General features: G+C 70.7%; 101 protein-coding genes and 2 tRNA genes (1 of these 103 cut by a window edge). 45 read left to right on the top strand and 58 right to left on the bottom strand.

Features of this window, described 5'->3' with window-relative positions:
- Positions 1-83: the start of a hypothetical protein gene (locus CIW48_RS04575; protein WP_149309480.1), read on the bottom strand. It extends 1,132 nt beyond the left edge of the window; 83 of the gene's 1,215 nt are visible here — the first part of the coding sequence; it begins with the start codon at positions 81-83; its stop codon lies off the left edge, out of view.
- A 139-nt stretch (positions 84-222) separates the two neighbouring features.
- Between CIW48_RS04575 and CIW48_RS04570 the strand changes: the two genes are divergently transcribed.
- The 6 genes from CIW48_RS04570 (at position 223) to CIW48_RS04545 (ending at position 6,518) form a co-directional block, all read left to right on the top strand.
- Positions 223-1,398: an MFS transporter gene (locus tag CIW48_RS04570; protein WP_149309478.1), complete on the top strand. Its 1,176-nt coding sequence runs from the start codon at positions 223-225 to the stop codon at positions 1,396-1,398.
- Positions 1,399-1,447: 49 nt separating this feature from the next.
- Positions 1,448-2,602 (top strand): MlaE family lipid ABC transporter permease subunit, encoded by a 1,155-nt coding sequence (locus tag CIW48_RS04565; RefSeq protein ID WP_149309476.1) that lies wholly within the window; start codon positions 1,448-1,450, stop codon positions 2,600-2,602.
- A 10-nt stretch (positions 2,603-2,612) separates the two neighbouring features.
- The gene (locus tag CIW48_RS04560) at positions 2,613-3,410 is read left to right on the top strand and encodes an ABC transporter ATP-binding protein (RefSeq protein ID WP_173009177.1); all 798 of its coding nucleotides are present in this window, start codon (positions 2,613-2,615) and stop codon (positions 3,408-3,410) included.
- A 95-nt stretch (positions 3,411-3,505) separates the two neighbouring features.
- Complete coding sequence (locus CIW48_RS04555) at positions 3,506-4,588, top strand: MlaD family protein (RefSeq protein WP_149309474.1); 1,083 nt, start codon at positions 3,506-3,508, stop codon at positions 4,586-4,588.
- A gap of 121 nt (positions 4,589-4,709) precedes the next feature.
- Complete coding sequence (locus tag CIW48_RS04550) at positions 4,710-5,288, top strand: ABC-type transport auxiliary lipoprotein family protein (RefSeq protein WP_149309471.1); 579 nt, start codon at positions 4,710-4,712, stop codon at positions 5,286-5,288.
- Positions 5,289-5,546: 258 nt separating this feature from the next.
- On the top strand, positions 5,547-6,518 hold the full coding sequence (locus CIW48_RS04545; RefSeq protein ID WP_149309714.1) for a helix-turn-helix domain-containing protein: 972 nt from the start codon (positions 5,547-5,549) through the stop codon (positions 6,516-6,518).
- 37 nt (positions 6,519-6,555) lie between these two features.
- On the opposite strand, the gene CIW48_RS04540 is transcribed toward CIW48_RS04545, so the two are convergent.
- The 3 genes from CIW48_RS04540 to thiE all read right to left on the bottom strand — a co-directional run bounded on the left by CIW48_RS04540 (position 6,556) and on the right by thiE (position 8,829).
- Positions 6,556-7,182, bottom strand: a complete 627-nt coding sequence (locus tag CIW48_RS04540; protein WP_149309469.1) for an XRE family transcriptional regulator — start codon at positions 7,180-7,182, stop codon at positions 6,556-6,558.
- A 124-nt stretch (positions 7,183-7,306) separates the two neighbouring features.
- Complete coding sequence (gene thiD, locus CIW48_RS04535; protein WP_149309467.1) at positions 7,307-8,122, bottom strand: bifunctional hydroxymethylpyrimidine kinase/phosphomethylpyrimidine kinase; 816 nt, start codon at positions 8,120-8,122, stop codon at positions 7,307-7,309.
- Positions 8,119-8,829 (bottom strand): thiamine phosphate synthase, encoded by a 711-nt coding sequence (thiE, locus tag CIW48_RS04530; protein WP_149309465.1) that lies wholly within the window; start codon positions 8,827-8,829, stop codon positions 8,119-8,121. The genes thiD and thiE overlap by 4 nt, the downstream gene beginning before the upstream one ends.
- Before the next feature lie 193 nt (positions 8,830-9,022).
- On the opposite strand from thiE, the gene CIW48_RS04525 reads away from it, so the two are divergent.
- Positions 9,023-10,018, top strand: a complete 996-nt coding sequence (locus tag CIW48_RS04525; protein WP_149309463.1) for a hypothetical protein — start codon at positions 9,023-9,025, stop codon at positions 10,016-10,018.
- Positions 10,019-10,039: 21 nt separating this feature from the next.
- Here the strand turns inward: CIW48_RS04525 and CIW48_RS04520 are convergent, their stop codons facing one another.
- From CIW48_RS04520 to CIW48_RS04495, 6 genes are all read right to left on the bottom strand, one after another.
- Complete coding sequence (locus CIW48_RS04520; RefSeq protein WP_149309461.1) at positions 10,040-11,596, bottom strand: serine hydrolase; 1,557 nt, start codon at positions 11,594-11,596, stop codon at positions 10,040-10,042.
- A 138-nt stretch (positions 11,597-11,734) separates the two neighbouring features.
- Entirely contained in the window at positions 11,735-12,016 is a 282-nt protein-coding gene (locus CIW48_RS04515) for a DUF333 domain-containing protein (RefSeq protein WP_149309459.1), read from the bottom strand.
- A 13-nt stretch (positions 12,017-12,029) separates the two neighbouring features.
- Positions 12,030-12,848, bottom strand: coding sequence for a 3-methyl-2-oxobutanoate hydroxymethyltransferase (panB, locus tag CIW48_RS04510; RefSeq protein WP_149309457.1), 819 nt, complete (start codon positions 12,846-12,848; stop codon positions 12,030-12,032).
- Positions 12,849-13,063: 215 nt separating this feature from the next.
- Positions 13,064-13,660: a rhodanese-like domain-containing protein gene (locus CIW48_RS04505; protein WP_149309455.1), complete on the bottom strand. Its 597-nt coding sequence runs from the start codon at positions 13,658-13,660 to the stop codon at positions 13,064-13,066.
- Between the two features lie 2 nt (positions 13,661-13,662).
- Positions 13,663-14,502, bottom strand: coding sequence for a quinoprotein dehydrogenase-associated SoxYZ-like carrier (locus CIW48_RS04500; RefSeq protein ID WP_149309453.1), 840 nt, complete (start codon positions 14,500-14,502; stop codon positions 13,663-13,665).
- Positions 14,503-14,543: 41 nt separating this feature from the next.
- Positions 14,544-15,506 carry a quinoprotein relay system zinc metallohydrolase 2 gene (locus CIW48_RS04495; protein WP_149309450.1) on the bottom strand — a complete coding sequence of 321 codons (963 nt, stop codon included), beginning with the start codon at positions 15,504-15,506 and terminating at the stop codon, positions 14,544-14,546.
- A 126-nt stretch (positions 15,507-15,632) separates the two neighbouring features.
- Here CIW48_RS04495 and CIW48_RS04490 point away from each other — a divergent pair, with 126 nt between their 5' ends.
- Entirely contained in the window at positions 15,633-16,199 is a 567-nt protein-coding gene (locus CIW48_RS04490) for a TetR/AcrR family transcriptional regulator (protein WP_149309448.1), read from the top strand.
- Here CIW48_RS04490 and queC read toward each other — a convergent pair.
- The 4 genes from queC to CIW48_RS04470 form a co-directional block, all read right to left on the bottom strand.
- Positions 16,186-16,905 carry a 7-cyano-7-deazaguanine synthase QueC gene (gene queC / locus CIW48_RS04485; RefSeq protein ID WP_149309446.1) on the bottom strand — a complete coding sequence of 240 codons (720 nt, stop codon included), beginning with the start codon at positions 16,903-16,905 and terminating at the stop codon, positions 16,186-16,188. The two genes, CIW48_RS04490 and queC, sit on opposite strands and share 14 nt — an antisense overlap.
- The gene (queD, locus tag CIW48_RS04480) at positions 16,895-17,251 is read right to left on the bottom strand and encodes a 6-carboxytetrahydropterin synthase QueD (protein WP_149309444.1); all 357 of its coding nucleotides are present in this window, start codon (positions 17,249-17,251) and stop codon (positions 16,895-16,897) included. The genes queC and queD overlap by 11 nt, the downstream gene beginning before the upstream one ends.
- A gap of 100 nt (positions 17,252-17,351) precedes the next feature.
- A complete protein-coding gene (locus tag CIW48_RS04475; RefSeq protein WP_149309442.1) occupies positions 17,352-18,305 on the bottom strand; it encodes a dihydrodipicolinate synthase family protein in 954 nt (317 codons plus the stop codon).
- 103 nt (positions 18,306-18,408) lie between these two features.
- On the bottom strand, positions 18,409-19,086 hold the full coding sequence (locus CIW48_RS04470) for a GntR family transcriptional regulator (RefSeq protein WP_149309440.1): 678 nt from the start codon (positions 19,084-19,086) through the stop codon (positions 18,409-18,411).
- A gap of 121 nt (positions 19,087-19,207) precedes the next feature.
- On the opposite strand from CIW48_RS04470, the gene CIW48_RS04465 reads away from it, so the two are divergent.
- Entirely contained in the window at positions 19,208-20,803 is a 1,596-nt protein-coding gene (locus tag CIW48_RS04465) for an ABC transporter substrate-binding protein (protein WP_149309438.1), read from the top strand.
- A 144-nt stretch (positions 20,804-20,947) separates the two neighbouring features.
- On the opposite strand, the gene cobT is transcribed toward CIW48_RS04465, so the two are convergent.
- Positions 20,948-21,988, bottom strand: a complete 1,041-nt coding sequence (cobT, locus tag CIW48_RS04460) for a nicotinate-nucleotide--dimethylbenzimidazole phosphoribosyltransferase (protein ID WP_173009176.1) — start codon at positions 21,986-21,988, stop codon at positions 20,948-20,950.
- Between the two features lie 86 nt (positions 21,989-22,074).
- Between cobT and CIW48_RS04455 the strand changes: the two genes are divergently transcribed.
- The 3 genes from CIW48_RS04455 to CIW48_RS04445 are packed head-to-tail and all read left to right on the top strand — an operon-like array spanning position 22,075 to position 23,853.
- On the top strand, positions 22,075-22,899 hold the full coding sequence (locus CIW48_RS04455) for an adenosylcobinamide-GDP ribazoletransferase (protein ID WP_149309436.1): 825 nt from the start codon (positions 22,075-22,077) through the stop codon (positions 22,897-22,899).
- 52 nt (positions 22,900-22,951) lie between these two features.
- Entirely contained in the window at positions 22,952-23,164 is a 213-nt protein-coding gene (locus CIW48_RS04450) for a DUF1289 domain-containing protein (RefSeq protein WP_149309434.1), read from the top strand.
- On the top strand, positions 23,161-23,853 hold the full coding sequence (locus CIW48_RS04445; protein ID WP_149309432.1) for a TIGR02281 family clan AA aspartic protease: 693 nt from the start codon (positions 23,161-23,163) through the stop codon (positions 23,851-23,853). Before CIW48_RS04450 ends, CIW48_RS04445 begins: the two co-directional genes overlap by 4 nt.
- A gap of 12 nt (positions 23,854-23,865) precedes the next feature.
- Here the strand turns inward: CIW48_RS04445 and dusA are convergent, their stop codons facing one another.
- The 3 genes from dusA to CIW48_RS33805 all read right to left on the bottom strand — a co-directional run bounded on the left by dusA (position 23,866) and on the right by CIW48_RS33805 (position 29,894).
- Entirely contained in the window at positions 23,866-24,882 is a 1,017-nt protein-coding gene (gene dusA / locus CIW48_RS04440; protein WP_149309710.1) for a tRNA dihydrouridine(20/20a) synthase DusA, read from the bottom strand.
- A 1,148-nt stretch (positions 24,883-26,030) separates the two neighbouring features.
- Positions 26,031-26,228, bottom strand: coding sequence for a hypothetical protein (locus CIW48_RS04430; protein ID WP_149309428.1), 198 nt, complete (start codon positions 26,226-26,228; stop codon positions 26,031-26,033).
- A gap of 1,248 nt (positions 26,229-27,476) precedes the next feature.
- Positions 27,477-29,894, bottom strand: coding sequence for a Hint domain-containing protein (locus CIW48_RS33805; RefSeq protein WP_246695120.1), 2,418 nt, complete (start codon positions 29,892-29,894; stop codon positions 27,477-27,479).
- A gap of 951 nt (positions 29,895-30,845) precedes the next feature.
- Here CIW48_RS33805 and CIW48_RS04410 point away from each other — a divergent pair.
- Positions 30,846-32,420 (top strand): cache domain-containing protein, encoded by a 1,575-nt coding sequence (locus CIW48_RS04410; protein WP_246695119.1) that lies wholly within the window; start codon positions 30,846-30,848, stop codon positions 32,418-32,420.
- 55 nt (positions 32,421-32,475) lie between these two features.
- On the opposite strand, the gene CIW48_RS04405 is transcribed toward CIW48_RS04410, so the two are convergent.
- Positions 32,476-33,351 (bottom strand): SDR family oxidoreductase, encoded by an 876-nt coding sequence (locus CIW48_RS04405; RefSeq protein WP_149309424.1) that lies wholly within the window; start codon positions 33,349-33,351, stop codon positions 32,476-32,478.
- Positions 33,352-33,843: 492 nt separating this feature from the next.
- On the opposite strand from CIW48_RS04405, the gene CIW48_RS04400 reads away from it, so the two are divergent.
- A complete protein-coding gene (locus tag CIW48_RS04400) occupies positions 33,844-34,059 on the top strand; it encodes a hypothetical protein (protein WP_149309422.1) in 216 nt (71 codons plus the stop codon).
- A 167-nt stretch (positions 34,060-34,226) separates the two neighbouring features.
- The gene (locus tag CIW48_RS04395; protein WP_149309420.1) at positions 34,227-34,652 is read left to right on the top strand and encodes a GFA family protein; all 426 of its coding nucleotides are present in this window, start codon (positions 34,227-34,229) and stop codon (positions 34,650-34,652) included.
- Between the two features lie 110 nt (positions 34,653-34,762).
- Here the strand turns inward: CIW48_RS04395 and CIW48_RS04390 are convergent, their stop codons facing one another.
- Complete coding sequence (locus CIW48_RS04390; protein ID WP_149309418.1) at positions 34,763-35,404, bottom strand: urease accessory protein UreE; 642 nt, start codon at positions 35,402-35,404, stop codon at positions 34,763-34,765.
- 221 nt (positions 35,405-35,625) lie between these two features.
- Here CIW48_RS04390 and CIW48_RS04385 point away from each other — a divergent pair, with 221 nt between their 5' ends.
- The 3 genes from CIW48_RS04385 to CIW48_RS04375 all read left to right on the top strand — a co-directional run bounded on the left by CIW48_RS04385 (position 35,626) and on the right by CIW48_RS04375 (position 37,648).
- Entirely contained in the window at positions 35,626-35,895 is a 270-nt protein-coding gene (locus tag CIW48_RS04385; RefSeq protein ID WP_043347377.1) for a hypothetical protein, read from the top strand.
- 152 nt (positions 35,896-36,047) lie between these two features.
- Positions 36,048-36,788, top strand: a complete 741-nt coding sequence (locus tag CIW48_RS04380; protein WP_149309416.1) for a TerB family tellurite resistance protein — start codon at positions 36,048-36,050, stop codon at positions 36,786-36,788.
- Between the two features lie 104 nt (positions 36,789-36,892).
- Entirely contained in the window at positions 36,893-37,648 is a 756-nt protein-coding gene (locus CIW48_RS04375) for an N-acetylmuramoyl-L-alanine amidase (protein WP_149309414.1), read from the top strand.
- An 11-nt stretch (positions 37,649-37,659) separates the two neighbouring features.
- Here CIW48_RS04375 and CIW48_RS04370 read toward each other — a convergent pair whose 3' ends face one another.
- On the bottom strand, positions 37,660-38,694 hold the full coding sequence (locus CIW48_RS04370) for a TerC family protein (RefSeq protein ID WP_149309412.1): 1,035 nt from the start codon (positions 38,692-38,694) through the stop codon (positions 37,660-37,662).
- 167 nt (positions 38,695-38,861) lie between these two features.
- Positions 38,862-39,827: a helix-turn-helix domain-containing protein gene (locus CIW48_RS04365; protein ID WP_149309410.1), complete on the bottom strand. Its 966-nt coding sequence runs from the start codon at positions 39,825-39,827 to the stop codon at positions 38,862-38,864.
- 118 nt (positions 39,828-39,945) lie between these two features.
- Here CIW48_RS04365 and CIW48_RS04360 point away from each other — a divergent pair, with 118 nt between their 5' ends.
- A complete protein-coding gene (locus tag CIW48_RS04360) occupies positions 39,946-40,623 on the top strand; it encodes an HD domain-containing protein (protein WP_149309408.1) in 678 nt (225 codons plus the stop codon).
- 56 nt (positions 40,624-40,679) lie between these two features.
- Here CIW48_RS04360 and CIW48_RS04355 read toward each other — a convergent pair whose 3' ends face one another.
- Positions 40,680-42,212 (bottom strand): MDR family MFS transporter, encoded by a 1,533-nt coding sequence (locus CIW48_RS04355; RefSeq protein WP_149309406.1) that lies wholly within the window; start codon positions 42,210-42,212, stop codon positions 40,680-40,682.
- Between the two features lie 257 nt (positions 42,213-42,469).
- Between CIW48_RS04355 and CIW48_RS04350 the strand changes: the two genes are divergently transcribed.
- Entirely contained in the window at positions 42,470-43,687 is a 1,218-nt protein-coding gene (locus CIW48_RS04350) for a TIGR03862 family flavoprotein (RefSeq protein WP_149309706.1), read from the top strand.
- 10 nt (positions 43,688-43,697) lie between these two features.
- Here CIW48_RS04350 and CIW48_RS04345 read toward each other — a convergent pair whose 3' ends face one another.
- Positions 43,698-44,594 (bottom strand): collagen-like protein, encoded by an 897-nt coding sequence (locus CIW48_RS04345; protein WP_149309404.1) that lies wholly within the window; start codon positions 44,592-44,594, stop codon positions 43,698-43,700.
- Positions 44,595-44,825: 231 nt separating this feature from the next.
- On the opposite strand from CIW48_RS04345, the gene CIW48_RS04340 reads away from it, so the two are divergent.
- From CIW48_RS04340 to CIW48_RS04325, 4 genes are read left to right on the top strand one after another with little or no spacing between them, the layout of a single operon-like run.
- Complete coding sequence (locus tag CIW48_RS04340; protein ID WP_149309402.1) at positions 44,826-45,605, top strand: ImuA protein; 780 nt, start codon at positions 44,826-44,828, stop codon at positions 45,603-45,605.
- The gene (locus CIW48_RS04335) at positions 45,532-47,286 is read left to right on the top strand and encodes a DNA polymerase Y family protein (protein WP_149309400.1); all 1,755 of its coding nucleotides are present in this window, start codon (positions 45,532-45,534) and stop codon (positions 47,284-47,286) included. The genes CIW48_RS04340 and CIW48_RS04335 overlap by 74 nt, the downstream gene beginning before the upstream one ends.
- Positions 47,283-50,573, top strand: coding sequence for an error-prone DNA polymerase (locus tag CIW48_RS04330; RefSeq protein WP_149309398.1), 3,291 nt, complete (start codon positions 47,283-47,285; stop codon positions 50,571-50,573). The genes CIW48_RS04335 and CIW48_RS04330 overlap by 4 nt, the downstream gene beginning before the upstream one ends.
- Positions 50,574-50,617: 44 nt before the next feature.
- Positions 50,618-51,082 carry a hypothetical protein gene (locus CIW48_RS04325; protein ID WP_149309396.1) on the top strand — a complete coding sequence of 155 codons (465 nt, stop codon included), beginning with the start codon at positions 50,618-50,620 and terminating at the stop codon, positions 51,080-51,082.
- Positions 51,083-51,119: 37 nt separating this feature from the next.
- Here the strand turns inward: CIW48_RS04325 and fae are convergent, their stop codons facing one another.
- A complete protein-coding gene (gene fae, locus CIW48_RS04320; RefSeq protein WP_012318995.1) occupies positions 51,120-51,659 on the bottom strand; it encodes a formaldehyde-activating enzyme in 540 nt (179 codons plus the stop codon).
- Between the two features lie 344 nt (positions 51,660-52,003).
- Between fae and CIW48_RS04315 the strand changes: the two genes are divergently transcribed.
- Positions 52,004-52,219, top strand: coding sequence for a hypothetical protein (locus CIW48_RS04315; protein ID WP_012318997.1), 216 nt, complete (start codon positions 52,004-52,006; stop codon positions 52,217-52,219).
- 7 nt (positions 52,220-52,226) lie between these two features.
- On the opposite strand, the gene CIW48_RS04310 is transcribed toward CIW48_RS04315, so the two are convergent.
- On the bottom strand, positions 52,227-52,676 hold the full coding sequence (locus CIW48_RS04310; protein WP_149309394.1) for a hypothetical protein: 450 nt from the start codon (positions 52,674-52,676) through the stop codon (positions 52,227-52,229).
- Between the two features lie 247 nt (positions 52,677-52,923).
- On the opposite strand from CIW48_RS04310, the gene lexA reads away from it, so the two are divergent.
- Positions 52,924-53,649 (top strand): transcriptional repressor LexA, encoded by a 726-nt coding sequence (gene lexA / locus CIW48_RS04305; RefSeq protein WP_149309704.1) that lies wholly within the window; start codon positions 52,924-52,926, stop codon positions 53,647-53,649.
- On the opposite strand, the gene CIW48_RS04300 is transcribed toward lexA, so the two are convergent.
- Positions 53,643-55,934: a ComEC/Rec2 family competence protein gene (locus CIW48_RS04300; protein ID WP_149309392.1), complete on the bottom strand. Its 2,292-nt coding sequence runs from the start codon at positions 55,932-55,934 to the stop codon at positions 53,643-53,645. The two genes, lexA and CIW48_RS04300, sit on opposite strands and share 7 nt — an antisense overlap.
- Positions 55,935-56,128: 194 nt before the next feature.
- Between CIW48_RS04300 and gltX the strand changes: the two genes are divergently transcribed.
- The 3 genes from gltX to CIW48_RS04285 all read left to right on the top strand — a co-directional run bounded on the left by gltX (position 56,129) and on the right by CIW48_RS04285 (position 60,046).
- Positions 56,129-57,556, top strand: a complete 1,428-nt coding sequence (gene gltX / locus CIW48_RS04295) for a glutamate--tRNA ligase (RefSeq protein WP_091777035.1) — start codon at positions 56,129-56,131, stop codon at positions 57,554-57,556.
- Positions 57,557-57,798: 242 nt separating this feature from the next.
- Positions 57,799-59,088 (top strand): citrate synthase, encoded by a 1,290-nt coding sequence (gene gltA, locus CIW48_RS04290; RefSeq protein WP_091777033.1) that lies wholly within the window; start codon positions 57,799-57,801, stop codon positions 59,086-59,088.
- A gap of 52 nt (positions 59,089-59,140) precedes the next feature.
- Positions 59,141-60,046, top strand: coding sequence for an AlkA N-terminal domain-containing protein (locus CIW48_RS04285; protein ID WP_149309390.1), 906 nt, complete (start codon positions 59,141-59,143; stop codon positions 60,044-60,046).
- 165 nt (positions 60,047-60,211) lie between these two features.
- On the opposite strand, the gene parC is transcribed toward CIW48_RS04285, so the two are convergent.
- Together parC and recO are read right to left on the bottom strand one after the other, a co-directional pair.
- A complete protein-coding gene (parC, locus tag CIW48_RS04280) occupies positions 60,212-62,458 on the bottom strand; it encodes a DNA topoisomerase IV subunit A (protein ID WP_149309388.1) in 2,247 nt (748 codons plus the stop codon).
- Positions 62,459-62,657: 199 nt separating this feature from the next.
- Positions 62,658-63,377: a DNA repair protein RecO gene (gene recO / locus CIW48_RS04275; protein WP_091777027.1), complete on the bottom strand. Its 720-nt coding sequence runs from the start codon at positions 63,375-63,377 to the stop codon at positions 62,658-62,660.
- Between the two features lie 155 nt (positions 63,378-63,532).
- On the opposite strand from recO, the gene CIW48_RS04270 reads away from it, so the two are divergent.
- On the top strand, positions 63,533-63,925 hold the full coding sequence (locus tag CIW48_RS04270; protein ID WP_149309386.1) for a hypothetical protein: 393 nt from the start codon (positions 63,533-63,535) through the stop codon (positions 63,923-63,925).
- 19 nt (positions 63,926-63,944) lie between these two features.
- Positions 63,945-64,640, top strand: coding sequence for a gamma-glutamylcyclotransferase (locus CIW48_RS04265; RefSeq protein WP_149309384.1), 696 nt, complete (start codon positions 63,945-63,947; stop codon positions 64,638-64,640).
- 156 nt (positions 64,641-64,796) lie between these two features.
- On the opposite strand, the gene CIW48_RS33110 is transcribed toward CIW48_RS04265, so the two are convergent.
- Positions 64,797-64,940 carry a hypothetical protein gene (locus CIW48_RS33110; protein WP_173009175.1) on the bottom strand — a complete coding sequence of 48 codons (144 nt, stop codon included), beginning with the start codon at positions 64,938-64,940 and terminating at the stop codon, positions 64,797-64,799.
- 175 nt (positions 64,941-65,115) lie between these two features.
- Between CIW48_RS33110 and CIW48_RS04260 the strand changes: the two genes are divergently transcribed.
- On the top strand, positions 65,116-65,739 hold the full coding sequence (locus CIW48_RS04260) for a hypothetical protein (protein ID WP_149309382.1): 624 nt from the start codon (positions 65,116-65,118) through the stop codon (positions 65,737-65,739).
- Positions 65,740-65,763: 24 nt separating this feature from the next.
- Here the strand turns inward: CIW48_RS04260 and CIW48_RS04255 are convergent, their stop codons facing one another.
- Positions 65,764-67,065, bottom strand: a complete 1,302-nt coding sequence (locus CIW48_RS04255) for an Nramp family divalent metal transporter (protein ID WP_149309380.1) — start codon at positions 67,063-67,065, stop codon at positions 65,764-65,766.
- Between the two features lie 388 nt (positions 67,066-67,453).
- On the bottom strand, positions 67,454-70,966 hold the full coding sequence (gene dnaE, locus CIW48_RS04250; protein ID WP_149309378.1) for a DNA polymerase III subunit alpha: 3,513 nt from the start codon (positions 70,964-70,966) through the stop codon (positions 67,454-67,456).
- 440 nt (positions 70,967-71,406) lie between these two features.
- Here dnaE and CIW48_RS04245 point away from each other — a divergent pair, with 440 nt between their 5' ends.
- Positions 71,407-72,798: a nucleotide disphospho-sugar-binding domain-containing protein gene (locus CIW48_RS04245; RefSeq protein WP_246695118.1), complete on the top strand. Its 1,392-nt coding sequence runs from the start codon at positions 71,407-71,409 to the stop codon at positions 72,796-72,798.
- A 183-nt stretch (positions 72,799-72,981) separates the two neighbouring features.
- Here CIW48_RS04245 and CIW48_RS04240 read toward each other — a convergent pair whose 3' ends face one another.
- The 4 genes from CIW48_RS04240 to proS all read right to left on the bottom strand — a co-directional run bounded on the left by CIW48_RS04240 (position 72,982) and on the right by proS (position 77,032).
- Positions 72,982-73,242 carry a hypothetical protein gene (locus CIW48_RS04240; RefSeq protein ID WP_149309376.1) on the bottom strand — a complete coding sequence of 87 codons (261 nt, stop codon included), beginning with the start codon at positions 73,240-73,242 and terminating at the stop codon, positions 72,982-72,984.
- 429 nt (positions 73,243-73,671) lie between these two features.
- On the bottom strand, positions 73,672-74,385 hold the full coding sequence (locus CIW48_RS04235; RefSeq protein WP_091777011.1) for an ABC transporter ATP-binding protein: 714 nt from the start codon (positions 74,383-74,385) through the stop codon (positions 73,672-73,674).
- Positions 74,386-74,398: 13 nt separating this feature from the next.
- Positions 74,399-75,697: a lipoprotein-releasing ABC transporter permease subunit gene (locus CIW48_RS04230; protein WP_149309373.1), complete on the bottom strand. Its 1,299-nt coding sequence runs from the start codon at positions 75,695-75,697 to the stop codon at positions 74,399-74,401.
- Between the two features lie 9 nt (positions 75,698-75,706).
- Entirely contained in the window at positions 75,707-77,032 is a 1,326-nt protein-coding gene (gene proS / locus CIW48_RS04225) for a proline--tRNA ligase (RefSeq protein ID WP_149309371.1), read from the bottom strand.
- Positions 77,033-77,642: 610 nt separating this feature from the next.
- Between proS and CIW48_RS04220 the strand changes: the two genes are divergently transcribed.
- Positions 77,643-77,837: a hypothetical protein gene (locus CIW48_RS04220; RefSeq protein ID WP_149309369.1), complete on the top strand. Its 195-nt coding sequence runs from the start codon at positions 77,643-77,645 to the stop codon at positions 77,835-77,837.
- 6 nt (positions 77,838-77,843) lie between these two features.
- Here CIW48_RS04220 and CIW48_RS04215 read toward each other — a convergent pair whose 3' ends face one another.
- The 18 genes from CIW48_RS04215 to CIW48_RS04130 form a co-directional block, all read right to left on the bottom strand.
- Positions 77,844-78,170 (bottom strand): DUF1467 family protein, encoded by a 327-nt coding sequence (locus CIW48_RS04215; protein WP_149309367.1) that lies wholly within the window; start codon positions 78,168-78,170, stop codon positions 77,844-77,846.
- A 4-nt stretch (positions 78,171-78,174) separates the two neighbouring features.
- Positions 78,175-78,579 (bottom strand): methylmalonyl-CoA epimerase, encoded by a 405-nt coding sequence (gene mce / locus CIW48_RS04210; RefSeq protein WP_091777001.1) that lies wholly within the window; start codon positions 78,577-78,579, stop codon positions 78,175-78,177.
- Between the two features lie 216 nt (positions 78,580-78,795).
- Entirely contained in the window at positions 78,796-80,469 is a 1,674-nt protein-coding gene (locus CIW48_RS04205; protein ID WP_091776999.1) for a ribonuclease J, read from the bottom strand.
- A 16-nt stretch (positions 80,470-80,485) separates the two neighbouring features.
- The gene (locus CIW48_RS04200) at positions 80,486-81,289 is read right to left on the bottom strand and encodes a biotin--[acetyl-CoA-carboxylase] ligase (RefSeq protein ID WP_091776997.1); all 804 of its coding nucleotides are present in this window, start codon (positions 81,287-81,289) and stop codon (positions 80,486-80,488) included.
- Between the two features lie 7 nt (positions 81,290-81,296).
- Entirely contained in the window at positions 81,297-82,742 is a 1,446-nt protein-coding gene (nuoN, locus tag CIW48_RS04195; RefSeq protein ID WP_091776995.1) for an NADH-quinone oxidoreductase subunit NuoN, read from the bottom strand.
- A gap of 10 nt (positions 82,743-82,752) precedes the next feature.
- Positions 82,753-84,273, bottom strand: coding sequence for an NADH-quinone oxidoreductase subunit M (locus CIW48_RS04190; RefSeq protein WP_091776993.1), 1,521 nt, complete (start codon positions 84,271-84,273; stop codon positions 82,753-82,755).
- A gap of 1 nt (position 84,274) precedes the next feature.
- Positions 84,275-86,398, bottom strand: a complete 2,124-nt coding sequence (gene nuoL / locus CIW48_RS04185) for an NADH-quinone oxidoreductase subunit L (RefSeq protein WP_149309365.1) — start codon at positions 86,396-86,398, stop codon at positions 84,275-84,277.
- An 82-nt stretch (positions 86,399-86,480) separates the two neighbouring features.
- A complete protein-coding gene (nuoK, locus tag CIW48_RS04180) occupies positions 86,481-86,786 on the bottom strand; it encodes an NADH-quinone oxidoreductase subunit NuoK (RefSeq protein WP_010686008.1) in 306 nt (101 codons plus the stop codon).
- Positions 86,787-86,808: 22 nt separating this feature from the next.
- Complete coding sequence (locus CIW48_RS04175; RefSeq protein ID WP_149309362.1) at positions 86,809-87,429, bottom strand: NADH-quinone oxidoreductase subunit J; 621 nt, start codon at positions 87,427-87,429, stop codon at positions 86,809-86,811.
- A gap of 222 nt (positions 87,430-87,651) precedes the next feature.
- The gene (gene nuoI, locus CIW48_RS04170; RefSeq protein ID WP_091776990.1) at positions 87,652-88,140 is read right to left on the bottom strand and encodes an NADH-quinone oxidoreductase subunit NuoI; all 489 of its coding nucleotides are present in this window, start codon (positions 88,138-88,140) and stop codon (positions 87,652-87,654) included.
- 23 nt (positions 88,141-88,163) lie between these two features.
- Positions 88,164-89,186 (bottom strand): NADH-quinone oxidoreductase subunit NuoH, encoded by a 1,023-nt coding sequence (gene nuoH, locus CIW48_RS04165; protein ID WP_012319029.1) that lies wholly within the window; start codon positions 89,184-89,186, stop codon positions 88,164-88,166.
- 13 nt (positions 89,187-89,199) lie between these two features.
- Positions 89,200-91,281 (bottom strand): NADH-quinone oxidoreductase subunit NuoG, encoded by a 2,082-nt coding sequence (gene nuoG, locus CIW48_RS04160; protein ID WP_149309360.1) that lies wholly within the window; start codon positions 91,279-91,281, stop codon positions 89,200-89,202.
- Positions 91,282-91,473: 192 nt separating this feature from the next.
- The gene (gene nuoF, locus CIW48_RS04155) at positions 91,474-92,775 is read right to left on the bottom strand and encodes an NADH-quinone oxidoreductase subunit NuoF (RefSeq protein WP_149309358.1); all 1,302 of its coding nucleotides are present in this window, start codon (positions 92,773-92,775) and stop codon (positions 91,474-91,476) included.
- A 9-nt stretch (positions 92,776-92,784) separates the two neighbouring features.
- Positions 92,785-94,158, bottom strand: a complete 1,374-nt coding sequence (nuoE, locus tag CIW48_RS04150) for an NADH-quinone oxidoreductase subunit NuoE (protein WP_149309356.1) — start codon at positions 94,156-94,158, stop codon at positions 92,785-92,787.
- A gap of 10 nt (positions 94,159-94,168) precedes the next feature.
- Positions 94,169-95,359 carry an NADH-quinone oxidoreductase subunit D gene (locus tag CIW48_RS04145; RefSeq protein WP_149309354.1) on the bottom strand — a complete coding sequence of 397 codons (1,191 nt, stop codon included), beginning with the start codon at positions 95,357-95,359 and terminating at the stop codon, positions 94,169-94,171.
- A 16-nt stretch (positions 95,360-95,375) separates the two neighbouring features.
- Positions 95,376-96,023: an NADH-quinone oxidoreductase subunit C gene (locus tag CIW48_RS04140; protein ID WP_149309352.1), complete on the bottom strand. Its 648-nt coding sequence runs from the start codon at positions 96,021-96,023 to the stop codon at positions 95,376-95,378.
- 9 nt (positions 96,024-96,032) lie between these two features.
- Positions 96,033-96,632 carry an NADH-quinone oxidoreductase subunit B gene (locus CIW48_RS04135; RefSeq protein ID WP_043353985.1) on the bottom strand — a complete coding sequence of 200 codons (600 nt, stop codon included), beginning with the start codon at positions 96,630-96,632 and terminating at the stop codon, positions 96,033-96,035.
- 42 nt (positions 96,633-96,674) lie between these two features.
- Positions 96,675-97,040 (bottom strand): NADH-quinone oxidoreductase subunit A, encoded by a 366-nt coding sequence (locus tag CIW48_RS04130; protein ID WP_007560754.1) that lies wholly within the window; start codon positions 97,038-97,040, stop codon positions 96,675-96,677.
- A 363-nt stretch (positions 97,041-97,403) separates the two neighbouring features.
- Between CIW48_RS04130 and CIW48_RS04125 the strand changes: the two genes are divergently transcribed.
- Positions 97,404-97,480, top strand: a tRNA-Asp gene (locus CIW48_RS04125).
- A 110-nt stretch (positions 97,481-97,590) separates the two neighbouring features.
- Here CIW48_RS04125 and CIW48_RS04120 read toward each other — a convergent pair.
- Both CIW48_RS04120 and CIW48_RS04115 read right to left on the bottom strand, forming a co-directional pair.
- Positions 97,591-98,493: an EamA family transporter gene (locus CIW48_RS04120; RefSeq protein ID WP_149309350.1), complete on the bottom strand. Its 903-nt coding sequence runs from the start codon at positions 98,491-98,493 to the stop codon at positions 97,591-97,593.
- Positions 98,494-98,533: 40 nt separating this feature from the next.
- Entirely contained in the window at positions 98,534-98,857 is a 324-nt protein-coding gene (locus CIW48_RS04115; protein ID WP_149309348.1) for a DUF1127 domain-containing protein, read from the bottom strand.
- A gap of 114 nt (positions 98,858-98,971) precedes the next feature.
- Here CIW48_RS04115 and CIW48_RS04110 point away from each other — a divergent pair, with 114 nt between their 5' ends.
- Positions 98,972-100,363, top strand: a complete 1,392-nt coding sequence (locus CIW48_RS04110) for a PLP-dependent aminotransferase family protein (protein ID WP_149309346.1) — start codon at positions 98,972-98,974, stop codon at positions 100,361-100,363.
- A 10-nt stretch (positions 100,364-100,373) separates the two neighbouring features.
- Here the strand turns inward: CIW48_RS04110 and CIW48_RS04105 are convergent, their stop codons facing one another.
- Both CIW48_RS04105 and CIW48_RS04100 read right to left on the bottom strand, forming a co-directional pair.
- Positions 100,374-101,699: an ATP-binding protein gene (locus CIW48_RS04105; RefSeq protein WP_149309344.1), complete on the bottom strand. Its 1,326-nt coding sequence runs from the start codon at positions 101,697-101,699 to the stop codon at positions 100,374-100,376.
- Positions 101,699-102,364: a response regulator transcription factor gene (locus tag CIW48_RS04100; protein ID WP_012319040.1), complete on the bottom strand. Its 666-nt coding sequence runs from the start codon at positions 102,362-102,364 to the stop codon at positions 101,699-101,701. The genes CIW48_RS04105 and CIW48_RS04100 overlap by 1 nt, the downstream gene beginning before the upstream one ends.
- Positions 102,365-102,674: 310 nt before the next feature.
- On the opposite strand from CIW48_RS04100, the gene CIW48_RS04095 reads away from it, so the two are divergent.
- The 9 genes from CIW48_RS04095 to CIW48_RS04055 all read left to right on the top strand — a co-directional run bounded on the left by CIW48_RS04095 (position 102,675) and on the right by CIW48_RS04055 (position 112,121).
- Positions 102,675-103,355, top strand: a complete 681-nt coding sequence (locus tag CIW48_RS04095) for a DNA-binding protein (RefSeq protein WP_149309342.1) — start codon at positions 102,675-102,677, stop codon at positions 103,353-103,355.
- A 23-nt stretch (positions 103,356-103,378) separates the two neighbouring features.
- Positions 103,379-103,747, top strand: a complete 369-nt coding sequence (locus CIW48_RS04090; RefSeq protein ID WP_246695117.1) for a hypothetical protein — start codon at positions 103,379-103,381, stop codon at positions 103,745-103,747.
- 79 nt (positions 103,748-103,826) lie between these two features.
- Entirely contained in the window at positions 103,827-105,578 is a 1,752-nt protein-coding gene (locus CIW48_RS04085) for an ABC transporter ATP-binding protein (RefSeq protein ID WP_149309340.1), read from the top strand.
- Positions 105,579-105,654: 76 nt separating this feature from the next.
- Positions 105,655-106,530 (top strand): aldose 1-epimerase family protein, encoded by an 876-nt coding sequence (locus CIW48_RS04080; protein WP_149309338.1) that lies wholly within the window; start codon positions 105,655-105,657, stop codon positions 106,528-106,530.
- A gap of 3 nt (positions 106,531-106,533) precedes the next feature.
- Complete coding sequence (locus tag CIW48_RS04075) at positions 106,534-107,232, top strand: uroporphyrinogen-III synthase (protein WP_149309335.1); 699 nt, start codon at positions 106,534-106,536, stop codon at positions 107,230-107,232.
- A 114-nt stretch (positions 107,233-107,346) separates the two neighbouring features.
- Positions 107,347-109,530 carry a translation initiation factor 2 gene (locus CIW48_RS04070; RefSeq protein ID WP_149309333.1) on the top strand — a complete coding sequence of 728 codons (2,184 nt, stop codon included), beginning with the start codon at positions 107,347-107,349 and terminating at the stop codon, positions 109,528-109,530.
- 125 nt (positions 109,531-109,655) lie between these two features.
- Positions 109,656-111,281 (top strand): heme biosynthesis HemY N-terminal domain-containing protein, encoded by a 1,626-nt coding sequence (locus tag CIW48_RS04065; protein ID WP_149309331.1) that lies wholly within the window; start codon positions 109,656-109,658, stop codon positions 111,279-111,281.
- Positions 111,282-111,510: 229 nt separating this feature from the next.
- Complete coding sequence (locus tag CIW48_RS04060; RefSeq protein WP_091776742.1) at positions 111,511-111,945, top strand: NUDIX hydrolase; 435 nt, start codon at positions 111,511-111,513, stop codon at positions 111,943-111,945.
- Between the two features lie 101 nt (positions 111,946-112,046).
- Positions 112,047-112,121: transfer RNA gene (locus tag CIW48_RS04055), tRNA-Thr, on the top strand.
- Positions 112,122-112,174 lie beyond the last annotated feature (53 nt).

Here is a 112,174-nt window from a genome sequence, read left to right as displayed (position 1 = left end):
CCGCGCTCGCTGGCGCTGATCGTCGCCTCGATCGCCTCGTACTCGGCCGAAGCGTTCGCGCTCGGGTTGACGGAACCGAACATGGGCCTCTCTGGACGCTGACGGCGGGCGCAGTGGCGGCCCGCCCCGGTGCGCCTCAATCCCCGGGAATTTGACAGAGTCCCTTTAACGGGCGCTTACGGGCGGCCTTCCGCCTCCCGCCCCCTCCCGTCGAGACCCGCCTTGCCCCGCCCGTCCGGCCCGGCGCGCCTGTCGCTGCTCTATGCCGTGGTGTTCACCGAGATCGGCATCGCCATGCCGTTCATGCCCATGTGGCTCGACGCGCTCGGCCTCGATGCCGGGGTGATCGGCCTGCTGCTCGCCCTGCCGATCGCCACCCGGATCGCCGCCACGGCGCCGCTGATGGCGCTCCTCGACCGCGGACTCGGGCCCCGGCGGCTGATCCTGCTCGGCAGCCTCGCCCTCAGCCTGACCTACGCGCTGATGCCCGCGGCGGCCGGGATCGCCTGGCCGTGGCTCGCCGTGCTGATCGTGCTCAACGCGGTCGCCGGCGCGCCGCTGGTGCCCTGCATCGACTATCTGACCCTCGCGGCCGTGCGCCGGGACAGCCGCCTCGCCTATTCGCGGATCCGGATGGCGGGTTCCGTCGCGTTCCTGATGGCGAACCTCGCGGGCGGGGTCCTGCTCTCGGCGCTCGGCGGGCGGCTCGCCGTGCCGCTGCTGCTGACCGGCCTCGCCCTCGGCGCGGCGGTGGTGGCCTGGCGCAACCGCGCGGTGACGGCGTTGCCGGCGGCGGCGGAGGGATCCGGCCGCCCCCGGCTGCCGCTGAAGCTCTGGCTGTGCATCGGCGCGGCGGCCGCGATCCAGGCGAGCCACGGGGCGATCTACGGGTTCGGCAGCATCTACTGGACGAGCCAGGGAATCCCGCCGGCCTGGATCGGCTCGCTCTGGGCGACGGGCGTGCTGGCCGAGATCGCCCTGTTCGCCGCCCTGCCCGCCCTGCCCGCCACCTGGCGCAGCCCGGTGCGGCTCCTCGGCGCCGGGGCCGTCGCGGCGATCCTGCGCGCGTGCGGCATGTACCTCCTCGGCGACCATCTCGCCGCGCTGGTGCCGCTCCAGTGCCTTCACGGCCTGACCTTCGGGGCGACGCAGCTCGGTGCCATGGCGGCGGTCTCGGCCAACGCGCCCGACGGCGCCCGCGGGCGGGCGCAGGGCACGCTCAGCGCCGTCAATGCCGGGATCTCGGTGGTCGCCACCTTGGGAAGCGGCCTCGCCTACCGGGCCGGCGGCCCCCTCGCCTTCCTGCTGATGGCGCCGCTGGCGGCCGCGGGCCTGGGTCTCGCCCTGGCCTCCCGCCGCGCACCGGGGGTGAGGTTGGAGACGGATCGTCAACCGTAATGTCGTCATAACCGCCGGGCAGGGTGGTGCCTCGATCGAGGAGTTAAGGGTGTTGCTGAGCGAGGGCACTGTTCCCGGCGCCTTGGCCGGCGCCGCGCTGCGGGAGCGGTCGGCCGACGGCCGGCTGGTGCTCGACGGCCGCTGGACCGCCGACCAGGCACCGGCCGTCGAGGCCGCGGCCGCGGGCATCGCGGCGGCCGGCCGCGCCGGGCCGGTGGCGGTCGACCTGTCGGGGATCGCGCGCCTCGATACGCTCGGCGCCTGGGTGCTGGAGCGGACCCGCGCCGAGATTGCGCAGGCGGGCAGCACCCTCACCTATCTCAACGCACGGCCGGAGCACCGCACCCTGCTGGGCGAGGTGCGCCTGCGCGAGCCGGACGCTCCGGCACCGCGGCGGCATGGGCCGGTCATCGGCCTGCTCGACGCCACCGGGCGCCAGACCGTGCAGGGCGGCCACGAATTCGTCACCGCCCTCGCCTTCCTGGGCGAGCTGATCGCCGCCTGTGGCCGCGTCGCCCTGCGGCCCGGCACGTTCCGCGGCAACGCCCTGATCAACCAGATCCAGCAGGTGGCGCTCAACGGCACGCCGATCATCGTGCTGATCTCGTTCCTCGTGGGCGGCATCGTCGCCCAGCAGGGCATCTTCCAGCTCCAGCGCTTCGGCGCCCAGACCTTCGTGGTCAACCTGATCGGCCTCTTGATCCTGCGCGAGATGGGCGTGCTGCTCACCTCGATCATGGTTGCCGGCCGCTCCGGCTCGGCGATCACCGCCGAGATCGGCTCCATGCGCATGCGCGAGGAGGTCGACGCCCTCCGGGTCATGGGTCTCGATCCGGTCGAGATCCTGATCGTGCCCCGCGTGCTCGCCCTGATGATCGGTCTGCCGATGCTGACCCTGATCGGCGACCTCGCGGCGCTCGCCGGCGGCGGCCTCACCGCGATGCTCTACGGCGGCCTGACCCTCGACCAGTTCCTGGTCCGGCTCCAGGCGGCGGTGGGCGTCCACCACGTCATGGTCGGCCTGATCAAGGCGCCGTTCATGGCGCTGACCATCGGGGTGATCGCCACGATCGAGGGCTTCGCGGTCGAGGGCTCCGCGGAATCGCTCGGCCGCCACGTCACCGCGTCGGTGGTGAAGGCCATCTTCATGGTCATCGTCCTCGACGGCTTGTTCGCGGTGTTCTTCGCCGCGATCGACTTCTGAGGGCGCCCCGATGAATGCCTCGTCGAACGCCTCCGCCCCGATCATCCGCGTGCGCGACCTCGTGGTCGGTTTCCGCGACCGCAACATCCTCAAAGGCCTGAGCCTGGACATCCGCGCCGGCGAGATCCTGGGCTTTGTCGGGCCCTCGGGTCAGGGCAAGTCGGTGCTCACCCGGACGATCCTGGGACTCAACCCCAAGCGCGCCGGGACGATCGAGGTGTTCGGCCGCGACGTCGATGAACTCACCTATGCCGAGCGGCGCCGGATGGAGCAGCGCTGGGGGGTGCTGTTCCAGCAGGGTGCCCTGTTCTCGGCGCTCACCGTCAAGCAGAACATCCAGGTGCCGATGCGCGAGCACCTGAACCTGTCCGAGCGCCTGCTCGACGAGTTCGCCCGCCTGAAGATCGAGATGGTCGGCCTCAAGCCCGACGCCGCCGACAAGCTACCCTCGGAACTGTCGGGCGGCATGATCAAGCGCGCGGCGCTCGCCCGCTCCCTGGCCCTCGATCCCGAGATCCTGTTCCTCGACGAGCCGACCTCGGGCCTCGACCCGATCGGCGCGGGCGAGTTCGACGACCTCGTCTCGACCCTCAAGGAGACGCTGGGCCTGACCGTCTTCATGGTCACCCACGACCTCGACAGCCTCTACACCGCCTGCGACCGCATCGCGGCGCTCGGCGACGGCCAGATCATCGCGGCCGGCACGATCGACGAGATGCTGGCGAGCGACCATCCCTGGCTGCGCTCCTACTTCCACGGCAAGCGCGCCCGGACCATCGCCACCGGCGGCGCCTCGGCTCATGCCTGATCGCAGCCCCACCCAGATCCCGCCCTGCTCCCCTCCGGGAGCCGGGGCCGCAGGCCCGGCCGGATCTCCGCCGGCCAGAACCGCAGGTTGAGCGCATGGAAACCCGCGCGAATTACGCCCTCATCGGGGCCTTCACCATCGCCGTCATCCTGGCGGGCTTCGGCACCGTGCTGTGGCTCTCCGGCGGCTCGTCGCGGCAGGTCAGCCAGATCGTCCGCATCGTCTTCTCCGGCTCGGTCGGGGGGCTGTCGCGCGGCTCGAGCGTGAACTTCAACGGCATCAAGGTCGGCGAGGTCACCGACATCCGTCTCGCCCCGCAGGATCCCCGCCGGGTGCTCGCCACGATCAAGGTCGACCCCGCGACGCCGCTCCGGGCCGACACCCGCGCCCGCCTCGACTCGGCGATGCTCACCGGCGTCTCCGTGATCTCCCTGTCGGGCGGCAATGCCGACGCGCCGGTGCTGACCCCGATGGCCAACGGCGAGCCGCCGACGATCTTCGCCGATTCCTCCGACATGCAGGACATGATGGCGCTGGCGCGCCAGGTGGCGCAGCGGGCCGACGACATGCTGGCCCGGCTCGACCGGCTCGTCTCCGCCAACGAGGGGGCGATCAACCGGTCGCTCGCCAATGTCGAGACCTTCTCGAAGACGCTGGCGGATGCCGGCCCGAACATTTCGGCCCTGGTCAAGGCGGTGGACGGGGCCAAGCTCGGCCGCGTGATCGACAACGCCGACCGCTTCTCCGCGGCCCTGTCCAAGGCCAGCCCCGACATCGAGGCTGGCCTGCACGATGCCCGCTCCCTCGCCGCCAAGCTCAACGCCTCGGCCGACAAGATCGACGCGGTCCTCAACGGCGCGCAGGGCTTCCTGGGGTCGGCCTCCGGCCAGGAAGGCTCCAGCACCTTCTCGGAGATCCGCGCGGCGGCGATCTCGGTGCGTGACGCCGGCAAGGCGTTCCGGACCATGTCGGAGAACCTCGACAAGCGCACCGCCAGCATCTCGGCCAATTTCGGCCGGCTCAGCGGCACCGGTCGCCGGGAGGTGGAGGCCCTGTCGGGGGACGGCCAGCGGACTCTGAGCACCCTCAACCGCACGGTGCGCAGCCTGGAGCGCGACCCGAGCCAGGTGATCTTCGGCGGCAAGCCATCGTTGCCCGAATACAACGGCGGGCGGTGAAATGGCGTGTGCCCGGGCGCATGTGTCCCGGCGCACGGCACGGATGCCACGGCGGATTAGTTTTAACCGCATAGCTTATACAGCTCCGCCGTTCGCCGGTGGGGTCCTCCAGGTCATGCGTATGGTCCGCTCGTCCCACATCGCCGCTGCCGCGCTGCTCGCCACCCTCCTGGGCGGCTGCGGCGGCGCGGCGCCCCTCACCTTCGACCTCGCGGCGCTGCCGTCCGCGGGGCGGCCGGTCGCGGCCGGCCGGTCGATCGCGGTCTCGGAGCCGGTGAGCATCCAGCCCTTCGAGGCCGACCGGATCATCGTGCGCGAGAATGGCGGGGCGCTCTCCTTCCTGGGCGGCGGCCAATGGGCCGACCGGCTGCCGCGGCTGATCCAGACGCGGCTCATCCAGAGCCTGGAGAATTCCGGCCGGCTCCGCTCGGTGAGCCGGCCCGGCGACAAGGTCGTGGCCGATTACCAGCTGATCAGCGAGATCCGTGCCTTCGACGTCCAGGCCGGGACCGGCGAGGCGGTGGTCGACCTGTCGCTGAAGCTCGTCGCCGATGGCACCGGCAAGGTGACGGCGGCACGGATCTTCACGGCCCGGGTGCCTGTGGCCAAGGTCGACGCCGGCAACGGCGCCCGCGCCCTCGACCAGGCGTTGACCACGGTGCTGGCCGACGTGGTGCGGTGGGTGAATAGCGGGCGCTGACGCCCCCCAGGGTCCGGCGTCGCCGGCGTCTCCGCGGCGGTCCGCGCTCCCGCCTGATCGTCCTCCGGGTGCGGGGCGCGGATCCGGTCCACGGCCCGGCATGCCGCCGGGGACAGCGGGTGACCGGGCCGGCCCACGGGATCCATCGTAGACGATCGCGCCGTCCACCGGTCGGTCCTCGTCCCACGAGACTGCGGCAGCATGCGCGGCAGATCCACTGTTGCAGAGCGCAGCAATCGCGTTCATAGCGCTGCCGCGATGCAGATTCTATTTTCAACCGAAGGTGTATTGGAAAAGGATCGTTTTCGCCTTTGGCGGGACGTCTGTGAAGACCGCCTGGTTCCGATGGCGCAGACGTGTCTCGGCGACGAGCCATTTCATGCGACGATCAGCGGGACCAGTATCGGCGGTCTGGTTTTTACGAAATTCGCCTTGCGGAATTTGAAAGCGGCCACGACGCCGCGCACGCTCCGCCACGAAAACCACAAGACCGACCATCTGTTTATGAGCATGGTGCTCGCGGGGCGGGTGCAGGCGGATCAATACGATCGGTCGAGCACGGATGGTGCCGGCGATTTCTCGATCCGGGACACGAACACGCCCTGGACGATCGAGCACAACGGCTACAGCGAGGTGCTGGCGATCGCGATCCCGCGGGAGCGGCTGGAGGGGCCCTTGGGATCCGCCCGCCTGTTCGCCGGCGTGACCGTCGGCGGCGGTCTTCCCATCGCGACTTTGACCCGGTCGTTCCTGGGCAACCTGCTCAGCCTGGGGGACCGGCTGACGCCCCAGGTGGCCGAGAACATGGTCTCGACGGGGCTCGACCTCATCGTTGCCAGCCTCACGGAGCGGCTCGGGCAGGAGGTGCGGCAGCCGGTTCAGGACAGCGTCGTGATGCAGCGTGCCAAAGCCTATATCGAGGCCAACCTCCACGATCCGGCGCTGGATCCGCCCCTGCTCGCGGCCGCGACCGGCGTGTCCCTGCGGCGGCTGCAGGCCCTGTTCCGCGCGCGCGGCCAGCACATCTCGGACTGGATCTGGGACCGCAGGCTGGAGGCGGCGGCCAGACGTCTGGCCGACCCAGGCTGCCTCCATCTGCCGCTGGGCACCCTGGCCTATGGCTGCGGCTTCACGAGCCAGCCGCATTTCTCCCGCCGCTTCAAGGAGCGCTACGGCCTGAGTCCCCGCGACTACCGCCTGCGCGCCATCCTGCTGACGGCCCAGGGCTGACGAGCCCTTCCTGCGCCACTGCGCTGCGCGAGCCGCCTCACTCCATCACGGCGGCCTTCATGATCACCACCATGGTGGCCCGGGCCGGGCCGTCCGTGCAGCGCACGAGGTGGGGCCGGTCGCAGCGATAGCGCAGGGTCTCGCCGGCCCGCGCCCGCTGCACGATGCCGCCGATCTCGACCTCGAACGCCCCCTCGGTGACCGACAGGGACTCCACCGAACCGCGCTGGTGCGGGTCCGAATCGAGGAGGCCGCCGGGATCGGCCGTGACCTCGTACCATTGCAGCCACTCGATCGTCTTGACCCAGCCGATGATCGCCAGCCGCACCTTCCCGTCCTCGGAGACGAGGATCGGCGTGTCGGCCCGGGAGGTCTTCTCGATGAACGGCTCCTCGTCGCCGGTAGCCAGGACCCGCTCGATGGACACGTCGAGCGCCTGCGACAGGCGCCAGATCGTCGCGAGCGTCGGGTTGGTCTCGTTGCGCTCGATCTGGCTGATGATTGACTTGGCCACGCCCGATTGCTCGGCCAGTTCCGAGAGCGACAGGTTGTAGGCCTTGCGCAACCGCTGGATGGTCTTGCCGAGCTGGCCGGAGAGGACCTGCGCCCCGGTCAGCAGGTCGCGCCCCCGCGCCCGGTCGGGCCGTTCCGCCTGATCCTGCATCGTTCCCGATCCGCCTGCGCCGTTCCGTTATCCGAACGATCGTGCGCTTCTTCAAACGCAATCGCTGCCCGGTTGCAAGGCGGCGGGCGGTATGCGCACCGGAAAGCGCCGGCGCCCGACCGATCTACGACCAGACGGCGTGGAAGTGGTGGACCGGCCCGTGCCCGGTCCCGACCGCCAGGCTGTCCGCCGCCGCGAGGGCGGCCGTGAGGTAATCCTTGGCGTCCGCCACCGCCTCGGGCAGCGCCAGGCCCTGGGCGAGTCCCGCCGCCACCGCGGCCGAGAGCGTGCAGCCGGTGCCGTGGGTGTTGCGCGTGGCGATCCGCGGCGCCGACAGAGTCCGCAGGGCGCCGTCCGCGGTGACGAGGTGGTCGATGCTCTCGCGCCCCGTGCCGTGACCGCCCTTGATCAGCACCGCCCGGGCGCCGAGGGCCAGGAGCCGGCGCGCCTGGGCCACGATCGTCGCCGGGTCCGTCGCGACGGCCTCGCCGAGGAGCACCGCTGCCTCCGGCAGGTTGGGGGTGATCAGGTCGGCCCGCGGCAGCAGGCGCTCGCGGAGCGTCGCCACGGCCGCGTCGGTGATCAGCCGGTCGCCGCTGGTGGCCACCATCACGGGGTCCAGAACGACCGGGATCGACCCGGCGTGGCGCGCCAGGCCTTCGGCGACCGCCGCGATCACCGCGGTTTGGGACAGCATGCCGACCTTCACGGCCTTCACGGCGAGGTCGGAGAACACGCTGTCGATCTGACAGGCGACGAAATCCGCCGGCACGTCGTGGATGCCCTGGACGCCCTTGGTGTTCTGCGCCGTCAGCGCCGTGATCACGCTGGCGCCGTAGACGCCCAGCGCCGAGAAGGTCTTGAGGTCCGCCTGAATGCCGGCGCCGCCGCCGGAATCCGAGCCCGCGATCGTCACTGCGATGGGGGCGGGGGTGCTCATCGGGCGCCCGCCCGCTCGGCCAGGGCGGCGTCGATCCGCGCGCGCAGATCGCGGGCACGCTGACGCACGGATTCGGCGCCGAACAAGGCGGTGATCACCGCGACGCCGTCCGCCCCCGCGGCGATCACCGCGGCGGCGTTGTCGAGGCCGATCCCCGCGATGGCGCCGAGCGGCAGGCCGGCCCCGCGGGCGAGGCGGGCGCGGAAGGCGATGCTGGCGAAGCCGTCGAGGCCCACCGGCGGGTCGGGATTGTCCTTGCTGGTGGTGGCGAACACGCCGCCGATGCAGGCGTAGTCGACGGGCAGCCGGTACAGCTCGTCGGCCTGGGCGGGCTTCTTCAGGGTGAGGCCGATGATCGCGCCCTCCCCCAGGAGCCGGCGCGCGTCGGCCGGGTGGAGGTCACTCTGGCCGAGATGCACCCCGTCGGCTCCGGCCGCGAGGGCGAGGTCGACGCGGTCGTTGACGAGGACGGGGATGCGGCCGCCCACCGCCGCCAGGATCGCCCGGATCCGCGCCAGGGCGGCCCGGGCATCGGCGATGTCCTTCTCGCGGTACTGGAGCAGGGTGCAGCCCCCCGCCACCGCCTCGGCGCCGAGCTCCGCCAGCCGCGCCCCGTCGTCGCCGCAGACGCCGACGTCCAGGAGCCCGTAGAGCCGCAGGTCGACGGCCCGGCTGCCGGTCGCGGGAGAAGTGGCGCTCGCTGGCATCGCTGTCGTCGCTCGATACGCCCCCGGCCGGCTCCGTGCCGGCCCTCCCGGAGCCCTGTTTGGGCAGCCCTTGCGGCGTTGGCAAGCGGGCCAGGCCCGTTCCGTCATACGGCGGCGTTGACGCGCGGCGATCCTGTCCCCCTATAGGTGGGACCCGCTACGGCGCATCCCGGGGAGAGGCGGTCGAGGAACGATGAAGGGTGCCGCGACGCAGACGGATGCGCGCGGGGCGCAGGCCCCGCCGGAGCGCTCCTCCGTAGGCCTCGTCGCGGTGATCATCGCCGCGACCAAGGGGGAGCCGCGCGCCCTGACGATCCGGGTCCCGGACCAGGCGCCCGGCCGCGGCGACGGCCTGCCGGCCGGGCCCCTCGTCCCCGAGCACGCCACGCTGGAGCGGGGCCTGCGCGCCTGGGTCGAGCGGCAGACGCACCAGCGCCTCGGCTACGTGGAGCAGCTCTATACTTTCGGCGACCGCGACCGCTCCGGCACGGCGACCGTGTCGGGGGTGCACTCGCTCTCGGTGGCCTATCTGGCGCTCGTCCGCGAGGAGCGGCCGGCGGGGATCGCCGAGGCCGCTTGGCAGAACTGGTACCGCTATCTGCCCTACGAGGATTTCCGGCAGGGGCGCCCGCGCCAGCTCGACGCCATCGAGGCGCGGCTCGCCGCCTGGGCGTCCGAACCCGAGGATTGCGCCACGCGGACCCGCCGCCTGGACCGGCTCGGCCTGACCTTCGGCATGAACGGCGGCACGTGGAACGAGGAGCGCGTCCTCGAGCGCTACGAGCTGCTGTTCGAGGCCGGGCTGATCCCGGAGGCGCGGGGCAACCCGGGCCCGGCCCTGCCGAACGACCCGACCGGCGTGCCGATGGCCTTCGACCACCGGCGTGTGCTCGCCACCGCGATCGGGCGGCTGCGGGGCAAGATCAAGTACCGCCCGGTGGTGTTCGAGCTGATGCCGCCGGAATTCACCCTGCTGCAGCTGCAGAAGACCGTGGAGGCCCTGTCGGGGACGCAGCTGCACAAGCAGAACTTCCGGCGCCTCGTGGCCCAGCAGGGGCTGGTGGAGGAGACCGAGAGCGTCACCAGCGGCGCCGCCGGCCGGCCGGCGCGGCTGGTGCGCTTCCGCCGGGAGGTGCTGCTGGAGCGCCCGGCCCCGGGCCTGCGGCTGCCGTCGCGGCGCGCGGGGTGACGGCCGCGGTGCTGTCCGGGCTCAATCCTGCCGCGCGAGGGTGCCGAGCCCGCTCGCGTTGAGCGCGTCCACCGTCAGGGCGGCGGCCCGGCCGTCGCTCCCGATGGCGAAGCGGATGGCGGAGGGGCGATCGGGCGCCTCCGCGTCCGGGAAGCTGAGGAAGAGGTCGCGGTCGAAGTGCCGGAGGGGGTAGCGGCGCGCGCCGCCGGGACCGAGCGTCAGCGTCAGGGCGCCGTCCGCCTCGGCCACCACGGCCTCGCCGACATAGGCGTTGGCGTAGCGCCCCGCGTAGGCCGACGGTGCCAGGGGCGCGGAGGGCGACGCCGGCAGCGTCCCGTAGGCCGCCTTGTCGGCGGCGATGCCCGGCGCGAACAGGTTCTCGTAGGCCGCCCCCCAGGCCGTCACCCAGTCCCGGCCGACGCGGCCGTCGAAGACAAGGTCGGCGAAGCTGTCGGCGAGCCCTTCCGGCACGCCGGACGGGAAGGCGTTGGTCAGGACGAGGATCCCGAGACCGGCCTCCGGATGGATCGAGACGAGCGTCTGCGCCCCGACGCTGAAGGCGCCCGCGTGGCCCCACACGAGGCCGTGGCGGCCGTACTCGACGTTCCAGCCGAGGCCGTAGAAGGACGCGGCCCCGGTCACGGGGTTGCGGCCGCGGGCCATGAGCGGGACGTGCGTCTGCGCCAGGGCCGCGGCCGCGACGCGCTGCGCGCCTTCGAAGCGGCCGTTGCCGATCACGAGCCGCAACCAGCGCGCGAGGTCGCGGACAGGGCCGCTGACGCCGCCGGCCGGGGCCTGCGCGTCGGGGTTGCGCTCGACCTTGGCGGCCCAGACACCGCCGGCCCGGACGTGGAGCGTCGCGCGGTCGGCCCGGCCCAGGAACTCCGCGTGGGTCGTGCCGGTGGCGGTCATCCCGAGGAGCCGGAACAGCCGGTCCCGGGCCACGGCCTCCCAGGACTGGCCGGTCGGCTTCGCGGCGGCGACCGCGCCCTCGGTGAAGCCGAAATTGCTGTACGCGTAGCCGGCGCGGAAGCTCGAGGCGGGTGGCACGTGGCGGAGCCGGTGCAGGATCGCGTCGCGGCCGAAGCCGATCGACTCCAGATCGTCGCCGGCGATCCCCGGCAGCCCGCTGCGATGGTTGAGGAAGTCGCGCACCGTGACCTGCGCGGTCGGGTAGGCCTCGTGCAGCTGGAAGGCGGGATCGAGATCCGCGACGCGCGAATCCCAGTCGACCACCCCGTCGCCCACCAGGGCCGCCACGATCGTCGCGGTGACGGGCTTGGACAGGGAGGCGATCTGGAAGACCGTGTCGGGGCCGACCGGCTCGGGCTTCCCGGCCTGCCTGAGACCGTATCCCTTCAGGAGGAGCGTCTCGTCGCCGAGGACGACCGCGACCGCGAGGCCCGGCACGGCGCCCGCGTCGACGGCCCGCTGCGCCAGCGCCTCCAGCGCCGGCAGCTGCGCCTCGACCTGCGCCCGCGTGAGCGACCCGGCGGATCCGGCTCCGGGCCCGACCGCGATCAGGCCGAGGGCGAGGCACACGCGGACGAGGCGACGGCGCGATCGGGCCCGCTGCATGAGTTGTCGCTCCCGCCTGAGAGAACTCGGGCGACGAGAGTGGCATCGTCAGGCCGGGGAGATCAATCACGCCGGCACGGGCCGCGCCTCGAATGCGTGGCCGGCCCGATGAGAACCGGACCGGACGCGCCGGCCGGGCTATCGGAACGGGTTGGCGTCGGGTGTCGGCTTCACGCCGTGGAGCATCCGGTACAGCGTCCATTCCTCGACGATCTTCCGGCCCGGAAGGGCGCAGAGCCCGATCTCGCCCCCATCCGCCAGCTTCGCGATGATGGATTGTCCGCCCATCGTCGCGCAGAAGGCCGAGGCCGGGTTTTCCAGCGCGTGCACCGTTCCCGGGCGCGCGATGGCGGCGCCTATCGCGAGCACGACGACAAGCCTCGCGGCGCGCAGGCCCAAGGGCACGATCGGACGATCCATGGGCTGCCCTGCCCTACCCGTAGGTGTGGTCGTCGGCCGGGAACCGCCCGGCCCGGACCTCGTCCGCGTAGGCCTTCACAGCCTCCTCGATATGGGCCCGCAGGCTGCCGAACTGGCGCACGAATTTCGGCGTGCGCTCGGAAAGGCCGAGCATGTCCTCCAGCACCAGGATCTGCCCGTCGCAGACCGCCGAGGCGCCGATGCCGATCGTGGCGGCGCTGACCTGGGGTGAGGTTGCAATCGCCCGCGCCACCGGCTCGACGATGCCCTCCAGCACGATCGCGAAGGCCCCAGCCTCGGAGATCGCGCGGGCATCCTCCAGGAGGCGGCGTTCGTCGTCGGGGGCCCGGCCCTGCACCTTGAAGCCACCCATCGTGTTCACCGCCTGCGGCGTGAGCCCGATATGGCCCATCACCGGCACGCCGCGCTGGACGAGGAACGCCACCGTCTCGGCGAAATGGGCGCCACCCTCCATCTTGATCGCCCCGGCGCCGGTCTCCTTCAGAACCCGGGAGGCGCTGAGGAAGGCCTGCTCGCGGCTCGCCTCGTAGGAGCCGAACGGCATGTCGACCACGACCAGCGCCTTCTCGGTGCCGCGGATCACTGCCTGGGCCTGGAGGATCATCATCTCCAGGGTGACGGGAATCGTCGATTCCATCCCGTGCATGACCATGCCGAGGGAATCGCCCACCAGGATGAAGTCGCAATAGGGATCGACGATGCCGGCCGTGTGGGCGTGATAGGCGGTGAGCGCGATGATCTTGCGCCCCTCGGCCTTGCGCTTGCCGATATCGATGGCCCGGAGCCGTCGGGACTGCACGACCTGCGACATGGTTCAGATCCCTTTCGGCTCTCTTCCCTCCCCTTGTGGGGAGGGGCCGGGGGTGGGGGTGGTTCAGGATTAGGGGCCGTGGTGCCTTCTGCACCACCCCCACCTCCAACGCCTCCCCGCAAGGGGGGAGGAGAGTGCCCGGTCCGCTGAATTCAGTGGCTTTCAGGCCCTCGCCTGAGAGGAACTGCTCCTCTTACACCGGCCGACGCCGCGGGTCAGCGCCCCGCCTGCGGCTCGGCACCCGCCCTCCAGTCCGGATCGACCTTCAGGTTTGCGGTCGCGTGCTTCTCCTGCCAGCCCTCGACGCCCTGAGGGAACCAGCGCACGCCGGTATAGCCTTTCAGCACCAGCCGCTTGGCGGCGTTCCAGCTGCCCCAGCACTCCACGTGGCAGAACACCACGACGGGCTTGGCCTTGTCGCCCCCGGTCAGGGCCGCGACGCGGGCATAGAACAGCGCCTCGCGCGCCGGTGCCAGGGGCTCGGCGCCGGCCTCCGGCATCCAGACGGCGCCGGGGATCGAGGGATGCACCGGCAGCCAGAGGCGGCCCTCCGGGAAGTTCGATGGCTTGCGGTCCGGGGCCGCCACGTCGAGCAGCACCGGCTTGTCGGGGCCGGCCATCAGGGCGGCGACGGCATCGGCGTCGACCACCGCCGCCCCTCTCAGGGTCGGCGGCGTGTAGCCCTTCGGAGGACCGGCATAGAGCCCCTCCGGCTCGGGGACGTTGAGCGGCGAATCCGCTGGCGCGGCGGCGAGGCAGAGGAAAGCAGCGCAGGCCGCCGCGGCCCGGCCGGTCAGGAGGAGGCGCCGCATGCTCAGTTCGTCGGGCTCGGGGGGGTGAAGCTGTGCTGCCAGCGGCCGCCCTGGTTGTCGGAGGCCGCCACCTGGATCGGCTTGCCGTCCGGCTTGAACGCGAAGTTGATCACGGGATTCGAGGCGATCGAGATGTCGCCCGTCATGGTGAAGACCGTCCGGTCGCCCGCCGAGACGGTGAGCTTGTCGATGTAGCGCGCCGGCGTGTAGTCGCGGGTCACCTGGTTCATCTGCATGCCGGAAAAATTCGGGTGGCGGATCATCAGCGTCGCCTCCACGGGCTTGCCGGCCGCGGTCTCGGCGAACTTCATGCGCATGTCGCCCATGCCCTTCATGGCCTCCTCGTCGCTCATGCCCATCGGGGCCGAGCAACCGCCGGACGCCTTCACGAACTGCTTGGCCTCGTAGAGCGTGCCGTCCGTCGTCTCCACCACGGCATGCATGTCGGTGTAGTTGTTGACCCGCACCCGCAGCTTCAGCTCCGCCGGGTCGGCAGCCGGGCCGAACTCGAACTTGGCCGCGTAGGGCGCCGGGTTGTCGTCTATGATCAGCGAGACCGCCTTGATCTGCCCGTCATTGGGCATGGTCAGGGTGATCGGCACCAGGGCGGCGTCCAGTGCTCGGGCGGGCGCTTCGATCTTCACGAGGCTGTCGGTCGGGGCGATCTGACGGTCGCCGAAGATCGACTTGGCGATCTCCTGCCAGCGGACTGCCCGCTCCTGATCGGTGTCGGAGGCGCCGGCCGCCTGCGCCATGCCGGCGAGCGGGCCGGACAGGGCACTCGTCGCCAGGACGAAGCCGAGGGCGAGGGTGGAGACTGATTGTCCGATCCTGTGAGTCATGGCGTGCCTCCCGATTGGCTTGGATATGGGGATCCTGAAACCTATTCCCACTCGAGTTCCTGGTAGGCCACGGTGACGTTGCGGCCGTTATAGGTGTCGAACAGCGCCCACTTGTCCCGCTGGTCCGCGGCGACGCTGGTCACTGCCTTGTCGATGGGAACGTCCCGGGCGATCGCCGCGCGGGTGCCGTCGCGCAGGGCTTTCAGGTAGCCGGAGAGGTCGGCGAGCGCCGGGGCGAGATCCACCGCCACGGGGCCGTGGCCCGGCAGCGCGCGGGTCGCACCCATGGCCTTCAGCCGCTCGATCTCCATCAGCCAGCCCTTGAGGCTGCCGTCGAGGGACGGGATCCGGTTCACGAACAGCAAGTCGGCGGGAAACAGCAGGCCGCTGCCGGAATCGATCATCGACAGGTCCGAGGTCGTGTGCGCCGGGCCGTGGGCCGTGAAGGTCAGGCGGCGGTCGCCGAGGTCGATCTCGGCCGTGTCGGCGACGCTCAGGGTCGGGTAGACCACCGGACCGGTGCGGTCCTCGCCGAGGAGATCGATCAGCCGCTTGCGGTAGAACTCGCCCCGCGCCGACAGCGCCTCGGTGAGCTTGGCGTGGCCGATGAAGACCGGCTTGTCCTGGACGAAGGCCCCCGCCCCGAAGACGTGGTCCGGGTGAACGTGGGTCAGCACCACGTGGGTGATCGGCTTGTCCGTGCGCTTGACGATCTCGGCGCGCAGCCACTGGCCGTCGGCGAGGCTGCCGCCGGATTCGGTCACCACCACGCCGTTCCTGCCGATGAGGAAGCCGATATTGGCGATGGCATCGGCGTTCTCGGGCGTGGCGTCGGCGATCAGGCCCTTGCGCACGAACAGGCCCGGCCCGACCTCCTCCATCGTGAAGCTCTCGGCGGCGCGGCCCAGCGTCGGCGCGCAGCACAGGCAGAACCCCGCAAAGAGGGCGTGCCGCCGCGTCAGCCCGGTGGCCAGCGTCCCCGGATGGACGGCAGATGCCGTCATGCCGAAACCTCCCGATCTTGATTGTCTACCATTAAGTAGGTAGATTGCGCCTCGGTCAAGGGGTGGGCCACGGCCGATATCGCAACGGGCCCCATATTCCCGTGAGCTGGAGCGACGATCGCCGCGATGAGGGATACCCGCGCCGAGCTGCTGATGCAGGCCGAGACCCTGGTGCGGGGCCGCGGCTTTGCCGGCTTCAGCTACGCCGACCTCGCCGCGGCGGTGGGCATCCGCAAGGCGAGCATCCACCACCACTTCCCCACCAAGGTCGATCTCGGCGCTGCCCTGGTGGCGGCCTACGCGGCGCGCTACGCCGCCGCCCTGGAGACGATCCGCCTCGACGTGCCGGACGGGCCGGGCCGGGTCGAGGCCTATGGGCGGCTCTATCTCGGCGGCGTCGAGCAGGGGCTCGGCTGCCTGTGCGCGGCGCTGGCCATCGAGGGCGAGGCGCTACCCGAGCGCCTGCGCCGCGACATCGCGGCTTTCTTCGCCGATCACCTCGCGTGGCTGGAGGCGATCCTGCGCGCGGGGCAGGCAGACGGCACAGTGCGCGGCGGGGCCGATCCGGCGGCCCTCGCCCGCTACGTCGTCGCCACGCTGGAAGGCGCGCTGCTGATGGAACGGCTGTTCGCGAGCCCGGCCGCCTTCCGGGGAACGCTGGCGGTGCTGGTCGACGGGCTCAGGCCGCAATGAACCGGGCGTAGCCGTCTGCCCGCAGGCGGCACGCCGGGCAGGTCCCGCAGCCGTAGCCCCAGGGATGCCGCTTCCCGCGCTCGCCGAGATAGCAGGTGTGGCTCTCCTCGACGATCAGGTCGACCAGCGCCTGTCCGCCCAGGCTCTCGGCGAGGCCCCAGGTCTGCGCCTTGTCGAGCCACATCAGCGGCGTGTGCAGCACGAAGCGCCGCTCCATGCCGAGATTGAGCGCCACCTGCAGGGCCTTGATCGTGTCGTCCCGGCAATCGGGATAGCCGGAATAGTCGGTCTCGCACATGCCGGCGACCACGTGCCGGAGCCCCCGCCGATAGGCGAGCGCGGCCGCGAAGGTCAGGAACACGAGGTTGCGGCCGGGAACGAAGGTGTTGGGCAGACCCGACGCCTCGTAACCGATCGCGGCCTCCCGGGTCAGCGCCGTCTCGGAGATCTGTCCCAGTGCGTCGAGCGCGACCGTGTGGTCGTCGCCGAGCCGGGATGCCCAGGCCGGGTTGAGGCCCGTCATGCCCGCCCGCAGGGCCGCACGGCGGTCGAGCTCGACCCGGTGGCGCTGTCCGTAGTCGAAGCCGAGGGTCTCGACATGGCCGAACCGGTCCAGCGCCCAGGCCAGGCAGGTGGCCGAATCCTGGCCCCCGGAGAACAGAACCAGCGCGGCGCGGTCGCCCGGGATCGCGGCGTCACTCGCCATCGTACTCGGCCCAGGACATCGGGGTCTCGGCGATCCGCACCCGCGCGAGGCCCGGCAGGTCCGGCCGCAGGCGCTGCCAGATCCAGGCCGCGATGTTCTCCGCGGTCGGATTCTCCAGCCCCTCGATCTCGTTGAGGCAATGGTGGTCGAGCCGCGCCAGCAGCGGGCCGAAGATCGACTCGATGTCGTAGAAGTCGATCACCCAGCCGGTCTGGGGATCGACCGGGCCGGCCACCGTCAGCTCGACCCGGTAGGAGTGCCCGTGCATCCGGTGGCAGCGGTGGGTCTCGGGCACGTTTGGCAGCCGATGGGCCGCCTCGAAGGTGAAGGCTTGGGTGATCTTCATGGGCGGGATTCGCGGGCTCGGACCGATCTCGCACCCGCCATAACGCCGACGGGCGGTCCCGCGCAAAGATGGGCTGCCCTGCGGCGGCCGCGGTGGAGGATCAGGCCCCGGCGGCCTCCTCCGACCACTGCGCGTACCATGCCTTGAACAGACGCAGCTGGTTCTCCGCATAGTGGCGCTGGCCGGCGCTCAGCGCGTCGGAGGCGTTGAAGTGGAGTTCGTATTCCGGGTTTCCTTCCAGCACCATTAGGTACTTGTAGTACAGGACGAGGTCGGTTCCCTCGTCGAAGCTGGACAGGATCGCCAGGGCGGAATCGAGTTCTTCCGCCCGCCGCCGGGCCAGGACGTCGCCGCCCGCCGCCTTCTCGCACAAGGCGACGAGGTGGAGGACTTCCCGCGGCAGGACGTTGCCGATGCCCGTGATGGCACCCCGGGCGCCGCAATTGACGTAGCCGTGCACCACCTGCGTATCCACCCCGACCATCAGGGTGATCTCGGGCGACTGGCCGGTGATGTGCTCGGCCGCGTAGGTGAGCGACTGCGCGCCCCCGAATTCCTTGAATCCGACAAGGTGTGGGTAGCGGCTGCGCAAGCTGAAGAACAGATCCGCGCGGGTCTCGAAGCCGTAATAGGGGCTGTTGTAGATCACCGACGGCAGGTCGACGGCCGCCTCGAGGATGCCGGAGAAATGGGCTTCCTGCGCCGCCGCCGAGCTGCCGCGCGACAGCACCCGCGGGATGATCATCAGGCCGTGGGCGCCGGCCGCCTTGGCATGCGCCGCGAGCGCCGCCGCCCGCTTCGGGTTCTGCGCGCCGGTCCCGACGATCACCGGAACGCCGGCCGCCAGCAGCCGCTCGACGCCTTCCATCCGCTCCTCGTCGCTCAGGAGCGGCCAGTCGCCCATCGAGCCGCAATAGACGACCGCCGACATCCCTTCGGCGACGAGGTCTTTCCCCTTCCGCGCGAGGGCGTCGAGATCGGGCGTCCGATCCGGCCGGCAGGGCGTCATCAGGGCGGGGATCGTGCCGGAGAAGATGTGTCGGTCGGAGGCCATCGCCGGCTCGTCTGCTGGGAGGAGGATCGTCCCGGCGGGCCTTGCAGGTCGCGCCGGGCGGCGTGTCTCTCCATGGCAGCGACGTGCGATTCTGGCAAGGATTTTATACAATCCCGGCCGATTTCGTCAGCCCTGAAGTCTCGCCGAGGAAGGCCATCAGCGCGGCGGCGACGTGGTCGATATGGTCGGTCAGGAGGGCGCAGGCGGCCGAGACGTGGCCGTTCCGGCACAGCCGGACGATCTCGCGGTGCTCGCGGTCGGCCCGTTCCAACTCGGCGTTGTCCGTTGACAGCTGTAGGCGCGTGTAGCGGTCGCACTCGGCCAGGAGGGAGCCGACGAGGGCGAGGGCTCGGGGGCGCTCGGCCCGGCCGTAGAGGAGGAGGTGCAGATCCGTGTTGAGGGCGCCCCAGCGCGCCGTCGCGCCGTCGCGCAATGCCGCGGCGTAATCCTCCAGCAGAGCGTCGGCCCGCGCGAAATCCTCGGCGGTGAGGCGCGGGGCCGACAGGGATAGGAGCCGGGGCTCCAGGGTGCCCCTGAGTTCGAGGGCCTCGGCCGCGTCCGCCGGCGAGAGCGGCGCCACCGTCGCCCCGCGGTGCGGGTGGATTCGCACCAGGCCCTCGGCTTCGAGCTGGAACAGGGCTTCCCGTACCGGGATGCGGCTGGCGCCGAATTCCGCCGCGAGGCCGTCCTGGCGGAGCTGCGACCCGGCCGGGTAGCGCCCGTCGAGGATGCGGCGCCGGATCTCGGACCCGATCGAACCCGCGATGGTCCGGTTCTTCATCGTCGCGCTCCACCGTCGGGCCCGGTCGTGGTCGAGGCCCTTGACGGCGAGGCCCCGGTGTTGAAATTGTATAAAATCCAGCGGGGCTCGGGGGCCCTGTATAGCAGAGGGGTTGCCCGCGATGACGCTTCACCGTCGCCAGCTTCTGGCCGGGACCGCCTGCGCGGCCGCCGCCAGCATCGGCCGCCCGTACCTCGCCCGGGCCCAGTCCGGTGGCGGCAGCGTGCTGCGCTTCATCCCCTCGACGCCCCTGCCGTCCCTCGATCCGATCGTCGCCACGAGCTACGTCATCCGCAACCACGGCTATCTCGTCTACGACACGTTGTTCGCCACAGACGAGCATTTCCGGATCCAGCCCCAGATGGTCAGCGACTGGCAGGTCGCGCCCGACGGCCTGCGCTGGACCTTCCACCTCCGCGACGGTCTCACCTTCCACGACGGCGCCCCGGTCGAGGCCAAGGACTGCATCGCCTCGGTGGCGCGCTGGTCCAAGCGGGACGCCTTCGGCCAGACCCTGGCGGGCTTCGTGGAGGCGTACGGCCAGGAGGACGCGCGGACCTTCACCATCGCGTTGAAGAAGCCGTTCCCCCTCCTCCCGGCGGCGCTCGGCAAGCTGTCCTCCAACGTGCCCTTCATCATGCCGGAGCGCATCGCCCTGCAGGACGCCTCCAAGCCGATCGCCGACGCCATGGGCTCCGGGCCCTGGCGCTTCGAGGCGCGGGAATGGATCCCCGGCCAGAACGCGATCTACACGCGCCACGCCGGCTACAGGCCCCGCGAGGAGGCACCCTCCTGGGCGGCCGGCGGCAAGGTCGCCAAGGTCGACCGGATCGAGTGGCTCGCCATCACCGAGGCCTCGGCGGCGGTCGGCGCGATGATCCAGGGGGCGGTCGACTGGTACGAGCAGCCCGCGATCGACCTGATCCCGGTCCTCAAGGGCAAGCCGGGGATCGAGATCCGCAACGTGCCGCTCGGGCTGATCCTGCTGATGCGGTTCAACCACACGCAGCCGCCGTTCAACAATCCCGAGATCCGCCGGGCCGTAATGATGGCCATGAAGCAGGACGACTACATGCAGGCGGTGGTCGGCAGCCCGGAATACTACCGGGAGGCCAAGACCTTCTTCACGCCGGGCTCGCCGATGTCGACCGGCGCCGGCGGGGCCGCCGCCATGCAGGCGGATCTCGCCAAGGCCAAGGCGATGCTGGCCAAGGCCGGCTACAAGGGCGAGCGGGTGGTGCTGCTGGCCCCGGCCGACCAGCCGATCGCCTATAACCAGTCGCTGGTGACCCAGGACCTGCTCAAGCAGCTCGGGATGAACGTCGATCTGGTCTCCACCGACTGGGGCAGCTTCATCGCCCGCCGCGGCAATCGCGGGCCGGTCGATGCCGGCGGATGGTCGCTGTTCCACACGCTCTGGTCGGGCGCGGATGTGCTGAACCCGGCGCTCCACCCGCTGATCCGGGCCAACGGTCAGGCCGCGTGGTTCGGCTGGCCCGACGATCCGACGCTGGAATCGCTGCGCAGCGAGTGGATCGCCACGAGCGACGAGGCGCAGCAGAAGGCGCTCGCCGCCCGCATCGAGGAGCGGGCCTTCGAGGTCGTGCCTTACGCCCCGGCAGGCCTCGTGCAGCAGCCGATGGCCGTGAGTTCGAAGCTCAAGGGCATGGTGATGGCGCCCGTGCAGTTCTTCTGGAACATCGAGAAGACCGCCTGACCACCGGCGGTCCCGAAGGAGCGCCGTCTTTGTGGGCGCGAGCGCAGGGAAGCAACCCAGGGCAGCGGACGGCGGTGAGCGCGGTGCCGCGGGATCGCTTCGCCGCGCTCGCGATGGCGCGAGGGCGCGGATGCACTTGCGGCTTCAGCCCGCGCCCCTCTCGGAAACCCCAGCCTGCGCGAAGGTCGCCATGCCGGTGTGGCAGGCGAGCGCACCCTTGAGCAGGCCCATCGCCATCCCGGCGCCCGAGGCCTCGCCGAGGCGCATGCCGAGCGCCAGAAGCGGCACCAGCCCGAGCCGCTCCAGAACCTCCGCGTGGACGCCCTCCGCCGAGACGTGGCCGGCCAGGCAATGGTCGAGGGCGCTCGGATCGGCGGCGTGCAGCACGGCGGCCGCGGCGGTCGCCACGTAGCCGTCGATCACCACCGGAATGCGCTGCAGCCGGGCCGCCAGGATCGCCCCCGCCATGGCGGCGATCTCACGGCCGCCCAGGCGCGCCAGCACCTGCAGCGGATCGTCGAGATGGCCGGCATGGTGACGCATCGCCGCCTCCACGGCCGCGACCTTGCGGGACAGGCCGTCCCGGTCGATTCCAGTCCCGCGCCCGACCCAGTGGGCAGGGTCGCCGCCGAACAAGGCGGCGTAGAGGGCGGCCGCCACCGTGGTGTTGCCGATGCCCATCTCGCCGATGCCGAGGCAGTCGGTGCCGGCGGCCACTGCCTCCATGCCGAACGCCATGGTGGCGACCGTGGCGCGCTCGTCGAGGGCCGGCCCCTCCGTGATGTCGCCGGTGGGCATGTCGAGGGCGAGGTCGAACACCTTGAAGCCGAGCCCGTAGGCGGCGCAAATCTGGTTGATCGCCCCGCCGCCGGCGGCGAAATTGTCGAGCATCTGCCGGTTGACCGCATCGGGGAAGGCCGAGACGCCCCGGCGCGTGACCCCGTGGCTGCCGGCGAAGACGCAGACCAGCGGCCGGTCGAAGCTCGGCGGTGCCTTGCCCTGCCACGCCGCCAGCCAGGACACGAGGCTCTCCAGCCGCCCGAGAGAGCCCGCGGGCTTCGTCAGGGTCGCGTCCCGGGCCGCGACGGCGGCCTGCGCCTCCGTGTCGGGGCCCGGCATCGCCTTCAGCAGGTTGCGGATGTCGTCGAAGGGGCCGGGTTCGGGAGCGGTCATCGGGTCGGTCATGGCGGCGATGATTTCCTGTGGGCGCCCCCGGACGGGGAGATTATACTGGATCGGCGCGCGGTGGCGGGCGGATGCGAGAGACCGCGATGGACAGGCAGACCGGCGGTGAGGCCGACTGGCCCGGGCGCAGCGCCCTCTACGACCTCGCCGGGTGCCTGCGCTTCTACTCCCGCCTGCCGGTGCCGCAACTGCCCGGCGAGCCGGACCCGCACCGGAGCCCCGACTTCACCACCCTGCCGCGGATGCTACCCCTGGCCGGGCTGATCCTCGCGCTGCCGGCCGCCCTGGTGCTGGTGGCCGCCTGGACCATCCGGCTCGGGCCGTTCCTGGCCGCGACGCTCGCGGTGGCCATCCTGGTGGTGGCCACGGGGGCGCTGCACGAGGACGGGTTCGCCGACGTCGCCGACGGGTTCGGCGGCGGCACCACGCGGGAGCGCCGCCTGGAGATCATGCGCGACAGCCGGATCGGCGCCTATGGGGGCGCGGCCCTGGTCCTGGCGCTGGCCCTGCGGATCGGCGCCCTGGCGACACTTCTCGACCGGACCGGCTACGCCGCCGCCACCGGCCTGATCCTGTCGGCCGCCCTGTCGCGGGTCGCCGCCCTCGCCCCGATGGTGCTGCTGCCTCTGGCCCGGCCCGGCGGGCTCTCCGCCTCGGTCGGCCGCCCGGACCGGGCGAGTCTCGCCACCGCCCTCGGTCTGGGCGCGGTCCTGGCGCTCGGCGCCGTGCCGCTCGGCCTGCCGCCCGGCGGGGTCGCGCTGATGATCCTGTGCGCCGGCCTCGCGACTCTGGGCCTCACCCGGCTGGCCCGCGCCAAGATCGGGGGCCAGACCGGGGACGTGATCGGCGCCTGCCAGCAGGTTGCGGACATCGCCGCCCTGCTGGCCCTGGTGGCTGCGGTGGCGGAGTGAGGACGCGCGCCCCGTCTTGACCGGACCACGATCCCCCGGCCAAGGATCACCGATGCCGCCCGCGCCGAAACCCGCCTCGCCCTGCACCAAGGTCTGCGTCCTCGACGCCGCGACCGGCCTGTGCTGCGGCTGCGGGCGGACCCGCGACGAGATCGCCGCCTGGGGCGCGCTGTCGGAGGCCCAGCGCCGCGCCATCATGGCGGGACTTGAGGCCCGGATGCGCGCCGCCCGCCTCACGCCCCTCGAAGCGCCGCTGCCGTCATGATCTATCTCGGCCTCGCCGCCCTCGCCCTGGTGGTCGTCGCCCTGGTCCTCAGCGACGGCAGCGACAGCGTCGGCGGCGTGATCGGGCCCGACCAGCTCGCCAACCTCGCCTGGACCGGCACGATCCTGCTCCTGGTGGTGGCCGGGTTCTGGCGGCAATTCACGGCGCGGCTCGGCGCCAATCTGCAGGCGCTCCTGGCCTGGGGGCTGATCGGCCTCGCCCTCGTGATCGGCTACAGCTACCGCGACCGGATCCAGGACGTGAGCGCCCGGGTGCTCGGCGACCTCCGGCCGGGAAGCGCGACCTCGGGCGGCAACGGGGCCGTCACCATAACCCGGCGGGCGGATGGCGACTTCCGAGTGGACGCCGAGGTTAACGGCCGGGTGCAGCCCTTCCTGTTCGACACCGGGGCGAGCAGCGTCGTGCTCACCGCCGAGAACGCCGCAGCCCTGGGGCTCACGCCCGCGCCCGCCGATTTCACCGCTCGCGTCTCCACCGCCAACGGCATCACCTACGCGGCGCCGACACAGCTCGATTCGCTCGGCGTCGGCACGATCACCGAGCGGCGGGTGAACGCCATGGTGGCCAAGCCGGGCGCATTGTCGGCGAATCTCCTCGGTCAGACCTTCCTGTCGCGGCTCTCCGGCTACGAGGTCCGGGGCGACCGCCTGATCCTGCGCCGGCCCTGACCGGTCTGCCACTCAGGCCGCGCGGGCTTCGGGCGCGGCGCGGGAGACCAGCGCCACCGCCTCCCGCAGGGTCGCGAGATCGGCCTCCGGGCGCATGCCGTGGGTCGAGAGGTGGCGCCGGAAGGCCCGCGCGCCCGGCCGGCCGTTGAACAGCCCGAGCATGTGCCGGGTGACCGCGTGCAGGCGCTCACCCCGGGCGAGGGCTGTGGCGATGTAGGGCTCGAACGCCGCCACCGCCGCGAAGGCGTCGGGGGCCGGGGCCGGCACGCCGAACAGGGCGGGATCGACGCCGAGCAGCAGCGCCGGCTCGGTATAGGCGGCGCGGCCGACCATCACGCCGTCGACCTCGGCGAGCCGCGCCCGCGCGGCGTCCAGATCGCGCAGGCCGCCATTGACCGCGATCGGCAGCCCGGGAAGCCGCTGCTTCAGCCGCGCCGCCCGGCCGTAATCGAGGGGCGGCAAGTCCCGGTTCTCCTTGGGCGAGAGCCCCTGGAGCCAGGCCTTGCGGGCGTGGACGATCAGCCCGTCGACGCCCGCCGCGACCACGGCGTCGGCCAGGGTGTCGAGCGCCGCCTCGGGATCCTGGTCGTCGACGCCGATCCGGCACTTCACCGTCACCGGCACGGTGACCGCCGCCTTCAGGGCCGCCACGCAATCGCCGACGAGGGCCGGCTCGCGCATCAGGCAGGCGCCGAAGCGGCCTTCCTGCACCCGGTCCGAGGGGCAGCCGACATTGAGGTTGACCTCGTCATAGCCGAGATCCGCGGCGATCCGGGCGGCCTGCGCCAGCTCGGCCGGGTCCGAGCCGCCGAGCTGGACCGCCACCGGATGCTCGACCGCCGCGAAGCCGAGCAGTCGCTCGCGCGGCCCGTGCAGCACCGCACCGGTGGTCACCATCTCGGTGTAGAGCCGCGCGCGGGCCGAGAGGGACCGGTGGAACGCGCGGCAATGCCGGTCGGTCCAGTCCATCATCGGGGCGACGGAGAAGCGCCATCCGCTGAGATTTCTGGGTTCTTCCGGTCCGGCAATCACTTGCTGTCGCTCTCGTGCTGTACCTCGCCGGGCCTCGGCGTGCCTGATCGGGCGTCGGATTGCTCGTAGTACAGCTTTGCTGTGCCTGCTCGACCCCGTGTTGTACCGCCGCGGGGGAGCACGATGGGGGCCATCGTTGAGCGCGCGCGGAAGAACGGGACGACGGGTATCACGCCCAGATCGCCGTCAAAAGAGACAGTAAGGTCGATCGCGAAACCCGGACCTTCGACCGGCGCGCGGCGGCCACGGCCTGGATCAGGAAGCGCGAGGAGGAACTCGCCGCGCCCGGCGTCCTGGACCAGGCGAAGACCGAGGATCCAACGCTCAGTGCGGCGATCGACCGCTACATCGCCGAACCGCGCGACTGGCAGAGCCTGCAGCGCTACACCCACATCCGCCGGACCGGGGATCGGTTTGCGCAGTGGCCGTTTCTCGCGATGGCGACAAAATCGTACGATGGCCCCATCCGACCGAGGCTGTGTCAAAACTCGAATACTATCGGCTGCCGTCGAAAAATGTTCTCTCGAAGAAGCGTGACATCGGCCTCAGGAGCTTCTTGTTGCCACAAGCCAGTCGCTCTGGAGATCTCCGGCTGCTGCGGAGACGTTTGTTCTACGACTTCGCAATACCCCCGCGTTTTGACACAGCGTCGACCCATGCCAGCCGTGCGGACAGCCATCAGTTAGAATGGGCCGCTGGAGATGGGCACGGTCAGGCGGCGGTTTTGACCGTGTGCTGGGCGTGTTGCTTCTTGAGCGTCTTCATGAAGCTCTCAGCCATGGCGTTATCGTAGGGATTGCCGCCTCGGCCCATTGCGCCACCAAGGCCGTGCCCGGCCAAGACCGTCCGATACGCCTCCGCTGCGTATGGACTGCCGCGGTCCGTGTGGTGGCTAGCCCTGGCGCTGGACAACGACGCTGAATGGCCACGCGCAAGGCCGCGACGGTCAGGCGGGCATCGATGGAGCGGCTAAGCGCATAGCCGACCACCCGCCGCGAACAGGCATCCGGGATGATCGCGACGTAGACGAAGCCGCCCGTCATTCAAGGCATCGGCGCCGACGATCTCCGCGGCCGGTGGACGAATGTGAAGGGCGTCCGATTTCGGCTGTCACGCCATAGGCTTGCGCGCAAATTACGCTCGGATCAGATCAGGCTGCCCGACATCGGCGCGGTCAGCGACTTGCCGGCTCGGGTGACGAGCTTCGAGAAGGCCAGCGCCGCCGCCGATGCCTGGGCCTCGGACGGGAAGGTCCGGTCCGATTCCGTCACCGTCATGTGCGTCGCGTCGAGCAGCACCCAGGTCCAGAGATGGCGGCCGGTGGATCGGATCTCGAAATGCATCGCTGGCTCGGTATGTGAGTGGACATACCGCCATGATGCGCTGCGAAAAGGCCTGCCGCGTTAATGGCTTGGCCGACGCAACAACCTGCGCCGGCTAAGACCGTGGTTGCCCCCGACATCCTCGCAGATCACAGGCGGGATCAGCCGCGCCCCTTGGCCGCGAACTCCCAGACCGGCGGCCCCAGGTCTGGCCGGGCTTCGTCCGGGAGCCGGAGAAGCGGTCGAACACGATCCGGTCGGGCTCGACGCCGGTGACCCGGCTGTCGTTGACCATCAGGGCACCGGCCTATGCCACGCGCAGGAAGCCGTGATCCGGATGGACGCCGAAGAGCTGCGGCGTCGTCCAGCCCAGCCGGTTCGCTTCGGCGCCGAACTGGTCGAGGAAGGCCAGCGCGTTCGCCCGCATGGCTGCCCACTTCGCCGGCAGGAGGTACCGGCACGGCGAGGCGTGCTCGGACAGGCGCTCGATCTGGTCGCGTCAGGAGGCGACGGCAGGTGGGAGGTCGGACATGTCGGCGGGGTAGAGCCGGATGGTTGCCGGTCCGCTAAGCGTCCGCGCAGCCCCGCCCCGATCTGCTCACGGGGGAGCGCCTGATCTCACCAGCGATGAGCCGAGTCGATATGACCCGCGGCTCACCCAAAGATCGATTGAACCTGCTGCGGTCTCGATGGTCGAGTGCTGGGGGTGGTTCCGATCGGCTCTTCAGCGACTGAATGCTATGGCGGCTCGGATCAGGCCAGCGGAAAGCAAAGAGAAGGCAATAATTTCTGCCATCGTCATCGGAAACTCCGAGCGTTGCGATCAAGAAGCCAAAGCGAACAGAGGGCGATCGATCCGTCGCAGCTTCGTTCTAAGTTAACGGAGTCCGAATCTGCGTATTAACTGCGCCGATATGCCAAGATTTCGAGCTCAACCAGATCTGGGTTTGGATTTTGTGCACATATGCGATGCATGGCATCGGCAACAGCAGTCTCGAATTGCCAGGTAGCTCCTCCCGAAAAAGCCCGCGCCGGCGGGCCAGGCGGGCTTTTCGGATCTACGTCGTGACGGGCATGGGCTTGAATCCGGCGCGGAGTGCATCGCTGCCTCGGCAGATGAATTCCCCACACGTGGGGGCCGGGCTACGGCCGCCGGACGAGCCTGACCGCCGGCTCCAACACGTAGGGCGAGCCGGCTAGGTACGTTCCGTCGCCCGCGCGGCAGGCGATGATGTCGTTGCCCCTGTCGTAGCGGAGCGGACGCGCCGATCACGCCGCCAACAACGGCGTCCACACGCCTGCTGCGTCTGTCGCTATCGCACAGATCACCGCATCGTCGACCGACCTGCGCACCTCGACCACGTGCGGCGCGCCCAGGGCCAAGGGAGTCGCCAAGCCGAGGTCGAAGCCGTGGCGGCCGTCGCCTACCCCTGCGGCCGCAATGTCGGCCCGGTACAATGCGGCCACGGTCATCGCCACGATCCGACCGTCGACCACGATGTCCAGGCACACAGGGGCGTCAGGGTCCGCCGTATCCTGCGCCCATCCTGCCACGCGGGTGCCATCGCACCGGTCAAGCCACGCCCGCACGGTGCCGAACCCCATCGGCTCGGCCGACGCGCCAGAGCGTCGGATCAGGCGCTTGCGCAGCGCGGCCAACTCCGGCCCAACTTCGGTGCGCGGGGCGTAGGGCTGGGGCGACGCCTCCGCGTCGCTGTTGGTGCCCTGATCGTCGAAGCCCGCGCGCACGCCCGGAGCAGGCAGGAAGCTCTCCGCCGGGGTGTTTTCGGCGAGCAAGAGGTCGTGGCTGTCCAACTCGATGTGCCAGTAGACGAGATCTGCCACCGCCTCGCCACGGGTGATGCTCGTGCCGTTGACCAAAAGGCCAGCGGCGACGAAGAGCCCGTCCAGCCACACGGCATGGTCAGGCGAGACCAGCAGGTCGCGAGCAGGCACACCGTCGTGGAGTGCGCCGGCGCGAATGCGGACCGGCCGTTCGGCATCCGGAGCCGTCATGCCGACATAGCGGCGAGAGCCGATCCAGCGGATGGGACGTGGCTTGCCGGCGGCCGTGATGGCGAGGTCGCCCATCACCAAGCTCTCCACCGGCTCGTCCGAGATCACCCGTCCGCGCAGGACGCGGATGCGAGTGCCGGTGACATAGCAAGGGGCGGGGTTGGCCGGCTGGGATGGGCTTGAGGGGTTACCTGGCTGCGAGGGATTTGTCGGCTGCGTGGGGTTGGTCGGATTGGTAGGCTGCGTCGGGTTCGTGGCCGCGGCAGCGCGCACGATCGTACCGCCTTGCCCGTCCGATACCGCCTCGAAGTTGGTGGTGCGCGGTGCGGACAGCTGGAAGTTCTCGTTCACTCGGCCACCGCCGGAGCTGGTGCCAGTCACCGTGATCGAACTGTTTGCGCTGTTGTAGCTGACACTGGAGTTGGTCAGCCCGGCAAGATTGATCTCATTGCCACTGCCGAAATTACGAATGGTGTTGGAGAAGGTGCCGCCGCTTGTCGGCTGGGCTGCTAAATCGAGCCCGAGGCGCGCGGTTGCTGTGCCCGACATGCTGGCGAAGGTGATCGCTCCCGTGCCGGCCGAGGTCGGCGCAGCGAGCTGCAGCGTGCCGCCGGCGATCGTGGTGCCGCCCGAGTAGGAATTGGGACTGAGCAGCGCCAGCGTACCGTCACCGACCTTCGTGAGGCTGCCTGGGGTGCCGTTGTAGTCGTGGATCTGGTTGCCGAGATTTCGAGTTACGCCCGCGGCCGTGCCGGGATCGATTGATAGGGAACCGGCGACGCCGATCCCGCCGCCGAGGCCGCCGCCCAGCGTCAGGCTGTTGCTGCCGCCTGTGAAGTCGATCGCGTCGGCGCGCACCGTACCGTCACCGGACAGGCCACCGGAGATCGCGCCGGTATTGGTGATGCTGATGTTGGCGCCGACAACACCTACACCGCCTGCGCCAGCCGCACCGGCAATGCCGGTCGCGGAGCCAAACGTGGCCGCGCCACCAGCCGCCCCGCCGTTGCCGCCGGAGATTGTACCGCTGTTGTTGAGGTTGGTGCCCCCCGCGAAGTAGAGGCCGACGCCGCCGCCGCCGCCCTGGCCACCGACGCCGCCCACCGCGGTGCCACTAGCCGCGGTCGCACCGCCCGCCGTTCCGCCCGCCCCGCCACTGCCGCCAGAGATCGTACCAGTGTTGCTGGCCGCACCGCCTGTGTTAATCGCGCCGTAGCCGCCCGCGCCGCCGCCGCCGCCGCCGCCGCCATAGGCGAAGGCTCCAGCGGCGGAAATAAAGGCTGAACCACCGCCCCCGCCCGTGCCGCCGTTGCCTCCAACGAGCAGTCCGAGGTTCGCCAGGGCGCTGGTGCCCGCCCCGTTGCCATTCTCGCCGCCATAACCGCCGCCGCCGCCGCCGGCGCCGAGTTTGTCGCCGGGGCCGCCACCGCCGATGCTGGCACCTTGTAGACCGTTCGGACTCTGCGCAGTCCCACCGGTATTGCCGCCGCCGCCCCCGCCGTGGCCACCGCCACCGCCACCGGCGCCCCCGCCCCCGCCGCCGCTGCCACCATAAGACGCGAAGGTCGGGGTATCTGTCGTACCGGCCGTGCCGGGTGTGCCGTTGTAGCCGCCGCCGCCTGCGCCGCCGGCGATACCGTCACCGTTCGCGCCGCCCAAACCACCCGACATGCCGACCGCCTCGTCCCGGTGACAATCACGGCGCTCGCAACGTGCGTGGCCGTGCTCTGGCCTCTAGCCTGACGCTTGCGTGCGCGAGGTGTCGAGGGTGATGTCAATCAGAAATTGATGCGCCTGCCGCCGAGGCTGATTTGGACCGTCGGCGTGCCATTTCCGCGACAGGCATGAGCGCATGAAAAGGCCCCGCGCGGCGGTGCCGGCGGGGCTGAGTGAATCCCTGGGAGGAATGCCGGGTTATCGCAAGCTGCGGGCCACCAGCACCAAAAACCGCCGCGGCCGGAGCCGGGCGGTTCACGGTGGTCTCGCTGAAGGACTATCGAGAATCGGTCTCCGCGCAGGGATGCAGCGCGGTTGCAGTATCTGGACCGAAAGGCTTCCCATCCGGAGTCGGGACAGCCTCTCGAACCAGGCGGCCCGGCTCACTGCCCCGCCAGTGCACCGCGTTCGTCAGCCGCCGTCACGTTCCTTGATCCGTGCCGTGTTCTCCCTCGCGATGCGTCCCGCCGGGGGCGCCGCGCGCCCGGAGGCCGATGAAGGGCGCGGGAGGACATCGGATATCACGGGATGCCAACCGGCGAAACGACGTGCGGTGCCGGCCGAGCGTCGCCGGCGTCGCGACCGGCACAGCGAGGCGGCATCGGTCGGCGCGCCGCCCGGTCGTGACGGTCGTTCCTCGGACGTCGCGCGGGCCCCGAAGATCAAGCCGTGGCATGGCACGCATGTGCGGTTAGCATGGAATGATTCCAAGAATACGAGAGATAATGTTCCCATGCGATTCTTGATGATCGCCGATTCGTTTCGATAAAACTTTGAAATGTCCCTTGATTAATGGGAATATAGGCAATGACAATTGGAAACAAGTTGTTTTATCTTGTCAGTGGCATTTTGCTGGCATTTATAGGGATCGTGGGCATTCAGGTATCGTCCGTTGGCCCGGTGATGATGGACGGCCGTAAGGCCGCAATCCGCGCCCAGGTCGAGTCGGCGCACGGCATCGTGGCGGCGTTCGCCAGTCAGGCGGAGGCTGGAGCCATCACGGCCGACGAGGCACAACGGCGTGCCGCCGATGCCCTGCGGGCGATGCGCTACAACGGCAGCGACTACGTCTTCGTCTACAGCTCGGCCCCGGGCAATATCGGCCGCAACGTCGTGCATCCCGATCCCAAGATCGAAGGCACTCGGTCGCGCGACGACGCGGCGATGAAGAAGACCTTCGTCTGGACGATGATCCAGCGCGCCCAGGCCGGCGGCGACTTCACCGAGTACCGCTGGGCTCGGCTCGGCGAGACCGAGCCGGCCCCGAAGGTCGCCTACTCGCTCGCCTACGAGCCGTGGCACTGGGTCATCAGCTCCGCGCTCTACGTGGACGACATCCATGCCATGGACCGGGCGCGGATGGTCACCACCCTGCTCTGGCTGACGCCCCTCGCGATCGGGATCGGGGTGGTGGGATTCCTGCTGGCGCGCAGTATCACGCGCCCGCTGAGCGCCTTCACGTCGGCCCTGCGTCGGCTCGCGGGTGGCGAGATGGATGTCGACATCCCGGGGCGCGGCCGGCGCGACGAGATCGGCCAGATGGCCGAGGCTGCCGGCGTGTTCCGGGACAGCATGATTCAGGCGCAGACGCTGTCATCCGAACAACTGGCGGAGCAGGATCGTCGGCAGGAGCGCGCCCGCTGGATGGAGGCGGTGACCCGCAGCTTCGATGCCGAGGCGAGCGAACTCCTGGCGCAGGTCGACGGCGCGGCCTCCGGAATGCGCGAAGCCTGCCGGGCGATGTCGGCGACCGCCGTGGAGGCGGCGCAGCAGGCCGGTTCGGCAGCCGGCGCCGCGCAGCAGGCCGCGACCAACGTGCAGACGGTGGCGGCGGCCACCGAGGAACTGTCGGTCTCGATCGGAGAGATCAGCGGGCAGGTCACCAAGTCGGCCGAGATCGCCGGTCAGGCCGTAACCGAGGCGGAGCGGACCGATCGACAGATCCGCGGGCTGGCAGGGGCGGCGGAGAAGATCGGGGAGGTCGTGCGGATCATCTCGGCGATCGCCGAGCAGACGAACCTCCTGGCGCTGAACGCGACGATCGAGGCGGCGCGGGCCGGCGCGTCGGGGCGCGGATTCGCGGTGGTCGCCGCCGAGGTGAAGGGTTTGGCCGGGCAGACCGCGAAAGCCACCGAGGAGATCACCGCCCAGATCGCCGCGATCCAGGGCGAGACCACACAGGCGGTACACGCGGTCCGCGCGATCGGCGGCACGGTCGACACGATGAACGCCATCGCTAGCGCCATCGCAGCGGCCGTCGAGCAGCAGCGGTTCGCCACGGGGCACATCTCGCAGAATATCGACGAGGCTGCCCGCGGAACCGATTCCGTGAGCCAGAACGTCGTCTCCGCCTCGGCCGCCGCGGAGGCAACGCGCCGCGTGGCCGGCGAGGTCGGCGCGGCCGCCAGCGATGTCTGCCGCAGCGCCGAGGCTCTGCGCGCCGAAGTCCTGCGCTTCCTCGCCGAGATGCGCGCCGCCTGAGACCGCCGTCGGCTCGGACGGCACCCGCCGTGGTGAGTGCTGTCCAGGCGGAGTGTCAGAACACCGGCATGGCACCGGCCACCGTGACGAGCGCGCCCGACGTGTAGCTGCTCTCCTCCGAGGCCAGCATCACGTAGGCCGAGGCGAGTTCGGCCGGTTGCCCGGGCCGGCCGAACGGCACTTGGCTGCCGAAGGATTTCACCGAATCCTGGCTCATCCCGGAGGGAATGAACGGGGTCCAGATGGGACCGGGCAGCACGCCGTTCACGCGCACGCCTGTCTCGGCAAGCAGCTGGGCCAGACTCAGCACCATGTTGCTCAGGGCGCCCTTGGTGGCGCTGTAAGCCAGCAGGGACGGCATTGGATGCTTGGAATTCACCGAGGAGGTGAAGATCACCGAGGCGCCGGGCTTCAGATGGGCGAGCGCCGCCTTGGTCACGTAGAACGGGCCGAACACGTTGGTGCGGAAATGGTCCTCGAACACGGTGTCGTCGATTCCGGCGAGGTCCGCGTTCGGCTGTTGGAACGCGCCGTTATTGACCAGCACGTCCAGGCGGCCGAACGTCTCCACCGTGCGGGCGACGATCTGGCGTGCGTAGGCGGCGTCCTTGAGGTCGCCCGGCAGCAGCAGCGCGCGCCGTCCCGCCTTCTCGATCCATTGGGCGACCGCTTCCGCGTCGGCCTGCTCGTCCGGCAGGTAGGAGATGGCGACGTCCGCCCCCTCCCGCGCGAAGGCGATGGCGACCGCGCGGCCGATGCCGCTGTCGCCGCCGGTGATCAGCGCCGCCTGACCGGTCAGCTTGCCCGAGCCCTTGTAGCTCGCCTCGCCGTGGTCGGGTTCCGGCTCCATGCGCCCGGTCATGCCCGGGAAGCTCTGAGGCTGCGCCGCGAAGGGCGGGCGGGGATACTTGTGCAGCGGATCCGTGGTCACGCGTCGTCTCCGGTTGAGATGCCGGTCCAACTGAACGGTGACCAGGGTGTTCCGCTGCCCTGGCGCCGCGCCGCGGCCGATTCACGTTCGGGCCGGCCCCTGCCGAGCGGAGACACGAACCCGTTTCCCGACGACGGGCCGACACAGGTCAGCAACAGGCCATCGTCAGTCTGGCCTTAAGGGGATCGCGCTATGATCGACGTTCAGCCGGAGGATCGGGCCGCCCGCGTGATCGATCGCGTCCTGCTCTGCGCAGCGATGCTCTCGCTCACCTTCGGACTGGCTACGGGCCTGTGGGGCCTGCTGCAGTGAGTCAGCCCCGGGACACGGATCCAGGACATGAACCCGGGGCGCGGATGATGACCCGTTCAGGTCGCACCACCATGCACCGGCCCGGACGCGATTACACCGCCGTGGCGTTGATCGGCGTGGGGCTCACGGTGCTCGTGCTCGCGCTGCTGCTGGTCGGGATGCCATGAGCGGGCGCCGGAGATGCTGCTGAACCGTGCGGTCGTCGCGGCGGTGATCGGGGCGGTCGCGGCGTTCCTGCTGTACCTGGCGGCCCTCGCCCGCGCGGCGCTGTCGCCGAACGAGCCCTACGCGGCCAGCATCGGCCTCACCCTCGACCAGTGCGTGGCCGCCCAGGACAGCCTGTCTGCCGAGGCGGCGAGCCTGTACTGCCGCAGGCCCGTGCCGAAGCGCTTGTGACCGGCGGCGATCGCGGTCTCCCGAGGCGTCGGCGCGTGAGTTTTCCTCACATGCTGTGTGAAGACATGACGATTGTCGGCATCCTCGCTCGCACCTAGACCGTCGGGGAGGCTGTTGGACCGGTCGCTGAGCCGGATCCCAGGAAATCGCACGGGGGCACCAGCACCATGGCGGACGATGCGACGATCCGGACCGGACGGTGTCATTGCGGCGCCGTGCGCTTCGAGGCAGCCCTCAGCGACGATCTCGCGACGATCCGCCGATGCACCTGCTCCTATTGCCGCATGCGCGGCGCCGTCGTCGTCATGGCGCAGCCGGGCGGGGTGAGGATCCTGCAGGGTGCGGAGGCGCTGACGACCTACCGGTTCCATTCCGGGGTGGCGCAGCACTTCTTCTGCTCCCGTTGCGGCATCTACACGCATCATCAGCGGCGGTCGGACCCGAACGTCCATGCCGTCAACGTCGCCTGTCTGGACGGGGTCAGCCCCTTCGATTTCCCGGAGGTTCCGGTGATGGACGGCGTCAATCACACGAACGATACCGGCCAGCCCACGCGCCGCGCCGGCACGCTGCGCTTCATTCCCGCGGCGTGACGGCGGCGGGCCGTCCGCGCCGCGGCCGGGGGCCGGCGTAGAATCCCCGATCGGCCCCGCTGACGGGCCCGGTCCCCGGGCGCCGCTCCGGACCGGGCCGGGTTCAAGGGCTAATGATCGTGGCCGCAGCCGGGACCGTGCACGTGGCCGTGATCATGACCGTGATCATGGCCGTGCTTCTGGTGCCCGTGCTCGCGATGGTGTTCGTGACTGTGCTCATGGCTGTGACCATGGTCATGCGCGTGATCGTGCCCGTGCTGATCGTGGCCGTGATCATGGTGGGCATGATGATCGTGGCCGTGATCGTGCCCGCAGGTGCTGTGATCGTGGGCGGCGTGCTCGGGCCGGAAGGCGCGGGAGACCGGGGTCGCGACGCAGCCCTGCCCGCGCACGAGTTCGGCCGCGGCAGGGGTAGCCGGGACGTAGAGCACGTCCGCGCCGATCTCGGCGTCCACGTGGCTGCCGCCGAGCTGCCAGGCCAGGCGCAGCAGGCGGGCCGGATTCTCGGCGCGCACCTCCAGAAGGTCCTCGGCGGCCGCCTGCACCGCGACGAGACGACCGTCGTCGAGGCGCAGGGCGTCGCCGTCTTCCAGGGCCGCGGCCTTGGTGAGCGCGACGTCGAAGGCGAGCCCGCCCTCGCCGACCAGGGATCCCGCAACGGCATCCCGAGCTGCGCGATCGAGGGTCACCGTATCGGCGACACGGTCGGCGCGCACCGCGGCCCGGCGGACGATCGTGGTGGCTGTCGGCATGGGATCCTCGGACGTGGTGCCGGATATGGCTCTGCGGTACCCCGGCCGGAGCGCCGCCTCTGGACCGTGGCATAGGGCGAGACGGGAACCCGGTGCAACTCATCGCGCAGCCGATGGAACCTTAGCCGTATGGCCGACATTCCTTTCCTGCTAAGCTCGGGGCGATCCGCCGCGATCACGGCCACCGGCCGGACTGAATGCACAAGGGAGTTCTGGGGACCATGAAGAAGCTGACGGCAGCCGCCCTCGCCACTATCGCCGCCCTCTCGCTCGCCGGCTGCAACACCCCGGAAGACCGGGCTCTGGGCGGTGCGGGCCTCGGCGCCCTGACCGGTGCGGCAATCGGCGCGGCCGCCACCGGCCGCGCGGGCGGCGCCCTGGCGGGTGCCGCGATCGGCGGCGCCGGCGGCGCCATCGTGGGGGCCTCGACCGCGCCGCGCTGCCCCTATGGCACGTATCGCGACGCTTACGGCAACGTCTACTGCCGCTAAGCTGAGCTGGGCGGGCCGGGCGCGTCCCGGCCCTTCCTCGCGGCGTGCAGAGCGGCTATCCCGTCGCTTGGCCGGGTGCGTTCCGGCGCCGGAACCACGCCGCCCCCGATGATAGAACCGAGCCGAGGATCAGCGCCGGGACCGGGTCGCCCATGAGCCAGGAGACCAAGTCTCAGGGCGTCTGGGGCAAGCTCGGGGGCGCCGGCTTCGGCCTCGCGATCGGTGGCCCGCTCGGGGCGCTGATCGGGGGCGTTGCGGGCCATTTCCTGATGGACCGGGTCGGCGCGCTCTTCGGGCGGACGCCGCGCGACGTCGTGTTCACCACGGGCCTCGTGGCCCTCGCCGCCAAGATGGCTAAGTCCGACGGCGTCGTGCTGCCCTCGGAGGTCGAGGCCTTTGGTCGGGTCGTGCGGGTGGAGCCCGCCGCGCGCCCGGGTGTGGAGCGCCTGTTCGACCTCGCCAAGAAGACCACGAACGGCTTCGAGGCCTACGCACGCCAGCTGGCGACGACCTTCGGCGACGAGCCGGCCCTGCTGGAGGACGTGCTCGACGGCCTGTTCCAGATCGCGGGCGCCGACGGTGCGCTGCACGAGGCCGAGGAGCGCTACCTGCGCGCGGTCTCCGGAATTTTCGGCTTCGACGAGGCCGCGTTCCGGCGCATCGCCGCCCGGCACGTGCGGCTGCCGGACGATCCCTACGGCGTCCTCGGGCTCGACCGTGCGGCGGACGACGCCGCCGTGAAGGCGCGCCATCGCGCGCTGGTGGCCGAGCATCACCCGGATCGGGCGCTGGCCCGCGGTCTTCCGACGGAGGCGGTGGCCATCGCCACCCGGCGGCTCGCCGCGATCAACGCGGCCTACGACCGGATCGCGAAGGAGCGCGGGCTGCGGTGAGTCTCACGCCGCCGGATCCGAGCAGGTGAGGACGCGCGCCGGGTAACGCGCTGCGTTCCGCGCGATCCGATGCGTCGCGGCTCCAACCGTGGCACAAGCCCGGCATGACGCTGAATCCGGACAGCCCCCTCGCCCGCCGCGTCGCGCCCTCGCCGAACCACGGCGCCCGCCGCACGGGACCGCTCGACCTGCTGATCCTGCACTACACCGGGATGGAGAGCGGGGCCGCCGCCCTGGCACGCCTGCGCGATCCGCTGAGCGAGGTCTCGGCCCACTATCTCGTGTTCGAGGATGGCGGAATCGTTCAGATGGTGCCGGAGGGCCGCCGGGCCTGGCATGCCGGCGCCGGCGCCTGGAAGGGCGAGACCGACGTCAATTCCCGGTCGATCGGGATCGAGATCGTCCATCCGGGTCATGCCGGCGGCCTGCCGCCCTATCCGGAGGCGCAGGTCGACGCGGTGATCGCGCTGGCCCGGGACATCCTCGGCCGCTGGCCGATCCCGCCGGAGCGCGTGCTCGCCCATTCCGACATCGCGCCCGAGCGCAAGGAGGATCCGGGCGAGACCTTCCCGTGGGAGCGCCTCGCCGCGGCGGGGGTGGGTCATCACGTGCCCCCCGCCCGCCTGCAGGACGGCCGGTTCTTCGCGCTGGGCGACGCTGGTCAACCCGTCGAGGCGCTGCAGGCGATGTTCGCGCTCTACGGCTACGACCAGCCGGTGACCGGGGTGTTTGACGAACACACCCAGGCGGTGGTCGCCGCGTTCCAGCGCCATTTCCGCCCGGCGCGGGTGGACGGCGTGGCCGATGCCTCGACCATCACCACCCTGCGCGATCTGATCGCGGCGCTGCCGGCGGCCTGAGGGCCGGTCCCTCAGGCGCGGTGGGCCCGGGCTTCGTGGGGGTGCCTGGCCTCCGAGGCCGACGGAGTCGGCGCGTCGGTCCGGGTCCGCCAGAGACTGTAGAAGACGCCGGCCGCCAGCAGCGTCAGGGTCACCACCAGGGAGACCCACGGCGGCACGGTCACCAGCCCGAACGTGTCGGCCACCACGATCTTGGCGCCGATGAAGATCAGGATGAAGGCGAGGGCCGTCTTCAGATAGGCGAACCGGTCGACCATCGCGGCCAGCGCGAAGTAGAGGGCGCGCAGGCCCAGGATCGCGAAGATGTTGGAGGTGTAGACCACGAACGTGTCCGTGGTGATCGCGAAGATCGCCGGGACGCTGTCGACCGCGAAGATCACGTCGGCACCGTTGACCAGCACCAGGGCGAGTGCCAGCGGGGTGAAGTACAGGGCGACCCGGCCGGTCTTCGGATCGGTCTTGCGCACGGTGAAGCGCTGGCCGTGCAGGTCGGGAGTGACTCGGAAGGTGGTCTTGAACCAGCGCACGACGGCGCTGTTCCGGAAGTCGCCCTCCTCCTCGTCGCCCGAGAACAGGATCTTCAGGCCGGCGTAGATCAGGAAGGCCGCGAACAGCGACAGCACCCAGTGCACCTCATGCACCAGGGCGGCGCCGAGCCCGATCATCAGGCCGCGCAGCACCACCGCCGCCAGGATGCCCCAGAGAAGGACCCGGTGCTGGGCCGCCCGGGGGACGCCCAGTGCCGTGAGGATCATGGCGATGACGAAGACGTTGTCCATCGACAGCGACTTCTCGACCACCAAGCCGGTGACATATTCCTGGCCGGACTGCGGCCCGAGATACCACCAGATCCAGCCGCCGAAGGCGAGGCCGAGGGCGAGGTAGAAACCGGTGAGGGCCAAGCTCTCCCGGACGCCGATCTCGTGCTCCTTGTCGCGGTGGAGGAGCCCGAGGTCGAAGGCGAGCAGGCAGGCGATCAGGACGTGGAAGCCGAGCCACATCCATAATGGCTTGCCGAGCCATCCGACGGTGAGGACGTCCATCATGTGCGGGACCTGATGCTGATTCCAGATGGAAAGCATCGGCTCCGACATCACGGGCGCTGAGGAGCGCCCGCCAGAGGGGCCCGCAGCCGATGGGAGCGAGGTAAGCGGTGATCGGGGCGAATCAAGGGCAGTCTCGCGATACCCGGGGACAGGATGCGCAGGGCGCCTCAGCCGCGGGCATGCCGGCGCCGGTACTCCGCGGGTGTCGTGCCGACCCGTCGCTGGAAGGCCCGCCGGAGGGTATCGACATCCCGGAATCCGCAGGCGCCCGCGACCTGCTTCAGGGCTATCTCGCCCGTCTCGAGTAGACGGCGTCCGGCCTCGATCCGCACGGTCTCGACGTAGGCGGCCGGGGTCAGGCCGGTCTCCGCCCGGAACAGGCGCGCGAAGTGGCGCGGGCTCATCCCAGCCCGTTCTGCGAGCCGCTCGATGCCGTGATCCTCCGCCGGTCGGGCGGCTACCCAGCGCTGCACCTCCTGGAGGGCCGAGCGGCCGGCTGGGGCGCTGACCCCGCGGCGGCTGAACTGCATCTGACCGCCGCCGCGCTTGAAGAACATGACGAGCTGGGCTGCCACCAGGCGGGCGATCTCGGCACCCTGGTCCTCCTCCACCAGCGCCAGCGCGAGATCGAGCCCCGCCGTGACGCCGGCCGCGGTCCGCACCGGCCCGTCGAACAGGCAGATCGCGTCGGGCTCGACCTGCGCCTCGGGGTAGCGCACGGCCAGCCTCTCCGCCACGGCCCAGTGCGTCGTGACCCGGCGGCCCGTCAGGAGGCCGGCCTGCCCGAGCAGGAAGGCCCCGCTGCAGACCGAGCCGTAGCGCCTGCAGTGCGCCGCCGCGTCGGCGAGCCATGCGAGGAGATCGGCGCCAACGGCCGCCTCGTGGATCCTGGGCGCACCGGCTACGAGGAGCGTGTCGAAGGCCGCGCCCGCATCGGCGGGCGCCAAGCGATCCGGGAGCAGGCGACGGCCCGACGAGGTCGTGATCGGGCCGGGCTCCGTCCCGATGAGGGCGAGGTTGTAGAGCGTGCGGCCGCTCTGCGCATTCGCCTCGGCGAAGACGTCCAGTGGTCCGGCCACGTCGAGGAGTTGGACGTCCGGCAGGGCGAGGAGTCCGATCGAAAGGGACGTCATGGGAAAGCCATGGCCGAAGGTGCGGGCACGTTGGCAGAAATCATCGCTTCACGACGATTGATGTCAAACCGAGTGTCTCGTAGCGCAGAGGGACACGCAGCGCAAAGGAGTCCCGTCCATGAGCCTCCCCTCCGAAGCCGTCGTCCCCGACAGCGCCCTCGCCAAAGCGATCACCGCCTTCGTCCGCGACAGCGAGACCGAACTGCTCTTCAACCATTCGAGCCGGGTCTATCACTTCGGTGCCCTGGCCGGCCTCCAGCGCGGCCTGACCTTCGACCGCGAGCTGCTCTACGCGGGCGCCATGTTCCATGATCTCGGCCTGATGCCGGATCACAGCAGCGCGGCGGAGCGCTTCGAGGTGGACGGCGCCAACGCCGCCCGCGATTTCCTCAAGGCGCACGGCGTACCGGAGACGGATGTCGACACGGTCTGGACGGCCATCGCGCTCCACACCACGCCGGGCATCCCGGTCCACATGCACCCGGTGGTCGCGCTGGTCACGGCCGGCGTCGAGATGGATGTTCTGGGCCTGACTTACGGCCGGTATTCCGATGTCGAGCGCGAGGCAGTCGTCTCGGCTTATCCCCGCACGCCAGACTTCAAGGAGGACATCATCCAGGCCTTCTATGACGGCATCCGGCACAAGCCGGATACCACCTTCGGCAACGTGAAGGCCGACGTGATTGCCGACAAGGAGCCGGGATTTCGTAAAGGCAACTTCTGCAGCGTGATCCGGGCCTCCCGCTGGCCAGGCGGCGCGCATGCGCCGGGATGCGGCTGCGGTCAGCAAAGCTGAGGCGCATCGGGGCCGAGGCGCTTGGCCATTGCGGCGGATCGGACCGACCGTGACCCTCAAGCCGGCTTATCCGACGTCCTACCGTCCATCTTCGGCGAGCTGCGCTCGCCGAGCGGCCGCTCCTCCATGATTGCCAGGAACGCGAAGGCCGCGAAGAGTCCGAGGCAGGCGGCCAGGAACACGTACCGGAAGGTCAAGGCGAGCTGCGCCGGATCGGCGCCGCGGATCAGGCTCTCGACGTCGTGACCCCCTGTCCCGCCCGCGGCGCCGCCGAGCACGATGGTGCCGAAGGCCGCCACGATCAGCGCCCCTCCGAGGGAGCGGAAGAAGTTCATCGCGGCGGTGGCGATCCCGAGTTGGTGGCGCGCCACCGCATTCTGGATCGTGATGGTGGAGAGCGGCAGGATCGTCCCGATCCCCATGGAGAGCAGTGCGAACAGCACCTCCATGAGCCAGAAGGGGAGCGCCTGGCCCTGCCAGGCGATCAGGGCGCAGCAGGCGAGGCTGACGCTCATCATGGCGAGCGGCACGCGCTTGTAGTGCCGGAAATAGATCATCGACCGTCCCGACAAGGTCGCGCCCGTCACGGTCCCGACCATCAGCGGCACCAGGGCCACGCCGGCCTCGCTCGCCGAGAGGCCGATCACCCCTTCGAGAAAGATCGGCACGTAGATGGTCAGCCCGATGAAGGTGCCCATGGCGAAGCAGGCGGCGAGCGTCGCGCTGTAGACCACTTGGTTCCGCAGGACCTCCGTGGGGATCAGCGGCTCGGCCGCCGTGGCGAGCCGCACCGCGAAGCCGGCGCCTAGAACCGCGGCCAGGGCGAGGAGGCCGAGGACCGGTGCGGAACTCCACGGGTAGCGCACGCCGCCCCAGCTCAGGGCCAGCAGCAGGGCGATCGAGCCTGCGACCATCAGGCCGGCCCCGGGCCAGTCGAGGCGGTGCTGGCGGTCATGGCGCGGCAGGCGCTTCAGGTTGGCGTTGGTCAGCGCGAAGGCGAGGACGCCGATCGGCAGGTTGATCCAGAAGATCAGCGACCAGTGCAGGTGCTGGGCGAAGAAGCCCCCGAGCAGCGGCCCCGCCACCGAGGCGGTCACGAACACGCCCGCGATCACCACCTGGTAGCGCGCCCGCTCCTTGGGCGCCATGATGTCGGCCAGGATGGTCTGGGCCAAGGCGATCAGCCCGCCGCCGCCGATGCCCTGGAGGCCCCGGGCGAGCGCCAGCGTCACCATCGTGGGCGCGAGTGCGCAGGCGAACGACCCGAGCACGAAGGTCGCGATGGCGATCAGCAGCATGATCCGCCGACCATGGATGTCGCTGAGCTTGCCGTAGAGCGGGGTCACCGCCGTGGAGGCCAGGAGGTAGGCGGTGACAATCCAGGGCAGGTTGGCGGCGTCGCCGAGGTCGAGTCCGATGGTCGGCATGGCGGTCGCCACGATGGTCTGGTCGAGGGCCGCGAGGAGCATCGCGGTCATGAGGCCGTAGACGATCGCGCGGATTTCGCCGGGACTGAGCAGGGCCTGCGGGGCGACGGGCCGCGCCTTGGTCTGCGGCTGGATCTCGGTGACGGCGACGGGGCTGGCCACGTGTTTGAGAGCCTCTGATCCGGGCCGTGCCAGCCGACCGTCCGGGGCGGACGGGGCCTGGGGCGGCATGAGGAGGTGCGCGGACGGGTTGCGATCGCGTGCCGGTGTGGCGGTATCCGCGGGGCCCGGGATCGGAAAGAACGTACGTTCGGGCATGTCCGGTTCCTAGCGCAACGCTGGAGGACAGCCCATGGCGCCCGGCGCCGATCCGGCCTTCGCCCTTGACAGAGAGCGCCGGCCTGTCGCTCTCCCGGCAGATGCCGGATGACAGGGATGCAATCGCGATCGTCGGCGGCGGGCCGGCCGGGCTCGCCGCGGCCGAGGTGCTGGGTGAGGCCGGCTGCGCGGTCACGGTCTACGAGCGCATGCCGTCGGTCGCCCGCAAGCTGCTGATCGCCGGGCGCGGCGGTCTCAACATCACCCACAGCGAGGGGCGGGCGGACTTCCTCGCGCGCTACCACCCGCGCGGGGTCCTCGATGACGCCATCGCGGCTTTCCCGCCCGATGCCTTGCGGGATTGGTGCGCGGAACTCGGTGAGCCGACCTTCGTCGGCTCGAGCGGGCGGGTGTTCCCGCAGAGCTTCAAGGCTTCGCCCCTGCTGCGGGCGTGGCTGACGCGGCTCGACCGGCTCGGGGTCCGGATCCGCACCCGCCATCGCCTCACGGGGATTGCCGAGGGCCTGCGTTTCGAGACCCCGGATGGTTCGCGCGCGATCCGTCCCCGCGCCACTCTGCTGGCCCTCGGCGGGGCGAGCTGGCCGCGCCTCGGGTCGGACGGGCGCTGGGTGCCGCTCCTCGAAGGGCTCGGCGCGGCGGTGTCGCCCCTGCGTCCGGCCAATGCCGGCTTCGCGGTGGCGTGGTCCGACCTGTTCCGGGATCGCTTCTCCGGCGCGCCGCTGAAGCGGGTGGCGCTCGCCTGCGACGGCACCACGGTGCGGGGAGAGGCCGTGATCACGAAGGCCGGCATCGAGGGTGGGGCGATCTACGCCCTCTCGCGCCCTTTGCGCGAGGCGATCGCGGCCGAGGGCAGCGCGCGGCTCGTCGTGGATCTGCGTCCGGATCTGACCCGGGAGGTTCTCGCCCGCCGTCTGTCCGGCGCCAGGCCGGGCGACTCCGCCGCGACCCGGCTGCGCAAGGCCGCGGGCCTCCCAACCGTGGCGGCGGGGCTGCTGCGCGAGGCGGCCGGCGCCGCCCTCCCGGCGGATCCAGCGGCGCTCGCCGGGCTGATCAAGGCCGCGCCGCTCACCCTCACCGCCTCCGCGCCGATCGAGCGGGCGATCTCGACGGCGGGCGGCGTTCGGCTCGACGCCCTCGACGGGCGGTCCATGCTGCGCGCCCATCCGGGCCTGTTCCTGGCCGGCGAGATGCTCGACTGGGAGGCGCCGACCGGCGGCTACCTGCTCCAGGGCGCCTTCGCGGGGGGGCGGGCGGCCGCCACCGGGATGCTCGACTGGCTGCGCGAGACCGGCGGCTGACCCGCCCGCCTCACAGCCGCGTGCAGAACCCGACGATGCCGGTCGCCTCCGTCGGGCAACTGGCGCCTTCCCCGTCATAGACCGGCGCGCCACCCTTGAGGCAGTGGGCCGTGACCAGCATCTCGCCGGTCCCGCAGGTGACCGTGCAGCCGCCTGCGCAATCGGATTTGCGCACGGGCCGCAAGCTGGCGGCGGCGGCCTCGCCCTTCGAGCCCGGGCCGCCCTGCGGTCCGACCGGACCCCGCGGGCCGGGAGGACCCTGCAGGCCGGAAGGCCCGGTGTCGCCCTTCGGGCCCGGTGCGCCCTGCGGCCCGGCCGCGCCCTGGGGACCGGGCTCCCCTCTCGGGCCGGGCTCGCCCTGAGGACCCGTATCGCCCTTGAGGCCCTGCTCGCCTTGAGGTCCCTGCTCGCCCTTGGCCCCCTGATCCCCCTTGGGACCGGTCTCACCCTTGGGGCCCGTCTCGCCGGGCGGTCCCGCGGCACCCTGGGGACCGGGCGGTCCGGGCGGTCCCTCGGGCGCGCAGTTCGCCACCACCGCCTCGCGCTCGTCCGGCTCCGCCTTCAGCGTCACCACGCAGGTCGAGGGCCGGTAGGGCAGCCGGAAGGTGAACCGGCCGCGCCGGTCGGCCTGGATCGAGATGTCGTCGTCCAGCACCACGATCGCCCCGGGCTTGCGCACCGAGCCCGAGATCCGCAGGTCGCCGGCCTCGATCCGCGCGTCGTAGACCATGAGCGGCTGGCTCGGGGCCTGCGCGTGGCGGACCCGCGGGCGGGCCGGGCGAGACCGCCCCGTCGCGGGGGCGGCCGCGGCCGGATCCGGAGCGGCGGCACCCGGCGGATCCGCCTGCTGGCCGAGCGCCGCCCCCGACAGGGCGAGCAGGATCGTCAGAGTGAGGGCTGAGCGCATGCGCGGTCCGGTTTGGCCGCGTCACGCACGCGGCGCCCGGACATTGGTCTCGCCCTGCGATTGCGGTCAACCGGGACTTCGGAACCGGCAGCTGCAGCCGATTCCACAGGCGTCCACAGCCATCCACAGGCCAAGCCGCTGAGGCGACGCGTGATTCCGGCACCCCACTGAAACCGTTTGTGGGTGTTCCTGTTATGTTCCTATCGTCCAGCATGACCGGAGCCGACGGAGATGGGGCTGGACCCTGCAGACGAGACCGAAGGGGCAATCGCGCGCGCCGATCCCCGGGCACGGCTCGCGACCCTGCGGGCGCGCCTCGCGCCGCCGGCCGGCGGCCGGGATCTGCCCCCGGTCCTGCCGCTGGGCGTGCCGGACCTCGATGCTCACCTGCCCGGCGGCGGCCTCGTCCTCGGCCCGCCCCACGAGATCGCGCCGGCCGAGCCCGCGGACGCGATCGCGGCCCTGGGCTTCGCCCTGGCGCTCGGTGCCCGCCATCTGGCGCGGATGTCCGGGGAGGCGCTGATCGCTGCGGCCCCGGGCCAGCCCCTGCCCTATGGACACGGCTTGGCCGGACTCGGCCTCGACCCCGCCCGTCTGCTGCTCCTCGAAGCGGGCAGCGATGCGGAGGTGTTCCGCGCCCTCGAGGCGGCCCTGCACGCGCGGGCTCTCACGGTCCTGATCGGCCTCCTGCGAGACGGGATGCCGCTGAAGCCGGGCCGGCGCCTGCAACTCGCCGCGGAAGGGCCCGCGCCGCCGCTCCTGCTGATCCTGCGGCCGGCATCCGCCGGGCTGCCCAACGGGTCCGCCACCCGCTGGCGGATCGCCGCGGCGCCCGCGGCGCGGGACCGGTTCGGCACCCTCGACAGGCCGCGCTGGCGGGCGCGGCTCGAACGCTGCCGCAACGGGCGGGGCGGCGACTGGCTTCTGGAGTGGGACCATGCCGCGCATCGTCTGCATCTGCCTGAGCCACTGGCCGGTGACGCGGCTGCGGCGGGCCGGTCTCGCGCCTGAGCGCGGCCCCCTCGCGGTGGCGGCCGAAGGGGCCGGCGGTCTGCGGCTCGTGGCCCTCGACCCGGAGGCCCGTGCCCTGGGCCTGAACCCCGGCGAGCCCCTCGGCCGTGTCCGGGCGCGGATCGGCGTGCAGCTCCAGGTCTATCCGGCCGACCCGGAAGCCGACCGGGATTCCCTGCTGCGGCTCTGCCGCTGGGCTTCCGCCTACGCACCCCTCGTGGCGCCGTTCGGGCCGGCCGAGGCGGCGGACGGGCTCTACATCGACGTCGCCGGGGCGAGCCATCTGCGCGGCGGCGAGGCGAACCTCGTCACGGATCTGGCCGCCCGACTCGCCCGCGCCACCATCCCGGCGCGGATCGCGCTGGCCGACACGCCCGGCGCCGCCTTCGCTCTGGCCCGCCACGGCGGGACCGACCGGATCGTCGTTCCGCCCGGCGGATGTGCCGAGGCCCTGCGGGGCCTGCCCGTCGAAGCCCTGCGCCTCGACCCCGACATCGCCGCGGGCCTGCGGCGGCTCGGCCTGCGTCGGATCGAAGAACTCGATGCTTTGCCCCGGGGGCCGCTGGCCCGCCGCTTCGGCGAGGCCCTGCTGTTGCGCCTCGATCAGGCCTTGGGCCGCCGGGCCGAGCCCCTGGCGCCCCTGACGGAGGCGGCCAAATACGCCGCCGCGTGCGGCTTCCTCGATCCGATCGGGCGGCAATCGGACATCGTCCGGACCGCCCGGGACCTGATGGCGGAGATCGCCCCCCGGCTGGAGCGAGACGGGCTCGGTGCCTGTGCCCTGCGTCTCGCCCTTCACCGGGTCGATGGCGCCGTGCGTGATCTCGATCTCGGCCTGTCGCGCCCGGAGCGTCACCCGGAGCGGGTGGCAGCCCTCGTCTCCCTGCGCCTCGACCGGCTGGGATCCGCCCTCGATGCCGGCTTCGGCTTCGAGACGGTCGCGCTGGCCGTCACGGTGACCGGCGCCATGCCGGCTCGCCAGATGGATCTCGGTTCCACGATTGCGGGTGACGGGGTCGGGTTCCTGGCCGACGCCCTGGCGCAGCGCCTCGGGCGGGGACTGCTGCGGCTCGAACCATGGGCGAGCCATCTTCCGGAGCGGGCCGACCGGGGCCGTGCTTGGGTTGCCAAGGAGGATCACGGATCGTTGCCGGGGATGGGCGGCGGTCAAATGCTGGCGCTCCCTCCCCTCTCCTCGGGGAAAGGTGACCCCTGCGTCAGCCGGAGTCGGGAGAGGGGAACCCGGATCCCGAAAGGGGCACGACCGGCGGGACGGGCAGAGCCCCCTTCTGCACCGTCGCTCCCCTCTCCCGACCCCCTTTTGGGGCCACGCTTCCCCGCAGAGGGGGGAGGGAAGGCGCGCACCATCGCCTCCCCCTGGCCCGACCATCTCCCGCCCCGGCCCCTGGTGCTGTTCCCCCGGGGCGAGGCCGCCCTCGACGTGCTCGCCACCGTGCCCGAGGGGCCGCCCCGGCGCTTCCGCTGGCGCGCGCAGATCCACAAGGTCGCCCATGCCGAGGGGCCGGAACGGATCGCCGCCGAATGGTGGCGCGAGCCCGGCGCGGAGCGCGATTACTACCGCATCGAGTGCGAGGCCGGGCACCGGCTCTGGCTCTACCGCGACGGCCCGCACGCCCCCGACCGCCCGGCCGCGTGGTACGTCCACGGGCTGTTCGCGTGAGCGCGCTTCAGGTCCCGTACGCCGAACTCGCCGTCACCACGAACTTCTCCTTCCTGCACGGCGCATCGCACCCGCAGGAATACGTCGTGCAGGCGGCGGCCTACGGCCTTGCCGCGATCGGCATCGCCGACCGCAACACCGTGGCCGGCGTGGTGCGGGCCCACGCGGCGGCGCGGGCGCTCGAAGCGGAGGGCACGAAGATCCGGATGCTGCCGGGGGTTCGGCTCGTCAGCGAGGAGGGGTTCGAGGCCGTCACCTACCCGATGGACCGGGAGGCCTGGGGGCGCCTGTGCCGGCTGCTCACCCTGGGCAACCGGCGCGTCCGCAAGGGCGACTGCCGCTTCTCCTTCGCCGAGATGCTGGAGGCCACGGAGGGGCAGATGTTCATCGCCATGCCGCCGGCACGGCGACTGCCCGAGGGGTTCCGGGCGCGGCTGGAGGCGCTCGCCGCCGCGGCGCCGGGCCGGACCTTCCTCGGGGCGAGCCACACGCGCCGCGGCGACGAGCGGCGGCGCCTGGGGCTGCTCGCCGAGCTGGGTGCGGCCGCCCGCGCCCCGATGGTCGCGGTCTCCGACGCGCTCTACCACCATCCCGAGCGGCGCCCGCTCCAGGACGTGGTCACCTGCATCCGTGCGGGCTGCCGGATCGACGCGGCCGGCTACCGCCTGGAGGCCAATGCCGAGCGCCACCTCAAGCCCGCCGCCGAGATGGCGCGGCTGTTCGCCGATCACCCGGAGGCGCTGGCCCGCACCGTCGAGATCGCCGAGGCCTGCGGCTTCTGCCTGTCCCAGCTGCGCTACGAATATCCCGACGAGCCGGTGCCTCCGGGTCGCACGCCGCAGGAATATCTGGCGGAGAAGACCTTCGAGCGGGCGCGCTGGCGCTACGGCGGCGACATTCCGGCCGCCGTCATGGCGACGCTCCACGAGGAGCTGCGGCTCATCGCCAAGATGGATTACGCGCGCTATTTCCTGACCCTGTTCGATGTGGTCGAGTTCGCCCGCGGCAAGGGCATCCTCTGCCAGGGCCGCGGCTCGGCCGCCAATTCCGCCGTGTGCTTCTGCCTCGGCATCACCGCGGTGGACCCGTCGAAGCACCGGCTCCTCTTCGCCCGCTTCATCTCGGAGAACCGGGGCGAGCCCCCCGACATCGACGTCGATTTCGAGCACGAGCGCCGCGAGGAGGTGATCCAGCACCTCTATGCCCGCTACGGGCGGGAGCGGGCCGCCCTCTGCGCCACGGTGATCCATTACCGTCCGCGCATGGCGATCCGCGAGGTCGGGAAGGTCTTAGGTCTCACCGAGGACGTGACCGCGGCGATCGCCGACACGGTCTGGGGCTCCTGGGGCACCGGCATGCCGGACCGGCACGTGCGCGAGGCCGGCCTCGATCCGGGCAACCCCGCGATCCGGCAGGCGCTCGACCTCGCCCACCAGCTGATCGGCTTCCCGCGCCACCTGTCGCAGCATGTCGGCGGCTTCGTGCTGACCCGCGGCCGCCTCGACGAGACCGTGCCGGTGGGCAACGGCGCCATGGCGGACCGCACCTTCATCGAGTGGGATAAGGACGACATCGACGCGATCGGCCTGATGAAGGTCGACGTGCTGGCGCTCGGCATGCTGACCTGCCTCAAGCGCGGCCTCGACTTCCTGGAGCGGGACCACGGCACGGTCTACGAGACGCTGGCTGACCTGCCCCGGGAGGATCCCGAGACCTACGCGATGCTGGCGAGGGCCGATTCCGTCGGCGTGTTCCAGGTCGAGAGCCGGGCGCAGATGTCGATGCTGCCGCGCCTGAAGCCCAAGGAATTCTACGACCTCGTGGTGCAGGTCGCGATCGTGCGCCCCGGCCCGATCCAGGGCGACATGGTCCACCCCTACCTGCGCCGCCGCTCCGGGATCGACCCGGTGGAGTACCCGGCCCCGCACCCGGATCACGGGCCGGCGGACGAGCTGAAGGAGGTCCTGCAGAAGACCTACGGGGTGCCGCTCTTCCAGGAGCACGCCATGCAGATCGCCATCACGGCGGCGGGCTTCACCCCGGCCGAGGCCGACGGCCTGCGCCGGGCGATGGCGACCTTCCGCCATGTCGGCTCGATCGGCGGCTTCGCGGAGAAGTTCGTCGGCGGCATGACCCGCCGGGGTTACCCGCAGGCCTTCGCCGAGCGCTGCTTCGCGCAGATCCGCGGCTTCTCCACCTACGGCTTCCCGGAGAGCCACGCGGCGAGCTTCGCGCTCCTCGTCTACGCCTCGGCCTGGATGAAGTGCCGGCACCCCGACGTCTTCCTGGCCGCGATCCTCAACGCCCAGCCCATGGGCTTCTACCAGCCGGCCCAGCTCGTGCGCGACGCCCGGGCCCACGGCGTCGAGGTGCGGGGCGTCTGCGTCAACGCCAGCGACTGGGACTGCACCCTGGAGCCGGCCGGGAATCCGGCTCTGCACGCCGTGCGGATCGGCCTGCGGGTGGTGCGCGGCCTGCCGGAGGCCGCGATGCGGCGGCTCGTGCGGCTGCGGGCCAACGGCTACGCCAGCATCGAGGGCCTGCAGGCGTCCCTCGCCCTGCCCCGCAACGCCCTGGAGCGGCTGGCCGAGGCGGACGCGTTCCGGTCGCTCGGCCTCGACCGGCGCGCCGCCCTGTGGATGGTCCGCACCCTGGAGGGGACCTCGGCGCGCAAGGCCGCCAAGGCGGATCCGAGCGAGCGCCGCGCCCATCTCCTCGAGGCGCCCCTGCCGCTCTTCGCCTGGCACGCCGATGACGGCCTGTTCCGGCACGAGCCGGCGGTGGACCTGCCGGCCCTGGCCCCGTCCGAGGCGGTGGCCGAGGATTATTCCGCCACCGGCCTGTCGCTGCAGGGGCACCCAGTCGCGTTCTTCCGGGGGCGGCTCGCCCGGATCGGCGCGATCCCGGCCCGGGCCCATCTCGATCCTTCCCTGCCCCAGGGCGCGCGGGTCACGGTGGCGGGGCTGGTGCTGATCCGCCAGCGGCCCGGCACCGCCAAGGGCGTGGTCTTCCTAACCCTGGAGGACGAGACAGGTATCGCCAACGTGATCGTCTGGAAGACGGTGTTCGAGACCAACCGCCGGGCCGTCATGCAGGCCCGGTTCCTCGCGGTGCGCGGCCGCATCCAGCGGGCGGACGGGGTGGTCCACCTCGTGGCGGAGGGGTTTCGCGACCTCACCGCTGCTCTGCGCGACCTGCGGGAAGCCGGCATGAAGCTGCCGCCCGAGAACACGGATTTCGGCGTGCCCCCGGACCGGCGGGTCTATCGCAGCCGGGATTTTCACTGACGAGCGCCCCTCGACAGGCCCCGCGCCGCGCGTAGAGTGCGGCGATGTCGAGCTTCGCCGTTCCGCGCCTCCTCCTCGCCGCCTGCGCGGCCCTGCCCCTCCTGGCGGAGGCCACCCGGGCCGATAGCTGCGACGACCTCACCCGCCAGATCGCCGGCGCGATCGGCGGCCGGGTCGGCAAGCGCGCCGGCCCCAGCATCGACATCCGCATGGCCGGCCCGATCAAGTTCGACGTGACCTGCCGGGCCGAGCCGATCGTGCAGGCGACCTCCGCCGAGCCGACCCCCTCGACGACCTTCTTCCGCGACCTGTCGGTGGCCTCCGAGATCCTCGTCGGCGAGCCGGCCGCGACCGTCGAGCCGATCATCACCAACGCCTACCGGACCTCCCTGGCGGAGCGGCGCAAGTCGTTCATCCAGCAGAACGGCTGGTCGGCCTCCTGCTACACCGACCCGGGCAGCAGCACGATGCGCACCCTCTGCTCGGTGGGCCGCATCCCGCCGGGTTGAGGCGAACCCGATCCGGCAGGATGCGGGCCGCGCCCGCTCAGTACTCGATCACGCCGTCCAGCGCGTAGTGCTTCACGGTCTTCCGGTTGGCGATCAGCTCGTCCACCGTCGGCTCGCCCTTGAGGGCGCGGGCGATGGCGAGCTTCGTCGCCTCGTAGTTCGTCCGGTAGAGATCCTTCTGGTCGAGGTTGTCGTCCTCGGCGCAGCGCGGGTCGAGCCAGATCATGATGATCATGCAGAGCTCGTCGAGCCCGTCCTTGGGCAGGATGCCCTCGATGATGCAGTCCACGATCGCGTCGCCGGTGGCGGCCTGGACCACGCCGCCGAGGAGCTCGACGTACTCGGCCGTGTGGATCGTGGCCTTGGTGGTCATCATCGTCGCCGGGCGCACCAGCTGGTTGAGGTCGCGCACCACGAACATCCGGGTGTGGCCCTGGACCTGCCCCATCATCGACGCGAAGGCCTGGCCCACCGGCCCGCGCACCGAGCCGATCAGCACCTCCGGCATGGCGTCGGTGTACTGGCCCTCGGCCGCCAGCACCGTGGCCTCGCCCGCGCGGAACCAGATCTCTTGCATGTTCGAACTCCACCTGATCGGAGCCCGCGGGAGACATCATCGGAGCGCTTGCGTCAATCGCTTCGGAGCAGGCCAACCCGGTCGCGGACGCTGGCCATCGCACCGGCGATCGTGATCCCCGGCGACCGCGTCGACCCCCTGTCGGCCGGCCGGAAGGCGGGTGCCACTCCCGACCGCCGTCATCCGTATCGGCGCGCATCATCACCCGTCCGCGGCCTGCGGCCTTGAGGAACGCCGACAGGCGAGGCAGGGAAGCGCGGGGCGCGGCTCGGGAACAGTCCCGGGCCTGGGCCGTTCCGGCGGGGCCTGCGGCGCTTCCCCGGGGCATGCGGGAGGAACGTAAGATGGCGGAGAGCACGGATCGAGGCTCCGGCTGGAGCCTTCAGGCGAGCGCCGTTCCCGACGGGGTGCGCCTGGAACTCGCCCTCGCCGATCTCGGCGGCGCGCCGGTCACCGCCGCCATCGTGCTCGACCGGGCAGAGGCCCGGGCCTTCGCCCGCGCCCTGCTCGCCGCCGCCGGTGACGCGGCGGAACGGACCTTCCCGAAGCCGGGCGCCTGATGGCCGGTCAGCGCGCGCCGAGGCCCGGATTGCGGCCCGGCAGACGCGGCACCACGGAACCGCGCTTCTCGACCGGCGCATCGCACGCGTAGGCGAACTCGGTCTTCAGAGGATCGAAGACGGACTCGCCGGTGATCCGACAATCCTCGCGCACGGTCTCGTCGAGATAGGCCCGGGCGGCGGTGCGGAAGCGCTTCACCCGGGTCGCGTCCGGCTCCGGATCGATCCGGACCTCGCTCAAATTGCAGCCGGTATATTCGCGCAGGGCGTTGGAGACGATCAGCATCCGGCGCAGTTGCCGATTATCGTAGACCTCGTAGGGCTCCTTGCAGCCGATCGTCACCACCTGTGGGGTGAGCGCCACGTAGTTGCGCGAGATGTAGGAGAACCCGGTGGTGCAGCCGGCCAAGCCGAGGGCAGCGAGGCCGAGGAGCAGAAGCGCTGCGGGTCGTCGCATCCTCGTCATTCCAAGAGGGTCCCTGCCCGCGCCCCGGATCCGCCGCCCTTCCGGCGGGGCAGCGCGATGCATTGAAACGGCTCCGCTTATGCCGTCAATGCGTTTCTCGGCTTCTCCCGCCGGCTGGCCGCGACGCGCCAAGCGTGGCGGTGCCATCTTGCGGAACACTTGCGGAACGTTTAACCTGTTCGTGATTTGTTTCGGAGACCGTCACGTGGCGGTCCGCCAAGCCGCGAGTCCCCCGTCGATGCTCACGCGCAAGCAGCTGGACCTCCTGCGATTCATCCAGAGCCGGATGCAGGAATGTGGTGTCCCGCCGTCCTTCGACGAGATGAAGGACGCCCTCGATCTCAAGTCGAAGTCCGGCATCCACCGGCTGATCACGGCCCTGGAGGAGCGCGGCTTCCTCCGGCGCCTTCCGAATCGGGCGCGCGCCATCGAGGTGATCCGCATTCCCGAGAGCCTCAGCCAGATGGCGCCGTCCTCGGTCCCGGCCGAGCCGCGCCGCTTCACCCCGAGCGTTGTCGAGGGCGGCAAATCCAGGCAGCCACCGGCACCGGCCAGCACGCGGATGATCGACGAGGCCGGCCGCGCCATCTCGATTCCCGTAATGGGCCGGATCGCGGCCGGTACGCCGGTCTCAGCGATTCAGAATCAGAGCCACGCCATCACCCTGTCGCCGGATTTCGTGGCGGGCGGCGAGCACTACGCCCTTGAGGTGCGCGGCGACTCGATGGTCGAGGCCGGCATCCTCGACGGCGACCTCGTGGTGATCCGCAAGCAGGACACCGCCAATACCGGCGACATCATCGTGGCGCTGATCGACGATGAGGAGGCGACGCTCAAGCGCCTGCGCCGCCGCGGCTCCTCGATCGCCCTGGAGGCCGCCAACCCGGCCTACGAGACCCGCGTCCTCGGACCCGACCGGGTCCAGATCCAGGGCCGCCTCGTCAGCCTCGTCCGTCGCTACTGAAGCGGCTCGGTCGGTGCGTCGCCGGGGACCAAGTCCCCGCCTGGCGCATCGGCTTCCGGAGGCGTTGCCGCCCCATCCTCCGGGGCGTGGGCGCCTTCCGACGCAGCGATGATCGGCTGCGGCGGTCCCGGCCCGTGTACCGAACGCGGTTGCCAGGGCACGGCGCGGCCGTCGGCTCGGGTGTAGCGGGCGGTGAAGCCTTCGCCGTCGGCCCGGAGGGCTACCGCTCCGCGGGCGGCCAGAACGCGCCGGTCGATCACCAAGGGGCCCGTGCAGGTCGGCGGCGCCGTAAGGCCGGTGATCAGGATCGCGGCGCGGGCGCAATCTTCCGGGAAGGCCCGCCGGTCCCGCACCAGGGCGACCGCCCTTCCGTCCGGCAGGCGCGCGGTGCATCCGAGCCGGTCGCAGCGGCCGCTGCCCGAACGGACGATCAGCGCCCCGGGCTGCCGTCCGTCGCCATCCGCCTTCAGCCATTGTTCGAGGACGAAGCCGGAGGGGCTGCCGAGGGCCGCGAGACGGCCGTCCGGCCCCCGCACGGCAGCGCCCCCGCCCTGTCGATCGACGTAGAGGTCGTAGCGGTCCGGCCGGGCCGCGAGGACGAGGCCGAACAGGAGCGGCGGCACGGCAAGCCAGCGCAGGCGGGACGCCGGGAGCGTCGCCAGCAGCAGGCCGAGGGTCAGCAGGATCAGGGCCGCGGTGCCGAAGGCCGGCACGACGACGATCGCCCGCTCGAATCCGGCGATCCAGTGGGAGACGGCAAGCATGCCGCCCACCGCCTGGCCCATCAGCCACCAGATCGGCCGGTCGAGGGCGAAGGGATAGGCCAGGATCCCGATCACCGCCGACGGCATCACCACCAGTGAGACGAGCGGCAGGGTCAGGGCATTGCCGACGAGCCCGAAGGGCTGGACGGTCTGGAAATGGTAGGTGGCGAAGGGTGCGGTCGCGATCTGCGCCACCAGGGTCGTGGCCAGGGTCCCGGCGACCGCCGAGAGGCCGGTGCCGACGAGCCGCCCGATCCGGCCGGCCCCTGGGCGCACGAACAGCCGCCCGTCGATCAGCCGCGCGCAGGCGATCAGCCCGGCCACGGCACCGAAGGACATCTGGAAGCTCGGGCCGAGCAGGCCCTCCGGCTCCCGGGCCAGGGCGATCAGTGCGGCCAGCGCGAGGTTGCGCATCGACAGGGCCGGCCGGTCCACCAGGATCGCACCCAGCATGATCAGGGTCATGATCAGCGAGCGCTCGGCCGCGATGTCCCAGCCCGAGAAAGCGCAGTAGGCGGTGACGCCCAGCATGGCGAAGCCGGCCGCGATCTTCTTGATCGGCCAGAGAAGCGCGCAGTACGGGACCAGGGCGAGAGCCGCCCGCACCAGCCAGAACACCACGCCCGCGGCCAGCACCATGTGGAGACCGGAGATCGACACCACGTGGTAGATGCCGGCTGCGCGCAGCGCATCGTTGGTCGCCGGCCCGATCAGTCCCCGCTTGCCCGTCACCAGGGCGGCCGCCACCGCTCCGGCCTGGCCGCCGGCCGCTTCCGCGATCCGGCGAGTCAGCCCGTTGCGGGCCTCGTCCAGCGTCGCGGCGAGCCGCAGGCGGAGAGGCGATGGCTCGGAGGGCGGCCGGACGGCGACGGCGCCGACCAACGAGCCCACCGCACCGATCCCCTGGAAATAGGCATCCCGGGCGAAGTCGTACCCGCCCGGCCGGGCGGCCTCAGGCGGCGGCAGCAGCCGGGCCGTGGCGGCGACGACGTCGCCGGGCCGCGGGATCGGCGTCTTGCGGAACGAGACCCGCACCCGGACGGGCCGCACCTCCGGGGCAAGTCCGGCGAAGCTCTCGACCCGGATCACCAGCCGGGCGCCGACCTCGCGCTCGTCGAGGGCCTCGACCATCCCGACGAGCGGGCCGATGGTGGTGCGTGTGAGGATCGGGGCGGCGACCTGCGAGACCCGCCAGGTCGCGGCCGCGAAGCCCAGGAACGCGGCCGCCACTCCGAGGGCGAGCGCCAGGGCCGCCGGCCGCGCGCGCAGGGCAGGGATCAACGCCAGGGCGAGGGCTGCGCCGATCAGGGGAGCGGCCAGGAGCGGAGGGCCGTCGGCCGCCACGAAGTGGACCAGAATTCCGACGCCGAAGGCCACCGCCAACCAGGGGAACAGCCGGCGCTGTTCGGCGTCCCGGGCGATGCCCTCGGCCACCCAGGTACGGATGACCGGGCGGGCGCGCGCGCGGGGGGCGGCCAGCGCCACCGCGCCTCCCGCCAGCCTCACGCCGATCCGCCGCATCGCCGTCACCCCGCTCCGCGCGACCTGTCGTCGGCGGTCGGACGATTCCTCGGGCGATTCTTAACGCATCCGCTGGCCCGTGCTACAGCCGGTGCTTCGTGCTACGGGCGCCCTGTCGAGCCCCTCGCCGCTCCGCCGCCCCTTCGCCGTCCTTCGCGCTCCGTCCGCGACCAGCCCCGGAACATACCGGACCGATGTCCTCAGCCGTCGTCACGCGCTTCGCCCCCTCGCCCACCGGCTACCTGCATATCGGCGGGGCCCGCACGGCGCTGTTCAACTGGCTCTACGCCCGCCACACCGGCGGACGCATGCTGCTGCGCATCGAGGACACCGACCGCGAGCGCTCAACCAAGGGCGCGATCGACGCGATCCTCGACGGCCTCTCCTGGCTCGGCCTCGACTGGGACGGCGACGTGGTCTTCCAGTTTGCCCGCGCAGAGCGCCACCGCGCGGTGGCCGAGGCGTTGCTGGCCGCGGGCCGCGCCTATCATTGCTACGCCACCGCCGAGGAACTGGTGCAGATGCGGGAGACCGCCCGTGCGGAGGGGCGGGCACCCCGCTACGACGGCCGCTGGCGCGACCGCGACCCGTCCGAGGCCCCCGCCGGGGTGAAGCCGGTGATCCGCCTGCGCGCGCCGACCGAGGGCGAGACCGTGGTCGAGGACGCCGTCCAGGGCCGCGTGACCTGGGCCAACAAGGACCTCGACGACCTCGTCCTCCTGCGTTCCGACGGTACGCCGACCTACATGCTCGCCGTCGTGGTCGACGACCACGACATGGGCGTCACGCAGATCATCCGCGGCGACGATCACCTCACCAACGCGGCCCGCCAGAGCCAGATCTTTTCCGCCCTGGGCTGGGATGTCCCCAGGATGGCCCATATCCCGCTGATCCACGGTGCGGACGGAGCCAAGCTCTCGAAGCGCCACGGCGCGCTCGGCGTCGAGGCCTATCGCGATCTCGGCTACCTGCCGGCGGCGCTCCGCAACTACCTCGTGCGCCTGGGCTGGAGCCACGGCGACCAGGAGGTCTTCTCCACCGAGGAGATGATCGCGGCCTTCGACCTCGGCGCGGTGGGACGCTCCGCGGCGCGGTTCGACTTCGCCAAGCTCGCCAATCTCAACGGCCTCTACATCCGCACCAGCGCCGATGCCGACCTCGTGGCGGCGATCGAAACCATCCTGCCCAATGTCGGCCCCGAGCGCGGCCTGTCGGCGCCGTTGCAGCCGGACCTCAAGGGCAAGCTCACCGAGGCCATGCCCGGCCTGAAGGAGCGGGCGAAGACCCTGATCGAACTCCTCGACAGCGCCTACTATCTCTACGCCCAGCGCCCCCTGGCACTGGACGACAAGGCCCGCGCGCTGCTCTCCGACGAGGGCCGTGCCCGCCTCGCCGGCGTGCGGCCGGCGCTGGAGGCGCTGCCGGACTGGAGCGCGGCCGCCACCGAGGGCGCCGTGCGCCAATATGCCGAGGCGGCCGGCTGCAAGCTCGGTCAGGTGGCCCAGCCCCTGCGCGCGGCGCTGACCGGCCGCACCACCTCCCCGCCCCTGTTCGACGTGATGGCGGTGCTCGGCCGGGACGAGACCCTGGCCCGCCTCGGCGACCAGGCATCCCAGGGCTGAGGCCGCCGGGCGCAGCCGGGAACCCTGCGCCCCGGCCCGGATTTCGCTTGGTGGAATTTGCTTGACGAATTCGCTTGGCGTCGGGGTCGGGATGTCACCGATCCCGTTGCTGCTGCAGTGCCGTTTGGGTAACCCATGCCTGTGAGCACCCGCAGCATAATGCGTGTGCTCAGGCCCCCGGGACCGGCTCGGGCAGCCCGAGGCCGGCATCCGCCACGTCGCCAGAGAAGGGTCCACGATCCATGAGCGCACCCAGCACCATCACCGTGGACGGCAAGTCGATCGAGCTGCCGGTGAAATCCGGCACGATCGGGCCGGACGTGATCGATATCGGCAAGCTCTACGCCCAGACCGGCGCCTTCACCTTCGACCCGGGCTTCACCTCGACGGCGAGTTGCGAATCGAAGATCACCTACATCGACGGCGACGAGGGCGTGCTGCTCTACCGCGGTTACCCAATCGAGCAGCTTGCCGAGAAGGGCGACTTCCTCGAGACCTGCTACCTGATGCTGTTCGGCGCCCTGCCGACCGCCCCCCAGCGGGCCGATTTCGAGTACCGGGTCACGCGCCACACCATGGTGCACGACCAGATGAACCGGTTCTTCACCGGTTTCCGCCGCGACGCGCACCCGATGGCCGTGATGGTCGCCTCGGTGGGCGCCCTCTCGGCCTTCTACCACGATTCCACCGACATCACGGACGAGAGTCAGCGGCTGATCGCGTCGATCCGCATGATCGCCAAGATGCCGACGCTGGCGGCGATGGCCTACAAGTATTCGATCGGTCAGCCCTTCGTGTACCCGAAGAACGACCTCGACTACACGTCGAACTTCCTGCGCATGTGCTACGCCGTGCCGTGCGAGGAGTACGAGGTGAACCCGGTCTTCGCCCGGGCACTCGACAAGATCTTCATCCTGCATGCCGACCACGAGCAGAACGCCTCGACCTCGACGGTGCGGCTCGCGGGCTCGTCCGGCGCCAACCCCTTCGCCTGCATCGCGGCCGGTATCGCCTGCCTGTGGGGCCCGGCCCATGGCGGCGCCAACGAGGCGGCGCTCAAGATGCTGATGGAGATCGGCACGCCTGAGAACGTCGGCAAGTACGTCGCCAAGGCCAAGGACAAGAACGACCCGTTCCGCCTGATGGGCTTCGGTCACCGGGTCTACAAGAACTACGACCCGCGCGCCCGGATCATGCAGAGCACCACCCACCAGGTGCTGAAGGAGCTCGGCAAGACCGACGATCCGCTGCTCCACGTCGCCATGGAGCTGGAGCAGATCGCCCTCAAGGACGAGTACTTCATCGAGAAGAAGCTCTACCCGAACATCGATTTCTACTCGGGCATCACCCTCAAGGCGATGGGCTTCCCCACCGACATGTTCACGGTGCTGTTCGCGGTGGCGCGCACGGTGGGCTGGATCGCCCAGTGGGCCGAGATGATCGAGGACCCGTCGCAGAAGATCGGCCGGCCGCGCCAGCTCTACGTCGGCCCGGCCCAGCGCGACTACGTGGCGGTGGATCAGCGCGGCTGAGGCGGACCTGTCCTCTGAGAACACCAACGGGGCGGCCGAGAGGCCGCCCTGCGTGTTCGTGGAGGCGCCGGACGGGTTCGGCCTCTGCCTCCCCTGCCACCCGCCCTACGACTGGGTGGCGATCCACGCCTTCCTGGGCAAGCGCGCGATCACCGGCATCGAGTCGGTTGCGCCTGACGGCTCGGCCTACAGGCGCACGATCCGCGTCGCTGAGCGGCACGGGCTGCTGACGGTGGAGCCCGCGGGGGATCGCCTTCACGTCGCGCTGCGCGGCATCGATCCCGTCCACGCTTCCCCGGTAGCCGAGCGCCTGCGCCGCCTGTTCGATTGCGACGCGGATCCGGCCGCCATTGCAGCGTGCCTCACTGCGGATCCGATCCTGGCTCCGCTGGTCGCGGCGCGGCCGGGCCTGCGCCTGCCGGGCGCCTGGGACCCGTTCGAAACCGGCTGCCGGGCGATCCTCGGCCAGCAGGTCTCGGTGGCGGCTGCGATCGGGCTCGCCGGCAAGCTGGTCGCGGCATTCGGGACGCCCCTCGCGGCCCCGGTGGGCGGCCTGACCCACGTCTTTCCGGACCCGGCGGCGCTGGTCGAGGCGGATGTCGCCCTGGCGCTCAACATGCCGCGGGCCCGCGGCGCGGCGATCCGGGCACTCGCGGGGGCGGCGCTGGCCAATCCGGACTTGTTTGCCCCGGCCGAGTCGCTGGAGTCTGCGGTTCTGCGCTTCACGGCAATCCGCGGGATCGGGCCGTGGACCGCGCAGTACATCGCCATGCGGGCACTCAAGCTGCCAGACGCCCTGCCGGTGGGCGATGTCGGGCTGCTGCGGGCCCTGGAGACCGGCACCGGGCGGCCGAGCCCCGCTGAACTCTTGGCTCGGGCCGAGGCGTGGCGGCCATATCGCGCTTACGCGGCCCAGCACCTCTGGGCGGCGGACGAAGTGGTTGTGAAGAGGCGGTGACTGGGTTTGCGACTTTTTGCTTCTGCCCTGCTTTCATCGTGAGCGAAGCGACCCGGTCGATGCGATGATACTCATCGTTGACGGATGTGGCTGAGGCGCGGCCTCGCGCTCCACCCTCCCCCGCAGAGGGGGGAGGGAAACCGTCCAGAGATTGAAGAACGCGGCTCAGCGCCCGAACCGCTCGAATTTCGGGAAACTGCGCGCCATCATCAGCCCAACCTCCGCCCGGTGGCCGAGCCACTTCTCCAGCACCGACGCATTGGCGAGCCGGCCCTCCGGCGAGCCGTCCTGCCAGGGAAGGCCGTCGGCCAGCTTGAACACATGCGCGTCGATGAGCCCGCCACTGCGGCAGCGCTGGAGGCGGACACCCTTGCCGCGGGCAAGCTCGGCCACCTCAGAGATTGGGAAGATCAGCAGCAGCTTTTCCGTGTTCACCACCGCCACGTGGTCGCCCTCCGCCGGCACCAGCACGGCGGCGGTGGCGTCGCCGTCGAGGCCGAGCACGTTCTTGCCCTTGCGGGTATTGGCCACGAGCGCGTCGGCGGGCGCCACGAAGCCGCGCCCGTCGGAGCCCGCGATCAGCAGCTTCGTCTCCGGCCGGTAGGGTAGCGCCGCCACGATCTCGGTGCCGTCGTCGAGATCGGCCATCAGCCGCACCGGGTCGCCGAAGCCGCGCCCGCCCGGCAGTTTCGAGGCCTCCAGCGTGAAGACCTTGCCGTTCGTGGCGAGCAGCAGGATCTTCTGGGTCGTCTCGGTCGGGAAGGCGATCTTCAGGGTGTCGTCGCCCTTGAAGGCCACGCCCGACAGGTCGGCGACATGGCCCTTGAGAGCCCGGATCCAGCCCTTGGTCGAGACGATCACGGTGATCGGCTCGCGCTCGACCAGAGCCGCCGTGAAGTCGATACCGCCGACATCCGGCGGGCTCGCCAGCGTCGTGCGGCGCTTGCCCAGCTTGGTCTCGGGCCCAAAGGTCTTCTTCACGGCGCGGATCTGCGCCTGGATCGCCTTCCACTGCGCCGGCTCGGAGGCGAGCAGGGCGTCGATCTCGGCCTTCTCGGCGGTGAGCGCCTCGAACTCGCGCTTCAGCTCCATCTCCTCGAGCTTGCGCAGTGAGCGCAGGCGGGTGTCGAGGATGGCGTTGGCCTGGAGCTCGGTCAGCTTGAACCGGGCCATGAGGGCGTTCTTCGGCTCGTCCTCCTCGCGGATGATGCGGATCACCTCGTCGAGGTCGAGATAGACGATGAGCAGGCCGCCCAGGATCTCCAGGCGGCGATCGATCTGGCCGAGGCGGTAGCGCGAGCGGCGCTGCAGCACCACGCGGCGGTGGTCGACCCACTCGCGCAGGCACTCGGCGAGCCCGATCACCTTCGGCACGAGGCCGCCGACCAGGACGTTGAGGTTGAGCGGGATCCGGGTCTCGAGTTCCGTGAGCCGGAACAGCGATTCCATCAGGATCACCGGATCGACCGTGCGCGAGCGCGGCTCCAGCACCACGCGCACGTCCTCGGCCGACTCGTCGCGCACGTCGGCGAGCAGCGGCAGCTTCTTCTCCTGCAGCAGCTCGGCCATCTTCTCGATCAGCCGGCCCTTCGGGATGCCGTAGGGGATCTCGGTGACGACGATGTTCCAGGTGCCGCGGCCGAGATCCTCCTTGGCCCAGCGGGCGCGGACCCGGAAGGCGCCGCGCCCGGTCCGGTAGGCCTCGGCGATCGACTCGGCCGAGTCCACCAGGATGCCGCCGGTGGGGAAATCCGGCCCCTGGACGAACTTGGCGAGCTGTCCCGACGTCGCCTCGGGATGGTTGATCAAGTAGAGCGCCGCGTCGCACAGCTCGGCGGCGTTGTGCGGCGGGATCGAGGTCGCCATGCCGACCGCGATGCCCTGGCTGCCGTTGGCCAAGAGGTTCGGGAAGGCCGCCGGCAGAACGATCGGCTCCTCCTTCTCACCGTTGTAGGAGGGCCGGAAATCGACCGTGTCCTCGTCGATCCCGTCGAGCAGCAGCCGTGCGACCTCGGTGAGCCGCGCCTCGGTGTAGCGGTAGGCCGCCGGTCCGTCGCCGTCGATGTTGCCGAAGTTGCCCTGGCCATCGACCAGCGGGTAGCGCTGGGCGAAGTCCTGAGACAGACGCACCAGCGCGTCGTAGATCGCCTGGTCGCCGTGGGGGTGGAAATCGCCCATCACGTCGCCGACGATCTTGGCGCATTTCTTGTGCGCCGTGGTCGGATCGAGACGGAGCAGCCGCATCCCGTAAAGGATGCGCCGGTGCACCGGCTTCAGCCCGTCGCGGGCATCCGGGAGCGCCCGGTGCATGATCGTGGAGAGCGCGTAGGCGAGGTAGCGCTCCTCCAGCGCGGATTTCAGCTCGACGCTCTCGATCCCGTCGCCGGACGGCGGCTCGAAGGGATGGCCCATGACGGCTCCTCAGTTCAACATCTCGTACGCGCCCCGTCATTCCGGGGCCGCGCAGCGGAACCCGGAATCGGGACCCGTCCAGCTCCCCGGACCGGGCGGATGGCGCCGCGTTCATCCGTCGAGGGGCGGCTCTGGGTTCCGGACCCGCCTGCGGCGCCCCGGAATGACGGCCGGGCACATCTAGAACATAATGCGAACATTACTCGGCCTCGCGGCCAAGCGCAACGAATCGCGCCCGCTCCTCGGGCGGCCCGAGGCCGCGGGGACCCCAGACGTGCCGGTCGAGGAAGTACCCCGTCAAGGTAAACCCTTGTGCAACGCCATCCGGACCCGGGGATCCGCCGGCATGCAGGAAGGTTGGGAGCGCCAGCAGACGGTCCCGGTAGGGCTCGCCCGCCGAGGCGCTGACCGCCCGGCCGCTCTTGGGCGAGACATAGGCCAGCGCGTCGTTGCCGCCGGTGGCCGCGCAGGCGGTCAGGTCGAGGCCGAAGCCGAGTTCCGACAGGATCGCCAGTTCAAAGCGCACCATCAGAGGCGGCGCGATGGCCGGGTCGTCGAGGTGCTCCACGAGGATCCCTGCCGCCTCGTAGAGCGCCGGATGCGGATCGCGCTCGGGGAGGAGCCGCAGCAGGGCGGCCATGTGGCCCAGGCCGTAGAGGGCGAGGCTCGATTCGATCAGCCGCGAGACCTGGGACTCGAGGGGCTCCACCACGTAGGAGCCGAGGCCCTCGTCGAGGCGTGCCCGCCACGTCAGCCGCACCCGGTTGCCGGGCTGCAGCACCGGCTGCATCCGGCGCGAGCGCCCGCCATGCACGAGGCCGAGATGGCGCCCGTGGGCTTCGGTCATCGCCTCCAGGATGACGCCGGTCTCCCCGTGCCGGCGCAGGCCGAGCACCAGGGCGTCGTCGGTCCATTGCATCGCGCGTCGCGTCTTGAAGTGAGAGGTTGGGATGGGACGGGTGCGGCGCGCGACGGGCGCGTTCCGCTGGGGCTCCTCATATAGGGAGTTGCGACGTCCGGCGCCGCAGGCGTGATGGCCAGCCTCAGGTAGCCTTGGCCGGGTAGCGATGACCGATGCCGCCCCGCGCCGCTCTCGCCGTTCTCTTTGCCCTCGCCAGCCTCGGTGCGCAGGCGGCACCGAAGCCCGCGTCTGGGGATGTGCCGTCCCCGGCCCTCCTCCAGCGGATCGCCGCGCTGGCGCTCAAGCAGGTGGCGTTCGGCTCGGTCTCGCTCTTGCCGGTGCGGTTCGAAGGCAGCCGAATTGCGGGGCCAATCGAGGATGGCGGCCAGATGATCTATTGTGTGTCGGGTCGGATGTACGGCCGGACCTTCGGCAAGCCCGAGCGGCCGAAGGTTACCTTGCGCTACGCGGCCGACCGGCTCACGGTGCTCGACGACGACGAGGTCTGTACCGGGCACCGGACCCGGCCTTTCCCCGAGCTGGACGCTTTGGGCAACAAGCCCTGAGCCCTCCGCGTTGAGGCCCATGCCTCACGCCCCCGCCCGAACCCTGGACCTCAGCCTCGACCTGATCGCCCGCGCCCATTCGGTCCCGGTGCCCGACGACCCGAACGCCCTCGCCGTGCTGAGCGATGCGGAACTGCGCCCGGGACTCGATGCAATCGTCGCCGGGCGCGAGGGCAGCGACCTCTGGGTCTTCGCCTACGGCTCGCTGATGTGGAATCCGGAATTCGCGGTCGCCGAGCGCCGGATCGGCACGGTGCGGGGTTTCCACCGCCGGTTCTGCCTGCTCCAGCGCCGCTTCCGCGGGACGCCGGAGCGGCCGGGCTTCGTCCTGGCGCTGGACCGCGGCGGTCTGTGCCGGGGCGTCGCCTTCCGCCTGCCCGGCATGGAGATCCGCGAGGCGCTGATGCCGGTCTGGCGGCGGGAGATGCGCGGCCGCGGCTATGTCGCCCGCTGGCTGCCGGTCGCCACCGAGGCCGGGACCGTCTCGGCGCTGACCTTCCTGGCCAACCGCGCCAGCGACCGCTACGCCGGCCGCCTCTCCGATGCGGAGATCGCCGAGAAGATCGCCGCCGCCTGCGGACATAAGGGACCGAGCGCCGAATACCTGTTCCGGACCGTGGAGGCCTGCGAGCGCCTCGGCATCCGCGACCGGCATCTCTGGAGCCTCCAGGCGTTGGTGGCCGCGCGGCTCAGGGCCTGCGCACCGGGGGCGTGATCACGTCTCTCGCTGACGGATGCGGCGCCCCGCCCTGTGAGCGCAGGGCAGCAATCCAGCGGCGCCACGCTCGTCGATATCGCGCTGCCCTGGCTGCGCTCGCGATTACGGGGCGGCCTGCATCCGCCCAAGGCTTTAACCGACATCAGAACCCGCTCAGGCCCAGGCCCGCTTCATTGCGATCACGACACGTCCGCCGGCGTGCTCCGTATCCGGGTTGCGCGGCTCCCGGATGCCGGGGGCGCGGCCGGTGGTGACGTAGACCAAAAGGGTAAGGGCGAGCAGGATCTTCGTGCGCATGGCGACGCTCAAGCTTGAGCGAGCGTGCATAGGATCGATCGGTTTTTACGGAGTTGCTGCAATGCACATCGGTGCGGGTGCGCCCCGTTTCCTGCCGACGTGGTGAAGGAAGGGTTGCGGCGGGGCAGCGATCGTCTATGCCGCCGGCCCTGGACAGCCACGGGTGGAGGATGGAATGCGGCTCCGGATCGGCGTGGCCCTCGCGGTCGTGGTCATCGCGGCGGCGGGCTTCCTCGCGGGGCCCCTGAGCCGCGGAGACAGGCTTTCCGATATCCTCACTGGGCAGACGCCGCTGCTGGCCGGCGTAGCCCGGGCGCCCGGAGGCGGCGCGGACCTGTCCGGCGCCGCCGACCTGGGGACGGACCAGCGCCCGGCGACCCTGCGCATCGCCTGCGAGCCGGCCGGTTCGGGCCTCTCGGCTGCGCTGACGGTGCCGCGCTTCGCCGAACTGGCGCCGCGCTTCGACTTCGCTGGCCTTGCGGGCTCCGATAGCGAGACACCCCTCACCGGGATCCTGGTTTCGAGCGCCGGCAGCGTGCGCTCCGTGCGCATGCCGGTCCAGGGCGCGGCGACCGGACGGGAGGCGGGCTTCACCCTGACGGTAACCGGAGCACGCCGAGGCGAGGATCCCCTGCGCGGGGTCGCCCAAGCCCTCACCCAGCCCGGCACCAGGCTCACTTGGACGCAGGCGAGCCCGCGCTCCGGAGATCCGGCCCTGACGGCGGTGTTCACGGTGACGGAGGCCGACGCGGCTGCGTTGAAGAATGCGCTCGGCGGCTGCCTCGCGGCGCCGTTCTAGGGGGATGTGCGGACGATCAGCACCTCACCAGAACCACGTTACGACCAAGCAGACCGTGGCCAGGAACGTCACCGCCGTAGTGGCCCAGCCCAGGAGGTTCGTCAGCCAACCGTTGATGCGGCCGCCCATCACGGCTGGGTCGTTGGTCATGAGCATCAGCAGCAGCAGGAGCGGCGGCACCGAGAAGCCCTGCACGATGCCGGACCAGACCAGCGCCCGCATCGGGTTGAAGCCGAGGAAGTTCAGCCCCACCGCCGCCACCGTCACGGCCGCGATCGTGCCGTAGAACAGCTTCGCTTCCCTCGGTCGGGCGTGGAGGCTGCCGTCCCGGCCGATCCCCTGCACGAGGTCGTAGGCCGCGCCCGTCGTCATCACCGGCACCGCCAGGAAGCCGACCCCGACGATGCCCAGCGCGAAGAGATACTTCGCGCCCGGACCCGCCAGCGGCTCCAGCGCGGCGGCGGCCTGGGCGGCGCTCTCGATCTCGGTCTGCCCCGCCTGATGGAGCGTTGCGCCCGTGGACAGGAGGATGGCGTAGAGGATCAGATTCGAGAATAGCATCCCGATCACCACGTCCCGGCGGGTTTTGCGCAGCTCTGCGTCGGTCGCGCCCTTGCGCTGCCGCACCGTATGGCGCCCCTGCGCGATCTCCTCCTCGACCTCCTGGTTCGACTGCCACGTGTAGATGTAGGCCGAGAGCGAAGTGCCGATGCAGGCGACGATCATCGACAGGAACTCGGCATCGAAGCGGACCTGCGGCACGAATGTGCTGCGCAGAACCGCGACGGGGTCGGGCTTGGCCAGGATCGCGGCTGCCACGTAGGCGAACAGGGCGAGTGCCAGCCAGCGGAAGATGTCGCGCAGGAGCGCGTAGGAACCGAAGATCTGAAAGCCGAGGATCGCTGCGGCGGCGCCGACGACGATGATGGGGATCGGCACCGGCACCAGCAGGTTCAGGGCCGCGCCGATCCCGCCGAGATTGGCTGCCGCCTCGATCACGTTGCCGGTGAAGGCGCCTAGCACCACCGGGTAGAGGATCCAGCGCGGGTAGCGGTCGCGGACCGCCGCGAACAGGCCCTTGCCGTAGACCTGCCCGAGCTTGGCCGAGACGTAGACGACCACCACCATCATCGGCAGGACGACGGGGGCGATCCAGAGGAACAGCAGGCCGAATTTGGCGCCGGCGCTGGCATAGGTGCCGATGGCGGAGGGATCGTCGTCGGCGGCGCCGGTGATCACCCCGGTGCCCAGGGCGTGAAGCAGGCTCCCACCCCTGGGCCGCTGGTCCGGGGCGTCGATCTCAGGCTTCGGGCGTGGCTGGTCCATGGAACCTCGTCGCAAGGTGCGCAGAGATCCAACCGGACGGGCTTGGGAGTGTTCTCAGTCAGACATCCGCACCCCGATCCCAGGTCCGCACGCGGCGAGCGCGCGGGATGCGGGGCGGACTTGCGGTGCTGGCCTGCTCCGGGTGCTGGAACCGCGCGTGTTCGCGTTGGAGCCGCTCGGTTCCAGCACCCGCTCGGGCGCGCATCCGCCACCGACCCGGTCTCCACCGCGGCGGAGCAGGCTCTGCCAGGCTGCCGCAGACTCCCCGGCTTTCCATCGTCCCTGCGCGCGGAGCGACGCCATCCCGGAGCGCTACGCTCCTCGACTTGGCGCCGCCCCGGGTTGCTTCGCGCAGGTCACAGAGTAGGAGCGGCTTCTGCACCGCCCCTCAGCTCACCTCCACCTGCACCACCCCCGGCACGGTCCGGAGCTGGCCGGCCAGTGCCGGACTCGCCTGGAACTTGCCGGGCAGCCGGATCTCCACCTCGCGTCCGCCGCCGTCGAGCTTGAGGATCAGCGACACCTCGCTCTCGCCCCGCATCGACAGACGCTGCTGCACGGGGGCGACACCGCGCGGGTCGCTGAGATGAATGCGGATGCCCTTCTGGTGGCGGGCCACCGCCTGATCGAGGGGCTCGGCGGTGAGGATCCGGGCGCGCACGTCCTCGCCCTCCAGGTTCGCCTGGAGCTGGAGCACCAGGGGCCGGCCCGGTTCGAGGATGTCACGGTACTGGGCGAGCCCCTCGGAGAAGATGATCGCTTCGAAATGCGCGGTCCGGTCCGAGAGGGTGACGATGCCCATCTTGTTGCCGGTCTTGGTGCGCCGCTCCGCCCGGTCGAGCACCGAGGCCGCTACCCGGCCGACGCTCGAGGTTCCGGCCCGTACCGCGCGGCAGAAATCTGCCCAGCTCTGCACCCGCAGCTTGTCGAGCAGGTCGCCGTACTCGTCGAGCGGGTGGCCCGAGATGAAGAACCCGATCGCCGCGTATTCGCGCTTCAACGTGTCGGCCATGGGCCAGATCTCGTGGGGCGGGATCCGGAGCGAGACGTCGTCCGCCACCACGCCGCCGAACATATCGGTGACGCCCGTGGACTCGGCTTCCGCCGCGCTGGCGGCGAGCTTCATCATCGGCTCCACCGCCGCAAAGGCGCGTGCCCGGTCCGGCTCGATGCAGTCGAGGGCGCCGGCCTGGACGAGGCTCTCCAGGGTACGCTTGTTGATCATCCGGGGATTCAGCCGGCGGGCGAGGCAGGCCAGATCCTTGAACGGCCGGTCGCCGCGGGCCTCCACCAGCGCCCGCACCGCCTCGCGGCCGACGCCCTTGATGGCGGCGAGCGCGTAGAAGATCTTGCCGTCGCGCACCTCGAACACCTCACCGGAGGTGTTGATCGAGGGCGGCTCGACAATGATCTTGAGGCGCTGCGCGTCCTGGCGGAATTCGGCGAGCTTGTCGGTATTGTCGATGTCGAGCGTCATGGCGGCCGCCAGGAACTCGACCGGGTAGTTCGCCTTCAGGTAGGCGGTCTGGTAGGTCAGCAGCGCGTAGGCCGCCGCGTGGCTCTTGTTGAAGCCGTAATCGGCGAACTTGGCGAGCAGGTCGAAGATCTCGTTGGCCTTCGCCTTGGTCAGGCCGCGCTCGGTGCAGCCCTTCAGGAACCGGTCGCGCTGCGCGTCCATCTCGGCGCGGATCTTCTTGCCCATGGCGCGCCGGAGCATGTCGGCCTCGCCGAGCGAGTAGCCGGCCAGCACCTTGGCGATCTCCATCACCTGTTCCTGGTAGACGATGATGCCGAAGGTCTCCTTCAGCATCGGCTCCAGCTTCGGATCCGGGTACCAGGACGCCTCGTTGCCGGCGTCGCGGCCGAGCTTGCGCTCGCAATAGACCGGGATGTTGGCCATCGGGCCCGGCCGGTAGAGCGCCACCAGGGCGATGATGTCCTCCAGCCGGTCGGCCTGCATCTCGCAGAGCGCCTTGCGCATGCCGGCCGATTCCACCTGGAACACGCCGACCGTCTCGCCCCGGCCCATGGGTCCGTAGGTGTTCGGGTCGTCGAGCGGCAGGCTCGCGAGATCGATCTCGATGCCGCGCTGCTTCAGCAGATCGGTGCAGCAGCGCAGCATGGTGAGGGTCTTGAGGCCCAGGAAGTCGAACTTCACCAGCCCCGCCTGCTCGACCCACTTCATGTTGAACTGGGTGACCCGCATGCCGGTCTTCGGGTCTCGGTAGAGCGGGACCAGCTCCTCCAGCGGCCGGTCGCCGATCACCACGCCAGCGGCGTGGGTGGAGGCGTGGCGGTGCAGGCCTTCGAGTTTCTTGGCGATGTCGATGAGCCGGCCGACGATCGGCTCCTCCTCCATGGCCTGCTGGAGCTTGGGTTCGCCCTCGATCGCCTGAGCGAGCGTCACGGGGTTCGCCGGGTTCTGCGGCACCAGCTTGGTCAGCTTGTCGACCTGCCCGTAGGGCATCTCGAGGACGCGGCCGACATCGCGCAGCACGCCGCGGGCGAGCAGCGTACCGAAGGTGATGATCTGCCCGACCTGCCCCTCGCCGTAGCGCTGCTGCACGTAGCGGATCACGCGCTCGCGGCCCTCGACGCAGAAGTCGATGTCGAAATCCGGCATCGAGACGCGCTCGGGGTTGAGGAAGCGCTCGAACAGCAGGCCGAAACGGAGCGGGTCGAGATCGGTGATCAGCAGCGACCACGCCACCAGCGAGCCCGCGCCCGAGCCGCGGCCCGGACCCACCGGGATGTCGTGGTCCTTGGCCCACTTGATGAAGTCCGAGACGATCAGGAAGTAACCCGGGAACTTCATCTTGACGATGACGTCGAGCTCGAAGGCAAGGCGCTTTCGGTAATCCTCCTCCGAGAAGCCCGGCGCCGTGCCGTGCTGCTTCAGGCGCAGCTCCAGCCCGGCCTCGGCCTGCCGGCGCAGCTCGGTCGGCTCGTCGGCCGAGACGGCCTGCACGCCGGACCCCGCCGCCAGGGCGTCCGCCATCGGGGGCTTCTCGCTTGCCGCAACGGCGCCGAAATTCGGCAGGATCGGCTTGCGTGTCCGCGCCCGGACGGCGCAGCGCATGGCGATCTCGACAGTGGCCTGGAGCGCGTCCGGCAGGTCGCGGAACAGCTCGGCCATCTCGGCCCGGGTCTTGAAGGCATGGCTCGGCGTCAGACGGCGGCGGCGCTCGTCCGAGACGAGGCGGCCCTCCGCGATCGCGAGCAGCGCATCATGCGCGTCGTAATCGTCGGGCTTGGCGAAGTAGGGCTCGTTGGTCGCCACGATCCCGAGGCCGTGGCGGCCCGCGAGATCGAGGAGCGCGGTCTCGATCCGCCCCTCCTCCGGCAGGCCGTGGCGCTGGATCTCGACGTAGAGCCGGTCCTCGCCGAAGGTCTCCTTGAGCCGCTTCAGGCGGCTGAGCGCCAGTTCGGGCCGCCCGGTCCGGAACGCTGTGTCAAGGGGCCCCGCCATCCCGCCTGTGAGCGCGATGATCCCATCCGAGGATCCCGCGAGCGCCGCCGCGTCGAGCCGGGGGGACTCGCCGAGCGCGGTATCGAAATAGGCGCGGCTCGCCAGCCGCAGCAGGTTGGCGTAGCCGGTCTCGTCCTGGGCGAGGAGCACGATGCCGTGGCTCGTCGGCGCCTGCCGTTGGTGCGGATCGGCAGCCTCGAACGCCACCGAGAGCTGCACCCCGGCGATCGGCTGGATGCCCTCCCCGGCCGCCTTCTCGGAGAACTCGAGCGCGCCGAACAGGTTGTTGGTGTCGGTCAGGGCGAGCGCCGGCTGCCTGTCGGCGACTGCCGATTTGATCAGGGAGCCGACCTTCAGCGCCCCTTCGAGGAGGGAATAGGACGAGTGGACATGGAGGTGGACGAATCCGACCTCCTTGAGCTGGCGTGGCATGGCCGACCTTGTTCCGGGGCCGGCCAGCATCCCCGCTCCCCGGCTCCAAGTCGACGTGCGCCGGGCCGCCGCGAGACGATATCCACCGGTCGTGTCCGGGAAACACCACTTCGCACAGGCCCTGTGGACAATCGGCATCGCAGGGCCGATCGCCTGTGCATAACCCGTCCGCGATGGGAACTGGGCGGGCTTTGGAAAAATCCGGCTAACGAACCGGTGCCAAGGCTATCGCCCAGGCGCCGACCGCCGCGAACAACAGCCCGAAGGCCATGAACTCGACCATTCCGGTCAGGACCATCCGTTTCAGCATCGACCTGCCTCCCGTGTTCCGGTCCCAGTATGTTCATGTTTTGTTCTGATGGAAGAGTGATTGGGCCGCAGATGGGCTCCGTTCTTTCGGTAAAGTAAAAAGTGTCTTGATGCGGATCCGGCGGGCTGGCATGCCCCCGCCCGCAGGACGAGCTCGTCACCCGCTGGGGGGTTCGAAGGAGCCAGCCATTTCCACGCACTGGACGGCCGAACGGTTCGACGTCGCCCTCGTGGCCGTCGGCACACACGGCGACGTGTTGCCGTTCATCGCGCTGGGACACGAGTTGCTGAAGCGTGGTCACGGCGTCTCCCTGGCGGCTCCGGCCCCGTTCGAGGCGATGGCCCGCCGGGCCGGCCTCGCCTTCCAGCCCCTCGGTACGGTGGCGGATTACGAGGCGGTGATCCGCCAGCCGGATCTCTGGCACCCGAAGCAGGGCTTCCGGCCGATGTTCGATTACGCCCTGCAGGTCGCCGAGCCGGCCTGTCTGTGGCTCGGGGCGACCCGGGCGCGGGGCGTCGACCTGCGCGTAGTGGCCTCGCCGCTGGGTTGGGGAGCGCGGCTCGCGCAGGATCTCTACGATCTGCCGACCGCGACGCTGCACGTGATGCCGTTCCTGATCGAGAGCCGCTACGATCCGCCCCGCCTGCCGGGCCTGCCGCTGCCGCGCTTCCTGCCGGCATCCCTGCGGGCCTACGTGAATCTCGGCGTCGACAAGGCCGCGGTCGGTCCGTTCACGCTGCCCCCGCTCAACGCGCTGCGCGCGCGCCTCGGCCTCGATCCGGTCTACCGGCTGCGGCACTGGTGGAACAGCCCGACCGGCATGCTCCTGATGTTTCCCGACTGGTATGCGGCGCCGCAGGCCGATTGGCCGGGTCAGGCTTTGCAGCTCGGCTTCCCGCTGGTCGACCGCTTCGGCGACGTGGCGGCTACGCCGCCCGAGCTGGACGCGTTCCTCGATGCCGGCGACCCGCCGATCGTGTTCACCTATGGCTCGGCCATGCGCCACGGGGGCGGCTTCTTCGACACCGCGGTGCGGCTGTGCCGGCGCATGGGGCGGCGTGGCGTCCTGCTCGCCCCTCAGGGCGGCCAGATTCCGAAGCCGCTGCCGGCCAACATCATCCACCTGCCCTACGCACCCCTGAGCGCTCTGCTGCCGCGCAGCGCGGCCCTGGTCCATCACGGCGGCGTCGGCACGGTGGCGCAGGCGCTGGCCGCGGGCATCCCGCAACTCGTGGTCCCCGTCGCATTCGACCATTTCGACGAGGGGCAGCGGCTGAGGGACCGCGATCTGGGCGCCACCCTGAGCCGTCGCGCCTTCCGTCCCGCGCGGGCGGCCCGGGTCCTGGGCCGGCTGCTCGCCGATCCCGCCGTGGCCGAGGCCTGCGCGGCGGCCCGGGCCAAGATAGCGGCGAGCCCCGACGCCATCATCGACGCCTGCGACTATGTCGAGGCGCTGACGTCCAGCGCTCCCATGCGCCGTGCGACCGAAGCGGGCGGGACCGGATCGCCCGGCGCGCCCTGACGGGTGCCGTACAGGGCCCGGACGCGAAAGCCCGAGCGGCGCCGTCCGACGAGGGGCGGCGCCAACTGGTCACTGGCCCAACAAAGTCGTGGCCGAGCCGACGAGGGTCATGAGCAGGCCGCTCACGAAGGCGCCGATCATGACGTAGGAGAGAGCCTTGAGCTTCATCCGTCCCGCGTCGGATCAGCAGCGGTAGCCGCCGGTGGTCTGGCCGTATTGCTTCACAGGCCGCGTCTGCTGATCCGCATTGCCTTCAGCGGCCGAACTCATCGGGCAGCCCGTGTAGATGGGGTTGTCGTGAACCCCGAGACCCAGAGATCCGGTGGTCTCGACCTCGTAGGGGGCGAAGCCTGTCCAGCGAGCGCCGTTCGCCGCCAGAGCGGACGAGATCGGAGCGGCGCCAAGGACAAGAGCGGTGACGGCAGTGGCGATACGGATCTTCATGGCGAGGCTCCAGAGACTGCGCAGTACAGGCCGGTTGTTCGGCTCTGTTTTGTCTTGCGTAATCAACATAGAGCGCCCGTGTCTTTCGCGACGTGACTCGCCGCACGCGGCGCGGTGGATTAAAAATCGCGTGCATTGGTGGGGGCTGAGCACAGGGAGCGGGTTCCGAGAACATCGCGAATGAGGAGCGTGGGTCCGGTAAACCGCCGGCGCGCTGGGGCAGACGTCCGAGATGTCCGGGCGCACGAAGCCCGGCAACCGGGCGGCGCGCGGCCTGCGCGTGGCGTCGCTGGGAAGCTCTGCCCGCAAGGACGGTGCCGAAGCCATCATGCGGACCCTGTATCGGACCGAGCCCACGTCGACGCTCACGGCGACGCGAGCACCGATCTGCTGGAAGACAGGACGGTCCGTGCAGATGTGTCGTCGGCCTCAGTCGAGCTGCGTAATCAGCCCGTCGCGGATGGTCACGCGCCGATCCATGCGGGCGGCCAGCTCGAGGTTGTGGGTCGCGACCAGAGCGGCGAGGCCCGAGGCGCGGACCAGCGACATCAGCACCGAGAAGACGTGGCCCGCCGTCCCCGGGTCGAGATTGCCGGTGGGCTCGTCGGCCAGCAAGAGGCGCGGGCCGTTGGCCACCGCCCGGGCGATGGCGACGCGCTGCTGCTCGCCCCCCGACAGCTCGGCCGGCCGATGCGGGAGCCGCTCCTTGAGGCCGAGGAAGCTCAGGAGTTCCGTGGCGCGGGCCTTCGCCTCCGGACGCTTCAGGCCGCGGATGAGTTGCGGCATCACCACGTTCTCCAGGGCCGAGAATTCCGGCAGAAGATGGTGGAACTGGTAGACGAAGCCCATCTCCTCGCGCCGCAGGCGGGTGCGCTCGGCATCGGCCATCGCCGCGGTGGGGTGGCCGCCGATATAGATCTCGCCCCCGTCCGGTCGCTCCAGAAGCCCGGCGAGATGCAGCAGGGTCGACTTGCCGGCGCCCGACGGCGCCACCAGCGCGACCAGCTCCCCCGGCCAGATCGCAAGGTCGGCCCCGCGCAGGATCTCCAGGGCGCCCTCGGCCTGGGGATAGCGCCGCTCGACGCGGGAAAAGAACAGGGCCGGGACCGGCTGGTCGCCGGTTGTCTGGCTCGACTCGCTCATCGGATGCGGCCCGTCAGCCGTAGCGGAGGGCCTGCACCGGATCGAGCCGGGCGGCGCGCCAGGAGGGATACAGCGTCGCCGCGAGCGACAGCAGCAGAGAGGTGACCACCACGGCGGTGATCTCCTTCGGGTTCATCTGGGCCGGGATCTCGGCGAGGAACCGAACGGTCGGGTCCCAGGCGCCTGGAAACAGCACGTGCTGGATCGGCTTGATATTGAGCGTGATCAGGATGCCGAGCCCCAGTCCGCTGAGCGTTCCGACGACGCCGATCAGCGCACCGTTGATCAGGAACACCCGCATGATCGTGCCGGGCGTCGCCCCCATGGTGCGCAGGATCGCGATATCGCTCGACTTGTCGCGCACCAGCAGGATCAGTCCGGAGACGATGTTGAGCGTCGCCACCACCACGATCAGGCTGAGGATCAGGAACATCACGTTCCGCTCGACCTCCAGCGCCCCGAAGAAGGTCCGGTTGCGCTGGCGCCAGTCGGTGAGCAGGATCGGGCGCTCGGCCGCCATTTCCAGGGGCTCGCGCATCTCGCCGACATGATCGGGATCGTCGACGTAGATCTCGATCATGCTGACGTCGCCGTCCTTGTTGAAGAAGGCCTGCGCCTCGGTCAGCGGCATGAACACGAAGGTCTGGTCGAACTCGGTCATCCCGACCTCGAACACCGCCTTGACCGTATAGCTCTTGGTCCGCGGCGCGGTCCCGAAGGGCGTCGACGAGCCCTTGGGCGTCACCAACGTGATCGTGTCCCCGGCCTGCAGGCCGAGGGTGTCGGCCAGCCGCCGGCCGATCAGCACGCCGGTGCCGTCGTCGAAACCTTCCAGGGTGCCGCCGCGGATCGACGAAGACACCGCCGCCAGCGCGTCGAGGTCGGCGGCGCGCACGCCGCGGATGATGACGCCCGAGCCGCCATATTGTGACGAGGCGAAGGCCTGACCCTCCACCAGCGGCACCGCCGCACGCACGCCCGCCACCTTCGACAGGCGCTCCGAGAGGTCTGTCCAGTCGTTGAACGGCCGGTCGATCGGCGTCGCGAACAGGTGGCCGTTGATGCCCACGATCTTCGACAGCAACTCCGCCCGGAAGCCATTCATCACCGACAGGACGATGATCAGTGTTGCGACACCGAGGGCGATGCCCAGAACCGAGAAGAACGCCACCACCGACACGCCGCCGCCCCGTCGGCGTGCGCGCAGGTAGCGGCCGGCGAGGATCCACTCGAATGACGCGAAGGGCGGGGTGCCCTGGCGGAATGTTGCCGCGAAGGTCCTGACCCGGTCCAGCGCCGCTGATGCCGCCATCGGCACGCCTCAGACGCGCCGGATGCGTGCCAGCAGATCGACGGTAGCGAGGCTCTCGCGCTCACCCCCGGCGCGCCGCTTCAGCTCGACCTTGCCCTCCGCCAGTCCCTTCGGCCCGACGATCACCTGCCAGGGAAGGCCGATCAGGTCTGCGGTGGCGAATTTAGCGCCGGGGCGCTCGTCGCGGTCGTCGTAGAGCACCGACAGTCCGGCGGTCTCGAGATCCGACTGGATCTGCGCGCAGGCGGCGTCGGTGACGGAATCCCCGACCTTGAGGTTGATCAGCGCCACGTCGAACGGCGCCACCGAATCCGGCCAGATGATGCCGGCCTCGTCGTGACTGGCCTCGATGATCGCCGCCACCAGCCGGCTCGGGCCGATGCCGTAGGAGCCCATATGGACCGGCCGCTCGATCCCGTCCGGACCGGCAACCTTGGCGCCCATCGGCTCGGAATACTTGGTGCCGAAGTAGAAGATGTGCCCGACCTCGATGCCGCGGGCCGCGAGGCGGCTCTCCTCCGGCACCTCCGCGAAGGCCTCCGGCTCGTGCATCTCCTCGGTGGCCGCGTAGTGCGAGGTCCAGGCGTCGACGATGCCCTGGAGGCCGGCGACATCGTCGAAATCGACGGTCTCGGGTGGGATGTCGAAATCGAGATAGGCCTTGTCGCAGAAGACCTCGCTCTCACCCGTCTTGGCCAGGATGATGAACTCGTGGGACAGGTCGCCGCCGATCGGGCCGGTATCGGCGCGCATCGGGATCGCCTTGAGGCCCAGCCCCGCGAAGGTGCGCAGATACGCCACGAACATCCGGTTATAGGCGTGGCGCGCCCCGGCCTGGTCGAAGTCGAACGAGTAGGCGTCCTTCATCAGGAACTCGCGCGAGCGCATTGTGCCGAAGCGCGGCCGCACCTCGTCGCGGAACTTCCACGAGATCTGGTAGAGGTTCTTCGGAAGATCCTTGTAGGAGCGCACGCTCGCCCGGAAGATCTCGGTGACCATCTCCTCGGCGGTGGGGCCGTACAGCATCTCGCGGTCGTGCCGGTCCTTCAGGCGCAGCATCTCCTTGCCGTAGGCGTCGTAGCGGCCGGATTCCCGCCACAGCTCCGCCGATTGCACCGTCGGCATCAGGATCTCGATGGCGCCGGAGCGGTCCTGCTCCCGGCGGATCACCGCGCAGACGCGCTCCAGCACCCGCAGGCCGAGCGGCAGCCACGCGTAGATGCCGGCCGATTCCTGGCGGACCAGGCCGGCACGCAGCATCAGCCGGTGCGAGACGATCTCGGCTTCCTTGGGCGTCTCGCGCAAGGTCGGCATGAAATAGCGGGAGAGACGCATGTCTTCAGGGTCTTGGAAGTGGGTCGGCCGGGAGGAGCCGCGGCGCGCCGGCACACAACACGCCGGAGACGCAAATTACAAGCACTGCGCGACCACGGCGCGGCGTAATCGCGGCGAACCCGAGGCGACCGGGCGGGCTTGGCGGGATCAGTGCCTAGGAAGAAAGCCGTCTGCCCATTTGCCGGCAAGAAAGCGCAGATTTTTCTCGTAGACCCGGTGACAACACGAAATGTTGTTCCTATAAGCGTCCGGCGATGTTTGCGACGCCCGGAAGAGGTGGCGCAAGGTCCGAGTCTCGGGAGGAAAAGCGACCGCCCCGCAGTCAATGCGTGGAATATTCAAAGGTCGAGCCATTGAAGCTTGAAAAGCAAGGCCTTGGGCCTTGCTTTTTTTATTTCCGTCCATCGTGGTGTTGCCCTCTCCGCCGGAATCGTGGCGTCCCTTAGACGCGGCCCGCACGGCTGGATGATGCCGCGTGCTGTGGAGAGCCGTGAAAGCGCGGAGAATCCGCCGCTTCGTCCACTTCTCGACGTTTCAGGGCCAAGTCACTAACCCGCCGGGCTCTTTGCGGGCGCATGGTCGGTCGCAGAGCGTATCGCGCGAGCCCGCCATGCATTTCGAGATCCGCCAGGACGGCAGAAGGTGGTCCTGGATCCTGCTGAACGACACCGGCGAGACGATCGCCGTGGCCGAGCAGACCTTCCCGTCGGCCGCGCAGGCTTCGGCGGCCGCCCTCGCCTTCTCCCACCTGGTCGCCCGGGCCGGAAAGTCGCTGACGGTGACGCCTTCGGGATCTCTGCTGTGAGCCGGGCTACAGGCCGGTGAGCGGGAACACGGCAAGGGCGATGAGGAAGGCGGCGCCCGCTACCAGCGTCGTCCAGATGGCTTTCTCGCGCAACCGCGGCGCCGCCGGCGCACCCGGGTCCTGTCCGGGTACCACGTGGCTGGGCCGCGTTTCCGGCTGGTTGCGCAAGGGGAGGACCGCGAAGAGCAACGTCCACCAGACGACGAAGTACAGGGCGATCGCACCGCCCACCGTGAGCTTGAACAGGCCGACCCCTACCGCCACGAAGGCGGCGACCAGCATCGTGATGACGGCCAGCGTCACCGGCGTCGAGCGGGCCAGCGCGTTCATCATCCCCTCACACCTGTTCCAACTCGACCAGGGTGCCCAGGAAGTCCTTCGGGTGCAGGAACAGGACAGGCTTGCCATGAGCGCCGATCCGCGGCTCGCCCGTGCCGAGCACCCGCGCGCCCTGCGCCTTGAGCTTGTCGCGGGCCGCCAGGATGTCGTCGACCTCGTAGCAGACATGGTGGATGCCGCCGCCCGGGTTGCGCGCCACGAAGGCCTCGATCGGCGAGCCCTCGCCCAGCGGCGCCATCAGCTCGATCTTGCTGTTCGGCAACTCGACGAACACGACCGTGACACCGTGCTCGGGCTGCGGCAGCGGCGGCGTGATCGTGGCGCCGAGCGTGTCGCGATAGACCGCGCAGGCGGCGTCGAGATCCTGCACGGCGATGGCCACGTGGTTGAGACGACCGATCATGGTGGTTCCTCCCCTTGCGCGCACCGATCGGCAGGCTGCGCCGTCCCCGTTCCCCGCGCGCATCCGGAGGTGCCGGCGCGCAGCGGAGGCCTCGCGAGAGCCGTCCGGGGATTGCGCTGCCGGCCCAAGAGCGCCTTCGAGGCCCGCTCGCGCGGGCCTCTCAGGAGGGGGAGACGGGTGCTGGACCTGCCGTGATACGTCGTCTGGCTTCGTACCTTAAACTTCCACGACCTGCACGTGGCAGGCGGGCTTCTTGCCCCAGACCTCGTTGACAGCGGTGCGCACGGCCCGGTCGACCGTCTTCTCGACGCTCTCCGAGTCCTTGAGCTTGCCCCGCGACATACCCGACAGGGTCCGGGAGACCGCGTCGACCACGGTCTCGATCAGCGGATCGCCTGACCGGCCGCGGTTCGGCAGGCCGATGATGTCCACCGCCGGCTCGCCCAGCACGGCGCCGTCCTCGTCGATCGCGATGGCCACCGAGACGAGACCGGCCTGCATGAGCTTGCGCCGCTCCGGAATCGCCCGGTCCTTCTCGTCGATCAGGACGTCGCCGTCCTTGAACAGGCGGCCGGCCTTCACGTTGTCGATCACCGCCGGCGTACCGGGGCTGAGGCGGATGAGGCTGCCGTTGCGGGCCTTTACGACGTTCTGGACACCCTGCGCCCTGGCGAAGCGGGCATGCTCGTCGAGATGCAGCGCCTCGCCGTGGACCGGGATCGCCGTGCCGGGGCGGGTCCACCGGTACATCTCGACCATCTCGTCCCGGCGCGGGTGGCCGGAGACGTGGACGAGTTCGGTGCGGTCGGTGATCACTTCGACGCCCTGCTCGATCAGATCGTTGATGATCGACCCGACATCGCGCTCGTTGCCGGGGATGGCGCGCGAGGAGAAGATCACCTGGTCGCCCGGGGCGAGGCTGATATCGGGGTGGTCGCGGCGGGAGACCCGGGCGAGCGCCGCCCGCGGCTCGCCCTGCGAGCCGGTGAGCAGGGCCACGACCCGCTCGCGCGGCAGCGACTTCCACGAATCCGCGCGGCGGAACTCGGGTAGCCCGTCAAGGTAGCCGCATTCGCGGGCGACATCGATCACCCGATCCATGGCGCGGCCGACCGCGATGACCTCGCGCCCGCAGGCGGCCGCGGCCTCGGCGACCGCGCGGATGCGGGCGACGTTCGACGCGAAGGTAGTCACCGCGACCCGGTGCGGTGCGTCCGCGATCAGCGTCTTGAGGGTCTCGGCCACGGTCTTTTCGCTAGGCGAGAAGCCCTCGCGCACCACGTTGGTCGAGTCGCAGACGATGGCGAGGATCCCCTCGTCACCCAAGGCCGTAAACGCCTCCGGCGAAGTGACCGAGCCGGCGACCGGCGTCGGGTCGATCTTCCAGTCTCCGGTGTGGAGCACGAGGCCCGCCGCGGTGCGGATCGCGATGGCGTTCGACTCCGGAATGGAGTGCGAGACCGGTACGTATTCGAGTTCGAACGGTCCGACGGTCACCCGCCGGCCGGGCTTCACCTCGCGCAATTCGACCTTCGGGGCGCCCGGCTCGGAGAGGCGGCGCGTCTCCAACAGGTTCTTGGCGAAGCGAGTCGCGTAGACCGGCACCTTGAGCCGCGGCCACAGCTCGGAGATCGCCCCGATATGGTCCTCGTGCGCGTGGGTGATGAAGATTCCCAACAGGTCCTTGCGTCGCTCCTCGATGAAGGAGAGGTCCGGAAACATCAGATCGACGCCCGGCATCTTCTCTTCGCTTGCGAAGCCCATCCCGCAATCGACCATGATCCACTTGCGGCCCTTCTCCGGCCCGAAGCCGTAGAGTGCCGCATTCATCCCGATCTCGCCCACGCCGCCGAGCGGCAGGAAGACCAGCTCCTCCTGTCCCTTAACCATCTGTCGTCGTCCAACTTCAGGCCGCCGTCGCGGCCGATCCGAAATGCACCTCGCCCGCCGTCACGGTATGCCGGTTCCCATCGGGGGCGAGGATCACGAGCCGCCCCCCCTCGTCGATCGTCTCGAACACGCCTTTGAGGCTATGTCCGCCGCTGTGCACCGCGATCTCCGATCCGAGACCGGCGGCCCGCGCGAGCCAGTCGGCGCGCAGGGCAGCGAAATTCCGTCCCCGGTCCCAGGCGCGCGCACGCGCGGCCATTCGGTCCGAGAGATGTTCCAGTAGCGCCTCGGCGCCGGCCGCGTAACCCGTCGCGGCCAAGCTCGTCGCGCCAAGTCCCTCCGGAGCCGCCGCGACGTTCACGCCGAAGCCCACCACGACGGCCCGGCGGCCGCCCGGCAGCGTCTCGGCCTCAAGGAGCAGGCCGGCGAGCTTGGCCCCGTCGCGCAGCACGTCGTTCGGCCATTTGAGCTTCAGAGATCGGGCGGCGAGGCCGGAAACGGTATCCGGCAGGGTGCCGCAGGCCGCCTCCAGCGCCTCGATCAGCGCCAGGCCCGCCACGAAGCCCAACTCGGCGAGGTGTTCGGGTGGGACGCCGGCCACCGGCCAGAGTACGCTCGCCGCGAGGTTGCCCGGCAGCGAGGTCCAGCTGTTGCCGCGCCGGCCACGGCCCGCTTCCTGGCGGTGGGTGACCACCCAAAGGGGACCGGTCTCGCCCGCGTGCGCCCGCGCCATGGCCTCCGTGTTGGTGGAGCCGAGGGTGTCGTGGACGTGCAGGCGATGACCCTGGGCGCGCGCGCCCGGTCCGAGTCGGTAGCTCAAGGTCGTCCTAGAACAGCGACCGCGCGGCCCGACCGGCGGCGCCGACCAGCGGCCCGGGCAGCAGAAAGAACAGCACCACGACCACGCTCGACAGGGCCAGGACCACGCGCAGACCCGGAGCCATCGCCTCGTAGGGCTCCTTCGGCTCGTCGAAGTACATGATCTTGACCAGCCGCAGGTAGTAGTAGGCGCCGACCACGCTGGTCACCACGCCGATCACCGCCAGCGTCACGAGGCCCGCCTTGATGGCCGCGGCGAAGACGTAGAACTTCGCGAAGAACCCGGCGAGCGGCGGGATGCCGGCCAGCGAGAACATCATCGCGGCGAGGCAGAAGGCCAGCCAGGGATGTGTGCGCGACAGGCCCGAAAGGTCCTCGATCGACTCGAACATCACGTCCCGGCGCCGGAGCGACAGGATGATCGCGAAGGTGCCGAGCGTCATGGCGAGGTAGATGATCATGTAGGTGACGAGCCCGCTGATCCCCTCCTCCGAGCCGCAGGCCAGGCCGATCAGCGCGTAGCCGATATTGGCGATCGACGAGTAGGCCATGAGGCGCTTGATCGAGCTCTGGCCGATGGCCGCGAACGAGCCCAGCGCCATCGACACGACCGCGACGAAGATGAAGATCTGCTGCCAGATCGCCGTCACGTCCGGCATCGCGCCGATGAACACCCGCACGGTCATCGCCACGGCGGCCATCTTGGGCGCGGTGGCGAAGAAGGCCGTCACCGGGGTCGGCGAGCCCTCGTAAACGTCGGGCGTCCACATGTGGAACGGCACGGCCGACATCTTGAAGCACACGCCCGCGGCCAGGAACACGATGCCGAGCACGATGCCGAGGCCCGCATTCTCGTTCAGCGCCGAGACGATCCCGGGGAATGAGACCGTGCCGGTGAAGCCGTAGACGAGCGAGGCGCCGTAGAGCAGCATGCCCGACGAGAGAGCGCCGAGGACGAAGTATTTCAGGCCAGCCTCGGTGGACTTCACGTCGTCCCGGTGGAACGCCGCGATCACGTAGGCGGCGAGCGACTGCAGCTCCAGCCCGAGATAGAGCGCGATCAGGTCGTTGGCCGAGACCATCACCATCATGCCGATGGTGCAGAGCAGGATCAGCACCGGGAACTCGAACCGGTCGATCCGCTCGCGCTTGAAGAAGTCGTGCGCCAGCAGGATCGTCGCCGAGGAGCCGAGCAGCACCAGCGACTTCATCACCTTCGAGAAGGAATCCGACACGAACGCGCCGGACAGGGTCGTGACCCGTCCGTGGACCGGCTGGGAGATCACCACCGAGAGGGCGACGAGGAGCAGGATCAGCGCGCCGATGCTCACGGTCTCGGTGGAGCGGTCACCGCGCCACGCACCGTAGAGGATCAGGACCATGACGCCGATCCCGAGGATCAGCTCGGGCAGGAGCGGTGCCAGCGAGGGCAGGACGGAGTGGACGGTGGGCATGTCTTCCGTCTCAGCGCGCGACCGGCAGCGCGGCGGCCGCGGTCTGGGTGTTGGACAGGGCGGCCTTCATGCTGGTCATCAGCGCGTCGGTCGAGGGCGCGAACACGTCGAGCACGGGGGACGGGTGCACGCCGTAATAGATCGTCAGGGCCACCAGCGGCGCCAGGATGATCTTCTCCCGGAGATCGAGGTCGAGGATGCCCTGGAGGTTCGGTTTCTCCAGCTTGCCGTAAATCACCCGCGCGTAGAGCCACAGGGCGTAGGCCGCCGACAGGATGATACCGAAGGTCGAGAAGAAGGCGACGTTCGGGTTCGCCTTGAAGGCGCCGAGCATCGCCAGGAATTCGCCGACGAAGCCGGACGTGCCCGGCAGGCCGACATTGGCCATGGTGAAGATCAGCATCGCAACTGCGTAGAGCGGCATCCGCTTCACGAGGCCGCCATAGGCGGCGATCTCGCGGGTGTGCATCCGGTCGTAGACCACGCCGACGCAGAGGAAGAGCGCCCCCGACACGATGCCGTGGGAAATCATCAGGAACAGCGCGCCCTGGATGCCCTGCTCATTCAGGGTGAACAGGCCCAGCGTCACGAAGCCCATATGGGCGACCGACGAGTAGGCGATCAGCTTCTTGATGTCGGTCTGCATCATCGCGGTGAGCGATGTGAAGATGATGGCGATCACCGAGAGGGCGAAGACGAGGGGCGCGAATTCCTGGCTCGCAACCGGCAGCATCGGCAGCGAGATCCGGATGAAGCCGTAGCCGCCCATCTTCAGGAGGATGCCTGCCAGGATCACCGACCCGGCAGTCGGCGCCTCCACGTGGGCGTCGGGCAGCCAGGTATGGACCGGCCACATCGGCATCTTCACCGCGAAAGAGGCGAAGAAGGCGAGCCACAGCCACGTCTGCATCTGCGCCGGGAAGCGGGTCTGCAGAAGGGTCGGGATGTCGGTGGTGCCGGCCTGCCAGTACATCGCCATCACGGCGAGCAGCATCAGCACCGAGCCGAGCAGGGTATAGAGGAAGAACTTGAAGCTCGCGTAGATCCGGCGCTGGCCGCCCCAGATGCCGATGATCAGGAACATCGGGATCAGGCCGGCCTCGAAGAACAGGTAGAACAGCAGCAGGTCGAGGGAGGCGAACACGCCGATCATCGTCGTCTCGAGGACGAGGAAGGCGACGAAGTACTCCTTCACCCGGAAGTGGATCGAGTGCCACGAGGCGCCGATGCAGAACGGCATCAGGAATGTGGTCAGCAGGATCAGCGGCATCGAGAAGCCGTCGACGCCGAGCTTGAACCGGATCGTCTCGGTGAGCCACGCGTGGCTCTCGACCAGCTGGAAGCTCGACGAGGCGGCGTCGTAGCGGCTCCAGGCCACCAGGGAGAGGAGGAAGGTTACGATCGTGGTGGCAAGCGCGGCCCAGCGGCTGTTGCGCGCGACCGATTCCTCATCGCCGTTCAGCGTCAGGATGAAGGCCGCGCCGCAGAGCGGCACGATCAGCAGGCCGGAGAGGATGCCGAGGCCGAGCATGTCAGTGAGCACCCTTGGGCAGACCGGACATCAGGTACCAGCTGATCAGGCCGGCGACGCCGATGAGCATGACGAAGGCGTAGTGGTAGACGTAGCCGGTCTGGAGGCGGACGACACCGCGGGTCACGTCCACGACGCGGGCCGCGATCCCGTTCGGCCCGAGGCCGTCGATGATCCGGCCGTCGCCCTGCTTCCAGAGGAACAGGCCGAAATCCTTGGCCGGGCGGACGAAGATCCGGTCGTAGATCTCGTCGAAGTACCACTTATTGAGCAGGAACCTGTACAGCGACGGCTGCTGCGCGGCGAGTTCGCCCGGCAGCTCCGGCCGGCGGATATACATCCAGTAGGCGAGGACGAAGCCGAGGATCAGCATGATCAGCGGCGAGTAGGAAACCAGCGCCGGAACCTCGTGGATCTCGTGCATGATGTGGTTGTTCGGCCCGTGCGCCAGGGCGTGGCCCCAGAAGGCGTCCATCCCCTCGCCGATGAACCGGTCGTGGAAGATGATCCCGGCGAACAACGCGCCGAAGGCGAGCACTGCCAGCGGGAGCGTCATCACCAGCGGGCTCTCGTGGGGCGTGTGGTCGCTGTGATGCCCGTGGCCGTGGTGGTCGTCCGCCACGAGGTCGCTCTTGTGGGCCGGCTCGATGTCGTGGCCCTTGTCGTCGTGCGCGACGCCCTCGGTGTGGCCCGGCGCGCCGTCGGCCTCGTGCGCCATGGCCGAATGCGCGACCGCCGGGGCGGCAGGGTGATCGTGCGCCACGTGGTCGTGTGACCCATGGGCCCCCCAGCGGGCGGGACCCTCGAAGGTCATGAAGAAGAGGCGCCAGGAGTAGAACGAGGTGAAGAACGCCGCCACCACGACGCACAGGAAGGCGAGCGTGTGGCCCGGCCGCGTCGAGGCGTAGGCCGCCTCGATGATCGCGTCCTTCGAGTAGTAGCCGGCCGTGTAGGGGAAGCCGATCAGCGCCAGGGAGCCGATCGCCATCATGGCGCTGGTATAGGGGATGTAGCGGCGCAGGCCGCCCATGTTCCGCATGTCCTGCTCGTGGTGCATCGCGTGGATGACCGAGCCGGCGCCGAGGAACAGCAGCGCCTTGAAGAAGGCGTGGGTGAACAGGTGGAACACCCCGGCCGAATAGGCGCCGACGCCGAGCGCCACGAACATGTAGCCGAGCTGCGAGCAGGTCGAGTACGCGATCACGCGTTTGATGTCGTTCTGTACGAGGCCGATCGTGGCCGCGAAGAACGCCGTGATGCCGCCGATCACCGTCACGACGACGAGCGCGTTCGGCGCCTCCTCGAACAGCGGCGACAAGCGCGCGACCATGAACACGCCGGCGGTCACCATGGTGGCGGCGTGGATCAGCGCCGAGACCGGGGTCGGGCCCTCCATGGCGTCCGGCAACCACGTGTGCAGCAGGAACTGCGCCGACTTGCCCATGGCGCCCATGAACAGCAGCAGGCAGGCCAACGTCAGGGCGTTCCAGTCATAGCCGAGGAAGTGGAACGAGAGCGTCTTGATCGCGTCGACCTTGCCGAAGATCGCGTCGAACGCCACCGAGCCGGTCAGCACGAAAACCAGGAAGATGCCGAGCGAGAAGCCGAAATCGCCGACGCGGTTGACGATGAAGGCCTTCATGGCGGCGGCGTTGGCCGAGGGCTTCTCGTACCAGAAGCCGATCAGCAGATAGGAGGCGAGGCCCACGCCCTCCCAGCCGAAGAACATCTGCACGAGGTTGTCGGCCGTCACCAGCATCAGCATGGCGAAGGTGAACAGCGACAGGTAGGCGAAGAACCGCGGCCGGTGCGGATCCTCCTCCATGTAGCCCACGGAGTAGAGGTGCACGAGGGTCGAGACCGTGGTCACGACGACGAGCATCACCCGGGTCAGGGTGTCGACCTTGAAGGCCCAGTCGACCTGCAGGTCTCCGGCCGAGAACCAGGAGGCGACCTGCACCCGCTCGGCGTGGCCGCCGTCGAGGAACACGCCCCAGGCGATCAGCGCCGTGAAGGCGAGGAAGGCCGTGGTGATGTACTCACAGGCCCGCGCCCCGATGTACCGGCCGAACAGGCCGGCAATCAGGAAGCCGATGAGCGGGAAGAAGACGATCGCGTGATACATCGCTCTCTTGCAGTCCGTCCTCCGGGCCGGCCGCGAAGCGGCGGCGTCCGGATGTCACTCGGGGCGCGCGAAGTTGAAGGCCCTAGCCCTTCATCATGCTCACGTCCTCCACCGCGATCGAGCCGCGGTTGCGGAAGAACACCACCAGGATGGCGAGGCCGATCGCCGATTCGGCCGCCGCGACCGTCAGCACGAACAGGGCGAAGACCTGTCCGGTGATGTCGTTCAGCTGCGTCGAGAAGGCGACGAGGTTGATGTTGACCGAGAGCAGGATCAGCTCGACCGACATCAGGATGACGATGATGTTCTTGCGGTTGATGAAGATGCCGAGCACGCCGAGCGTGAACAGAATCGCCGCGACGGTGAGGTAGTGGCTCAGGCCGATCATCGTTCGATTCCTCCGGCGGACATCAGACCTCGACACCCTGGCGCGACGGGACCTTGCGGGTCTCCACCGCCATGGCCTGGGTGCGGGCGTTCTGGACCGCGATGTTCTGGCGCTTGACGCCGGGCCGGTCGCGCAGCGTCAGCACGATCGCGCCGATCATGGCCACCAGCAGGATGAGGCCGGCGAGCTGGAAGAAGTACGCGTAGTCCGTGTAGATCACCCGCCCCAGAGCCTGGGCGTTGGTGAGGTTCTCGGCCGCCGCGACGTTGCCAAGCGGGGCCTGGACGAGGCCCGGATCGATGCTCCACGAGCCGACGACCAGCAGGATCTCGACCAGGAAGATCGCGCCGATGAGGGCGCCAATCGGGAGATACTGCTGGAAGCCCTGGCGCAGCTCGGCGAAGTCGACGTCGAGCATCATCACCACGAACAGGAACAGCACCGCGACCGCGCCCACATAGACGACCACCAGGATCATCGCGAGGAACTCGGCGCCCATCAGGACGAACAGGCCGGCGGCGTTCACGAAGGCGAGGATCAGGAACAGCACCGAGGCGACGGGATTGCGCGCGGCGATCACCATGAAGCCCGACGCGACCGTGATGCTCGCGAACAGATAGAAGAAGGCGGCTGCTGCGGTCATGCGCTGGTCGGGATCGGCCGCCGGAGCGGCCCCTTCTGCCGTGCGTGGAGACGGTCCGCAGCGGGCGGCCCGTCTATAGAACCCGGTCGGCGGGGGCACAACAGCGCCCCCGGCATGGCTCTAGAGCATCGCATCGGAAACCGGAACCGGTGCGATGCTCTAGAGGCTTGTTCGTGCATCATCTTCTCCCGAAAGCCGGCGACCGCCTTTCGGGATGATGCCTCAGCGGTACGGCGCGTCCATCGCGATGTTGCGGGCGATCTCGCGCTCCCAGCGGTCGCCGTTCAGCAGGAGCTTCTGCTTGTCGTAGAGGAGCTCCTCCCGGGTCTCGACCGAAAATTCGAAATTCGGCCCTTCCACGATGGCGTCCACCGGGCAGGCCTCCTGGCACATGCCGCAATAGATGCACTTCACCATGTCGATGTCGTAGCGCGTCGTGCGGCGGGTGCCGTCGTTGCGCCGGGGACCGGCCTCGATGGTGATGGCTTGCGCCGGGCAGATCGCCTCGCAGAGCTTGCAGGCGATGCAGCGCTCCTCGCCGTTGGGGTAACGGCGCAGCGCGTGCTCGCCCCGGAAGCGCGGGCCGCGATGGCCCATCTCGAAGGGGTAGTTGATCGTGGCCTTCGGCTTGAAGAAGTAGCGCATGCCGAGGATCATCCCCGAAACGAACTCCTTCAGGAGAAGGCTCTTCGCAATCTGATCGAGCTTCATGCCGCGATCTCCGGTTTCATGCGTCAGGCGCCCGGGGCCAGGCCGGTGAGCTTCAGGACGAAGGCCACGACCACCACCGAGATGAGCGAAATGGGCAGAAAGACCTTCCAGCCGAGGCGCATGAGCTGATCGTAGCGGTAGCGCGGCACGATCGACTTCACCATCGCGAACAGGAAGAACAGGAAGCTGGCCTTCAGGGTGAACCAGATCACGCCCGGCACCCAGGTGAAGGGCGCGAACGGGATCGGGGACAGCCAGCCGCCCATGAACAGGATGGTCCCGAGGGCGCACATGCTCATGATGGCGACGTACTCGCCGAGCATGAACAGCAGGTACGGCGTCGAGGAATACTCGACCATGTAGCCGGCCACGAGCTCCGATTCGGCCTCCGGCAGGTCGAAGGGCGGGCGGTTGGTCTCAGCCAGCGCCGAGACGAAGAACACGACGAACATCGGGAACAGCCACAGCCAGTACCAGCCGAAGATGCCGAGGCTGGTGTCCTGCGCCATCACGATGCGCGAGAGGTTGAGCGAGCCGGCGCAGAGCAGCACGCAGATGATCACGAAGCCCAGCGACACTTCGTAGGAGATCATCTGCGCAGCCGAGCGCAGGGCGCCGAGGAAGGCGTATTTCGAGTTCGACGCCCAGCCGCCCATGATGACGCCGTACACGCCGAGCGACGAGATCGCGAAGATGTAGGTGATGCCGACGTTGATGTCGGCGATCGCCCAGCCGTCGGCGAGCGGGATCACCGCCCAGCTCGACAGGGCGAGCATCGCGAAGACGAGCGGCGCCAGCAGGTAGATCGCCTTGTTGGCGCCCGCCGGGATCACCGGCTCCTTGATCACGAACTTGATCAGGTCGGCGAAGGACTGGAACAGGCCGAACGGCCCGACCACGTTCGGGCCGCGCCGGAGCTGCACGGCCGCCCAGATCTTCCGGTCGGCGAGAAGCGCGTAGGCGATGAACACGAGGAGCGCGGAGAGGAGCACGAAGCTCTTCAGCACGATCAGGAGCACGGTCCCGAGGATTTCGAGCGGCGTCATCGGTCTTGAGCTCCTACTCGGCCGCCGCCAGGGGCCGCGCCTCGGCGGCGCGCTCCCGGGCGAGGCGCGAGCACTCCGCGAGGATGCGCGAGGCGCGGGCGATGGGGTTGGTGAGGTAGAAGTCGGTCACGGACGACGCGAAGGCCGGTCCGGTCGCGGTGCCGCCGAGACCGGCGAGCCGGTCGACCGCCTCGGTCACGTTGCCGGGCTCCACGGCGCCGACCGCCGCGAAATGCGGGTGGGCGGCGTAGAGCGCCCGGCGCAGCGCCGTAAATGAGTCGAACGGCAGGCGGTGGCCCAGCACGTCCGACAGGGCGCGCAGGATCGCCCAGTCCTCGCGGGCGTCGCCCGGCGGGAAGGCGGCGCGGTTGCCCATCTGCACCCGGCCTTCCGTGTTCACCCAGGTCGCCGGCTTCTCGCTGTAGGCGGCGCCCGGCAGGATCACGTCGGCGCGGGAGGCGCCGCGGTCGCCGTGGCTGCCCTGGTAGACCACGAAGGCGCCCGGGGCGACATCGCGCTCGTCGGCGCCGAGGTTGAACAGCACGTCGAGCGCGCCCGGCTCCAGCATCTGCCCGAAGGTCAGGCCGCCCTCCCCCGGCACGAAGCCGAGATCCAGCGCCCCGACGCGGGCCGCCGCCGTATGCAGCACGCCGAAGCCGTTCCACTCGGCCGAGACCGCGCCGATCGACTTGGCGAGCGACGCCGCCGCGGCCAGGACGCCCGGCTCGGCGTTGGCGCTGACGATCACGAGCGGCGCCTTCGCCTCCTTCAGCACGTCGAGGAAGCTGTGCTCGCCGCGGGCGAGCGCCGCCAGCGAATCGGGGCCGGCGCCGATGTAGTGGCTCGGATAGGTCAGGTCGACCGGCTCACCGATCACGCCCACCGCCAGCGGCGCCATGCGCCAGCGCTTGCGGATGCGGACGTTCAGCAGCGAGGCCTCGGTGCGCGGGTTGGCACCGACGATCAGGATCGCGTCCGCGGCCTCGATCCCCGAGATGGTCGGGTTGAAGATGTAGGACGCGCGGCCCAGCGCCGGGTCGAGGCCGGCATCGGTCTGGCGGCAATCGCGGTTCGGGGAGCCGAGACGCGTCATCAGCTCGCGGAGCGCGTAGATCTCCTCGACGCCCGCGAGGTCGCCGACGACCGCGCCGACGCGCTTCGGATCCGCGCCCTTCACCTTGGCGGCGATGGCCTGGAACGCCTCACCCCAGGAGGCGGGTCGCAGCCGGCCGTTCTCGCGCAGGTAGGGCCGGTCGAGGCGCTGCATCCGCAGCCCGTCGATGTGGTAGCGGGTCTTGTCGGAGATCCACTCCTCGTTGATCTCCTCGCTGATCCGCGGCTCGATCTGCATGACCTCGCGGCCGCGGGTGTCGATGCGGATCGAGGAGCCGACCGCGTCCATCACGTCGACCGACTCGGTCTTGTTCAGCTCCCACGGTCGGACGTTGTAGCTCTGCGGCCGGTGCACGAGGGCGCCCACCGGGCAGAGGTCGGCGACGTTGCCCTGGAGCTCCGAGGCCATCGACTGCTCGAGGTAGCTGGTGATCTCCATGTCCTCGCCGCGCCCGATGGCGCCGAGGTCCGGCACGCCCGCCACCTCGGCGAGGAAGCGCACGCAGCGGGTGCAGTGGATGCACCGGTTCATCGCGGTCCGCACCAGCGGGCCGATATGCTTCTCCTCGACGGCGCGCTTGTTCTCCGTGTAGCGGGTCGAATCGACCCCGTAGGCCATGGCCTGGTCCTGCAGGTCGCAATGACCGCCCTGGTCGCAGATCGGGCAGTCGAGGGGGTGGTTGATGAGGAGGAACTCCATCACCCCCTCGCGGGCCTTCTTGGTGCCCTGCGAGCGCGTCAGCACCTCCGGCGGCTCGCCGTTCGGGCCGGGGCGACAATCCTTCACCGCGTAGGCGCAGGACGCCACGGGCTTCGGCGCGCCCTTCAGCTCGACGAGGCACATGCGGCAATTGCCGGCGATCGACAGGCGCTCGTGGAAGCAGAAACGCGGGATCTCGGCCCCCGCGGCCTCGCAGGCCTGGAGCAGCGTGTAATCGGCGGGGACGTCGACCTCGGTGCCGTCGACGAGGATTTTTGTCATCGGATCGTCTCGTAAACTGGCCCAAACGCGCGAGGCCGGATCCCCCCCACACCCTCATCCCGAGGTGCGAGGCGCAGCCGAGCCTCGAAGGAGGTGTCCAGCCCGCCTCGCGATCTCTGGAGGCCTCCTTCGAGGCCCGCTGACGCGGGCACCTCAGGATGAGGCTGTGGGTTGGACACCGGCATCGTGCCCCTACTCGGCGGCCATCGGCACAGGCTCGCTGTGCGGGTTGGCGGTATAGCGGTCGATGCGCTTCTCGATCTCGGGGCGGAAGTGCCGGATCAGGCCCTGGATCGGCCACGCAGCGGCGTCGCCGAGCGCGCAGATCGTGTGACCCTCGATCTGCTTGGTGACCTCGAACAGCATGTCGATCTCGCGCTTCTGGGCGCGGCCCTCGGTCATGCGCTGCATCACCCGCCACATCCAGCCGGTGCCCTCGCGGCAGGGCGTGCACTGGCCGCAGGACTCGTGCTTGTAGAAGTACGAGATCCGGGTGATCGCCGCGACGATGTCGGTGGACTTGTCGAGCACGATCACCGCAGCCGTGCCGAGGCCGGAGCCCAGATTGCGCAGGGTGTCGAAGTCCATCTTGGCGTCGACGATCTGCTCGGCCGGCACCAGCGGCACCGACGACCCGCCCGGGATCGAGCACAGGAGGTTGTCCCAGCCGCCGCGCATGCCGCCGCAATGGCGGTCGATGAGCTCGCGGAAGGTGATGCCCATCTCCTCCTCGACGTTGCACGGCTTGTTGACGTGCCCCGACACGCAGAACAGCTTGGTGCCGGTGTTGTTCTTGCCGCCGAGCCCCGCGAACCACGCGCCGCCCCGGCGCAGGATCGTGCCGGCGACCGCGATCGACTCGACGTTGTTCACCGTCGTGGGGCAGCCGTAGAGGCCCATATTGGCCGGGAACGGCGGCTTGAGCCGCGGCATCCCCTTCTTGCCCTCAAGGCTCTCGATGAGGGCCGTCTCCTCGCCGCAGATGTAGGCGCCGGCGCCGTGGTGGACGTAGATGTCGAACGGGTAGTCGTGGACGTTCGACTGGCCGACGAGGCGAGCCGCGTAGGCCTCGTCGACGGCCTTCTGCAGCGCGTGCTTCTCGGCGACGTACTCGCCGCGGATGTAGACGTAGCAGGCATGCGCGTTCATCGCGAAGCAGGCCAGCATGCAGCCCTCGATCAGGAGATGCGGATCGTGCCGCATGATCTCCCGGTCCTTGCAGGTGCCCGGCTCCGACTCGTCGGCGTTGACCACGAGGTAGTGCGGGCGCCCGTCGGACTTCTTGGGCATGAACGACCACTTGAGGCCGGTCGGGAAGCCCGCACCGCCGCGGCCGCGCAGGCCCGACGCCTTCATCTCCTCGATGATCCAGTCGCGGCCCTGCTCCAGCAGGAACTTGGTCCCGTCCCAGGCGCCACGCTTCTTGGCGGCGTCCAGGCCCGGGGATTGCAGCCCGTAGAGGTTGGTGAAGATGCGATCCTGATCCGACAGCATGTCAGGTCCTCACTGAGCCGGCGCCGACAGGGCCTTGGCCTGCCCCACCCAATCCTCCCGGTCGATGCGGCCCGGGAACGCGAGGTAGGTGCCGACCCAGGTGATTTCGTCGCGGGTCCAGGCAGCGATCTGGTCGAAATGGTAGATGCCGAGTCCGTTCAGGCGCTGGCTGTTGCCCGGTCCGATGCCCTTGATGCGGGTGAGGTCGTCCGGCTGGCCGGCCCGGGCCGCGTCGAGTCGCGGCGGGCGCTTGCCGACCGCATCGGCCTTCTGCTCCGGCGTGGCATCCTTCGGCAGGGCCGCGAGGGCGCCGGCGACGCGGGCCTCCTCGGCCTCGGCCGCGACCTCGCGCTCGCTGGCGCCGGAGGCCTCCGGCTGCTGCGGGACGGCGTCGCGGGCGGGCGCCTCCTGGTGACCCTGCTCACCGGCGGCGGGCTCGCCCTCGGCAACGCGCTTGGCCGGTGAGTCGAGCACGTCCGCGTCGCCCTGGCGGGCGGCGCCGTGCTTGGCGGTGGAGCGGCTGCGCTCGGCCGCGTCGGCGCGATCCTCGGGCTTGACCGGCGTCTCACCGTTGGCGGCCCGCTGGGCCGGGGCGTCGCTCACGGAGCGCTCGACCGGACGGCCGGCATCGGGCCGGGCCGGCTTCGGGTTCTCGGCGGCCTGCTGGGTGCCGGAGGCGGCCTCGCCGGTCTTCGCGACGGGAGCGGTGCCCGGCTGCTCGGCCTTGCCGGCCTCCTCGAAGCGCTTGCGCCACGCGCCGACGCGGGAGCCGTCGTAGAGCGTCGGGTCCGTGAGCGTGTCCGCGCCGCCGAGGGGTTCGGACGAGACGCGGCCCGTCTGGGAGCCGATCTTCACGGGCCGGCCGGCCGCGAGGTCGTCCATCAGCGTGCCGAGCGATTCGGGCGTCAGGTCCTCGTAGTAGTCCTGGTTGATCTGCACCATCGGCGCGTTGCAGCAGGCGCCGAGGCACTCGACCTCCAGCCAGGAGAAGTTGCCGTCGGCCGAGACGTGGCCGGCCGGACCGAGCCGCGCGTGGAGCATCTCCTTGAGGCCCCGCGCGCCGCAGGAATCGCACGGCACCGTGCCGCAGACCTGGATCCAGAAGCACCCCACCGGCTCCAGGGCGAACATGGTGTAGAAGGTCGCCACCTCCAGCACGCGGATGTTCGGCATGCCGAGCTCGGCCGCCACGGCCTCGATGGCCGCCCGCGGCAGCCAGCCGCCGTTCTGCTCTTGCGCCCGCCACAGGAGCGAGATCACCGCGGAAGCCTGACGGCCTTCCGGGTACTTCGCGATCTGGGTCTTGGCCCACTCAGCGTTCTCGGGCGAGAACGCGAAGCTCTCGGGCTGCTCCGAGGCGGGGGCGAGTCTGCGGTTTGCCATCGCTTCTGTCTTACCGATCCACTTCGCCGAACACGATGTCGAGCGTGCCGAGCACGCAGGACACGTCGGCTAAGAGGTGCCCGCGGCACATCCAGTCCATCGCCTGCAGATGCGCGAAGCCCGGCGCTCGGATCTTGCAGCGATACGGTTTGTTGGTCCCGTCAGACACCAGATACACGCCGAACTCGCCCTTCGGTGCCTCGACAGCCGCGTAGACCTCGCCCTCGGGCACGTGGAAGCCCTCGGTGTAGAGCTTGAAGTGGTGGATGAGCGCCTCCATCGAGCGCTTCATCGCCCGGCGCGGCGGCGGCGCGAACTTGCCGTCGAGCGCCGCGATCGGCCCCTGGCCGGCGGGCTCGCGCAGCTTGGCGACGCACTGCTTCATGATGCGCACCGACTGGCGCATCTCCTCCATGCGGATCACCTGGCGATCGTAGGTGTCGCCGTTCTTCCCCACGGGAATGTCGAACTCCATCTCCTCGTAGCACTCGTAGGGCTGCGCCTTACGCAGATCCCACGGGATGCCCGAGCCGCGCACCATCACCCCCGAGAAGCCCCACTCCATCGCCTCGTCCACCGACACGATGCCGATGTCGACGTTGCGCTGCTTGAAGATGCGGTTGGCCATGACGAGGTCGTCGAGATCCTGGACGACCTGCAGGAACGGGTCGCAGAACGCGTCGATGTCGTCGATCAGCTTCGGCGGCAGGTCCTGGTGGACGCCGCCGGGCCGGAAGTAGTTGGCGTGGAGCCGGGCGCCGGAGGCCCGCTCGTAGAAGATCATCAGCTTCTCGCGCTCCTCGAAGCCCCAGAGCGGGGGTGTGAGGGCGCCGACGTCCATCGCCTGCGTGGTGACGTTGAGCAGGTGCGACAGCAGGCGGCCGATCTCGCAGAACAGCACGCGGATCAGCTGCGCGCGGCGTGGCACCTCGATCCCGGCGAGCTTTTCGATCGCCAGGCAGAAGGCGTGCTCCTGGTTCATCGGCGACACGTAGTCGAGCCGGTCGAAATAGGGCGTCGCCTGCAGGTAGGTCTTGTACTCGATCAGCTTCTCGGTGCCGCGGTGGAGGAGCCCGATATGCGGATCGACCCGCTCGACCACCTCGCCGTCGAGTTCCAGCACGAGCCGGAGCACGCCGTGCGCCGCCGGGTGCTGCGGGCCGAAATTGATCGCGAAGTTGCGGATGTTGTGTTCGGTCACGGACGGTCTCCGCGGCTCATGCCGACGTCTTCTCGTCGCCGGGCAGCACGTAATCGGTGCCTTCCCACGGCGACAAGAAGTCGAAGTTCCGGAATTCCTGTGTCAGCTGCACCGGCTCGTAGACCACCCGCGCCTGGTCCTGGTCGTAGCGGACCTCGACGAAGCCGGTGAGCGGGAAGTCCTTGCGCAGGGGGTGCCCCTCGAAGCCGTAATCGGTGAGCAGGCGGCGCAGGTCGGGATGGCCCGAGAACAGGATCCCGTAGAGGTCGTAGGTCTCGCGCTCGTACCAGTTGGCCGCCGGGAAGACCTCGATCACCGAGGGGACCGGCGTCACCTCGTCGGTCTGCACCTTCACCCGGATGCGCAGGTTATGGCGCAGGGAGAGCAGGTGGTAGACCACGTCGAAGCGCTTCTCGCGCTGCGGATAGTCCACACCGCAGATGTCGATGAAATTGCGGAACGCGCAGGCCGGATCGTCGCGCAGGTATGTCAGCGCGTAGACGATGTCGGAGGCCTGGACCACCAAAGTCAGCTCGCCGAACGCGATGGCGTGCGACACCACCGCCGGGCCGAGGGCGCCGATGACGCGCTCCGCCAGGGCGGCCACGGCGTCGTCGCCGTAGACCGGCTGGGTGTGGGGCAGGATCGAGATGCCGTTCGTCATGGCCGCTCCTCAGCGCTCGATCGTGCCGGTCCGGCGGATCTTCTTCTGCAGCAGCAGCACGCCGTAGAGCAGCGCCTCGGCGGTGGGCGGGCATCCGGGCACGTAGATGTCCACCGGCACGACCCGGTCGCAGCCGCGCACCACCGAGTAGGAATAGTGGTAGTAGCCGCCGCCGTTGGCACAGGAGCCCATCGAGATCACGTAGCGCGGCTCCGGCATCTGGTCGTAGACCTTGCGCAGCGCCGGGGCCATCTTGTTGGTCAGCGTGCCGGCGACGATCATCACGTCGGACTGGCGGGGCGAGCCGCGGGGCGCGAAGCCGAATCGCTCGCAATCGTAGCGCGGCATCGACATCTGCATCATCTCGACCGCGCAGCAGGCGAGACCGAAGGTCATCCACATCAGCGAGCCCGTGCGGGCCCAGTTGATCAGCTCGTCCGTGGTGGTGAGCAAAAAGCCCCGGTCGGCCAGCTCGTCGCTGATCGACAGGAAGGTCGGGTCGTCCGCGCCGATCGGGCGGCCGGTGTTGGGATCGATGATCCCCTTCGGCTGCGGCGCGATCGCGGGGGCGCGGGAGAGGGCGCGGTTCGTGTCGGTGATCAGGGCCATCGGCGACTCAAGAATTCTGTGCGGGCGGCGAGCGGCGGGACATCAATCCCATTCGAGGGCGCCCTTGCGCCACTCGTAGACGAAACCGACGGTCAGCACGCCCAGGAAGACGATCATCGACCAGAAGCCGAACCAGCCCAGATCCCCGAAGGTGATCGCCCAGGGGAAGAGGAACGCGACCTCGAGGTCGAAGATGATGAACAGGATGGCAACGAGGTAGAAGCGCACGTCGAACTTCATGCGGGCATCGTCGAACGCGTTGAAACCGCATTCGTACGCGGAGAGCTTCTCGGGATCGGGGCTCTTGAAGGCCACCAGGAACGGAACGACCAGCAGCGCCGTGGCGATGAACAGCGCCACGCCGATGAACACGATGAGCGGCAGGTAATCCGCCAACAATCCGGTCATGCCAGGGCCTCGCGAGACGAGTGAAACCGCGGTGCGACGCCGACCCGGATCCGCCCGTGGAATTGTTCTTATGCCAGGATGCGCGCGGCCGGAGGCTTAGTCGAGCCGCCGGCCCGTGACAATGGCTTGTCGCGTCGCACAAAGCGCGCTGTCAGCTGTCCTGTCAGTCCTGTCCGAGATGGGATTGTGCGGCACGAGCACAACACGACGGAAGCGCGCAGGTCTCGAGTCGGGGTGCCACGTCGTGCCCCTGGGTCGAGGTGGACGCGAATCCGCGCCGGATGCGCTTGACAGGCCCTGAAGCGCCCCATAAACCCCGCCCCGTCGCCGGGCGAAACGCCCCCTCCGAGGCGACCACGCCGTGCGGGCGTAGCTCAGTTGGTTAGAGTGCCGGCCTGTCACGCCGGAGGTCGCGGGTTCGAGCCCCGTCGCCCGCGCCACGTTCCCCGATTTTTCCATCGAAATCCATCACGACCGGCTCTGTGCCGGTGAGAGCCCGCGCGTTCCGGGCGGCACGATCCCGCGTCGGAGCGAGATGTGCGGCCGGCGGTCAGGCTGTCTTCGGCGCTTCCGGTTCAGGCTTCATCGCAGGGACAGCGCCCGGCCGCGTGCCGCGGAGACTCAGCGCGATCCCCGCCAGGATCAGACAGCCACCGGCCAGGATGTCGGCGCTCAGAGGCTCGCCCAGGACGAGATGCGTGCTCAGGATGCCGGCCACCGGCACCAGCAGGGCGAAGGGTGTCACGGCGGCCGCAGGGTAGCGGGTCAGGAGCCCGTTCCAGAGGCCGAAGGCGAGGAGCGTCGTCGGGTAGGCCTGGAAGGCGACCGAGCCGATCGCCCCCCAGCTTGGATGCGCCAACGCCGCCAGGGCACTCGGACCCTCGATGATCAGCGACAGGATCAGGAGCGGCGGCGTGGTGGCGAGGCTGCCCCAGACCATCAGAGCCAGCCTGTCGACCCGGCCGATCCGCTTCACGATGACGTTCGCACAGGCCCAGGCCAGTGCCGCCCCGACCACCAGCAGCAGCGGGCCCAGAGGCGCGCCTCCACTTCGTCCGAGCGCGACCGCGGCGACGCCGAGCAGCGCAATCCCGCCCCCCAGCACCTGAAGGCCGCGCGGGCGCTCCTTCTGCACGGCCCAGGCAAGCGCCACGGTGAAGGGCACCTGGACCTGGATCAGCAGCGACGACAGCCCGGCCGGCATCCCGAAGCGGATGGCCGTCATGAGCAGCCCGAACTGGCCGACCCCGAGGGCGAGGCCGAACCCCGCCACCAGGGCGGCGGGGGCCCGGGGCGGTCGGATCACCAGCGCCGCCGGCAGGGCCGCGAAGCCGAAGCGCAGGGCACACAGCATCAGCGGCGGCACCGTCTCCAGGCCGACCTTGATGGCCACGAAGGCCAGCCCGAGGATCGTGACCACCAGGATTGCGGCGAGCCCGTCGCGCAGCGTCATGGCCGCATCCTACGCCGCACGCCGTCGCGTCACCACCGCGTCACCAAGGTCGCACGGCCGCCCGGGCGTGGCGTCGCTCGTCGCGCCGGCCCACCAGCAGGTGGATCGCGTCGCCCGTTCCCGGCACGCAGGCATCCGCCACGTCCTGGGGCGTCAGCCCGATATCCTTCAATTCGCGGTCGGACAGGGTCGACAGGCGCTGGAGCACGCGCCGGTTCATCGCCGCCCGCGACAGGCCCGCGCGCACTTCCGCAGCGACGGCCAGCACGGGCCCGGCCGTCCGGGCGAGCCATCCGCTCCGCGGTCTGATCCGGGATTCGATCCGGGCTTCGAGGGCGGCGGTTTCGGTCAGGCACTGGGTCATGGGTCCCCTCCTCCATCGTTCCGGGGCGTCGCGATCCTGGCGGCCCGGGGCTGGCGGCGACAGGAACACTTCGGTACGGTTCGGAAGAATTGTCCGCACGGAAGAGCAGTACGGATGGCGGTCGCAGTCAGAAGTCCGGGGACGCGCGTCGAGGCCGTGGTCGGCGAGATCCGGGAACGGATCGCGGCGAGGCGGCTGGTTCCGGGCGTGCGGATCCCGTCGGTGCGCGCCTTCGCGGAGACGATGGGCGTCTCGAAATCCACCGTCGTCGAGGCCTACGAGCGCCTCGCCGCCGAGGGCGCGGTGGTGCCGCGGCCGGGCTCGGGCTTCTACGTCGCCGGTAAGACCCGGCCCCTCTCGCTCCAGGCGATGGGGCCGCGGCTCGACCGGATCGTCGACCCGCTCTGGATCACCCGGCAGGCGCAGCAGGCCGGCTCCGACCAGCTGAAGCCCGGCGCCGGCTGGCTGCCCGATTCCTGGATGCCCCACGAGGCCATCCGCCGGGGCCTGCGCCGGGTGGCCCGCGCCGACCTCGCCGAGATGACCAATTACGACCGGCCGCTCGGCTACGAGCCCCTGCGCCACCAGATCGCCCGCAAGGTCGGCGAGAAGGGCGTCGGCGCCGAGCCCGACCAGATCGTGCTGGTCGAATCGGCCACGCAGGCGCTGGACCTCGTCTGCCGCTTCCTGCTCCAGCCGGGCGACACCGTGCTGGTGGACGATCCCTGCTACTTCAACTTCCTCGCGCTGCTGCGGGCGCAGCGCGTCGCGGTGGTCGGCGTGCCAATCACGCCGGAGGGGCCGGACCTGCGGGCGCTCGCGACCCTGCTGGAGCAACACCGGCCGCGCTTCTACCTGACCAACGCGGCCCTCCAGAACCCGACCGGGGCGAGCCTCGCGCCGACCGTGGCGCATCGCCTGCTGAAGCTGTGCGAGGCGCACGACACGCTCATCGTCGAGGACGAGATCTTCGGCGACCTCGAGCCCGAGGCGGCCCCGCGGCTCGCCGGCTTCGACGGGCTGGAGCGAGTGATCCAGATCGGCAGCTTCTCCAAGACCCTGTCGGCGGCCGCGCGCTGCGGCTGGATCGCGCTCCGGGCCGACTGGGTCGAGCCCCTGGTCGATCTCAAGCTCGCCCTCAGCCTCGGCAACGGCCACATCACGGCCGCGCTGGTGCACGCCCTGATCACCGAGGGCGCGTACCGGCGGCACCTCGCCGAGACCCGCCGCCGGCTCGCCGGCGCGATGGTGCAGGCCTCCGCGGAGTTGCGCGCCTGCGGCCTGGAGACCTGGGCGCAGCCGCGGGGTGGCTTCTTCCTGTGGATGCGGCTGCCGGACGGGCGCGACGGGGCCGATGTGGCCCGCCGGGCGCTGGCCCGCGGCATGGTGCTGGCGCCGGGCACCTCGTTCAGCCTGTCGGATACGTGGAACGGCTACATGCGCTTCAACGTCGCCCACTGCGCCGATCCGCGGATCCGGCCGATCCTGCGGGAGGCGCTGGGCTGACGGATCCCGGTCAGGCCGGGAGAACCAAGTCCACCCGCAGGCCGCCGAGATCCGACCGCCCGAGGCTCAGGCCGCCGCCGTACAGCTCGGCGAGTTCCAGGGTGATCGGCAGCCCGAAGCCGTGGCCCGGCACCCCCTCGTCGAGGCGGCGGCCCCGGGCCATGACGGCCGAGGCCGCCGCTGGGTCGAGCCCGGGCCCGTCATCCTCCACCGAGACGGACACGTCGCCGTCGCGCGCCGTTGCGGTGACCCGCACTCGGCTCCGGCACCAGCGGCAGGCATTGTCCACGAGGTTGCCGAGCATCTCGTCGAGATCCTGGCCCTGGCAGGAGACCGACAGGGCCTTCGGGACCTCGAGGTCGATCACCGCGCCCTTCTCGGCGTGGATCCGGGTCAGCGCGGCGCGCAGGTCCGCCAGCTGCGGCGCCAGGGGCGTGCGCCCCCGGGCCGAGTCCGCCAGGGCCGCAGCCCGGGCGCGCCGGAGGTGGTGCCGCACCCGCCGGTCCATGTCGTCCACCTGCCGGCGCAGCGCGCCGTCCGGGTCGCGGGCGGGCTCGGCGAGCGCCATTGACAGGGTGGCGAGCGGCGTCTTGAGGGCGTGGGCGAGGTTGGCGACGTGGCCGCGGGCGCGTTCCAGATTCTGCGCGTTCTGGTCGAGGAGCGCGTTGAGTTCCGCTACCACCGGCGCGATCTCGGCGGGCTGGTCCGCCGGCACGCGCTCGCGCCGCCCCGCCCGGACCGACGCGAGGTCCGCGCGCAGGCGCGTCAGCGGCGCCAGGCCCAGGCGCACTTGGAAGGCCAGCCCGGCGAGCAGGCACAGGCCGAGGATGCCGAGCGCCAGGGCGAGGCTGGTCAGCGCCTCGCGCAGCGGCCCGCGCAGCTCCCCCTCGGGCGCGGCCACCACGATCGTCGCCGGCTCGGGCCCGGGAACGACCAGCACGCGGGCGACGAGGGGCTCGCCGCGCGGCCCCGTGCCCGAGGCCGGGTGGGGTCGGCCGGGCTCGTCGTCCGGTCCCGGATCGGACAGGCGAATGTCCCCGCCGCGCAGGGAGCCGGAGCGGATCGTCTCGGCGCCGTGGCGCACCTCCCAGGCCCAGCCGGGGCCGGGCCGGTCGAAGGGCGGGGCGTTGAGACCCTGCGGGAGGATGCCGGCCTCGAGCCCGGCCCGCAGCGCGACGACCTGCGCGTCGAGCCGGCCGTCGAGCTGCCCGCGCACGAAACGGTGCAGGATCACCCCGATGGCGAGGCCCGCCACCACCAGGGCCGCCAGCACCATCACCAGGGCCGCCGCGAGCAGCCGGGCGCGGAGCGAGCGCAGCGGCGCCGTCGCCGCCATCAGGCGGGCTCCGCGTGCAGGCGGTAGCCGTGGCCGCGCACGCTCTCGATCCGCGCCGGAGCGATCTTCCGGCGCAGGCGCGTGATGATCACCTCGACGGAGTTCGAATCGACGTCGGCGTCGCCCTCGTAGACCCGCTCGATCAGGTGCGGGCGCGGCACCACGGTCTCGCGGTTCAGCATCAGGCAGGACAGGACCCGCCATTCCAGGCCGGTGAGCTTCAGCGGCAGGCCCTCGTGCTCGAAGGCGCCGAGCCCCGGATCGAAGCTCAAGGGGCCGCAGGTGATCCGGCTCGCTCCCCCGCCCTGGGACCGGCGCACGAGGGCGCGCAGGCGGATCACCAGCTCCTCCACGCGGACCGGCTTCACGAGATAGTCGTCCGCCCCCGCCTTGAAGGCCGCGACCTTGTCACTCCAGCCGTCCCGGGCGGTGAGCACCAGCACCGGCAGGGTCCGGCCCGCCGCGCGCCAGGCCCGCAGCACCGAGACCCCGTCGCCCTTCGGCAGGCCGAGATCGAGCACGACGGCGTCGTAGCCCTCGGTCTCGCCGAGATGCTGAGCGTCCTCGCCGGTGGCGGCATGGTCGAGCACGAAGTTCTCGGCGCGCAGGACCTTAGCGACCTCCGCCGCGAGGGCCGCGTCGTCCTCCACCAGCAGGATCTTCACCGGTCTCACCTCCCCGTCCGGGCCCGCGACGGCCGGTTTCACCCGCTGCGGCGGCCGCGAACCCTGCCGCCGCCGGGACTTAGGGCCGTGTCCTCACCTGGGCCGCCGGGACGGCCGCGCGGGCGCCGACCTGCCGGCCGGCATCAGCGCCCGCTGCCAAGCCTCTGAACCCGCACGGGTTCCACACGGAGCGCTCTAGGGCGGCGCGTTTAACCGGGCCTGAACCGCGCGGTTCAGGCCGGATTGCCGGCGGCTCCCTAGGAAGAGGCATCGGATCGAGCGGATCCGGACCCTTCAGAGGATTGAGATCATGAGCGACGACAAGACCATCGACGGGACCGCGCGGGAGGTCCGCGAGGCCGCCAGGCCGGCGGCGAAGGCGGTCCCGCGACGGACCTGGGTGGTCGGCGCGGTGGCGCTGCCGCTGGCCCTGGGCGCCGTCGGCCTGTCCCTGGCGCAGGGCACGCCGTTCCAGCCGACGCCGGTCGCGCCGGTGGCGATCGAGGCTCTGGCCCCCTCGGGCGCGACCGCCATCAAGGGCCAGGTCGCGGAGATCTTCGGCAACAAGTTCGTGGTGCAGGACGGGACCGGGCGGGCCCTCGTCGAGACAGGCCGCGAGGGCGAGAGCGGCGGCCTCGTCGCCAAGGGCGAGACCGTGACGGTGCAGGGCCGCTTCGAGACCGGTTTTCTGCACGCCCGGGTCCTGACCCAAGGGGACGGGCGCACGCTGCTGCTCGGGCCGGCCGGCGGCCCTCCGACCGGCAGCCTGGACTGGGCCAAGGACCGGCTCGGTCTCGGGCCGAAGCCCGACATGGCCACCCTGACCGCCTCGGTCCAGGCGGCGGGCTACGGCGACGTGCGGGTGATGGGCCGCGGGCCGCGCCACTTCGAGGTGGCCGCGAAGGACCGGGACGGCCGCGAGCACCAGCTCCATGTCGGCTTCGACGGTCAGGTGCGGGAGCGCCCGGCGCCGGGGCTGCCGCCCCTGTGAGCCCGGCCTGGGCGGGAGGGGGCGTGCAACCCTTCCGCGCCTGCCGCGTCCTCCTGTCTCTCGCCGGACAGGAGATGCGCGCCGTGGAGCCGATGAAGCCGATGGAACCCATGAAGCCGATGGAACCCATGGAGCCGATGAAGGGCGCGGAGCCCTGGTGGCCGAAGGATCTCGGCGAGCCCGCGACCAGCGGCGCGCAGAACGGGATGAAGTACGCGTTTTTTCCGGACAAGCGCCGCCTCCTCGTCGATCGCGACGGGCAGGTCTCGACCTACGACAGCGGTGACCACCGGATCGGCGGCGTCGCGCAGGCGGATGGGGCCGCCAAGACCCTGACCTTCAGCGGCCAGGACGGCGAGGTCGACCTGGGCTCCCTCAAGAAGCTCGGCTGAGCCCGGCGTGGACAGGCCGGGATGGCGCGCTTAAGCCCGGCCCGACCATGCGAGCAGCCCCGCCAGAACCCGCGATGCCATGCGCGCGCTGATCGACCTCGTCCGCGCCATGCGGGCGGCCGACCGGCGCCGCCTCGGCCTGATCGCCCTCGGCCTCGCGGCGGCGGCGCTGCTCGAAGTGGTGGGCGTCGCCTCGGTGATCCCGTTCCTTACGCTGGTCGGGGACCCGTCGGCGGCGACCCGGATCCCCTACCTGACCCAGGCCCGGGGCGCCCTCGGCCTGACCGACGAGCGCGGCTTCCTGCTGGTGACCGGCGGCGCGGCGCTCGCGGCGATCCTCGTCACCGCGCTGGTGAATGCCGGGCTGACCTACGCGCAGCTCCGGTTCACGCACTTGGCCGGCTACAGCCTCAGCCGGCGGCTGCTGTTCCGCTACCTCGACCGGGAGCGGTTGTTCTTCGCGAAGGCTAACAGCGCCGAGCTCGCCAAGAACGTGCTGTCCGAAACCGACCGGCTGGTGATCGGCGCGCTGACGCCCGCCACGGTGCTCGCCTCGCGGGCGAGCTCCGCACTCGCGGTGATCGCCTTCCTGCTGGCCTACGCGCCGCAACTCGCGCTGATCCTAGGGGGCGGATTCGGCGGCCTCTATGTCGGGATCTACCTCGTGATGCGCGCCCGGCTGGCCCGGCTGGGCGCCCGCACCGTGGCCGACAACGAGGCCCGCTTCCGAATCGTGCAGGAGACCTTCGGGGCGCTCACCGAGCTGAAGCTCTACGGGCGCGCGGAGGCGTTCGCGTCGCGGTTCGACGCCCCGGCGCGGGCCTACGCCCTCGCCACCGCGGCGAGCCAGCTCACCGGCCAGATGCCGCGCTTCGTCATCGAGGCGTTGGCCTTCGGCGGGGTGATCGTGGTGGTGCTGTTCGCGCTCGCCCAGGGGCTCGACGTCGCCGGCATCCTGCCGCTGCTCGGCCTGTTCGCCTTCGCGGGCTACCGTATGCTGCCGGCCTTCCAGAACATCTTCACCTCGGTGGCGCTCATGCGCTTCACCCTGCCGGCGGTGCGGGTGATCGTCGACGAGCTCGCCGACGAGCGCGAGCCCCGGCCCCGCACCGCGGAGCGGCTGCCCTTCGCGCGGGCGATCCGGCTCGAGGGCCTCGGCTTCGACTACGGCACCGGCCGTCCGGCCCTAGCCGGGATCGACCTGACGATCCCGGTCAACGCCACGGTCGGCCTCGCCGGGCGGACCGGCTCGGGCAAGTCGACACTGGCGGGACTGATCCTCGGCGTCCTGAGCCCGACCGCCGGGCGGATCACCGTGGACGGCCGGCCCCTCGATGCCGGTACCCTGCCCGCGTGGCAGAACCGGATCGGCTACGTCCCGCAGGAGGTGTTCCTTGTCGACGGCACGGTGGCGGAGAACATCGCGCTGGGCCTCGACACGCCGGACCTCGCCGCCGTCGAGCGGGCGGCGCGGCTCGCCGGCGCTCACGACTTCGTCGCGGCCCTGCCGTCCGGCTACGCGGAGCGGGTCGGCGAGCGCGGGGCGCGGCTGTCCGGCGGCCAGCGCCAGCGCGTCGGCATCGCCCGGGCGCTCTACCACGACCCGGACGTCATCGTATTCGACGAGGCGACCTCCGCCCTCGACGACGAGACGCAGGCGGCCGTGATGCGGGCGCTGCGCGCCCTCTCGGGCCGGCGGACGCTGATCCTGATCGCCCACCGCCTCTCGACCCTGGAGGGAGCCGACGCGGTCCACGTCCTGGAAGCCGGCCGGATCGTCGCCTCCGGGCCGCCCGAGGCGGTCCTCCCGGGGCTCGGCACGGCCGCGTGAGCAACCCCGCGCGGGGCCCTTGCGTCCGGCCCCGCCTCCTTTACCTCGGCTGTCCGAGGCAGACCGGGAGAGCACCGTGACCACGCGCATCGAGCTGACCGCACCGGACGGCACCACCGCGACGCTCGCGACCCACGGGGCCGAGCCGGTCTCCTGGCAGGTCGGCCGGACGGAGTATCTCTGGAGCGGCGACCCCGAACACTGGAACCGCCACGCGCCCTGGCTCTTCCCGGTGGTCGGCGCTTCGGCGGGCGGGCACGTTACGGTCGGGTCCGAGCGCTACCCGATGGTCCAGCACGGCTTCGCCCGGGACCTGCCCTTCGCGGTGGTCGACCGGAGCGCCGACGCGGTGACCCTGCGCCTGACCGACGGGCCCGAGACGCGGGCGCATTACCCGTTCGCGTTCCGGCTCGACGTCGCCGCGCGGGTCCGCCCGGCGGGTCTCGACCTCGACGTGACCGTCGCCAATCCCGGCGACGTCCCCCTGCCCTACGCCCTCGGCTTTCACCCGGCCTTCCCATGGCCCTTCGCGGGCGGCACCCGCGCGCGGGATGGCGGCTACGCGGTGGCCTTCGAGCAGGCGGAGCGGCCCTTCGCGCCCCAGGTCGGCCCGGGCGGCCTGCTGCTGCGCGACGAGCAGCCGATCCCCCTCGCCGGGGACACGCTGCCCCTCGATCCAGCACTCTTCACCGAGGCCTTCGTGTTCCGGAACGCCCGCAGCCGCTGGATGCGCTTCACCGGACCCGGCCGGGCGATCCGCATGGAGATGGCGGATTTCCCCCACCTGGCGGTCTGGACCAAGCCCACCGCGCCGTTCCTGTCGCTCGAGTGCTGGACCGGCTACGCCGACTGGTCGGACTTCGCGGGCGACCTCGCCGCGCGCGATTCGCAGCGCCTGCTCGCCCCCGGCGCCGCCGCGCGCCACGGCGTCCGCCTGACGCTGGAAACCTAGCCCTTGCGGATCTGGGTGGCGCGGCCCGAGCCGGGAGCGACGCGGACCGGGGCGGTCCTGGCCGAACGCGGCCACGCGCCGCTCGTGGCCCCCGTCCTGGCGGTGCGCCCGACCGCGGCGGCGCCGCCCGTGGGACCCTTCGCCGCGCTGCTCCTCACCAGCGCCAACGCGGTGCCGGCGATCCGGGACGTACCGGCCTTGCGCGGCCTCCCGGTCTTCGCCGTCGGCGCGCGGACGGCCGCCCTGGCCCGCGCGGCCGGTCTCGGTCCCGTGCGGGAAGGGCCCGGCGACGCCTCGGGCCTCGCCGCCCTGGTGACGGCGACGCTGCCGTCCGGCGATTCGCTCCTTCACGCGACCGGGGCCGAGCGCAAGCCGGAACCGGCGGCGACGCTGACGGCAGCCGGATTCCGGGTCACCGCCTTCGTGACCTACCGGGCCGAGCCGCTGGAGCGCTTGCCGCCGGCGGTCGGTCGCGAACTCGCCGGGAACCGCCTCGAGGCCGCCCTTCACTATTCCCGGCGCAGCGCCGCCGTCGCCCTTGCCCTCGCGGATGGTTCGGAGCACGGCGGAGCTTTCCGCCGGCTGAGGCATTACTGCCTATCGCCGGATGTCGCGGCACCCCTGGAAGCCGCCGGTGTTCCGGTCCATTTCGTCGCAGCACGCCCGCGCGAAGCGGACCTGCTCGACGCCCTGGCGCCGTGACCGGGCTAACCGTGCGGTGACAGGGAGGCCGGGCCGCCGTATCTCGCCCTCGCGCCCGGCGCCGCCGCGGTGCTAGGGGGGCGCGGCGACGCCGAAGAGTTGGAGGACTTGCCCGTGACGCCACCACCCAGCGACGCCGACAAGCCCGGCCCCGGCGGCCGGAAGCCGGACGCCGCGCCCGGCAAGCCCGGGCAGCCCAGCCCGTCCGGGGGCGCGTCCCGGCCGGCCGCGACGTCGGCCTCCACCGCCTCGACGTCCGCGACTTCGGCTTCCACGTCGGCCTCCACCTCCTCCACCGGCGGCGGCGGCGCGAAGGAGCCGCAGGGATCGGCGCCCGGAACTCCGCCCAAGCCGGCAACCGACCCGGTCGTGACCGCCAAGCCCGGCACGATCGATCCGAAGGCCGACGCCGGCAAGCCGGCTTCCGGGGCCGACAGCCTGAAGCCGTCGACCGGCCCGGCCGCGCAGACGGCGGGCGCCAAGATCGATCCCGTCAAGATCGATCCCCTGAAGGCGGGCGCGGCCGCGTCGTCGGCCTCCGACGCCCGGGTCGGAACGTCCGCGTCATCGTCCTCGACGGCCTCCACCACTGCGTCCGGCCCGTCCGGGGCCACGATCGATCCGAAGTCCGCGCAGCCCGGAACCGGCCCGCAGGGCGGTCCCCGTCCGGGCGGACCCGCTTCCGGTGCCGCGGGCACGGCGGCGGCCAGCGCGGTGACGGCCGGTCCGATCATCGACCTGAAGGCCAAGCGGATCCCAGATCCGCCGGCCGCCGGCAGGGAGCCGTCCAAGGATGCTCCCAAGGACGCCACCAGGGACACCTCCAGGGACGGCAAGGAGCCGCCGAAGGGCCCGATCCCTGCGGCGGCCGCCGTCGATCCCGCCAGAAGCGCCGCCGCGCCCAAGGCCCGGGCCGGGTTCGGCTCGCTCGCGGCCGCGGGGCTGCTCGGGGGCGTGATCGGCGCCGGCCTGCTGTTCGGCGCCGAGAAGGCCGGGATCGGCCCCGACCCGCGCTTGAACGCCCTGGACCAGAGGCTCTCCAGCCAGCTCGCATCCCTCGACAAGCGTCTCGACGGCCTGGCCCCGCGCGACGCGGTGACGGCGCTCGACAAACGCGTCGCCGCCGCTGAGGCGGGCGCCAAGCAGGCGCTGGACAAGTCCGGCGCGGCGCCCGCTTCCGCCGCCGACGGGCAAGCTGCCGGTCAGGCCTCGGGGCAGGCCCCGGCCGTGCCGCCGGATCTCGTCGCCCGGCTCGACAGCCTCGACCAGCGCGTCGCGGCGCTCCAGGAGGAGCCCGGACAGGAGCCCGGCCGCGACCAGCCGGCCGATTCGAAGCTCGGCGTGGTCCAGGACAACGGCAAGCAGATCGCCGACCTCGAGACCCGATTGAAGGCGCTGGAGGATGGCGGCGCCAACAAGGGCGCGGCCGAGGAGGCCGCCCGGAGGGTCGCGGCGCTGCAGAGCGAGGTGGAGCAGAAGACCAAGGCGAATGCCGAATCCGACGCGGCCCTGGGGCAGCGGCTCGACTCGCTGCAGCAGGCCGTCGACGCGCGGGTGAAGGCCGCCACCGAGGCGGTCCAGGCCGCGACCCAGGCGAGCCGCACCGCCGCCGAGGCCGGACAGGCCCAGGCCGCAGAGGCCGCGAAGGCGGTCGACCGGCGGCTGCAGGAGCAGGCCGACCAGATCGCCGCCCTGGACAAGAGCGTGGCGCAGCGCGCCGAGGCCAGCACCGTCCAGGCGGCGCTCCGGGTCGTCGTCGCCGACCGGGTGGCGGCCGCGCTGGAATCCGGGGCGAGCTATGCCGAGCCGCTGGCGACCCTGCGCAAGCTCGATCCGGGAACGGAGGCGCAGGCCAAGGCCCTCGCCCCCTTCGCCGACGGCGGCGCCCCCTCTGCGGCGGATCTCGCCGACACGTTCCGGCCGATCTCCGAGCGGATCGCGGCCAAGCGGCAGGCGCAGCGGGCCAAGAACGCGGCCGAGACCGGCGATTTCCGCACCAAGCTCCTCAGCATGGCCGACGGTCTCGTGCAGATCCGCAAGGCCGACGCGCCCGCCCCCGAGGCCTCGGGCGATCCGGAGAGCAAGGTCCAGGCGTCCCTCGACCGCGGCGACCTGACGGCAGCCTCGGCGGCCTTTGCGGCGCTCCCGGCCGAGGCCCAGGAGCAGGCTGGGGATTTCGGCGCCAAGCTCAAGGCCCGTGCCGAGGCCGACCAGGCCGTGCGCACCCTGCTCGACAACGCCTTCAAGGCCCTGCCGGTCGGCGCGGCCCAGCCGGCCCAAGCCGCCCCCGGGCGCTAGTCCGGTGAGGGCCCCGATCCGCGCGCTGCGCGGCCGCACCATCTCCGAGCGGGCGCGCAGGCGCCCCGCTCCTCCCGCCCCCCGCGACGGCCGCCAGCCGGCCGCCGACAGGAGATACTGACCCCATGTGGCGCGCCCTCGCCTTCCTGGCTCTGCTCGCACTCGCCGCCTTCGGGGCGGTCTGGATCGCCGACAGGCCCGGCACCGTCACCGTCGTCTGGAACGGCTACCAGATCGGCACCAGCCTCGCGGTCGCCCTCGTGGGCGTGATCGCGGCCGCGATTGTCCTGGGCGTGCTCTGGGCGATCGTGCGCGGTGTCATCGGCCTGCCGGAGGCCCTGGTCCGCGGCTCGGCCGAGCGCCGGCGGGCCAAGGGCCTCTCGGCCCTCTCCCGCGGCATGGTGGCGGTGGGCTCGGGCGATCCTCTGGCGGCTCGCCGCTTCGCGGGCGACGCCGAGCGGCTCCTCGGCACCGAGCCGCTGACCCTGCTGCTCAAGGCGCAGGCGGCGCAGATCTCCGGCGACCGGGACGCGGCCGAGAGCGCCTTCCAGCGCATGGTCGACGATCCCGAGACCCGGGTCCTGGGCCTGCGCGGCCTGTTCGTGGAAGCCCGGCGCCGCGAGGACGAGACCGCCGCCCGCGCCTACGCCACCGAGGCTGCCCGCCTCGCCCCGAGCGTCACCTGGGCCAACGAGGCCGTGCTTGAGGCGCAGAGCGCCGACGGCGACTGGGCGGCCGCCCTCGAGACGATCGAGCGTCGCTCGTCCCTCGGACTGATCGACAAGGCCGCGGCCCGACGCCAGCGCGCGGTGCTCCTCACCGCGATTGCCGGCGAGCGCGAGGCCGGCGAGCCGGAACTCGCCGCGGAGCGCATCCTGCAGGCGGTCAAACTCGCCCCCGACCTCGTCCCGGCGGCCTGTATCGCCGGCCGCCTCCTCGCCCGCCGCGGCGACGTCAAGAAGGCCGCGCGGATCGTCGAGGCGGCCTGGAAGGCCAATCCCCATCCCGACCTCGCCAAGGTCTATCTCGGCCTGCGGCCCGGCGATTCGGTTCGCGACCGCCTCGCCCGCGCCGAGGTCCTGGCGAAGCTGTCCGTCTGGGATCCGGAATCCCGGCTCGCCCTGGGCCAGGCTGCCCTCGATGCGCGGGACTACAAGCGGGCCCGAGAGGCCGTGAAGCCCCTGCTTGCCGACCGTCCGACCGCCCGGGCCTGCCTGATGATGGCGGCCATCGAGGAGGCCGAGCACGGGGCCGCCTCCGGCCAGGCCCGCGAGTGGCTCGCCCGCGCCGCCCGCGCGCCACGCGACCGCGTGTGGATCGCCGACGGCATCGCCTCCGACACCTGGGCACCGGTCTCGCCGGCGACCGGGCGCCTCGACGCCTTCGTCTGGCGCGAGCCGCCGAACACGCTCGCCGCCGCACCCGCGGTGGAGCCGGAAGCGGACGCTGCCGGTCCGACGCTCGTGTCGGCAGCCCCGAAAGCCGCGGCGCCGGTGTCCAGACCGGTCCCTAAGTCGATTCCCCCGTCGGTCCCCACGTCGCCCCCCGCTTCGGCCCCTGTCGCGGCCTCGAACTCGTCCGCGGCGTCCACCGCTGCCGGCCCGGCCTCGGCCGCGCCGATCCCGACCGTCCTGCCGGCGAAGGCGAGCGCCCCGAAGGCGCCCGGTGCCGACCCGGTATCAGCCGGGATGGCGGCCGCGGCGCTGCCGCCGTCCGGTGCGGGTGATCGCGCGGTCCGCCGGATCGGCTGACCGGGTCGGATCGCGTGCCGGCTATCCGGACGCGGAATGACAGGAGCGCCGCGGGGTCACGGGCACGCCGCGGCGCTCGACTATTGCAAGTTGAATGAGCTGGCTTGCCGTGTAGCTTGTCGTGAGAGCCGCCGACCGAGGATCCGATCATCCCCCAGCCTGCCCAGAGCCTGCACGCGCCGTTGATCCTGTCGGATCGTGGCGGCGTCCCGCGTCGCGCGGTGCGGCCGTGACCCTCCTCGACGAGGAGAGCGAGCCGCGCCGGCAGGTCGGAGCCCTCCCGTTCCGGTCTGGACGGGACGGAAAGACCAAGATCCTGCTGGTGACCTCGCGGGAGAGTCGCCGCTGGGTAATCCCCAAGGGGTGGCCGATGAAGGGCCGCAAGCCGTTCGAGGCGGCCGCGCGGGAGGCCTACGAGGAGGCCGGCCTGCGCGGTGCGGTCGGCAAGCGCCCGATCGGCCTGTACCTCTATCAGAAGCGCCTCCGGAACCTCGACACCGTCCTGTGCCAGGTGAAGGTGTTCCCTCTGGAGGTGCGCAAGCAGCTCAAGCACTTCCCCGAGGCGCGTCAGCGCGAGCTGCGCTGGTTCACGCCGTCGGAGGCCGCCGAGGCAGTCTCCGAGCCGGGCCTCGCCGCCCTGATCCGGGCCGCAGCGCGCACGTAAAATGCGCGGAAGCGCAACACGGCGTTGCCAACGCTGCGGTGATCCGTTATGGCCCCACTCGGCCGGACGGATACGCCCTCCACGGGGCGCCTCGGTCACCTGCTGCGGTAGCTCAGTGGTAGAGCACTTCATTGGTAATGAAGAGGTCGAGAGTTCAATCCTCTCTCGCAGCACCATTTATCTCAATGACTTAGCCTCAGAAAAAGAAGTGCTCAGGGGTTCTCGTGAA

The organism is Methylobacterium sp. P1-11, assembly GCF_008329595.1.
Lineage (GTDB): Bacteria > Pseudomonadota > Alphaproteobacteria > Rhizobiales > Beijerinckiaceae > Methylobacterium.
The sequence above is the reverse complement of the archived record's forward strand: the minus strand, read 5'-3'. Positions and strand labels throughout refer to the sequence as shown.

Excerpts from the sequence above, each read along its gene's own strand:
- CIW48_RS04490 (WP_149309448.1), top strand. The coding sequence starts at position 15,633 with ATGAGGGATACCCGCGCCGAGCTGCTGATGCAGGCCGAGACCCTGGTG.
- CIW48_RS04260 (WP_149309382.1), top strand. The coding sequence starts at position 65,116 with ATGCGGCTCCGGATCGGCGTGGCCCTCGCGGTCGTGGTCATCGCGGCG.
- CIW48_RS04525 (WP_149309463.1), top strand. The coding sequence starts at position 9,023 with ATGAAGGGTGCCGCGACGCAGACGGATGCGCGCGGGGCGCAGGCCCCG.
- CIW48_RS04135 (WP_043353985.1), bottom strand. The coding sequence starts at position 96,632 with ATGGCCCTGATCACCGACACGAACCGCGCCCTCTCCCGCGCCCCCGCG.
- CIW48_RS04515 (WP_149309459.1), bottom strand. The coding sequence starts at position 12,016 with ATGGATCGTCCGATCGTGCCCTTGGGCCTGCGCGCCGCGAGGCTTGTC.
- nuoG (WP_149309360.1), bottom strand. The coding sequence starts at position 91,281 with ATGACAAAAATCCTCGTCGACGGCACCGAGGTCGACGTCCCCGCCGAT.
- lexA (WP_149309704.1), top strand. The coding sequence starts at position 52,924 with ATGCTCACGCGCAAGCAGCTGGACCTCCTGCGATTCATCCAGAGCCGG.
- queD (WP_149309444.1), bottom strand. The coding sequence starts at position 17,251 with ATGAAGATCACCCAAGCCTTCACCTTCGAGGCGGCCCATCGGCTGCCA.
- CIW48_RS04255 (WP_149309380.1), bottom strand. The coding sequence starts at position 67,065 with ATGGACCAGCCACGCCCGAAGCCTGAGATCGACGCCCCGGACCAGCGG.
- CIW48_RS04085 (WP_149309340.1), top strand. The coding sequence starts at position 103,827 with ATGCGCGCGCTGATCGACCTCGTCCGCGCCATGCGGGCGGCCGACCGG.
- CIW48_RS04240 (WP_149309376.1), bottom strand. The coding sequence starts at position 73,242 with ATGAAGATCCGTATCGCCACTGCCGTCACCGCTCTTGTCCTTGGCGCC.
- CIW48_RS04350 (WP_149309706.1), top strand. The coding sequence starts at position 42,470 with ATGCCGGATGACAGGGATGCAATCGCGATCGTCGGCGGCGGGCCGGCC.
- fae (WP_012318995.1), bottom strand. The coding sequence starts at position 51,659 with ATGCAAGAGATCTGGTTCCGCGCGGGCGAGGCCACGGTGCTGGCGGCC.
- CIW48_RS04315 (WP_012318997.1), top strand. The coding sequence starts at position 52,004 with ATGGCGGAGAGCACGGATCGAGGCTCCGGCTGGAGCCTTCAGGCGAGC.
- CIW48_RS04395 (WP_149309420.1), top strand. The coding sequence starts at position 34,227 with ATGGCGGACGATGCGACGATCCGGACCGGACGGTGTCATTGCGGCGCC.
- CIW48_RS04560 (WP_173009177.1), top strand. The coding sequence starts at position 2,613 with ATGAATGCCTCGTCGAACGCCTCCGCCCCGATCATCCGCGTGCGCGAC.
- CIW48_RS04555 (WP_149309474.1), top strand. The coding sequence starts at position 3,506 with ATGGAAACCCGCGCGAATTACGCCCTCATCGGGGCCTTCACCATCGCC.
- CIW48_RS04550 (WP_149309471.1), top strand. The coding sequence starts at position 4,710 with ATGGTCCGCTCGTCCCACATCGCCGCTGCCGCGCTGCTCGCCACCCTC.
- CIW48_RS04120 (WP_149309350.1), bottom strand. The coding sequence starts at position 98,493 with ATGACGCTGCGCGACGGGCTCGCCGCAATCCTGGTGGTCACGATCCTC.
- thiE (WP_149309465.1), bottom strand. The coding sequence starts at position 8,829 with ATGCCAGCGAGCGCCACTTCTCCCGCGACCGGCAGCCGGGCCGTCGAC.
- nuoF (WP_149309358.1), bottom strand. The coding sequence starts at position 92,775 with ATGCTGTCGGATCAGGATCGCATCTTCACCAACCTCTACGGGCTGCAA.
- CIW48_RS04205 (WP_091776999.1), bottom strand. The coding sequence starts at position 80,469 with ATGGTTAAGGGACAGGAGGAGCTGGTCTTCCTGCCGCTCGGCGGCGTG.
- CIW48_RS04340 (WP_149309402.1), top strand. The coding sequence starts at position 44,826 with ATGGGGCTGGACCCTGCAGACGAGACCGAAGGGGCAATCGCGCGCGCC.
- CIW48_RS04380 (WP_149309416.1), top strand. The coding sequence starts at position 36,048 with ATGAGCCAGGAGACCAAGTCTCAGGGCGTCTGGGGCAAGCTCGGGGGC.
- CIW48_RS04470 (WP_149309440.1), bottom strand. The coding sequence starts at position 19,086 with ATGAAGAACCGGACCATCGCGGGTTCGATCGGGTCCGAGATCCGGCGC.
- CIW48_RS04270 (WP_149309386.1), top strand. The coding sequence starts at position 63,533 with ATGCCGCCCCGCGCCGCTCTCGCCGTTCTCTTTGCCCTCGCCAGCCTC.
- CIW48_RS04190 (WP_091776993.1), bottom strand. The coding sequence starts at position 84,273 with ATGCTCGGCCTCGGCATCCTCTCCGGCCTGCTGATCGTGCCGCTCTGC.
- CIW48_RS04115 (WP_149309348.1), bottom strand. The coding sequence starts at position 98,857 with ATGACCCAGTGCCTGACCGAAACCGCCGCCCTCGAAGCCCGGATCGAA.
- CIW48_RS04300 (WP_149309392.1), bottom strand. The coding sequence starts at position 55,934 with ATGCGGCGGATCGGCGTGAGGCTGGCGGGAGGCGCGGTGGCGCTGGCC.
- panB (WP_149309457.1), bottom strand. The coding sequence starts at position 12,848 with ATGTCGCAGGTCGTGCAGTCCCGACGGCTCCGGGCCATCGATATCGGC.
- nuoH (WP_012319029.1), bottom strand. The coding sequence starts at position 89,186 with ATGACGCCGCTCGAAATCCTCGGGACCGTGCTCCTGATCGTGCTGAAG.
- CIW48_RS04310 (WP_149309394.1), bottom strand. The coding sequence starts at position 52,676 with ATGCGACGACCCGCAGCGCTTCTGCTCCTCGGCCTCGCTGCCCTCGGC.
- CIW48_RS33110 (WP_173009175.1), bottom strand. The coding sequence starts at position 64,940 with ATGCGCACGAAGATCCTGCTCGCCCTTACCCTTTTGGTCTACGTCACC.
- cobT (WP_173009176.1), bottom strand. The coding sequence starts at position 21,988 with ATGACCGACCCGATGACCGCTCCCGAACCCGGCCCCTTCGACGACATC.
- CIW48_RS33805 (WP_246695120.1), bottom strand. The coding sequence starts at position 29,894 with ATGTCGGGTGGTTTGGGCGGCGCGAACGGTGACGGTATCGCCGGCGGC.
- CIW48_RS04110 (WP_149309346.1), top strand. The coding sequence starts at position 98,972 with ATGGCGGTCGCAGTCAGAAGTCCGGGGACGCGCGTCGAGGCCGTGGTC.
- CIW48_RS04345 (WP_149309404.1), bottom strand. The coding sequence starts at position 44,594 with ATGCGCTCAGCCCTCACTCTGACGATCCTGCTCGCCCTGTCGGGGGCG.
- CIW48_RS04360 (WP_149309408.1), top strand. The coding sequence starts at position 39,946 with ATGAGCCTCCCCTCCGAAGCCGTCGTCCCCGACAGCGCCCTCGCCAAA.
- CIW48_RS04505 (WP_149309455.1), bottom strand. The coding sequence starts at position 13,660 with ATGCGGCGCCTCCTCCTGACCGGCCGGGCCGCGGCGGCCTGCGCTGCT.
- recO (WP_091777027.1), bottom strand. The coding sequence starts at position 63,377 with ATGCAATGGACCGACGACGCCCTGGTGCTCGGCCTGCGCCGGCACGGG.
- nuoN (WP_091776995.1), bottom strand. The coding sequence starts at position 82,742 with ATGCCCACCGTCCACTCCGTCCTGCCCTCGCTGGCACCGCTCCTGCCC.
- CIW48_RS04335 (WP_149309400.1), top strand. The coding sequence starts at position 45,532 with ATGCCGCGCATCGTCTGCATCTGCCTGAGCCACTGGCCGGTGACGCGG.
- CIW48_RS04265 (WP_149309384.1), top strand. The coding sequence starts at position 63,945 with ATGCCTCACGCCCCCGCCCGAACCCTGGACCTCAGCCTCGACCTGATC.
- CIW48_RS04500 (WP_149309453.1), bottom strand. The coding sequence starts at position 14,502 with ATGACTCACAGGATCGGACAATCAGTCTCCACCCTCGCCCTCGGCTTC.
- mce (WP_091777001.1), bottom strand. The coding sequence starts at position 78,579 with ATGATCGGTCGTCTCAACCACGTGGCCATCGCCGTGCAGGATCTCGAC.
- CIW48_RS04390 (WP_149309418.1), bottom strand. The coding sequence starts at position 35,404 with ATGCCGACAGCCACCACGATCGTCCGCCGGGCCGCGGTGCGCGCCGAC.
- CIW48_RS04140 (WP_149309352.1), bottom strand. The coding sequence starts at position 96,023 with ATGACGAACGGCATCTCGATCCTGCCCCACACCCAGCCGGTCTACGGC.
- thiD (WP_149309467.1), bottom strand. The coding sequence starts at position 8,122 with ATGAGCACCCCCGCCCCCATCGCAGTGACGATCGCGGGCTCGGATTCC.
- CIW48_RS04400 (WP_149309422.1), top strand. The coding sequence starts at position 33,844 with ATGCTGCTGAACCGTGCGGTCGTCGCGGCGGTGATCGGGGCGGTCGCG.
- CIW48_RS04385 (WP_043347377.1), top strand. The coding sequence starts at position 35,626 with ATGAAGAAGCTGACGGCAGCCGCCCTCGCCACTATCGCCGCCCTCTCG.
- CIW48_RS04370 (WP_149309412.1), bottom strand. The coding sequence starts at position 38,694 with ATGATGGACGTCCTCACCGTCGGATGGCTCGGCAAGCCATTATGGATG.
- CIW48_RS04545 (WP_149309714.1), top strand. The coding sequence starts at position 5,547 with ATGCAGATTCTATTTTCAACCGAAGGTGTATTGGAAAAGGATCGTTTT.
- CIW48_RS04520 (WP_149309461.1), bottom strand. The coding sequence starts at position 11,596 with ATGCAGCGGGCCCGATCGCGCCGTCGCCTCGTCCGCGTGTGCCTCGCC.
- CIW48_RS04445 (WP_149309432.1), top strand. The coding sequence starts at position 23,161 with ATGATCTATCTCGGCCTCGCCGCCCTCGCCCTGGTGGTCGTCGCCCTG.
- CIW48_RS04365 (WP_149309410.1), bottom strand. The coding sequence starts at position 39,827 with ATGACGTCCCTTTCGATCGGACTCCTCGCCCTGCCGGACGTCCAACTC.
- CIW48_RS04130 (WP_007560754.1), bottom strand. The coding sequence starts at position 97,040 with ATGACCGGATTGTTGGCGGATTACCTGCCGCTCATCGTGTTCATCGGC.
- CIW48_RS04105 (WP_149309344.1), bottom strand. The coding sequence starts at position 101,699 with ATGGCGGCGACGGCGCCGCTGCGCTCGCTCCGCGCCCGGCTGCTCGCG.
- CIW48_RS04375 (WP_149309414.1), top strand. The coding sequence starts at position 36,893 with ATGACGCTGAATCCGGACAGCCCCCTCGCCCGCCGCGTCGCGCCCTCG.
- CIW48_RS04430 (WP_149309428.1), bottom strand. The coding sequence starts at position 26,228 with ATGCATTTCGAGATCCGATCCACCGGCCGCCATCTCTGGACCTGGGTG.
- CIW48_RS04230 (WP_149309373.1), bottom strand. The coding sequence starts at position 75,697 with ATGGCGGCATCAGCGGCGCTGGACCGGGTCAGGACCTTCGCGGCAACA.
- CIW48_RS04450 (WP_149309434.1), top strand. The coding sequence starts at position 22,952 with ATGCCGCCCGCGCCGAAACCCGCCTCGCCCTGCACCAAGGTCTGCGTC.
- CIW48_RS04175 (WP_149309362.1), bottom strand. The coding sequence starts at position 87,429 with ATGACCGCAGCAGCCGCCTTCTTCTATCTGTTCGCGAGCATCACGGTC.
- nuoI (WP_091776990.1), bottom strand. The coding sequence starts at position 88,140 with ATGAAGCTCGATCAGATTGCGAAGAGCCTTCTCCTGAAGGAGTTCGTT.
- CIW48_RS04410 (WP_246695119.1), top strand. The coding sequence starts at position 30,846 with ATGGACGGCCGTAAGGCCGCAATCCGCGCCCAGGTCGAGTCGGCGCAC.
- nuoE (WP_149309356.1), bottom strand. The coding sequence starts at position 94,158 with ATGGCAAACCGCAGACTCGCCCCCGCCTCGGAGCAGCCCGAGAGCTTC.
- dnaE (WP_149309378.1), bottom strand. The coding sequence starts at position 70,966 with ATGCCACGCCAGCTCAAGGAGGTCGGATTCGTCCACCTCCATGTCCAC.
- CIW48_RS04245 (WP_246695118.1), top strand. The coding sequence starts at position 71,407 with ATGCCCCCGCCCGCAGGACGAGCTCGTCACCCGCTGGGGGGTTCGAAG.
- gltA (WP_091777033.1), top strand. The coding sequence starts at position 57,799 with ATGAGCGCACCCAGCACCATCACCGTGGACGGCAAGTCGATCGAGCTG.
- proS (WP_149309371.1), bottom strand. The coding sequence starts at position 77,032 with ATGCGTCTCTCCCGCTATTTCATGCCGACCTTGCGCGAGACGCCCAAG.
- parC (WP_149309388.1), bottom strand. The coding sequence starts at position 62,458 with ATGGGCCATCCCTTCGAGCCGCCGTCCGGCGACGGGATCGAGAGCGTC.
- CIW48_RS04095 (WP_149309342.1), top strand. The coding sequence starts at position 102,675 with ATGAGCGACGACAAGACCATCGACGGGACCGCGCGGGAGGTCCGCGAG.
- CIW48_RS04215 (WP_149309367.1), bottom strand. The coding sequence starts at position 78,170 with ATGATGAACGCGCTGGCCCGCTCGACGCCGGTGACGCTGGCCGTCATC.
- gltX (WP_091777035.1), top strand. The coding sequence starts at position 56,129 with ATGTCCTCAGCCGTCGTCACGCGCTTCGCCCCCTCGCCCACCGGCTAC.
- CIW48_RS04065 (WP_149309331.1), top strand. The coding sequence starts at position 109,656 with ATGTGGCGCGCCCTCGCCTTCCTGGCTCTGCTCGCACTCGCCGCCTTC.
- CIW48_RS04540 (WP_149309469.1), bottom strand. The coding sequence starts at position 7,182 with ATGCAGGATCAGGCGGAACGGCCCGACCGGGCGCGGGGGCGCGACCTG.
- queC (WP_149309446.1), bottom strand. The coding sequence starts at position 16,905 with ATGGCGAGTGACGCCGCGATCCCGGGCGACCGCGCCGCGCTGGTTCTG.
- CIW48_RS04455 (WP_149309436.1), top strand. The coding sequence starts at position 22,075 with ATGGACAGGCAGACCGGCGGTGAGGCCGACTGGCCCGGGCGCAGCGCC.
- nuoK (WP_010686008.1), bottom strand. The coding sequence starts at position 86,786 with ATGATCGGCCTGAGCCACTACCTCACCGTCGCGGCGATTCTGTTCACG.
- CIW48_RS04465 (WP_149309438.1), top strand. The coding sequence starts at position 19,208 with ATGACGCTTCACCGTCGCCAGCTTCTGGCCGGGACCGCCTGCGCGGCC.
- CIW48_RS04220 (WP_149309369.1), top strand. The coding sequence starts at position 77,643 with ATGCATTTCGAGATCCGCCAGGACGGCAGAAGGTGGTCCTGGATCCTG.
- CIW48_RS04475 (WP_149309442.1), bottom strand. The coding sequence starts at position 18,305 with ATGGCCTCCGACCGACACATCTTCTCCGGCACGATCCCCGCCCTGATG.
- nuoL (WP_149309365.1), bottom strand. The coding sequence starts at position 86,398 with ATGTATCACGCGATCGTCTTCTTCCCGCTCATCGGCTTCCTGATTGCC.
- CIW48_RS04495 (WP_149309450.1), bottom strand. The coding sequence starts at position 15,506 with ATGACGGCATCTGCCGTCCATCCGGGGACGCTGGCCACCGGGCTGACG.
- CIW48_RS04325 (WP_149309396.1), top strand. The coding sequence starts at position 50,618 with ATGTCGAGCTTCGCCGTTCCGCGCCTCCTCCTCGCCGCCTGCGCGGCC.
- CIW48_RS04235 (WP_091777011.1), bottom strand. The coding sequence starts at position 74,385 with ATGAGCGAGTCGAGCCAGACAACCGGCGACCAGCCGGTCCCGGCCCTG.